This is a genomic window from Halomonas sp. ABH4_019, assembly GCF_056159885.1.
Genome location: NZ_JBSWWC010000004.1, coordinates 1 through 115,343, shown reverse-complemented (window position 1 = coordinate 115,343; position 115,343 = coordinate 1). Strand labels below are relative to the sequence as shown.

At 64.6% G+C, this 115,343-nt stretch carries 96 protein-coding genes and 1 pseudogene (1 of these 97 running past the window's edge); 37 read left to right on the top strand and 60 right to left on the bottom strand.

Annotated features, from left to right (window positions below; all coding sequences use genetic code 11):
• Both mtnN and ACXAFN_RS16205 read left to right on the top strand, forming a co-directional pair.
• Positions 1-608, top strand: the 3' portion of a protein-coding gene (gene mtnN / locus ACXAFN_RS16210; protein ID WP_474990358.1) for a 5'-methylthioadenosine/S-adenosylhomocysteine nucleosidase. It extends 121 nt beyond the left edge of the window; the window shows 608 of its 729 coding nt (coding positions 122-729); the start codon falls outside the window, past its left edge; its stop codon occupies positions 606-608.
• A gap of 3 nt (positions 609-611) precedes the next feature.
• Positions 612-1,541 (top strand): alpha/beta hydrolase fold domain-containing protein, encoded by a 930-nt coding sequence (locus ACXAFN_RS16205; RefSeq protein WP_474990356.1) that lies wholly within the window; start codon positions 612-614, stop codon positions 1,539-1,541.
• Positions 1,542-1,623: 82 nt separating this feature from the next.
• Here the strand turns inward: ACXAFN_RS16205 and pyrC are convergent, their stop codons facing one another.
• Positions 1,624-2,661, bottom strand: a complete 1,038-nt coding sequence (pyrC, locus tag ACXAFN_RS16200) for a dihydroorotase (protein ID WP_474990354.1) — start codon at positions 2,659-2,661, stop codon at positions 1,624-1,626.
• A 140-nt stretch (positions 2,662-2,801) separates the two neighbouring features.
• On the opposite strand from pyrC, the gene ACXAFN_RS16195 reads away from it, so the two are divergent.
• Together ACXAFN_RS16195 and ACXAFN_RS16190 are read left to right on the top strand one after the other, a co-directional pair.
• Positions 2,802-3,695: a DMT family transporter gene (locus ACXAFN_RS16195; RefSeq protein ID WP_474990352.1), complete on the top strand. Its 894-nt coding sequence runs from the start codon at positions 2,802-2,804 to the stop codon at positions 3,693-3,695.
• 40 nt (positions 3,696-3,735) lie between these two features.
• Positions 3,736-4,176, top strand: a complete 441-nt coding sequence (locus ACXAFN_RS16190; protein ID WP_474990350.1) for a hypothetical protein — start codon at positions 3,736-3,738, stop codon at positions 4,174-4,176.
• 105 nt (positions 4,177-4,281) lie between these two features.
• Here the strand turns inward: ACXAFN_RS16190 and ACXAFN_RS16185 are convergent, their stop codons facing one another.
• Positions 4,282-5,523 (bottom strand): NAD(P)/FAD-dependent oxidoreductase, encoded by a 1,242-nt coding sequence (locus ACXAFN_RS16185; RefSeq protein WP_474990348.1) that lies wholly within the window; start codon positions 5,521-5,523, stop codon positions 4,282-4,284.
• 88 nt (positions 5,524-5,611) lie between these two features.
• On the bottom strand, positions 5,612-6,070 hold the full coding sequence (locus tag ACXAFN_RS16180) for a tellurite resistance TerB family protein (RefSeq protein ID WP_474990346.1): 459 nt from the start codon (positions 6,068-6,070) through the stop codon (positions 5,612-5,614).
• Positions 6,071-6,083: 13 nt separating this feature from the next.
• On the opposite strand from ACXAFN_RS16180, the gene ACXAFN_RS16175 reads away from it, so the two are divergent.
• Together ACXAFN_RS16175 and ACXAFN_RS16170 are read left to right on the top strand one after the other, a co-directional pair.
• On the top strand, positions 6,084-6,545 hold the full coding sequence (locus ACXAFN_RS16175) for a DUF3592 domain-containing protein (RefSeq protein WP_474990344.1): 462 nt from the start codon (positions 6,084-6,086) through the stop codon (positions 6,543-6,545).
• A 21-nt stretch (positions 6,546-6,566) separates the two neighbouring features.
• Complete coding sequence (locus ACXAFN_RS16170; protein WP_474990342.1) at positions 6,567-7,682, top strand: pyridoxal phosphate-dependent aminotransferase; 1,116 nt, start codon at positions 6,567-6,569, stop codon at positions 7,680-7,682.
• 200 nt (positions 7,683-7,882) lie between these two features.
• Here ACXAFN_RS16170 and ACXAFN_RS16165 read toward each other — a convergent pair whose 3' ends face one another.
• The 6 genes from ACXAFN_RS16165 to ACXAFN_RS16140 all read right to left on the bottom strand — a co-directional run bounded on the left by ACXAFN_RS16165 (position 7,883) and on the right by ACXAFN_RS16140 (position 16,000).
• Positions 7,883-8,797, bottom strand: a complete 915-nt coding sequence (locus ACXAFN_RS16165) for a glycosyltransferase family 2 protein (RefSeq protein WP_474990340.1) — start codon at positions 8,795-8,797, stop codon at positions 7,883-7,885.
• A 71-nt stretch (positions 8,798-8,868) separates the two neighbouring features.
• Complete coding sequence (locus ACXAFN_RS16160; protein WP_474990338.1) at positions 8,869-9,759, bottom strand: hypothetical protein; 891 nt, start codon at positions 9,757-9,759, stop codon at positions 8,869-8,871.
• Positions 9,760-9,887: 128 nt separating this feature from the next.
• Positions 9,888-11,861, bottom strand: coding sequence for a polysaccharide biosynthesis protein (locus ACXAFN_RS16155; protein ID WP_474990336.1), 1,974 nt, complete (start codon positions 11,859-11,861; stop codon positions 9,888-9,890).
• 164 nt (positions 11,862-12,025) lie between these two features.
• Positions 12,026-13,192 carry a polysaccharide export protein gene (locus tag ACXAFN_RS16150; RefSeq protein WP_474990334.1) on the bottom strand — a complete coding sequence of 389 codons (1,167 nt, stop codon included), beginning with the start codon at positions 13,190-13,192 and terminating at the stop codon, positions 12,026-12,028.
• A 419-nt stretch (positions 13,193-13,611) separates the two neighbouring features.
• Positions 13,612-14,952, bottom strand: coding sequence for a UDP-glucose dehydrogenase family protein (locus ACXAFN_RS16145; RefSeq protein ID WP_474990332.1), 1,341 nt, complete (start codon positions 14,950-14,952; stop codon positions 13,612-13,614).
• A gap of 46 nt (positions 14,953-14,998) precedes the next feature.
• A complete protein-coding gene (locus tag ACXAFN_RS16140; RefSeq protein WP_474990330.1) occupies positions 14,999-16,000 on the bottom strand; it encodes an NAD-dependent epimerase in 1,002 nt (333 codons plus the stop codon).
• Positions 16,001-16,188: 188 nt separating this feature from the next.
• On the opposite strand from ACXAFN_RS16140, the gene ACXAFN_RS16135 reads away from it, so the two are divergent.
• Complete coding sequence (locus tag ACXAFN_RS16135) at positions 16,189-17,256, top strand: glycosyltransferase (RefSeq protein ID WP_474990328.1); 1,068 nt, start codon at positions 16,189-16,191, stop codon at positions 17,254-17,256.
• Positions 17,253-17,957 carry a lipopolysaccharide kinase InaA family protein gene (locus ACXAFN_RS16130; protein ID WP_474990326.1) on the top strand — a complete coding sequence of 235 codons (705 nt, stop codon included), beginning with the start codon at positions 17,253-17,255 and terminating at the stop codon, positions 17,955-17,957. The genes ACXAFN_RS16135 and ACXAFN_RS16130 overlap by 4 nt, the downstream gene beginning before the upstream one ends.
• A 39-nt stretch (positions 17,958-17,996) precedes the next feature.
• Here ACXAFN_RS16130 and ACXAFN_RS16125 read toward each other — a convergent pair whose 3' ends face one another.
• From ACXAFN_RS16125 to ACXAFN_RS16015, 23 genes are all read right to left on the bottom strand, one after another.
• A complete protein-coding gene (locus ACXAFN_RS16125) occupies positions 17,997-19,142 on the bottom strand; it encodes a glycosyltransferase (RefSeq protein ID WP_474990324.1) in 1,146 nt (381 codons plus the stop codon).
• Positions 19,139-19,732: a serine O-acetyltransferase gene (locus tag ACXAFN_RS16120; protein WP_474990322.1), complete on the bottom strand. Its 594-nt coding sequence runs from the start codon at positions 19,730-19,732 to the stop codon at positions 19,139-19,141. The genes ACXAFN_RS16125 and ACXAFN_RS16120 overlap by 4 nt, the downstream gene beginning before the upstream one ends.
• A 2-nt stretch (positions 19,733-19,734) precedes the next feature.
• Positions 19,735-20,700 carry a hypothetical protein gene (locus tag ACXAFN_RS16115; RefSeq protein WP_474990320.1) on the bottom strand — a complete coding sequence of 322 codons (966 nt, stop codon included), beginning with the start codon at positions 20,698-20,700 and terminating at the stop codon, positions 19,735-19,737.
• Positions 20,697-21,860 (bottom strand): glycosyltransferase, encoded by a 1,164-nt coding sequence (locus ACXAFN_RS16110; RefSeq protein WP_474990318.1) that lies wholly within the window; start codon positions 21,858-21,860, stop codon positions 20,697-20,699. The genes ACXAFN_RS16115 and ACXAFN_RS16110 overlap by 4 nt, the downstream gene beginning before the upstream one ends.
• Entirely contained in the window at positions 21,857-23,236 is a 1,380-nt protein-coding gene (locus tag ACXAFN_RS16105; protein ID WP_474990316.1) for an O-antigen ligase family protein, read from the bottom strand. Before ACXAFN_RS16105 ends, ACXAFN_RS16110 begins: the two co-directional genes overlap by 4 nt.
• A gap of 178 nt (positions 23,237-23,414) precedes the next feature.
• Positions 23,415-24,671 (bottom strand): O-antigen ligase family protein, encoded by a 1,257-nt coding sequence (locus tag ACXAFN_RS16100; protein ID WP_474991051.1) that lies wholly within the window; start codon positions 24,669-24,671, stop codon positions 23,415-23,417.
• Between the two features lie 216 nt (positions 24,672-24,887).
• The gene (locus tag ACXAFN_RS16095) at positions 24,888-26,162 is read right to left on the bottom strand and encodes an exopolysaccharide biosynthesis polyprenyl glycosylphosphotransferase (protein ID WP_474990314.1); all 1,275 of its coding nucleotides are present in this window, start codon (positions 26,160-26,162) and stop codon (positions 24,888-24,890) included.
• Positions 26,152-27,363 (bottom strand): glycosyltransferase family 4 protein, encoded by a 1,212-nt coding sequence (locus tag ACXAFN_RS16090; protein ID WP_474990312.1) that lies wholly within the window; start codon positions 27,361-27,363, stop codon positions 26,152-26,154. The genes ACXAFN_RS16095 and ACXAFN_RS16090 overlap by 11 nt, the downstream gene beginning before the upstream one ends.
• Entirely contained in the window at positions 27,360-28,598 is a 1,239-nt protein-coding gene (locus ACXAFN_RS16085; protein ID WP_474990310.1) for a glycosyltransferase family 4 protein, read from the bottom strand. The genes ACXAFN_RS16090 and ACXAFN_RS16085 overlap by 4 nt, the downstream gene beginning before the upstream one ends.
• Positions 28,591-30,330 carry a hypothetical protein gene (locus ACXAFN_RS16080; RefSeq protein WP_474990308.1) on the bottom strand — a complete coding sequence of 580 codons (1,740 nt, stop codon included), beginning with the start codon at positions 30,328-30,330 and terminating at the stop codon, positions 28,591-28,593. Before ACXAFN_RS16080 ends, ACXAFN_RS16085 begins: the two co-directional genes overlap by 8 nt.
• Complete coding sequence (locus ACXAFN_RS16075) at positions 30,323-31,645, bottom strand: glycosyltransferase family protein (protein WP_474990306.1); 1,323 nt, start codon at positions 31,643-31,645, stop codon at positions 30,323-30,325. The genes ACXAFN_RS16080 and ACXAFN_RS16075 overlap by 8 nt, the downstream gene beginning before the upstream one ends.
• Complete coding sequence (locus ACXAFN_RS16070; RefSeq protein ID WP_474990304.1) at positions 31,642-32,697, bottom strand: glycosyltransferase family 4 protein; 1,056 nt, start codon at positions 32,695-32,697, stop codon at positions 31,642-31,644. The genes ACXAFN_RS16075 and ACXAFN_RS16070 overlap by 4 nt, the downstream gene beginning before the upstream one ends.
• Positions 32,694-33,254, bottom strand: a complete 561-nt coding sequence (locus ACXAFN_RS16065; protein WP_474990302.1) for a hypothetical protein — start codon at positions 33,252-33,254, stop codon at positions 32,694-32,696. The genes ACXAFN_RS16070 and ACXAFN_RS16065 overlap by 4 nt, the downstream gene beginning before the upstream one ends.
• A 1,218-nt stretch (positions 33,255-34,472) precedes the next feature.
• Entirely contained in the window at positions 34,473-35,300 is an 828-nt protein-coding gene (locus ACXAFN_RS16060; RefSeq protein ID WP_474990300.1) for a sulfotransferase family protein, read from the bottom strand.
• Between the two features lie 48 nt (positions 35,301-35,348).
• Positions 35,349-40,241 carry an FkbM family methyltransferase gene (locus ACXAFN_RS16055; RefSeq protein WP_474990298.1) on the bottom strand — a complete coding sequence of 1,631 codons (4,893 nt, stop codon included), beginning with the start codon at positions 40,239-40,241 and terminating at the stop codon, positions 35,349-35,351.
• Between the two features lie 54 nt (positions 40,242-40,295).
• Positions 40,296-41,576 (bottom strand): UDP-N-acetyl-D-mannosamine dehydrogenase, encoded by a 1,281-nt coding sequence (gene wecC, locus ACXAFN_RS16050; RefSeq protein ID WP_474990296.1) that lies wholly within the window; start codon positions 41,574-41,576, stop codon positions 40,296-40,298.
• Between the two features lie 50 nt (positions 41,577-41,626).
• The gene (gene wecB / locus ACXAFN_RS16045) at positions 41,627-42,751 is read right to left on the bottom strand and encodes a non-hydrolyzing UDP-N-acetylglucosamine 2-epimerase (protein WP_474991049.1); all 1,125 of its coding nucleotides are present in this window, start codon (positions 42,749-42,751) and stop codon (positions 41,627-41,629) included.
• Positions 42,752-42,801: 50 nt separating this feature from the next.
• Positions 42,802-44,658 carry a glutamine--fructose-6-phosphate transaminase (isomerizing) gene (gene glmS, locus ACXAFN_RS16040; protein ID WP_474990294.1) on the bottom strand — a complete coding sequence of 619 codons (1,857 nt, stop codon included), beginning with the start codon at positions 44,656-44,658 and terminating at the stop codon, positions 42,802-42,804.
• A gap of 67 nt (positions 44,659-44,725) precedes the next feature.
• Complete coding sequence (cysN, locus tag ACXAFN_RS16035) at positions 44,726-46,654, bottom strand: sulfate adenylyltransferase subunit CysN (protein ID WP_474990292.1); 1,929 nt, start codon at positions 46,652-46,654, stop codon at positions 44,726-44,728.
• A gap of 12 nt (positions 46,655-46,666) precedes the next feature.
• The gene (cysD, locus tag ACXAFN_RS16030) at positions 46,667-47,584 is read right to left on the bottom strand and encodes a sulfate adenylyltransferase subunit CysD (protein ID WP_474990290.1); all 918 of its coding nucleotides are present in this window, start codon (positions 47,582-47,584) and stop codon (positions 46,667-46,669) included.
• A gap of 62 nt (positions 47,585-47,646) precedes the next feature.
• Positions 47,647-48,489 (bottom strand): 3'(2'),5'-bisphosphate nucleotidase CysQ, encoded by an 843-nt coding sequence (gene cysQ, locus ACXAFN_RS16025; RefSeq protein ID WP_474990288.1) that lies wholly within the window; start codon positions 48,487-48,489, stop codon positions 47,647-47,649.
• Between the two features lie 72 nt (positions 48,490-48,561).
• Positions 48,562-50,328, bottom strand: a complete 1,767-nt coding sequence (locus ACXAFN_RS16020; protein ID WP_474990286.1) for an SLC13 family permease — start codon at positions 50,326-50,328, stop codon at positions 48,562-48,564.
• Positions 50,329-51,018: 690 nt separating this feature from the next.
• Positions 51,019-52,593, bottom strand: coding sequence for a phosphoglucomutase (locus tag ACXAFN_RS16015; RefSeq protein ID WP_474990284.1), 1,575 nt, complete (start codon positions 52,591-52,593; stop codon positions 51,019-51,021).
• Between the two features lie 728 nt (positions 52,594-53,321).
• Here ACXAFN_RS16015 and ACXAFN_RS16010 point away from each other — a divergent pair.
• The 4 genes from ACXAFN_RS16010 (at position 53,322) to ACXAFN_RS15995 (ending at position 58,531) form a co-directional block, all read left to right on the top strand.
• A complete protein-coding gene (locus ACXAFN_RS16010) occupies positions 53,322-53,666 on the top strand; it encodes a DUF86 domain-containing protein (RefSeq protein WP_474991047.1) in 345 nt (114 codons plus the stop codon).
• A 286-nt stretch (positions 53,667-53,952) separates the two neighbouring features.
• Entirely contained in the window at positions 53,953-55,530 is a 1,578-nt protein-coding gene (locus ACXAFN_RS16005) for a BCCT family transporter (protein ID WP_474990282.1), read from the top strand.
• Positions 55,527-57,545 (top strand): CocE/NonD family hydrolase, encoded by a 2,019-nt coding sequence (locus tag ACXAFN_RS16000; RefSeq protein WP_474990280.1) that lies wholly within the window; start codon positions 55,527-55,529, stop codon positions 57,543-57,545. The genes ACXAFN_RS16005 and ACXAFN_RS16000 overlap by 4 nt, the downstream gene beginning before the upstream one ends.
• A gap of 65 nt (positions 57,546-57,610) precedes the next feature.
• Positions 57,611-58,531, top strand: a complete 921-nt coding sequence (locus ACXAFN_RS15995; RefSeq protein ID WP_474990278.1) for a LysR substrate-binding domain-containing protein — start codon at positions 57,611-57,613, stop codon at positions 58,529-58,531.
• A gap of 26 nt (positions 58,532-58,557) precedes the next feature.
• Here ACXAFN_RS15995 and ACXAFN_RS15990 read toward each other — a convergent pair whose 3' ends face one another.
• Entirely contained in the window at positions 58,558-58,995 is a 438-nt protein-coding gene (locus ACXAFN_RS15990) for a low molecular weight protein-tyrosine-phosphatase (RefSeq protein ID WP_474990276.1), read from the bottom strand.
• Positions 58,996-59,438: 443 nt separating this feature from the next.
• Positions 59,439-59,552, bottom strand: a pseudogene (locus ACXAFN_RS15985) (prepilin-type N-terminal cleavage/methylation domain-containing protein); the annotation flags it as partial.
• Between the two features lie 386 nt (positions 59,553-59,938).
• Between ACXAFN_RS15985 and pilB the strand changes: the two are divergent.
• Positions 59,939-61,699, top strand: a complete 1,761-nt coding sequence (gene pilB / locus ACXAFN_RS15980; protein WP_474991045.1) for a type IV-A pilus assembly ATPase PilB — start codon at positions 59,939-59,941, stop codon at positions 61,697-61,699.
• A gap of 123 nt (positions 61,700-61,822) precedes the next feature.
• Positions 61,823-63,055 carry a type II secretion system F family protein gene (locus tag ACXAFN_RS15975; RefSeq protein WP_474990274.1) on the top strand — a complete coding sequence of 411 codons (1,233 nt, stop codon included), beginning with the start codon at positions 61,823-61,825 and terminating at the stop codon, positions 63,053-63,055.
• 72 nt (positions 63,056-63,127) lie between these two features.
• On the opposite strand, the gene ACXAFN_RS15970 is transcribed toward ACXAFN_RS15975, so the two are convergent.
• Positions 63,128-63,772 (bottom strand): TetR/AcrR family transcriptional regulator, encoded by a 645-nt coding sequence (locus tag ACXAFN_RS15970; RefSeq protein ID WP_474990272.1) that lies wholly within the window; start codon positions 63,770-63,772, stop codon positions 63,128-63,130.
• A gap of 255 nt (positions 63,773-64,027) precedes the next feature.
• Between ACXAFN_RS15970 and lexA the strand changes: the two genes are divergently transcribed.
• A complete protein-coding gene (gene lexA, locus ACXAFN_RS15965; protein ID WP_474990270.1) occupies positions 64,028-64,690 on the top strand; it encodes a transcriptional repressor LexA in 663 nt (220 codons plus the stop codon).
• 55 nt (positions 64,691-64,745) lie between these two features.
• Entirely contained in the window at positions 64,746-65,795 is a 1,050-nt protein-coding gene (dinB, locus tag ACXAFN_RS15960; RefSeq protein ID WP_474990268.1) for a DNA polymerase IV, read from the top strand.
• Between the two features lie 96 nt (positions 65,796-65,891).
• Here the strand turns inward: dinB and ACXAFN_RS15955 are convergent, their stop codons facing one another.
• Positions 65,892-66,260, bottom strand: coding sequence for a hypothetical protein (locus ACXAFN_RS15955; RefSeq protein ID WP_474990266.1), 369 nt, complete (start codon positions 66,258-66,260; stop codon positions 65,892-65,894).
• A 260-nt stretch (positions 66,261-66,520) separates the two neighbouring features.
• Positions 66,521-67,375 carry a formyltetrahydrofolate deformylase gene (purU, locus tag ACXAFN_RS15950; RefSeq protein WP_474990264.1) on the bottom strand — a complete coding sequence of 285 codons (855 nt, stop codon included), beginning with the start codon at positions 67,373-67,375 and terminating at the stop codon, positions 66,521-66,523.
• A gap of 238 nt (positions 67,376-67,613) precedes the next feature.
• Here purU and ACXAFN_RS15945 point away from each other — a divergent pair, with 238 nt between their 5' ends.
• Positions 67,614-69,209, top strand: coding sequence for a ribonuclease J (locus ACXAFN_RS15945; RefSeq protein ID WP_474990262.1), 1,596 nt, complete (start codon positions 67,614-67,616; stop codon positions 69,207-69,209).
• Positions 69,210-69,412: 203 nt separating this feature from the next.
• On the opposite strand, the gene ACXAFN_RS15940 is transcribed toward ACXAFN_RS15945, so the two are convergent.
• The 7 genes from ACXAFN_RS15940 to mobA all read right to left on the bottom strand — a co-directional run bounded on the left by ACXAFN_RS15940 (position 69,413) and on the right by mobA (position 74,633).
• Positions 69,413-69,706 carry an H-NS family histone-like protein gene (locus ACXAFN_RS15940; protein ID WP_474990260.1) on the bottom strand — a complete coding sequence of 98 codons (294 nt, stop codon included), beginning with the start codon at positions 69,704-69,706 and terminating at the stop codon, positions 69,413-69,415.
• Between the two features lie 232 nt (positions 69,707-69,938).
• Positions 69,939-70,931, bottom strand: a complete 993-nt coding sequence (gene moaA, locus ACXAFN_RS15935; protein WP_474990258.1) for a GTP 3',8-cyclase MoaA — start codon at positions 70,929-70,931, stop codon at positions 69,939-69,941.
• Positions 70,928-71,389, bottom strand: coding sequence for a molybdopterin synthase catalytic subunit MoaE (gene moaE / locus ACXAFN_RS15930; protein ID WP_474990256.1), 462 nt, complete (start codon positions 71,387-71,389; stop codon positions 70,928-70,930). Before moaE ends, moaA begins: the two co-directional genes overlap by 4 nt.
• A gap of 2 nt (positions 71,390-71,391) precedes the next feature.
• Entirely contained in the window at positions 71,392-72,201 is an 810-nt protein-coding gene (moaC, locus tag ACXAFN_RS15925) for a cyclic pyranopterin monophosphate synthase MoaC (RefSeq protein WP_474990254.1), read from the bottom strand.
• Between the two features lie 10 nt (positions 72,202-72,211).
• Entirely contained in the window at positions 72,212-73,465 is a 1,254-nt protein-coding gene (moeA, locus tag ACXAFN_RS15920) for a molybdopterin molybdotransferase MoeA (RefSeq protein WP_474990252.1), read from the bottom strand.
• Positions 73,462-74,049 carry a molybdopterin-guanine dinucleotide biosynthesis protein B gene (gene mobB, locus ACXAFN_RS15915; RefSeq protein WP_474990250.1) on the bottom strand — a complete coding sequence of 196 codons (588 nt, stop codon included), beginning with the start codon at positions 74,047-74,049 and terminating at the stop codon, positions 73,462-73,464. The genes moeA and mobB overlap by 4 nt, the downstream gene beginning before the upstream one ends.
• Positions 74,046-74,633: a molybdenum cofactor guanylyltransferase MobA gene (gene mobA, locus ACXAFN_RS15910; RefSeq protein ID WP_474990248.1), complete on the bottom strand. Its 588-nt coding sequence runs from the start codon at positions 74,631-74,633 to the stop codon at positions 74,046-74,048. The genes mobB and mobA overlap by 4 nt, the downstream gene beginning before the upstream one ends.
• A gap of 217 nt (positions 74,634-74,850) precedes the next feature.
• Between mobA and ACXAFN_RS15905 the strand changes: the two genes are divergently transcribed.
• On the top strand, positions 74,851-75,435 hold the full coding sequence (locus ACXAFN_RS15905; protein ID WP_474990246.1) for a cupin domain-containing protein: 585 nt from the start codon (positions 74,851-74,853) through the stop codon (positions 75,433-75,435).
• A gap of 129 nt (positions 75,436-75,564) precedes the next feature.
• On the opposite strand, the gene mmsB is transcribed toward ACXAFN_RS15905, so the two are convergent.
• The 3 genes from mmsB to ACXAFN_RS15890 all read right to left on the bottom strand — a co-directional run bounded on the left by mmsB (position 75,565) and on the right by ACXAFN_RS15890 (position 79,026).
• On the bottom strand, positions 75,565-76,467 hold the full coding sequence (gene mmsB / locus ACXAFN_RS15900; RefSeq protein ID WP_474990244.1) for a 3-hydroxyisobutyrate dehydrogenase: 903 nt from the start codon (positions 76,465-76,467) through the stop codon (positions 75,565-75,567).
• A 215-nt stretch (positions 76,468-76,682) separates the two neighbouring features.
• A complete protein-coding gene (locus ACXAFN_RS15895; RefSeq protein WP_474990242.1) occupies positions 76,683-77,837 on the bottom strand; it encodes an enoyl-CoA hydratase/isomerase family protein in 1,155 nt (384 codons plus the stop codon).
• 22 nt (positions 77,838-77,859) lie between these two features.
• Entirely contained in the window at positions 77,860-79,026 is a 1,167-nt protein-coding gene (locus ACXAFN_RS15890) for an acyl-CoA dehydrogenase family protein (RefSeq protein ID WP_474990240.1), read from the bottom strand.
• A gap of 227 nt (positions 79,027-79,253) precedes the next feature.
• On the opposite strand from ACXAFN_RS15890, the gene ACXAFN_RS15885 reads away from it, so the two are divergent.
• From ACXAFN_RS15885 to ACXAFN_RS15845, 9 genes are all read left to right on the top strand, one after another.
• Positions 79,254-79,697: a MerR family transcriptional regulator gene (locus tag ACXAFN_RS15885; RefSeq protein WP_474990238.1), complete on the top strand. Its 444-nt coding sequence runs from the start codon at positions 79,254-79,256 to the stop codon at positions 79,695-79,697.
• Positions 79,698-79,805: 108 nt separating this feature from the next.
• Complete coding sequence (locus ACXAFN_RS15880) at positions 79,806-81,497, top strand: AMP-binding protein (RefSeq protein WP_474990236.1); 1,692 nt, start codon at positions 79,806-79,808, stop codon at positions 81,495-81,497.
• Between the two features lie 203 nt (positions 81,498-81,700).
• Positions 81,701-82,354, top strand: coding sequence for a c-type cytochrome (locus tag ACXAFN_RS15875; RefSeq protein ID WP_474990234.1), 654 nt, complete (start codon positions 81,701-81,703; stop codon positions 82,352-82,354).
• A gap of 339 nt (positions 82,355-82,693) precedes the next feature.
• On the top strand, positions 82,694-83,185 hold the full coding sequence (locus ACXAFN_RS15870; RefSeq protein WP_474990232.1) for a cupredoxin domain-containing protein: 492 nt from the start codon (positions 82,694-82,696) through the stop codon (positions 83,183-83,185).
• A gap of 2 nt (positions 83,186-83,187) precedes the next feature.
• A complete protein-coding gene (locus ACXAFN_RS15865) occupies positions 83,188-83,853 on the top strand; it encodes a response regulator (RefSeq protein ID WP_474990231.1) in 666 nt (221 codons plus the stop codon).
• Entirely contained in the window at positions 83,840-85,156 is a 1,317-nt protein-coding gene (locus ACXAFN_RS15860) for an ATP-binding protein (RefSeq protein ID WP_474990229.1), read from the top strand. The genes ACXAFN_RS15865 and ACXAFN_RS15860 overlap by 14 nt, the downstream gene beginning before the upstream one ends.
• A 73-nt stretch (positions 85,157-85,229) precedes the next feature.
• Positions 85,230-87,119: a copper resistance system multicopper oxidase gene (locus tag ACXAFN_RS15855; protein ID WP_474990227.1), complete on the top strand. Its 1,890-nt coding sequence runs from the start codon at positions 85,230-85,232 to the stop codon at positions 87,117-87,119.
• 30 nt (positions 87,120-87,149) lie between these two features.
• Positions 87,150-87,899 carry a copper resistance protein B gene (locus ACXAFN_RS15850; protein ID WP_474990225.1) on the top strand — a complete coding sequence of 250 codons (750 nt, stop codon included), beginning with the start codon at positions 87,150-87,152 and terminating at the stop codon, positions 87,897-87,899.
• 110 nt (positions 87,900-88,009) lie between these two features.
• Complete coding sequence (locus ACXAFN_RS15845) at positions 88,010-88,423, top strand: hypothetical protein (protein ID WP_474990223.1); 414 nt, start codon at positions 88,010-88,012, stop codon at positions 88,421-88,423.
• Positions 88,424-88,888: 465 nt separating this feature from the next.
• On the opposite strand, the gene ACXAFN_RS15840 is transcribed toward ACXAFN_RS15845, so the two are convergent.
• A complete protein-coding gene (locus ACXAFN_RS15840) occupies positions 88,889-89,467 on the bottom strand; it encodes a hypoxanthine-guanine phosphoribosyltransferase (protein ID WP_474990221.1) in 579 nt (192 codons plus the stop codon).
• Between the two features lie 39 nt (positions 89,468-89,506).
• On the bottom strand, positions 89,507-90,520 hold the full coding sequence (gene nagZ / locus ACXAFN_RS15835) for a beta-N-acetylhexosaminidase (protein ID WP_474990219.1): 1,014 nt from the start codon (positions 90,518-90,520) through the stop codon (positions 89,507-89,509).
• 283 nt (positions 90,521-90,803) lie between these two features.
• Here nagZ and ACXAFN_RS15830 point away from each other — a divergent pair, with 283 nt between their 5' ends.
• The 4 genes from ACXAFN_RS15830 to ACXAFN_RS15815 all read left to right on the top strand — a co-directional run bounded on the left by ACXAFN_RS15830 (position 90,804) and on the right by ACXAFN_RS15815 (position 93,498).
• Positions 90,804-91,655 carry a prepilin peptidase gene (locus ACXAFN_RS15830; protein ID WP_474990217.1) on the top strand — a complete coding sequence of 284 codons (852 nt, stop codon included), beginning with the start codon at positions 90,804-90,806 and terminating at the stop codon, positions 91,653-91,655.
• A gap of 1 nt (position 91,656) precedes the next feature.
• A complete protein-coding gene (gene coaE, locus ACXAFN_RS15825) occupies positions 91,657-92,280 on the top strand; it encodes a dephospho-CoA kinase (RefSeq protein ID WP_474990215.1) in 624 nt (207 codons plus the stop codon).
• A gap of 113 nt (positions 92,281-92,393) precedes the next feature.
• On the top strand, positions 92,394-92,624 hold the full coding sequence (gene yacG / locus ACXAFN_RS15820; RefSeq protein WP_474990213.1) for a DNA gyrase inhibitor YacG: 231 nt from the start codon (positions 92,394-92,396) through the stop codon (positions 92,622-92,624).
• On the top strand, positions 92,614-93,498 hold the full coding sequence (locus tag ACXAFN_RS15815) for a DNA replication terminus site-binding protein (RefSeq protein WP_474990211.1): 885 nt from the start codon (positions 92,614-92,616) through the stop codon (positions 93,496-93,498). The genes yacG and ACXAFN_RS15815 overlap by 11 nt, the downstream gene beginning before the upstream one ends.
• Positions 93,499-93,516: 18 nt before the next feature.
• Here the strand turns inward: ACXAFN_RS15815 and ACXAFN_RS15810 are convergent, their stop codons facing one another.
• Complete coding sequence (locus ACXAFN_RS15810) at positions 93,517-93,783, bottom strand: hypothetical protein (RefSeq protein WP_474990209.1); 267 nt, start codon at positions 93,781-93,783, stop codon at positions 93,517-93,519.
• 349 nt (positions 93,784-94,132) lie between these two features.
• Here ACXAFN_RS15810 and ACXAFN_RS15805 point away from each other — a divergent pair, with 349 nt between their 5' ends.
• Positions 94,133-94,924 carry a helix-turn-helix transcriptional regulator gene (locus ACXAFN_RS15805; protein ID WP_474990207.1) on the top strand — a complete coding sequence of 264 codons (792 nt, stop codon included), beginning with the start codon at positions 94,133-94,135 and terminating at the stop codon, positions 94,922-94,924.
• 74 nt (positions 94,925-94,998) lie between these two features.
• Here ACXAFN_RS15805 and ACXAFN_RS15800 read toward each other — a convergent pair whose 3' ends face one another.
• From ACXAFN_RS15800 to ACXAFN_RS15765, 8 genes are all read right to left on the bottom strand, one after another.
• On the bottom strand, positions 94,999-95,376 hold the full coding sequence (locus ACXAFN_RS15800; RefSeq protein WP_474990205.1) for a histone-like nucleoid-structuring protein, MvaT/MvaU family: 378 nt from the start codon (positions 95,374-95,376) through the stop codon (positions 94,999-95,001).
• Positions 95,377-95,640: 264 nt separating this feature from the next.
• Positions 95,641-97,320 carry a 30S ribosomal protein S1 gene (gene rpsA, locus ACXAFN_RS15795; RefSeq protein WP_474990203.1) on the bottom strand — a complete coding sequence of 560 codons (1,680 nt, stop codon included), beginning with the start codon at positions 97,318-97,320 and terminating at the stop codon, positions 95,641-95,643.
• 175 nt (positions 97,321-97,495) lie between these two features.
• The gene (cmk, locus tag ACXAFN_RS15790) at positions 97,496-98,185 is read right to left on the bottom strand and encodes a (d)CMP kinase (protein ID WP_474990201.1); all 690 of its coding nucleotides are present in this window, start codon (positions 98,183-98,185) and stop codon (positions 97,496-97,498) included.
• Positions 98,182-100,527, bottom strand: coding sequence for a bifunctional prephenate dehydrogenase/3-phosphoshikimate 1-carboxyvinyltransferase (locus tag ACXAFN_RS15785; RefSeq protein ID WP_474990199.1), 2,346 nt, complete (start codon positions 100,525-100,527; stop codon positions 98,182-98,184). Before ACXAFN_RS15785 ends, cmk begins: the two co-directional genes overlap by 4 nt.
• Positions 100,528-101,619, bottom strand: a complete 1,092-nt coding sequence (pheA, locus tag ACXAFN_RS15780) for a prephenate dehydratase (protein ID WP_474990197.1) — start codon at positions 101,617-101,619, stop codon at positions 100,528-100,530.
• 156 nt (positions 101,620-101,775) lie between these two features.
• Complete coding sequence (gene serC, locus ACXAFN_RS15775) at positions 101,776-102,879, bottom strand: 3-phosphoserine/phosphohydroxythreonine transaminase (RefSeq protein ID WP_474990195.1); 1,104 nt, start codon at positions 102,877-102,879, stop codon at positions 101,776-101,778.
• Between the two features lie 24 nt (positions 102,880-102,903).
• Positions 102,904-105,603 carry a DNA gyrase subunit A gene (gene gyrA / locus ACXAFN_RS15770; RefSeq protein ID WP_474990193.1) on the bottom strand — a complete coding sequence of 900 codons (2,700 nt, stop codon included), beginning with the start codon at positions 105,601-105,603 and terminating at the stop codon, positions 102,904-102,906.
• Positions 105,604-105,731: 128 nt separating this feature from the next.
• Positions 105,732-106,166: an acyl-CoA thioesterase gene (locus ACXAFN_RS15765; RefSeq protein WP_474990191.1), complete on the bottom strand. Its 435-nt coding sequence runs from the start codon at positions 106,164-106,166 to the stop codon at positions 105,732-105,734.
• Between the two features lie 163 nt (positions 106,167-106,329).
• Between ACXAFN_RS15765 and ACXAFN_RS15760 the strand changes: the two genes are divergently transcribed.
• The 5 genes from ACXAFN_RS15760 to ACXAFN_RS15740 all read left to right on the top strand — a co-directional run bounded on the left by ACXAFN_RS15760 (position 106,330) and on the right by ACXAFN_RS15740 (position 112,421).
• Entirely contained in the window at positions 106,330-107,262 is a 933-nt protein-coding gene (locus ACXAFN_RS15760) for a recombination-associated protein RdgC (RefSeq protein ID WP_474990189.1), read from the top strand.
• Between the two features lie 19 nt (positions 107,263-107,281).
• A complete protein-coding gene (locus tag ACXAFN_RS15755; RefSeq protein ID WP_474990188.1) occupies positions 107,282-108,454 on the top strand; it encodes a 1-acyl-sn-glycerol-3-phosphate acyltransferase in 1,173 nt (390 codons plus the stop codon).
• Positions 108,455-108,551: 97 nt separating this feature from the next.
• Positions 108,552-109,706 (top strand): cation diffusion facilitator family transporter, encoded by a 1,155-nt coding sequence (locus tag ACXAFN_RS15750; RefSeq protein WP_474990186.1) that lies wholly within the window; start codon positions 108,552-108,554, stop codon positions 109,704-109,706.
• A 78-nt stretch (positions 109,707-109,784) separates the two neighbouring features.
• The gene (locus ACXAFN_RS15745; RefSeq protein ID WP_474990184.1) at positions 109,785-110,501 is read left to right on the top strand and encodes a transglutaminase-like cysteine peptidase; all 717 of its coding nucleotides are present in this window, start codon (positions 109,785-109,787) and stop codon (positions 110,499-110,501) included.
• Between the two features lie 3 nt (positions 110,502-110,504).
• The gene (locus tag ACXAFN_RS15740) at positions 110,505-112,421 is read left to right on the top strand and encodes an EAL domain-containing protein (RefSeq protein ID WP_474990182.1); all 1,917 of its coding nucleotides are present in this window, start codon (positions 110,505-110,507) and stop codon (positions 112,419-112,421) included.
• Positions 112,422-112,488: 67 nt separating this feature from the next.
• On the opposite strand, the gene ACXAFN_RS15735 is transcribed toward ACXAFN_RS15740, so the two are convergent.
• Both ACXAFN_RS15735 and ACXAFN_RS15730 read right to left on the bottom strand, forming a co-directional pair.
• Positions 112,489-112,827, bottom strand: coding sequence for a tryptophan synthase subunit beta like protein (locus ACXAFN_RS15735; protein ID WP_474990180.1), 339 nt, complete (start codon positions 112,825-112,827; stop codon positions 112,489-112,491).
• A gap of 67 nt (positions 112,828-112,894) precedes the next feature.
• Positions 112,895-115,343: Ig-like domain-containing protein (locus ACXAFN_RS15730; RefSeq protein WP_474990178.1), on the bottom strand; the 2,449-nt coding region annotated here is incomplete at its 5' end.

The following is a 115,343-nucleotide window of genomic DNA, read 5'->3' as shown; positions in this document are numbered from 1 at the left end:
GCGTCGAGGTGGTGATCCTGCAGTCCGGCATCGGCAAGGTGAACGCCGCCATCGGCACCACCCTGCTGCTGGACATGTACCAGCCCGAGGCGATCATCAACACCGGCTCCGCCGGCGGCTTCGGCGAGGGCCTGGCGATCGGCGACGTGGTGGTCTCCAGCGAGGTGCGCCACCACGATGTCGATGCCGTGGTGTTCGGCTACGAACACGGCCAGGTGCCCCAAATGCCGGCCGCCTACCTGCCCGACGAGCGCCTGGTCAGGGTCGCACGCGAGTGCGTCGAGGCGATGAACGAGGTGAACGTAGTCGAGGGCCTGATCGCCACCGGCGACGTCTTCATGGCCTGCCCCGAGCTGGTCGCCACGACCCGCTCGCGCTTTCCCACCATGCTCGCCGCCGAGATGGAAGCCGCGGCCATCGCCCAGACCTGCCACCTGTACGGCTGCCCCTTCGTGGTGATCCGCGCCCTGTCGGACATCGCCGGCGGCGGCGACAACCACCTTTCCTTCGAGGAATTCCTCGACCAGGCCGCCGATCATTCGACCCGCATGGTCACCGCCATGGTGGCTCGGCTCGCCGAGCCCGCGACCGTTCCCGCCGAGGGCTGAACCATGCTCGGCCGGCGCGTTCGCCTGCTGGGGCTGGCCCTGTGCCTGCCCCTGTTGGCCGGCGGGTGTGCCAGCCAGCGCAGCACAGACGGCGTGCCCGCCAGCGCCTCGACCCAGGCGGAAAGCCCCATCGACACCCCCTTCCGGCGGCTGCCCGAACGCCCCTATACCCCATCGGAATGGCCGGAATCCCTCGCCGCCCGAGTCTACCTGCCCGACACCCCGGGGGATGCCCGACGACCGGCGGCGCTGCTGGTTCACGGCGGCGGCTGGCAACGCCGCAGCCCCGAGGACATGACGCCGATCGCCGAACGCCTGGCCGCCAAGGGCTTCGTGGTGGCCAACATCGCCTACCGCTTCGCCCCGGAATACCGCTTCCCCGCCCAGCTGCACGACCTGCAGGTGGCCATGGCCTGGCTCCACGATCACGCCGATGACTGGCGCATCGACACCGAGCGCATCGTCGGAGTGGGCTACTCCAGCGGGGCCCACCTGGTCAGCCTGCTCGGCGTGCAGCGCGATGGCGCCCCGCTGGATAGCCCCTACGGCGGCGACGCGACGCGCCTGGCCGCGGTGGTGGCCGGCGGCCTGCCCAGCGACCTGCTGAAGTTCGACGACGGCCGGCTGGTGGTGGAATTCATCGGCGGCACTCGCGCCGAAAAGCCCGAGGCCTACCGCCTGGCCTCTCCCGCCCGTCAGGTGGGTCCGGACACCCCGCCGCACTTCCTTTTCCACGGCGGCGTGGACGGCCTGGTCCCGGTGGACCATGCCACCGACATGTATGCCCGCCTGGCCGAGGCCGGCGTGCCCGCCGAGCTTTACCTGCAGAGGCTGCGCGGCCATTTCACCGCCTTCTTGACCCGCAACGGTGCGATGGACGCCGCCCTGGCGTTTCTCGACGAGCAGCTCGCCAGCTTGGAGAAGGAAGAGTGAAGCGAGGCGCCATGCGCCTCGAAGAGGGAAGCAAAAGCCCACTTCCTGCTTCTGCCGGCTCTTCCTCCTTCCCTCTTTCCACTTACCCCTTCAGCTTCCAGCCCAGCGCCTCGCCGGCCTGCAGCGGCACGATCACCTGGCCGTCCGTATAGGGCAGGGTCTCGGGCAGCGTCCAGGGCTCGCGCACCAGGCTCACGGTCTCGGTATTGCGCGCCAGGCCATAGAAGTCCGGGCCGTGGTGGCTGGCGAAGCCTTCCAGGCGATCCAGCGCGCCGGCCGCCTCGAAGGCCGTGGCGTAGAGTTCCAGGGCCGCCGGGGCGGTGTAGGCGCCGGCGCAGCCGCAGGCGCTCTCCTTGTCGCCCTTGGCATGGGGAGCGCTGTCGGTGCCGAGGAAGAACTTGTCGCTGCCGGAAGTCGCCGCCTCGATCAGCGCCTGGCGATGGCGTTCGCGCTTGAGGATCGGCAGGCAGTAGTAGTGGGGCTTGATGCCGCCCACCAGCATCTGATTGCGGTTGAACAGCAGGTGATGGGCGGTGATGGTGGCCGCCACGTTGCCGGGCGCCTGGGCCACGAAGGTGACGGCATCGGCGGTGGTGATGTGCTCGAAGACCACCTTGAGGTCGGGATGGCGCTCCAGCAGCGGCTTCATGACCCGCTCGATGAACACCGCCTCGCGGTCGAAGATATCGATCTCGGCGTCGGTGACCTCGCCATGCACCAGCAGCGGCATGCCGAGTCGCGCCATGGCGGCGATCGCCGCGTCGCATTTCGCCAGGTCGGTAACGCCGGAGTCGGAGTTGGTCGTGGCTCCAGCGGGATAGAGCTTGACCGCCTGGACCAGGCCGGAGGCATGGGCCCGTTCGATCTCGTCGGCCGTGGTGCGATCGGTCAGGTACAGCGTCATCAGCGGCTCGAAGTCGTGCCCTTCCGGCACCGCGGCCAGGATACGCTCGCGGTAGGCCAGCGCCTGCTCGGTGGTGGTCACCGGCGGCTTGAGGTTGGGCATGATGATGGCGCGTCCCATCTGGCGGGCGCTGGCGGGCACCACCAGGGACAGCACCTCTCCATCGCGCAGGTGGAGATGCCAATCGTCGGGGCGGGTCAGGGTCAGAGTGGTCACGATCTATCCTGTCTCGGCGATTCCGGGGATGGGCCTCGCGGCCCGGCGATGGCGGCAGTATACCGGAATGCGGCCAGCCAACGGGACGCGATTTTGTTGGTCTGCTAAGATAGTTCGCCGTTCGCCATCCCCGGAGCGCCATGACTGCTCGTCCCGACTCCCGGCCCCCCATGCGGGCCGATCTGCTGCTGTTGCTGGTCACCCTGCTGGCCGCCGCCGGCTGGATCTTCTCCAAGGAGGCCCTGGCCGGCCTGCCGCCGCTGCTGTTCATCGGCACGCGTTTCCTGCTGGCCGGCGGCCTGCTGGCCCTGTTCGCCCTGCCGCAGCTGCGTCGCCTCACCGCCCGGGAGCTCGCCAGCGCCGCGGCCATCGGCCTGCTGTTCAGCATCGCCCTGGGCTTCTGGATCCTGGGCCTGGAGCACTCCCACCACCTCGGCGAGAGCGCCTTCATCAACAGCCTCGGCATCCTGCTGGTGCCGGTCATGGCACGGCTGTTGTTCGGCGACCGGCCGCCCCGCACCACCTGGATCGCCCTGCCGGTCGCCCTGCTCGGCTTCGCGCTGCTGTCGCTCAACGCCGGCTTCCGCTTGGAACCCGGCCAGTGGCTGATGGCCGGCGCGGCGCTGTGCTTCTCGCTGCTGATCAATGCCAACTCGCGGGCCGTCAAGCGCCTGCCCGCCTTGCCGCTGACCGCGGTGCAGCTCGGCGTGGTGGGGATGGTGCTGGGCCTGGTGTCGCTGGCGGTGGAGCCCTGGCCCCAGCGGGTAGAGAGCCACATCCTGGCCTGGCTGGCGGCCAGCGTGCTGCTGGCCAGCACCCTGCGCTTCTTCCTGCAGATTCACGCCCAGGGGCTGACCACGCCGAGCCATGCGGCCGTGATCCTGATGCTCGAGGCCGTCTGGACGGCCCTGCTGGCCGCCGCCTGGTACGGCGAAACGATGAGCCCGTTGCAGCTGGCCGGCTGCAGCCTGATCTTCCTGGCCCTGCTGATCAATCGCTGGTACTGGGTGCGCAAGTTCGTCAGGCGACGCTGATCTGCCGTATCATGCGCGCTGAGTCATCCTAGGAGACACCATGCCGAAGGTACGTCACTACGCCGACCTCGTCGCCATCCTGGCCGGCCTGATGTGGTTGCTGGTCTACTGGTCGGTGAGCTATTCGGTCTACATCGACAACATCGAGCCGACCCTGGCCGCGCTGCTGGTGGCCGGCACGCTGATCCTGATCAGCTTCGTGCATCGCCCCATCCGCGTGCTGCTAAGCCGCTACCACGTGCGCAAGCGGCGCACCGAGATGTGGATGCATATCCTCGCACTGCCCCTCGGCCTGGCCTTCCTGCTGGCCATCCTCATCGATCACCTCATCACGCCGCTCAGCGGCATCCAGAAGATGCTGCTGTTCAACGTGCTGGCCACCGCCGGCTGGCTGGTGTTCATCGTCACCCTGGCGGTGAAGCTGCTGATCCACCTGATTCTGGAGAAGCGCCGGGCGAAGGGGCGCGAGACCCAGCGCTGACCGACGCCCGCCCCTCCCGCTCGGGCAGCGCCTGGACGCCTTCTGTCGTCTGCCCGGGCCCGGTCTCGCCGCGCCGGGCCCTGCATTCCCGGCCGAAGGCCTCGCCTAGAAACGATCGACCCGGAACGGCTCCATGGCGATCGACGGGGCTTCGCCGTCCATCATCTGCGCCAGCAACTGCCCGGTGGCCGGCCCCAGGGTGAATCCCTGGTGGCCATGACCGAAGGCGCACCACAGCCCCTCCTGACCGGGCACCGGGCCGATCACCGGCTTCATGTCCGGGGTACAGGGCCGCGCGCCCTTCCACGGCTCGGCATCGAGCCGCTCGCCCAGCGGAAACAGCCGGCGCGCTTTCGCCTCGGCAGCGGCCAGCTGGGCGAGGTGCGGCGGCGCCTCCAGGCGCTCGAGTTCGGCCCCGGTGGTCAGGCGAATGCCCGCCTGCATCGGCGCCAGCAGGTAGCCCACCTCGGCGTCCATCACCCAATGGTTCAAGCGCGCCTCGCCGGCGGTCCCGTAGTGCATGTGATAGCCGCGCTTGACGAACAGCGGCACCGACAGGCCCAGCCGCTCGAGCCATTCCCGGGACCAGGGACCGAGCGCCATCACCAGCGATTCGGCCGAGAACTCCCCCGCCGAGCAGGCGAGCCGCCAGCCGCCCGACTGCGACGACAGCTCCTCGATCTCGGCCTGGACGATGCGCCCACCCTCGGACTCGAAGGACCGGGCGTAGGCCTGTACCAGGCCGCCGGGGTCGGCCACCGTCCAGGGATCCAGCCAGTGGATGGCACCCACCAGGCCGGGGGCCAGGCCGGGTTCCAGCGTGGCCAGGGCCGCGGCGTCCAGGGCGCGATAGCGCACGCCGAAACGCGCGGCATTCTCCTCGGCCTCCGCCAGGCTCTCCGCCATGGCCGCCTCGTGGCGGTACACCTCCAGCCAGCCGTCGCGACGCACCAGCGCCTCGGCCCCCGCGGCCTCGATCATCGGCGCATGGGCGTCCAGGCAGCGTTCGATCAAGGACGCGTACTCCGGCACGATCTGCCGGTAGCGACGCGGAGAGGAGTTTCGCCAGTAGTGCATCAAGGGGCCCGCCGCACGCAGCATGCCGCCGGGCCGATAACGGATATCCACCTGGCGATTGGGCAACACCCGCAGCAGGGTGCCCAGATCGCGGGGAAACGGATAGGGCCGGACCGCCTCGCGCTGGATGATGCCGGCATTGCCGTAGGAGGTCTCCCGTCCCGGCGACCGGCGATCCACCAGGGTCACCGCATGGCCCCGGCGAGCCAGGTGCCAGGCCACCGAAACCCCGACCATGCCCGCGCCCAGAACGATGATGTCACGCGCCATTTGCATCTCCCTTGCTGCACCAACCTGGCCCGCCGGAGGGCGAGCCGTGAGCCTCCATTCTAGCCCGAGACCGGCGGCCAGGCCGAGCTCAGCCCGGGCGTCGGCCTTCCTCGTCGAGCTTGGTGCGAATGAAATCGCCATGCTTGACGTGCAGCAGCTCGGCCAGGCGGCGGATGCGGTGCTCCTCGAGGGGATCCTTGACGCCGTCCACCAGCGCCAGCGACCACATCAGCCCCACCAGCGCGACCCGCTCGTCGTAGTCGCAGCCGTCGCGCACCGCGCGCAGGAAGCGATGATGATCCACCGCGTTCTCGGTCTCCTCGCGGGCCTGCCGGACAAGCATCGCCGCCTCGTCCGCGGTCAGCGCGAAGCGCTCGACGAGAATCTGCTCCAGCCGCGCCAGTTCCGCCTCTTCCAGGCGATAGTCGGCACGAATCACCTCGCACAGCAGCACGGCGGTGGCCAGGGCCCGGGTGGGCTCGGCCTTTTCAGGGGAACGCCCAGGCGCCATCATGTCCTGGAAGATACGTTGCAGGGACTGGATCATAGGGACTCCCGACATGCCCGACATTACCCCCCTCATCGCCCTGGCCAGCGGCGTGGGCGCCGCCCTGGCGGCGCGCGGCGCATGGCGGCGACGCGCCGTCAATGCCTGGCCGACCGCCGAGGCCCGGGTGGACCATACCGAGGTGGAAGTGGTCGACGACCATCACCGCCCGGCGGATCGTGACGACCACCCACGGCGCTTCCTGGCCCGGGTGCACTATCGCTTCGCGGTGGAGGGGAGCGCGTATCGCTCCGACAACGGGCGCTTCGACGACGTTCCCTCCTTCGCCAGTCGCGAGGCCGCCGAGGCGTTCCTGGCCCGCACCCCGCCCGGCAGCCCGCTGAGCATCCGTTACTCGCCCCGCCGGCCGACCCTCACCCAGTACGGCGAACGCCGCCTGCCCACCGCACGCCTGGGCCTGACGGCCTTCCTCGCCCTGCTGTGCGTCGCGGCCCTGTGGCTGTCGCTACGCTGATTCGACCCTCACGGAGACCCCATGCCCCGTTTCGCCGATCATCTCTACGCCCCCGGCCCCGACAATCCCTTCCCCGGCATCAAGGTGCTGGAACGCCGACTGGGGCGCGAGATTCCCCATCGCCTGGGCTCCAACGAGGGCCTCGACATGCCCCACGCGGCGCTGCGCCGACACTTCGGCGATGCCATGGTCGAGCACGTCTACTGCTATGGCGACGCCGAGGCGCTCGGCATTCGAAGGCGGCTCGCCGACCAGCAGGGCATCCCCCTGGACGCCCTGCTGGTGGATGCCGGTGCCGACAGCCTGCTGGCCCTCGCCCTACGCGCCACCGCGACCCCGGGCGTCACCGCTATCGCCTCGGCCGGCACCTATCCCACCTTCGGCTACTTCGCCCGCGCCCAGGGATGCCGCCTGGTCGAGATCGACTATGACGAGGGGCCCGACCGGCTGGCCCCGGACCTGGAGGCCCTGGCAACGGCGGCCCACGCCGAACAGGCGCGGCTGGTCTACCTGGCCAACCCGGACAACCCCAGCGGCCACCTGCACGACGACGCGGCCATCCGCCGGCTGCGCGAGGCGCTGCCGGAAGACTGCTGGTTGCTGCTCGACGAGGCCTACCACGACTTCCGCCCGGACGCCGACTCCGCCTTCGCCGCGGAGGTGCTGCCCGGGGTGATCCGCTGTCGTACCCTCTCCAAGGCCCACGGCCTGGCCGGGCTGCGGGTCGGCTACGCCATCGCCGACCCAGAGACCCTGGCGATGCTGATGAAGGTGCGCATCCACTACGCGGTCTCCACCCTCTCCCAGGCCGCCGCCGAGGTAGTACTCGACCATCCCGATGAAACCCGAGATCACATTGCCGCAGTAATCGAGCGGCGCGATCGGCTGAGCGCCCATTTTCACGCGCTCGGCGCCGACGTGCTGCCCAGCGCCACCAACTTCATCGGCGTGCGCCTGGCCGACGCCGAGGTGGCCCGGCGAGTGCACGCCGAGCTGCTCGACGACGGCCGCTTGATCGCCCGGCCCGCCCATCCGGGGCTCGGCCATGTACTGCGCATCACTGCCGTGGAGGACGCCCTGGTACCGGGCCGGCTGGCGGCGCTGGAGCGGGCCCTAGTGTCCTGCATCAGCAGTTGACGGTAGAATTCTGGCGGCCCCTTGCGCCGCCATGCCGCGTTGCCATTTCTCGCCATTGCGCCGCTATGCCTCGTCGCGGCGCCTTGCCTGGCGACCCAATGCGCTCGCCATCTCTTCAACGAACCTTCGAAACAGGACACTAGACGAAGGCTGAGCCGGACCGAGGGGACGACAGGCGCGGCGGTGCGCCGCCCCCCGGCTCAGCGCCGCCGCTCGCGCCACCTCTTGCCGCTCGGCAGCGGCAGCGCCAGGGCCTGATAGAGATGGCTGGGGCGCAGGGCCGCCAACCGCAGGGTACGCAGCTCGTCCCACACCGGCTGCCCCTGGCGCTTCTTGTCACTCGCCAGGGACAGCAGCTTGCGATTCACCGCCGCCCTCAGGTAATGGCGCTCGCACCGCCCCAGCAGGGCCTCGCCCTCCTCGCGGATAGCCACCCAGGAAGTCGGCCCCGGTAGCGAAACAAGCGCGTTCTCCGCCGTGTCTCGCCGGAGAACGCAGAGGCTGGTGACGGTAGCATCGTAATGAATGGCCTCCAGAACGCACAGCGCCCGCAACCAGAACACATCGTCACGCCGGCCGTGGTCGCGGCCGTCCGGGAAGCCGCCCAACGACAGGAAGCGCTCGCGCAGGATGCAGGCGCCATTGGTGTGGATGAAATCGTTGCGCGCCAGGGCGGCCAGGGCCTGGTGCCGGCTCAATACCCCGGGCGCGGGCGCGGCCACCCTGGGCAGGCGCTGATGATCCTCCATCATCTGGTAGGCATTGAGAAACAGCTCCAGATGCGGATGGGCGAGAATGCCATCGGCGAACTGGGAAAGGTGGTCGAAGAGCAGCAGGTCGCCGGGATCGAAGAACACCAGCCAGCGGCCACCGGCCTGCCAGGCGCCGTGATTGCGGGCCTCCTGCCCGGCCTGCTCCACATCCGCACGAGGCAACAGGCGCAGACGCCCCTGCTCGGCCTCGCGTTCCAGCAAGGCCAGCGCGTCCCCCGAGGCCCCGCCGTCGACGACGATCAACTCGTAGTCGTGGAGCGTCTGTTCGTACACGCAGGCCAGCGCCGAGGCCAGCGCGGCCTCCTGGTCATACACCGGCATTACCAGCGAAAACTGGGGCATGGTTCCATCCTCATTGCCGCCCTCGCCGGAGGACGGCCGCCACTAACATATACCCTGCCCCAACCGGCGCCTCAGGCGCCTCGCCCGTCCCGCAGGCCGCCTCGCCCCGCCAGGCGCGTCAACTGCCGCTGCAGCAGCAACACCGCGCCCAGGCCGAGATCGAGCCCCCGTCCCAGCTGCAGGCGCCACGCGCGGCTCTCCTCCAGGGCGTGCATCATGGCCAGGTCATTGAGGTCGACGAGGCGTCGACGCCGCTGCTTCAGGCACTTCAATTGCGGGAAGGCGGTGAACTTGAGGCCGTCCACCACCAGGTGATAGCGCTCGTCCTGGAGCAGGATCTGCCGGTCGCGCCCGTGATGGACCAGCAGCTCGTCGCCGGCCCGAAAGGGGGCTGCATCGTCGGCCACCTCTTCCCGGGACAGCAGGACGAGCTCCCGGGCGCGGCGTATCCCGTAGAGCTCCAGCACCACGCCGGCATCCACCAGCACGTCGGAGGGCGACAGCCCCTGGCGCGCCACGATTGCCTGAATCGACGCCACCCGCCGCTGCCACTGCCAGCTCGCGCGGCGCTCATGGCGAGCGTGATTGAGGAAATGCACGCCATGGGGATTGAGCAACAGCGATGCCAGCGCCGCCACGTCGTCCGGCTCGCTCAACAGCAGCCAGTCGCCCTCACCGAAGCGTTGCGGCGCCCCCATGCCGGCTGCCAGCACCAGGCACTTGACGCTCAGGCGCAGCTCGCCGTGCACCTCCCGAGGCCAGTCCGGCGGCAGCGGGGCCAGCCGGCCGGCGAGGTACCGCCAGGCCTCCGGCAACAGGCCGATCTCGTGGCCCTCCAGCACCACCCCCGGTGGTGGCGGTGCCTCGCGCCATTCCCACAGCATCGGCCGCAGGGCCAACAGCGGCACGCCCTCCTCCGGCTCGCCGGCGGCGGGGGGACGGTAAGGCCCCTCGCGGATCATGGCCCTTCCCCGGGCAGAACCGGTATCGCGCAGCGCTTCGCCATGCGGGACGGCCCGGGGCCTACCCGACCTCCCCGTGGTCCCACGTTACGACATTGCATGGCGATACCTCCCTGTCGAGTCATCGGTCACGCCGAACCGGATGACCGGAAACGCTCCTGAAGCAGCGCGGCAAGCGACGTCGGCGAAGACCCCGCCGTGGGCTCGATGGGCGGACGCGCGCGTTTCGCCTGCCAGACCAGATCCACCAGGCTGCCCTCGGGCGCATAGCCGAGCGGGCCCTGGAGCAGCAGCTGCTGGATGCGCCCGTGCTGGGAGCCGAGCATGGCGCCATGCAGCTCGACCAGGTACGGCTCGAGTGCCTCCCAGGCCCAGTAGGCCTCGCGGGAGGTCATGATGCGCGGGTGCCGGGTCGGGCTCACCTCCTCGCCGATCAGCAGTTCCTCGTAGAGCTTCTCGCCGGGGCGCAGGCCGGTATAGACGATCTCGATGTCGCCCTCGGGGTGCAGGTCGTCCTTCACCTCCAGGCCGGAGAGCCGCACCATGCTGGCGGCCAGATCGGCGATGCGCACCGGCTCGCCCATGTCGAGGACGTACACCTCGCCGCCCTGGCTCATGGCGCCGGCCTGGATCACCAGCTGGGCCGCCTCGGGAATGGTCATGAAGTAGCGGGTGATGTCCGGATGGGTGACCTCCAGCGGCCCGCCTCGCTCGATCTGGCGACGGAACAGCGGCACCACCGAGCCGCTGGAGCCGAGCACATTGCCGAAGCGCACCATGCTGAAACGCGGCAGTCCAAGTCCCGGGCGATCGGAAAAGGCCTGGCAGATCAGCTCGGTCAGGCGCTTGGTGGCGCCCATCACGTTGGTGGGGCGCACCGCCTTGTCGGTGGACACCATCACGAAGGTATCGACGCGGGCCTCGATCGCCGCCAGCGCCAGCGTCAGGGTGCCGAAGACGTTGTTGCGCAGCCCCTCCACCAGGTTGCACTCCACCATCGGCACATGCTTGTAGGCCGCGGCGTGGTAGAGCGTCTGGACGTGGAAGCTGCTGAGGATCTCGCGCATGCGCTCGCCCTGCTGCACCGAAGCCAGCAGGGCATGGAGCTCAACGCCGCTTTCCAGCCGCTGGAGCTCCTGCTCGATGGAATAGAGGGCGTATTCGGAGCTGTCCACCATCACCAGGGCCCGCGGCCGCTGGGTGATCGCCTGGCGGCAGAGCTCCGAGCCGATGGAGCCGCCGGCGCCGGTCACCATGACCACCTTGTCGGACAGGTTGGCCGCCATCAGCTCGGGAAAGGGCGGCACCGGCTCGCGGCCCAGCAGGTCCTCGACCTGGACGTCGCAGGTATCCGTGACCCGGGCACGCCCCGAGACCAGATCCTCGGCCCCCGGGATGGTCTGCACGGGAATCGACAGCCGGGCGAGTCGCTCGAGGATCTGCCGCCGGCGACAGCGCGGCACGCTGGGCATTGCCAGCAGCACCACCTCGACATCGAGTCGCTCGATCCAGGTCTCCAGCTCCTCCGGCGCCAGCACCGGCAGGCCCTCGACCAGCGAGCCCTGCAGCCCCCGCCAGTCATCCACGAAGGCCCGGGGACGATAGCGGCCCCCATGCTTGAGCGAACGCGCCAGCTCCCCGCCCGCCACCCCGGCGCCATAGATGATCACCGAGCGCCGCTGCGGCCGTCGGCTCAACTCATAGAGTTCGCGCAGCAGCAGCCTCACGCCGCCGATGCCGGTGATGGCCAGCAGTGCGAACACCGGCGCCACCTGCCAGCTTACGGTCCCGAGCAACACGAAATCGAAAGTGAGCAGGAACAATACCATCAGCGACACCCCGATCATCAGCGAGACCAGAGTGCCCAAGGGCATGAAACGCAGCACGATGCGATAGACCCCGAGCGGTCCCAGGATCAGCGGCGTGGTAGCGGTCACGCTACACAGGACCAACCAGGTCTGCGGAGAGGAAAGCGTATCCATTCGCCCGACCAACGCCACGGCCAACACGAGAGAGGCGAAGACCACCAGGGTATCGATCAGCCGCAACAGACCACGTTTATAGCGACGTGGGAGTCTTACCAGTACTTCGAACTGGTCCATAACGAATTCCCTGCATTGCCCTGTCGTTGTTATCGTGATCGGATGCCGCCCCCCGACCGGGCCAGTGGCTCGTCGGCGCCTAGGCCACTGGCTTTTTCTTTATTCCGTGTCTCCAGCAATCCATCGCCTCCGGGCCCCCGTTCAACCTCACACCGCCTCCGCGCTTACAAAAGTCCAGCCTCATCTACCGATCCCCCCACATCACCCGGCAGCGATAGGGTCGGCAGCAGCAGCGAAATCACGTTGTTCCAGCGCGCCAGCGGGGCCGCCGTGACGTAGACGACGTCCTGAGGACGCAGCGGGAAGCGCGTGCCCAGCATCAGACGCGTGGCATCTGTGATATCCAGTTGATAGACCGTGGCCAGCTTCTCGCCGCCGGCCGGCTCGCCACGTACCACGAAGATGCCGGAGGGTTCGGCGCGGAACTCGTCGACGCCACCGGCACGGGCCAAGGCATCGGTCAGGGTGATGCGTTCGTTGCCCAGGGCAATGGCACCGGGCCGGGTCACCTGCCCGAGCACCACCACGTTCTGGTTCTCGGCGGTGGGCACGTGCAGGATGTCGCCGTTTCTCAGCAGACGATTCTGGGTCAGGTCGCCGCGGCGCAGCAGGTCATACAGTGAGAGTCGCTGCTCCTGACCATCGCGGGTCAGCAGCACGTTGTGCCAGTCGGCATCCGGGCGCGCCCCGCCCGCTTGACTGATGGCATCCAGCACCGTCAACGGCTCGATACCGATCGGCACCATGCCCGGGGCCTGAACCGCCCCGCTGACATAGGCCTTCTGCGAACGGAAGGCCGCCACGCTGACCTCCACCTGCGGGTCGGTGATCACCCGCGACAGCCGACTCGTCAACAACCGACGCGTTTCTTCCACGGTTCTTCCGGCGACCCGCACCCGGCCGGCGTAGGGATAGAACATGGTGCCGTCAGGCTGCACACGGTTACCGGTTTCCGAGGCCGACCGCTCGGCCCCCGCCGGGATGGTCAGCTCGGGATGGTCGTAGACGATGATGCTCAGCACATCCCCGGGGCCGATCAGGTACTCGTAGTCGGCCACGGCGCTCTTCAGCGCCAGGGACGCCGGCCTGGCCGACTGTTCCATGGCTGCACCGCTCGACAGGGTATCGACCAGATCGACCGTGATCGGCACCAGGTCCACTCGCGCGTCGAGACTGTCTCCGGCAGTATCCGGATCGATATGTCCCCCGGGCGACAGGGCACAGCCGCCGATCGACAACATGGATCCCAGCAAGACAACATGTAACAAAAGGTGTCTCACCACGGAGCCACCACCCTGGCACTGAGGCGCTTCGGCATGTGTCGCCCTCATGGCCTGCCTCCTTCGGATTCCCGTCACGCTACCGCCAATAGGGTGCCGTCTGGCGTCAGCCCCTGGCCCGACTGGTACCGCCCCGCACGCTCCGTGGCACTGAGGTTCCCTTCGGTCACAGAGCGTCACGGGGCGGTTAACGAAAAGTTTACGAAGTTACAGTTTGTTCACAGAGGGATTCTCCTCATGCATGGCAGGTGAGATATCACCATGCAAGGAGTGACCAACCGCATGGCCAGACTGGAAACCATGAGGTGGAATACTGGGGTGACAGGCAGGAGGGAATTCATGCGAGATCGAGGGGGCACGAGGGGCGAGAAGCAAGTCGTGAGGTGTTAGGAGTGAGGTGTTAGGAGAAAGGCAATCGTCCACCGTCCGCTTGCTGAGCCCCAAGCGGACGGTGGGCCGGCCGGGAGGCGTCAGGACAGCTCGACCGAGTCGCCGCGGCCCACGGCGTAGTACAGCAGGCCCGCCGCCTTCACCGCGTCCGGCTCGAAGAGGTTGCGGCCGTCCACGATCAGCGGCAGCGTCAGCGTCGTCTTCAGCCAGGCGAAGTCCACGCTGCGAAACGCCTTCCATTCGGTGCAGATCACCAGCGCATCGGCGCCCCGCACCGCCTCGGCACGGTCGCCCGCCAGCGTGAGGTCGTGGCGGTCGCCGTAGAGCCGGCGGCATTCCTCCATCGCCTCCGGGTCGTAGGCCTGCACCCTGGCGCCGGCCGCCCACAGCGCCTCCATCAGGGTTCGGCTCGGGGCATCACGCATGTCGTCGGTGTTTGGCTTGAAGGCCAGGCCCCACAGGGCGATGGTGCGCCCGGCCAGGTCGCCGTCGAAGGCCTTGGCCAGTTTAGCGAACAGCGTTTGCTTCTGGCGCCGGTTGACGGCCTCCACCGCCCCCAGCAGCTCGGCCGCGTAGTCGACCTCGCTGGCCGTGCGGGCCAGGGCCTGGACGTCCTTGGGGAAGCAGGAGCCGCCGTAGCCGCAGCCGGGGTAGATGAAGTGATAGCCGATGCGCGGGTCCGAGCCGATGCCGCGGCGCACCTGCTCCACGTCGGCGCCCAGGCGCTCGGCCAGATTGGCGATCTCGTTCATGAAGCTGATCTTGGTGGCCAGCATGGCGTTGGCGGCGTACTTGGTCAGCTCCGCGGCCCGCACGTCCATGAACATCAGCTTGTCGTGCCGGCGAATATAGGGGGCATAGCACTCGCGCATCAGGGCCTTCACTCGCTCGGACTCGGTTCCCACGATGATCCGCGCGCCGTGACTGAAGTCCTCGATGGCCGCCCCTTCCTTCAGGAACTCGGGGTTCGAGCACACCTCGAAGTCGATCGACTCGCCCCGCTCGGCCAGGGTCGTCGCCACGGCGGCCTGCACTCGGTCGGCGGTGCCCACCGGCACGGTCGACTTGTCGACGATGACCTTCTCGTCGGTCATGTGGCGGCCGATGGTCTCGGCCACCGCCAGCACGTACTGCAGGTCGGCGCTGCCATCCTCGTCGGGCGGCGTGCCCACGGCGATGAACTGCAGGGGCGCGAAGGCCACCGCCTCGGCCGGGTCGGTGGTGAAGCGCAGCCGCCCCTCGGCCACGTTGGCCTTGACCATCTCCTCGAGGCCCGGCTCGAAGATCGGGATCTCGCCGGCCGCCAGCCGCGCGATCTTGTCCGCGTCGACGTCCATGCACAACACATCGTGCCCCACGTCAGCCAGGCAGGTACCGGTCACCAGCCCCACGTAGCCCGTTCCGAAGATCGTGATTTTCATGGGTATCCTTTCCAGTTAACGATGAGATGGCAGAAACGAGGCGTCGTCAGACGCCATGATAATCCCGATACCAGGAAACGAAACGGGCGACGCCCTCCTCGACTCCCACCTGAGGCCGATAGCCGGTGGCCGCGAACAGCGCCTCGGTGTCCGCCCAGGTGCGGGGCACGTCGCCGGGCTGCATCGGCTGGAAGTCGCAGATGGCCTCGCGGCCGGTGGCGGCTTCCACCGCCCGCACGAAGTCCATCAGCGCCACCGGGCTGCCATGGCCGATGTTGTAGAGCGCGTAGGGCGCGGTGCTGGTGTCCGGCGTAGCGGCGTCGACCGACGCCCGGCGCCCGGGCACCACCTCCAGGACGCGCACGACGCCCTCGACGATATCGTCGATATAGGTGAAATCCCGCGACATCTCGCCATGGTTGAAGACCTGGATGGGTTCGCCGGCCAGCACCGCCCGGGTGAACTTGAACATGGCCATGTCGGGCCTGCCCCAGGGGCCATAGACGGTGAAGAACCTCAGCCCGGTGGTCGGCAGGTCGTACAGGTGGGCATAGGTGTGGGCCATCAGCTCGTTGGCCTTCTTGGTGGCCGCATAGAGGCTGATGGGGTGGTCGACGTTATCGGAGGTGTCGAAGGGGACCTTGTCGTTGGTGCCGTAGACCGAGCTCGAGGAGGCATAGACCAGGTGCTCGACCCGGCCGTGGCGGCAGCCTTCCAGCACGTTGAGGTGCCCCACCAGGTTGGCGTCGGCATAGGCGTGGGGGTTTTCCAGCGAATAGCGCACGCCGGGCTGCGCCGCCAGGTGAATCACGCGCTCGAAGCCCTCGGCGGCAAACAGGTCGGCGACGGCCTCCCGGTCGGCCAGGTCGACCCGCTCGAAGCGCACGTCCTCGCGGTCCGCCAGGTCGTCCAGCCGCGCCCGCTTGAGCGCGACATCGTAGTAGTCATTGAGATTGTCGATGCCGACGATCTCGTGGCCCTGCCCCGAGAGGCGCTTGGCGACGGCATGGCCGATGAATCCGGCCATGCCCGTGATCAATAGCTTCATGGTGTGACGCGCTCTCCTGCCTCTGCCTCGTACGTCGCCTGCGGTGACGTGCTGGCGCGCATTGTACCCCAGGCCCGGTCCGGCGCGCGCCCTCCTTCCCCGGCCGGGCGTCCGTGGTAGAATCCTCCCCCTTCGTGACCGATCCCACACGGCGGGCGCCCCCGCCGACTCCCTGGCAGGACGCTACCATGACCCGCAAACGCTTCGCCTTCGTCATCGAGGATCTCTACGGCGGCGGCGCCCAGAAATCGCTGCTCTATACCGCCGACCAGCTTCGCCAGCGCGGCCACGCGGTCAAGGTCTTCACGCTGCGCGAGCGCATCGAGCATCGCCTGCCGGAAGGCCTGGAGATCGAGAACCTGGCCGTGGTCACCCCGTTCACCAAGGCGACCACCACGGTGCTCACCGAGAAGTGGCAGGCCTCGCGGATCAAGCGCGCCCTGATGCCCTGGGCCCCGGACGCGGTGATCTCCTGCTCCTGCGACAAGATCACCCGCCACCTCGACTTTCCCAACCTCTACTTCTGGGTCAAGTCGGACGTCTCGGCCAAGTTCAGCGACCTGAAACAGCGCCAGCGCGCCTTCGACAAGGTCCGGCGCTTCTACCGCGACCGCCAGGTCATCGCCGTCTCCCAGGGCGTGAAGGAAAACCTGGAGGGCGTGGTCGGGCTCGCCGCCGAGCGCATCGTGCCCATCTACAATCCCTACGAGCGCGAGCCCTTCGTGGCCATGGCCGAGGAATCCGCCCCGGTGCCGAAGGGCGACTACCTGCTGTGCGTGGCGGCCATCGAGCCGCGCAAGCGCCACGACCGGCTGCTGCGTGCCTACGCCGAGAGCGGCGTGACCACGCCGCTGGCCATCATGGGCAAGGGCAAGCCCGAGCACGAGGCCGAAGTCCGCCGCCAGATCGCCGCGCTCGGGCTCGAGGATCGCGTGCTGTGGCTGGGCTACCACCACAACCCCTACCCCTTCATCCGCCACGCCAAGGCCATGGTGCTGACATCCGACGCCGAGGGCCTGCCACGGGTGCTGATCGAGGCCCTGCTGCTGCACACCCCGGTGGTCAGCGTCGATTGCCCCAGCGGCCCGCGGGAGATCCTCACCCAGGAGCTGGCGGACTTCCTGGTCGCCCCGGACGACGAGGCCGGCCTGGCCAGCGCCCTGGCCAGGATGGACCGTGACCCGGTGGCCATCGAGCCCCGGCATTACCAGCAGTTTCTCAAGGAAACGGTGCTGCCCCAGTTCGAGGCCCTGTGACGGTGGAGTTGCTCGACATCCCCTTCGATGACCGGCGCCGTCGTTACCTGGTGTTCCACGCCGACGGCCTGCCCTCGCGGCTGCGCCTGGCCAGCACCACCACCACCGCCGCCTTCGAGGCCGTGGCCAGCAGCCGCTTCTATCTCTCCCAGGACGGACGCATCCTCGCCAAGGTGGTGCCCGACAAGTTCACCAAGCGCCGGGAACCCTGGAACTGGCTGGCCCGGGACTACCTGGAGAAGCGCTGGCTACTGCAATCGGACGCGCGCAAGGAGTTCCTCAGCCTGCGCGTGCTGCGCCGGGCCGGGCTCGCCACGCCGCACTGCCACGGCTGGGGAATCTCGCTCAACCCGGCCAACCGCAACGCCTCCCTGCTGCTGATGGAGCACAAGCAGGCCGCCCGCCCCGGCGGCGAAGTGTTCGACGCCCTCGACGAGGCCGGCCGGCGCCGCTTCCTGGAACGCTTCTGCGATGACGTCGCGATCCTGGCCCGCGCCGGCTACGTGCACCGCGACCTGCACTACAACAACCTGCTGGTCGACGCCGACGAGCGGCTGGTCTGGATCGATGCTCACGTTCGGCGGCTACCAAGAAAAAGAGCCGACCAATGGCCGGCTCTCGAGCGCTCGCTGTCGATCAGGAAGTTGCGCGGCGCGGACTACCATGCGCTGGCCAGCGAGCGACTCCGCCGGCTGTTATAGGGCGTCGATCTCTCGCCGCCGCTCAATGGCCCTTGGCCTTCAGCCTTCCTGGCAGAGGGCGATATAGCGCGCCGCAATCGTCTCGGGCAGGAAGGCACGGTAGTGGGCCTCTTCGATGCGCGGCGGCGAGGCGAGCACGTCGCGGATCTTCTCGCCCAACCGCGGGCCATCGTCTTGCTCGGCCAGGCAGCCGGCCAGTTCCCCTTGCAGGATCTCCCGCGGGCCGCTGGGGCAGTCGGTGCTGACGACCGGCGTGCCGCACACCAGGGCCTCGGCGATCACACGCCCGAAGCCCTCGTAGTCCGACGCCAGCACGAGCAGGCGGGCGCCGTGGATGTACGGGTAGGGATTGGCCCGCTGGCCGACAAACACCACGCGCTCTGCCACCCCGAGCGCGCGGGCCAGGGCCCTCGCCTCCTCGACCTCGCCATCGCCGACGATCACCAGCGGCTGGCTCGCCCCGCTGGCCTGGTAGGCGCGCAGCAAGCGGTCGTAGCGCTTCTGGCGAAGGGCCAGACGCCCGACGTAGACGATGAAGTCATCGTGGGCAATGGGCTCGACCATGCGCCGGCGTATCGCCTCGGCGTCGATCGGGTTGTAGATCAGTTGCGCGTCGCGCGGCGTCACTCCGTGATGCGCCAGGGAATCCAGGATGCCCCGGGAGATGGCGATCACCCGGCGCCGGTGATACAGCCAGCGCATCTTGCGCAGGCGGCGCCGACGGGGTTTCCCCGCGCCCAGCAGGGCCACGCTGGGGTCGGTGCGTATGCACAGCCAGGCCCGCTCGGCCAGCGTAGAGCGATTCACGACCTGGTGGCTGTAGTGAAGGTTAGCCACGACCAGGTCGAACGCGCCGGGCTGGTCGCGCACCCAGCGATCGAGCAAGCGCGCATGCAGGCGATAGCGACGCAGCTTCTGCCAGGCATTGCGGAACCTGAAGGGCAGCCGGACCACCGACACTCCCGCCGGTATCTCATGCCATACCTTGTCACTCAGCACCAGCAGGGTGACGCGACAGCCTCGGCGAGCGAGGGCATCGGCCACCCCCAGGATCGACAGGGGGGCGCCGCCGCCGCCCAGGTGGTCCGAGATGAACAGCACGCGATACCCCTCGCCCCTCGCCTGGCCCAGCGGCGGCGTCGGTTCTCGAAGCGGCACGGTCGTGCCGGCGGTACCTCCCATCATGACTCGACCCACCTGACCGCACCGATACGATCGCCGGCGCGGATAGCGCGCACCACCCGGGCGGGCGCACCCGCCAGCACGACATCGTCGCCGAAGGCCCGGGTCACTACGGCATTGGCGCCGACGATCACCCGATCGCCGACCCGCCCTTCCCCGACGAACTTGACGCCGGGATAAAGCGTCACATCATCCCCGACCCGGCACATCAAGCCCTGATGGCCGAGCGGCGCGGTGCCGATGGACACCTGCTGATAGATCCGGCAGCGCGCCCCGATGCTCACCCCCTTGCCGATGACGATGGAAGTGGGATGGGGCAGGCGCAGCCCCAGGCCGATGACCGTCTGCGGCCCGAGATACATTCCGAAGCGCATGGCCAGTCGTGACTGCTGCCATCTCGCCAGGAAATGACAGCCCTGGTGATCCAGCCACTGGGCCAGACGCAGGCGCAACACCGCCTGGCGGCTAGGGTTGGTCGACCATAGCGCCTTGCCGAGCCGAAACAGCCACCAGCCGGGCTTGTCACCCAGGGCTTCCTCGCGGGCATGGCGCTTGAAACGTTGCCAGTTCATGTCGCCGGCCGATGCCGTCATCGTCACCCTTCCCTTGATGCCGCCGATGAATTGGGGGCGAGGGCCTGCTCCTTCGCCGCGGGCCACTCGAAGGTTTCCGGCCAGGCGGCCGGATCCCGTTCGCCGGGGGCGGTCTCGGGAACGCACTCGCCCAGGGCCTCGCGCACCCGGGCCAGCGCCGCCGGCCCCTGCGCGCCGCCGACGACGCGCTGCCACCACTGGCGATGCACGGCCATCACCCGCACCGGTACCGAGGGCAACCCCAGCCGCTGCGCCATGGCCAGCCGGTGCAAGCCGCGATTGATCTTGATCAGCCGGCCCTCGCGGCTGACCGCCACGCCCAGCGCGTCCTTGCCGCGGCTCGTATCGAAGCCATGGACGGCCATGTGATCGAGAAAGCCCAGGTAAGCGCGCAGATAGATCAGGATGCGCTCCTCGGAATCCAGCAGCACACCCTGCTGGTGAGAGGCCCAGGGCTGGCCCTTGGCGAGCCGGGCCTGCAGGCTGGCGAACCGCTCGGTTCGGGTCAGGTCGTCACGAAGGGTATCGAGGTCGCTGATCAGCCGGTACCGCGAGCCGAAGCGCAGATCGCCCCGGCGCTGGTCCCACTCGCCGTCCCACAGGAAGGCCGAGGACGAGGGGCGCAACTTGTAGGGATAGCCGCGCCAGTCGGTGCTGCGGATCAGCTGGCGAGGGTCTACCCGAAGCGTCAGGGCATCGCCCAGGCAGTGCTCCACTGCCCGGCGCGGCAGGCCCCGGCTTTCCAGCCACCGGCTGCCCGCCCGCTGGGTCGCCCAGTAGGCCAGCAGGCGGCGCTCGATCCGGGACACTACCTGCTCGATCCAGGCATCGCGGATCTTGACCTGCCAGCGTGCCTGGCGGACCCGCCAGCGAAGCTTGGGGTCATACAACGGCGCGAAGGCGGGATCTCCCGCCGGCGCCAGGGGCACCGAAGCCGGGGAGCCCGGCGTAGCATCTGTTTTCCTCATGGCGAACCATTAGTCTTCCCTGAATCGACGAACGCCTCGGCCACGCGGTCGGGCCGAAAGTCATCCAGCCAGGCCTCGTCGATCCCTGGCTTCTCGCCCCGCACGGCCGCACGCATTCCCTGTGCGAGCCCCTCCTCGGAGTGGGGGGTAATAGCGGCCTCGAGTTCCCCCTTGAGGATCTCCCGAATCCCGCCCGGACAATCGACGCTCAATACCGGCGTGCCGCAGGCCAGCGCCTCGAACAGCACGATACCCATGCCCTCGAAGCGGGAACTCAGCACGAACAGGCGCGCGTGATGCATCCAAGGGTAGGGGTTTGCCTGCTGGCCCGCAAAAACCACCCGCTCGGCGATGCCGAGCTCGGCGGCCAGCGCCTCGAGGGCCCCGCGCTCCTGTCCGTCTCCCACCAGCACCAGCGGCATGGTGACCCCGGAAGCCGCATAGGAGCGCAGCAGCAGGGCCTGGTCCTTGGCGGGCACCAGCCGCGCGACGTTCACCAGGTAAGGCTCGGCGGGTATCTCGGGCGCCGGCTCGCGCATGGCGCGGCGTATGCCCTCCAGCGGGCAGGGATTGGGGATCACCGTCAGCGAGGCCGGTACGAAACCCCAGCACCGCCCGGCCTCGCGCACGCTGTCGCGCACGCCATGCGACACGGCCACCAGATGGCGGCGATGCAGCAGGCAGCGCCCCATCAGGCGGCGGCGCCAACTCGGCCGGTCGTTCAGGTGCAGGATGTTCTCCATCACGTAGCGGGCTCGCCCGTCGCGGAAGGACCACACCAGCTCGAAGGTGCCGATGCCTCGAAACACGATGCGATCGACGCGGCCGTGGCGACGCTCGAAACGCGCCAGCCAGCGGCGGAACACCCAGCCCCCCATGATCCCGGTTCCCAGGTACAGGGAACGCTTGAGCAGCGGATTCAGCACCAGCCGGGCGACCAGCTCCAGCAACAGGCCAAGCAGGGTGAGCCGCGCCCAGCGCTGCAGCTCCAGACGGTGGAGCCGGACCCCGGCACGCTCCGGCGAGAGCTCCCCCTCGACGCGCCGCAGGCTCAGCAGATGGCTCTCGTGGCCCGCCTCGTCGAAGGCATCGGCCAGGTTGACCGCGACCCGCTCCATACCCCCCATCTTCAGGGAGCGCACCACGACCAGGGTCCTCATGCCCGCCCCCGCTTGCCGAGGCACGGCAGGATGGCCGAACCACCGGCGCTGGCCTGCCATGCCCAGATGTGGGTCACCAACCCGCCCACCACCAGGTTGTGCACGTACACCCCGGTGCCGAAGGAGTTGTAGGACTCGAACTGGTTGATCACCGCCCAATAGACGAAGAAGGCCGCCCCGAACAGCGCGATATCGCCCGGCATGTGGCCGTGGCGCCAGGCCAGCCAGGTACCGCGGCCGATCCACCAGGCCAAGAGCCCGATCACCGTCACGCCGAGCAGGCCATAGGCGGCCCAGATCTCGATCGGGAAATTGTGCAGGTGCCCAAACTGTTCCTTGACGAAGGCCGGCAGCCAGGGGGTGTGATCGATGATGACGCTGCGGGCCTCGCCGCCCCAGCCGACGATCGGCCGCTCGGCGATCCACTGGAAGGCGGCGATCCAGGAATTGATGCGGATGCCGATGCTGGTGTAGGGAATGTTGGCCAGGTCGCCGGCGAACAGGCGCGCGATCACCCCGGACTCGTTCAGCACGCGCTCGACCAGCAGGTCATGGAAGGCGTAGAGGCCCACCGCCGCCACCGCCAGCAACGCACCGCCGCCCATCAGCAGGGGCTTCGCCAGGCGGGCCAGCTCGCCGCTTCGCGCCGACACCGCCAGCCACAGGGCGGCCGCCACCGGCAGGCTGATCATCAACGACAACCACACGGCTCGGGTCTGGCCGATGACGATGCCCGTGGCACACAACCCCACCGCCAGCCCCCAGGCCACCCGGGCGGGCCACGCGAGCCGCGGGCAGCCCGGCTGCCAGCAGCGTCCGGCGAACACCACCAGCCCGAGGAAGGCCACGCCGAACAGCATGGACCCATGCTGAAGGTTGCGAATACCGAACCCGACCCGCTGGCCCTGCAGGCCGGCGAGCCATTCCTGCAGGCCGCCCCCGTGGGTGAAGGCCGCCACCAGATAGCCCAGCAGCGCGAGCGCCCAGAGCATCAGCGTGCGCCGGGAGCTGCCGCCCAGCCACCAGGCCACCGCGATGAAGATGAACAGCTTGGCCAGGCGGTCCAGCTTCGGCGCCTCGTTCATGAACTGCGGGTGATGCCAGGCCCCCAACTGCCAGGACAGCCACTGCACCACCAGGGCCGCCAGCAGCAACCACAGCGGCGCCGAGCCCCTCTGGCCCTTGCCGTACACCAGCACGGCCACCAGGCCCAGCAAGGCGGTCAGCGTCTCGCTGGGGCTACCGATGTCCGGATAGAGGATACCCAGCGCGGCGTAGAGGACCAGCGCGATCGTCCCCGGCCAGGACAGATAGCGCGGACATTCCCAATGGGCCCGCTCCCCGTCGGGCCCCCATGCCATGGTGCGGCAGGTCATTCGTTCTTCCCCTGAACCCATCATTCATACACTCGCTGCAGCACCCTGGATCAAGGCACGCACGACCTTTCCCCGGACGCCTTGCCCGAGGATCGGAAACCGGAAATCAAGAAGATGCGGATCATACCATCTTCGTCACCCCGCTCGCAGTGCGGCGCGGCCGGATGACCCAGGCCCGCTAAACGCGAGCCGGCCACGGAAAGACCCGCCGCCCGCTCTGCTTCTGCCAGCGCCAGACATGCGTGACCAGCCCGCCGGCCACCAGGTTCTGGACGTAGGCGCCGGTCCAGAAGGTGCTGTAGGACTCGAACTGGCTGACGATGGCGAAGAACACGAAGAAGGCCGCCCCGAACAGCGCCATGTCCCCGGGCATCACCCGTGCGCGCCAGGCCTGCCAGGTGCCCAGGCCGATCCAGGCGATCAGCGCCATCACGACCACGAGGCCCAGCAGACCATACCCGACCAGGATCTCGAGGAAGGTGTTGTGCAAGTGGCCGTAGAGTTCCTTGGTCTTGGCCGGCAGCCAGTCGGTGTGTTCGATGACCAGGCTACGGGCGTTTTCCCCCCAGCCGACCAGGGGCCGCTCGGCGATCCAGTCCAGCGAGGCGCGCCAGGTCAGCAACCGGTTGCCCACGCTGCTGTAGGGGATCGATTTCCAGTCGCCCTCCAGCGCCTGGGAGATGACGCGATTCTCATCGGTCAAGCGATCCGTCACCAGATGATGGAAGGACACCACCCCGGCCAGGATCACCAGGCCGGCGGCCGCCACGCCCAGCCAGCTCTTGCGCGACAGCCGCCCGCCGGCGCTCCACCAGGCCGCGACCGGCAACAGGGGCAGTACCAGCAACAGCGCCAGCCAGGCGGCTCGCGTCTGGGTGATCACCACTCCCACCAGGCAGGTCCCCAGGGCCGCCGCCCAGAGCAGGCGCCGGCACCACACCCAGGCGCCCTGCCCTCGCCAACAGCGGCCGGCAAAGCACAGCAGTCCCAGCAAGGCGCTGCCCAACAGCATGGAGTCGTGCTGGGAGTTGCGAATGGCGAATTCGGCACGCACTCCCTGCAGCCCCAGGCGCCACTGCTCCAGGCCGTCCTCGAGCAGGAACACCGCGGCCACCAGGCCGGCGACACCCAGGCCCCAGGCCAACAGGGTCGCGCGGGTGCTGCCCCCCAGCCACCAGGCCACGCCGATGAACAGGAACCACTTAGCCAGGCGGTCGAGCTGGGGATTGTCGGTCATCCACTGCGGATGGTGCAGATACCCCAGGCCCCAGGAAATCAGCTGCACCACGATCACCGCCAGCAGCAGCCACAGCGCACCACCGCCCCGAATGCCCCGTCCCCAGCGCAGCACGGCGAACAGGCCGATCAGCGCCATCAGCGAGCCGGCCGACTCCCCGACCTCGGGAGCGATCAGGCGAAGCCCGGCGTAGAGCATCACGCAGCTAAGCCCGATCCAACACAGCCAAGCGGGGGAAACCCAAGGGGGGAGCCCTTCTTCCGGCTCGAGAAAAGACAGGGGATGCTTCACGGTTTCGATACTCATCGTCGAATCAAGGAACGGAAAAGACAGCAGCCTGGGCGGGGCCCAGATGCGACGAAGCCGCGCAAGGCACGGCTCCGTCGGGAGGAATTGTTGCCGGGTATCATGTCGTCATCGAGCACCGAACCCCGACCACAGGATTCTCACTGTCTTGAACGCAATCAGCACATCCATCCACAGAGAATAGTGCTTGATATAGTAGAAATCATACTGGAGCTTCTTGATCATGCCATCTACTTCGGCGGCATAGCCCTGCTCCACCTGCGCCCAGCCCGTAATGCCCGGCCGGACCACATGGCGATAGCTGAAGAACGGCACATCCTTCTCATACCATTTGGACAACGACACTGATTCCGGACGAGGACCGATGAAGCTCATCTCGCCTTTCATGATATTGAAGAGCTGGGGCAGCTCATCGAGACGATACTTACGGATGACGCGCCCCACGCGGGTGATCCGCGGATCACCCTCATGGACGGTAAAGTCCTCGCCACTCATGTCATGGTACATGCTGCGAAACTTGTACATCAGAAAGGGGCGAGCCCGGTAGCCCATGCGCGGCTGGAGAAACAACACCGGCCCACGACTGTCGAGCTTGATGGCCACCGCGACACACAACATGATCGGCACCAGCACCGGCAGGAGTAACAGGCTGGCCACTGTATCGAAGGCTCGCTTGAACCCAATATAAAAAAGCGGCGGCAACAGGCTGCCGAATTCGTTCTCGGACAAGCGGTCGATCTGCACTCTTCCGGAGATCGACTCAGACACCTGCCGAATGTGGTACACCGGGATATGGCACAAGGTGCAACGCGCCAGGAAGGTTTCCCACTCGGACGGTAAGTCATCGGCCCGTAGGTCCGCCACCACGCTATCTACCCGCGTGCCTTCTAGATCGGGCCGTTCGAGCAAGCGCACATCCAATTGTCGGGTGTCCATCAAGCGATGAAAGGCGCCGAAGGGAACGACGGCCACCTTGAGCTTTCGGAAGCGACGTCCCAGGAAAAAGCCCAGGTAAAACCATAACAGGCTAACGATGTAGCCCCCGAACAGTACCTGCCGGGTATAGGCCTCGCGCGTGAAAAACAGCACGGCCACCGCGATAAGAAAAGCGATGGTGATCGTAGGCAAAATGTTGGCAGCCAGCTGTGCACCGGGGAAGCGCGCCAAACGCCTCAGCGTGACCGCCGAGGCGAGAAAGGCCAACCCAATGGCAATCATGGTGTTGTAGCGTACGTCCGGCAGATACAGCCAGAACTCCCACCTCCATCGCTCGAGGGCAGGCAGCCCTATCGCCAGAGGAATTCCGACCACCACATGGATGGACAACCCCAGGAGCAGCACCTCGTACCACCGTGAATGGCGGCGTTGATACTCACGCTTCATTCTTCACCAGTGCCAGGATGTCATCGGCCATTTCATTCATTATCCTATCTCTGCGCCACTTGGCCACGAACTCCGGCCGAGGGCGGGAGGATACCTCAAGTCGGCCCAGGGCGGCGACAGCTTCGTCGACATCGCAAGGGGAAAAACACGCCGCATTATCCACCTCTTGCTCGACGAATCGAGCAGCGAACCCCGATACCCCCGCCCAGATGGGACGACCGGTTGCGGCATACTCGAACAGCTTGGAAGGCAATACCTGCTCGAGCGACGACAAGCGATTCAGGTGGAGGAACAACACGTCGGCATGTCGGTAGGTGTCTAACAAATCGTCACGGGAAATGGGCTCCAAGATCTGTACATTGTCGAGGCCTTTCTCTGCCAGGGCTCGGCGAAGTGGTTCACGGCCGGCACCAGCGCCGATGACACGGAAAGTGGCCCGACCAGCAAGGCGCTGAGCCAATGCAGGGAGAATACGCTCCATCCCCTGGCCGGTTCCCAGATTACCGGCATACAGCACCTTCAACGGCTGACCGGCTTGTACCGACAGCTCTTTCTCGAACACTCCGGATGCCGCGGCCTCGACAAAAAGGGGATCAATTCCGTTGGTGTGCCAGGCCAGACATTGCCCCGGATAGCGGGAGTGGAAGTATGGCTCGAACCCCCGCGACACGAGATTGACTCTGTCGGCATCGACCAAAGCCCAACGCTCGAGAAAGCCAAACATGGGAGCCAGCAGATGACCTGTACCGAATGGCAACATCGAAGGGAGGTTTTCGACAAAATTGTCACGAATATCCTGATACAGCCTGCCCCCACAGCGACGTGACACCCAACGCCCGAGCACGCCGGTCATCAGCTTCGATGAAGAGGCGAGCACCACATCGAAGTGTTGATCACGCGTCAGCCGAAGAACCTGTCGAGCATAGGCGGCAAACGCACGTGCCTGGGTCACCATGCCACCTCCACCACCGGGTACCTCTACCCGAGTGATGGTAGTAACACCGTCAGGTTGCGCATCGTGCCGCGCCCCCCAGTCCAATGTTCCCCCGAAGCGGTTGGGTACCGTGGTGATCACCTGTACCGTGCTGCCCGGCGAGAGCCTGGGTGCCAACGCCTGAACCAGCGCCTGGCAGCGAAAGGCGCCGGCACTGATATCCGGGGGATAGTAGAAACAGAGTAGAAGTATCCTTGCTGTTGTCATCGATGCGCCGCACCGGCTCGCCGGTTGGATAGCACCCGGTCATACAGGTCGATCAGCCCCTGTTCCTGGGACTCCCAATTAAGCGACTGCGCGGCCGTTGCCGCTTGGTTTCGATAATAGGCACGCTGCTCGGGATCATCGACCAGTTGTTGGATGGCACTGGCCAAGGCGACCGTATCGCCTGGCGGCACCAGCATTCCAAGATCATGCTCACGCACCACCCGACTGATCTCCGGTAACTGGCTTGCGACGACTGGCAGACCCGCTATCACATACTCGAAAAGCTTGTTGGAATCGGTGGTGAAATGGTTCAGGCAAGTGTTCTCGATGGGCTGCACGCCGATATCGGCCGAGGCCGTGTAGGTAGGCAGCTCGCTCAATGCCACGGTGGGGATGAAACGCACCCGCTCGGTCAGGCCAAGGGACTCCGCCAGCTCGTGGAGTTCCCGCTCCTGGCGCCCACCACCGATGAACACGAAATAGGCATTCGGCACGTTGGCCGCTGCCTCCACCAGCCGCGGTAGTCCTCTCCCCGGCTGCAAGCCTCCCTGGTAGAGCACGATAGGCCATGGCTCGCTGAGTCCGAGCTCTTCTCGAATCCGGCTCGAACCATCCACCTCCACCAGGCGCGGGCGATTCTGCAGGACCAATGGACGAGGAATGCCATAGGCACGCGCGAAGAACTTGGCGCGTGCCTCGGTCGTGGTGATGGTGCCCGCTGCCTTAGGCATGATGTGTTTCTCCAGCCACCCCACCAAACCGCGAAAGGCCTGGTAGCCTTCCCGGTCGGTGCTGATCTCATGGGCGTCGTAGACAAGCGGAACCCGTGTAACCTTGGCAGCCAACCACGCGGTCGGCAGCACATTGACGTCATGGGCATGGATCGCATCGGGATGAGAGCGAACCAACGCCCACAACATCGCCAAGTGAGTCCTCACACGAGAAGCCGCCGCTAGCAGGAACGTCATTCGGGTGCGGCCTTGCACTACCTTGCCGGGACTGATCTGGCGCTTCGCTTGCCGCTTGCCGAACCGCCTTACCCTGACACCATTTTCCAGCGTCTCGCATGACGTTGTCACACCAGGCATATGTAACGCATGCACAGTCACGCTATAACTCGCTCTCGCGAGCGTCCCGGCCTCGTTCTTGACTCGGGCGTCATTCAAAAAGGTGTTCCATACCAGCATCACAATATGGGAACCAATGACACCATCAGTCGGAATACGCTCACTCATGAAGAGTGCCTTGAGCTAGCGGCCGCGGGGCCTCGCTTGGCGCCAATCGCTCATGGATTGCCGGCAACAATTCTAGGGCATGCACGAAGCGCTGCCGACTGCACTCACGTTCCAGAGCGAACGCCAAAGCCGCCAGCTCTACATGCTGAGGGATGAGCGTAGAAAGGGAAGGACGCGTCTCGGCCGCTTCAAGCAAGGATGGCATCAATTGATCCAACGATTTAGGCTGCTCGGGCCACCCCGCTCCCACTGGTTCAAGTGTCCAACGCCCCCAATGGAGCAGCAAAGGATCACCATCTTCGCATACCCAAATGGAATCCTGGAAAATATCTGGGTTGAACACGGCAACTGGCAACGACTTCAATAACTCCTGAAGTCGAGGCAACTCGGCAAGCAGTTGCTCTAATGACTCCTGTTGCACTTCACCAGTGACGGCAAGCTGAAGTTTTTCCAGCATGGTCCTATCCAAGCGCTGCCAGAGCATTGGCTTGGAGCGCTGATAACGTTGAGCTAGAGCCAGAGAAGGTACCGCGGCCAACAGCTTGGCGCGAAGCATCCTCGTGAGCGGATTGACTTCTTGTAATTCAGGTGAGCGCCCTTCAGGAAGCTCATAGAGAATACAATGAAACTTCTGAAGCTGATTAGCTCCCATCAATATACAGGAAGGCAACCCTTTCGGCTGCTCTCCCATCAGCGTGGCTTCATGCTGCGCCAACGAACTACGATTTGTCTCATAAAGCTTGAGAAGATAACTACTTTCTCCACGCCACACGCGAAGACCCGCTACATTAGGCACCCCCATCTGCTTCCATTCACTCTTGAGTGATTCTTCCTCCTCTCCCGCCAGCTCATCCAGCAGCAGCTTCATCCAGGATACTCTTGATTCCACCCTCAGCAATGGCCAGAAGGTTTTATCTGGCTGGATTTGTTGGGAAAGCAATACTTTTCCATGAAAGAACAGGGCATCAAGCTTGACGCGCTGCTTCTGCAATGCTCCTAAATCACCAAGCATGCCAGTGGCACGCTGCATAACCTGACGACTCAGCAGTAGCGATACGATGGCAATAATGACACCTGGAGAATCCCACAAAATAAAGTCAGCCACAAGATAGCCAAAAGCCACGAAAAACCCGAGCCCACCTATCAGGTTAAGCATCGAGGTCAATTTATTTTCCAACCGCTCCCGTATGGTCGTAGATGTGATGTGCAGGAGCCAGAGTGTAGCCATTGAAACCACACCATAGCTCACCAACACTACAACCATAGATGGATAAAATACGGCTAAACCCAGAAATGACAGAAGGATAAAAGTTACGCTAGCCAGTGCGCGTGAATAGCGCTGATACGCATTAGCCGCAATCTCATCCTGATTTTCGAACAGCACCATCTTATGACTTTTCGAAAGCAGTTTTCCTGTTGCCAACCTAGTAGTTCGGGCAACCAGGCGCTCGGCCAATAGATAGAGCAAGTAAAAGCCCAGAGTCCCGCAACTCAATGCAGCAATCACGACATCACGATTGATCTCGGAAAAGGAAGCAGGAAAGTAACGAGGGATGCCTTCGGAGCCAAGAAGAATGACGACTTTAAGGGGAAGGAAAGATGCTAGCAATGTTGCAATTTGTGATATCAGCGTTAGAAGGACGATCAATCCGGTCTTGATAGGCACCACACGAACAAACTTGGCTCCTAAAGATAGACTCCAGCGGCAGGAGTTAAGCATGACATCAATCATGTGGAGCACTCCCCATCAGTGTTAGTAGCTGGCCGGCTCGCACCTCCCAAGTATTGCGGGCAATGAAATCTGAGATTCGTTCTTGATCCGGCTCTAATACACAGGCCCTTTTCAGGGCATAGCAGAACGCATCGACAGAATCCACCGTTGTGGTATAAGGATAATGCTCAATTTGAGGCATACGAAATGACACTACAGGCAGACCAAATGACAAGTATTCATAGATCTTGATCGGATCGACACCATCGGCCAGCGCCCCCATTCGGAAGGGAATGATGGCTGCACTCCACTTAGATGCATAGTGATGAAGCTGTTGCCATGGCTTGGGGCCCAATAAGGCCACATTCTCAGGCAAATCAAGTCCTTGGGGCTCCGAGTGTCCAATCACTTCGAAGCAATATTGGGGACTGCGACTAGCAATCTCGATGAAGGCCCCCCAATCAAACCAAGCAGAGGACAGGTGGCCAAAATATCCAACGACAGGGGGGGTACTACGAGGTTCGCGACGATACCCGGGCGGCAGGAAATCCATTTCCACGGCATTGGGTACTAACATCACCCTATGGCCCGGAGCCAGTTGTCGCATCTTTTCCACCAGTGGCCCAGAGACACACAGTGTCGCATCACAGCTTGCCACCAATCGCCGCTCGATCTCCGCATCAAACCAGCGAGCCATACCAACCTTAGAAAACTCTTCCCAGTCATCGCGACAATCATAAACGACTTTCCAACCATGTCGACGAAAGAGCTCGACACTCTTCTCGATTCCCGGGAGGGGATAGGAAACAATAAAGAGTTTCTTGCAATTTCCCGAGTCAAAAGCAGCTATTTCAGAAAGCAACTGCATCGTGATATCTACGGGACTCTGCATCAGCCCTTCCTGCTCATAGGTGGGCAGAGGCTCATCAAAGCGTGAGCGGTGATAGCTGAACATAACATTCACGCCTCGCCGCAGCAGCGCCTGTGTTTGCCGAATAGGGCGATTGCCGCGCGTCCCTTGGATATGAGTCGTCCCCGAAAGAAGAAACACAACAGGTGCGCCAGTTTTCCGTGCATTGCCAGTCAGTCTCCACCATCCCGACTGCACCCGTTGATACATAAGAGAGCTAGGACCGGGTGGCCGTCTTTGTGTTCTCCGCTCGCTAATCAGCCCATACAAGTCTACGGGCAAACGAAGCAATTTCTTGGGGGATCCTAGCGCCCCCGTCAACAGTCGGCCCAGTTTGTAGCTGCTGCTATCTAGTACCCGACGATGTTCCACACGCAGCTCTTCGAGTTCTAGACGCAGGCGTTCGATGTCGTGTTCGGGCTTCATGATGTTTCCGTCAGTAAGGTCTTGAAGGTATCTACAAATGACCTCGGTCCATACCGCCGACACAACTGCTCATACAGGCGCTGCACTTCTCCATCTGGAACGCCACGCGCCAACAGATGGCCTGCATCGGCAATCTGCTCAGGTTGCCAGATATCCACCAACTGCACCATTGGCGAATCGGGGAATACCTCATGAAAAACCGGTAAATCGTTGGCTATCAGCGGGCAACCACATAATAAGGCCTCCGCAGCCGCCATACCGAACGATTCGTCCTTGGAGGTGACCAACATCGCTCCACCAGTAGCGGCACACTGGCGATATAGGTCTGCCAGACTAGTATTTTCAATACAATCTATCCAGTTCACACGATCAGAGACACCCAGGCGATAGGCGAGTTGGAACAGACTCTCCGCACGCTCTTCAGGTGCAGTAAAACCGCCTACCATATGCAGCTTCACCGGCCCAAAAATATCGTTCAGCATGCGTAAATAAACTAGTGCTAATCGCCAGTTCTTGTGACTATCCAGCTTACCTACCCAGATGAACTCACGCTCCCCGCCTGACGCATTATGCGAGTCTTGCGCTGCAGGAAAGAATACTTCTGTATTCAGAATATTGGGGACGACTTGAACAGATTGGTCGTTGATCCTTTGGCTAACGAGACTGGCAGAGTAATGGGTAGGCACCATAAAACCTGCCAGCCTCGATATATCTACATCTATAAGGTAGGCAAGCCCATTGCTGGTCGTGGTATGGACATCGAGATAGACCGAGTTTCGGCGCCATATAGGCCCTCCCGCTTGGCCTAGTAATTCGGGCGAGTCAATGACGACCACGGCGTCGAAGCACTCACGATGCACAAGAGTCTTAAAGGCAATATCAGAGCCAAAGTGGATTCCTTGGCTGCGCACCACCTGCTGACGCAGTCCATTGTCCTGACTGAAGAAAAGCTGGCAGTCTACCCCTTCCTTCTTCAGTGCGTTCCGCCGAAGCAGTAGCTGAGTAGAGACACCACCGATGATGCCATAACGGTAGGCATATAGTACCCTCATGTAGACGTCCTTTCCCGGCACTCGTCTGCTTGTGCTACCACATACGCCACCAAACTGGGATCGAATTCACTTGCGTCCCGTTCGGGCCACCAGATGACCTTCCAGCCACTCTGCTTCGCCCTTGCCAGTCGACGGGCCACTACAGATGTTGGTTTTCGCAAAATCATGGTGCCAACATGCCCGACGTCCAGCCGCTGAGCAACCAAGTCGGCATCTTCACAGACCCAGGTATTAGAGCTAGAGTAATCAGAAGGTCTTACCGACCCCAGAATCACAGTATCGACATGTAGTGCTTCAGTGGTAAGCTCAGGCTTCAACTTATACCTTATTTCAGCCCGAGGACTTCGGCGACGACTGCGATAAACACGGGCCAGCCTGACAAGTGCCTTGAGTGAACGAAGGCTGGGCGGGAAAGCCTCTAAAACAATTCCGCCAACAAGATAGCGAAGGCTATTCCGAAAGTCCTTCGACTCCGCTTCACGAGCAGCTATATCCTCTCGAAGCGCTTCATTCAAATATTTAACATAGAACAATCGAGATCTATTGATATCTGACATTTATATCCCGTAACCTCCTGTACAACTTATCTACAAGCGCGCAATCAGCACAACACACAAACATACCACAACCATCGCACTACTAACTCTATAGCGATGCACCCAAAAATATCGGGAGCTATTCATTGTTAACCCTTAAAAGACAATACCCTAAGCCGCTTAAAGCCAGCCAAATCCAAACAAAACTTTAATCAACTTTCGCTAACATTCATTTTATTTTTCACTGCGGATGCAAGCCCTACCCATTCCTTTCAAGACCTGCTGACCTGACCAAAACTCACTCATTCAAAAACATCCTCCGGAGAAACTTCATCTTTCACATAAAGTTTTACCTATCGATATCACCCACCTTTTATTCAACATTGATGTGGCCGTCCACTACTTCCCGGGACCATACAGCTAGCAAGTGTGTGGACTTAATCACGCATCAGGCAACTCTCTATAACATAAAATCTTCTCTGCCTCACCAGCTCCTGAAACACTATTCAAAGTTATTTTTTTCGCACCATCAAAGTTACTTTTTCATTTTATAGAAACAAAAAAGAGATAATACCTGAAGCTCCATTTCTCAACAATAAGACTTCACTACTTTCTCATCTAGAATCTTTCATCTCTTGCCCGAAACTAGAGATTATATTTAGCCGCATTACACACTCAACCCGAGGGTAATCCACCGGCAAAGTCAGGATATCACCCTACATGCCAAGAAAATAACCTATCGGATGCTGTTATTGGGTGCAACATCATCAATTGATTATTTTTCGATTAAGTCGTCTTCCCAATGCTCTAAAAATACACATTTTCCACTTCCAGAGGAGGGAAGTAAATGCTGGCCATATAAAGAAGCTGGCACGCTCCGTCACACAGCATGTGCTTGATCAGGGCGAGGCGGGGGCTTCCTGGAAGCACTTGCTCTCCCACTACCCGAAGTTCATCGGACGCTATTCAGGCAAGCGGGCTGAGTATTGGGCATCGGAGCACTTGATTGCGTTGTATCTCTCGACTGATGGTCAATGTGAAGAGTTCCTCCAGCCAGCCCCATCACCTTCCTAGTTCTCAAGACTTACTCAAGGCTGTGCTAGGGTAGTGACGCACTCTTCGATGCATAGTTCATAATATGACATGGACATAACACTTCGAAAAATCGGTTCAGTGCTGCTTTATACAATTTACGGCGGGCCATTAATACCTGAAAATCATATCGCAACAAGAGAAATATCAAAGAATACACCTTGATACTATTTCAATATACTCCTCCTTCTCAGGATCAACTTCTTTCTTATATGTGCTTGCCCGCTTAGCATTAATCTTCCCTGACAAATCATCCAGAAACTCTTCAGCTACTTCAGCGTTTAAAAACTCAAACAACCTTCCAAGTTCAATTTTAGGTTGGTAAACTATATCTTCAAAGCGAACTTCTATGTAATTATCACCGGCATAAGACCTCCCCAGCAACTGTGTGCTAATAACTTGATTAGCCCAAAACTGTGCTGCTTGGTTAAACGATCCACCAGCCCATCCGAGCCTGACAAATGAATTTGCCACATCCATGCCATTCCTTATGACATGGACAAATCTGGCTTCAGGGTAAATAGACAAAATCTCCTTAATAAGCCTTCCATTCATTGGCCCCCCATCCACCCAGTCTTTAGCAAAATTTTTACTGGTCCATGGAGAGTAAACATTCCTCAAAAACTCTCTGGCAGATTGAACTCTCTCAACTTTACCGAGATCTCCAAGCGACCTCAGGGGGTTAAGGGCTCTCATATAATCTTTCCAAGACATCCATTGATAAAACCCTAGCTCTTTACCTCCTCGAGCAGAAAATTTATAACGGCGTCCTAGGTATCCAATTATTTTCTCCACCTCATTTGATGACAATTGTTCTTTGGTCAGGAGCTGAAAAATCCCATACTGAATGTTAGGACACGAAAGCAACTGGGGTTCAAACGGAAATGAGCAAAATTCAGAATGACTTCCAATACACTTATCTACTATAGTAGTTCCACTGCGCCCAGAACCCACAACAAAAACAGGAGCACTCATAACACCACCCATAAAAAACGAGATAAATAACCAAAGCTCAAAAGCGCATCAGAAGAACAACTCAATCTCTTTTAACGACATTTCTTTAGATTCAGACTTCGACCTGACTCGTAGAGAGGCATTCTTAGAAAGAGAAGAAAACGACTCCTCATTAAAGTACAGCTGTTTAATTGCATGCGCCATCGCAAGATGATCTTCGGGCTCAACAAGCGCTGCACAGCTTTCATCGCAAAACTCTGGTATAGCCCCAACTTTGTTTGTTACTGGAACTAAACCTGAAGACATGGCTTCATCTCTAGAGACACCTTGTGTATCCATCCTTGAAGGACATAAAAATACCCCATAATTTTTGTGCAGCACTGCTATATCTTGCTGGCTTAGAAACGTCCTTTCAATCTTTACATTTTCAAACTTCTCTAGCGGCTTCACTGTATCAGAAAACAAAATACCATCGCCGATCAAGTGGAACTCTAGGTCATTAAAGAAGGGCTCCTCAGACAAGGCCAAAATGCACTTTACAGTCAAATCATTAGCATAAACCTGAGAAGTATATGGACGAATCGATAGTATCCTCTTCCTCTGCTCAGGATCTTTTTTTCTATAACAAAACAAATCTGTGTTAATCGGGTTATGAATCACCCGATATTGATCCTCAGGTATTTTCACTCCCAAATCTTCCATTGCTTCATCTGCAGAATACTTAGAAACAAAAACAAGCTGAAGATTCTTAGGCATGGGTTCTAAAACTGAACGCCATAACTTCATTCTTTCCCGGCTAGCAGTTAGCGCAACTTCCTTCTGCTCAATAGTTTCAATATTGAACTTCCTTCGATACCATGGCTGGATATCAGCACCGTGCACCCACACTGTAACACGAACATCATCAATAAAATCTTTTAGCACTTCCCACATATCCGAATCGAGGAAATGCACTAACACATGACGATAGCGCCCACTAGTCAACATGCATCGTAAGGCTTCCTGAGACCCCGTCGTCACATCGATATTCTGGAACTCGTGCCAAGAGATAGGTTGATCCTTGCGAAGACGGAAGATATCGACATTCACACCTCTCTCCAGATATCCTAACACTCTGCTATGCACGAAGCCATTGCGATAGAGGTCTTCGTAGCTCGGATAATGATTGGTCAAGAGCAGTACGTCTGACTGGCCCAGGATGTTCTCTGGCTCGAGGTCGAGGTGGCCCAGCAGCAGCCGCTCAATTCGTGCGTTACCTCCTGCATAGATGCGCAAGCCCAAACGTACAAAGGCTGTTCCCTCGGGGAGTGAGACAAGCCGGTTACGATTCGGCTGTTCAATCACATGGCCGATGCGCTTCTTCTTTTCATCCAAGAACAGCACCACCAGACTCAGATTGAGACCAGGTTCGACCTGCATATGCAAGGGAATCGTCGCCGGCTCAGTATCATTCAACTGCTCAGCTAGTACCTTGCAGTCAATATCCTTCACCGCATAGACGTACTCGTGTTGTCCATCCGGTAGCTCCGAGCCAACCTCAAGCACCGAGCCTTCCAGACTAAACTTGAGAGCCTTGTTGCGAGATAGCTTGACAGCACCATCTCCTTGTCCATCTTCATCTCGTACTTCGTGGCCAGTCAGGAAAGTAAACGGCTTTCCACTCAACACGTGCACCAACTCACGGCCATCAAGATAAGGCACTTCCCCTGAACTATTTTCCATCGGGGCCACAGACTCTGCCAGCTTGAGCAGTTTCTTCAAACAGATACCCGTATCGACTTGGAGATCATCGACGGCCTTGGCCACCACTTCAATATCTCCCTCCATCCCATTTTCACAATAACTATAGGCATCAATGGCCAGCTGTCCCGGATTCTCATATCTCCAGGTTTCCATTCCAGCTAGCCACTTATCGGCTCGAATGCGTTCGGCGGCCGAAACCGTAATCGCCGCTCGACGAGCCATCAAGTGGTTAACCGTCCTATAGACCTCATCATTATTGTACGGGTCACACGCACCATGCTGCCATGAATGATAAGCCGCCTTGCCAATTATTTGGGCATCGCTATAGCGAGTCGCCAAGGCGAGGTCCAGAAGATAGTGGCCTCCATAGTAATCTTGAGGCAACATCCCCGCAATCCAGCTGACCTCGCCTGCCAGATCACTCAGTTGCCTGCGACGCAGGTCTTTAGCAGTCAGCAGCTCTACTTGGCAAGTTGCCGATGCCGCGGCTGCTTCTGCCTGAGCTATAGAAACTCCTCGACGCAATACCACGCAGAGCGATACTTCGACCCCCGTTTGACGCTCCACATGGGCAGCAAGCCGCTCCACATCCTTTACTGTACTGGCTGTTGCCAGCACCTTGAAGGTCGGTAACGGCACCAATACTTCCTGACCACTAACCTTCGAAAGCACGTAGGCAAAACGCTCAGCATAAGTATGCTCCCACATGGCCTTGCGAACACCAGCCAGGCGCAGTCGGTCGATACTGCCCTCTTCCTTCAATTGTTCAAGGCGGCGCCTCACTTCCGCTCCGCTGTCGCTCGTCACAACCAAGTCGCCAAACATCAACCGCACTCCACGCGAGAAATTGCTGACCGTCAGCGTATTGGAACCTAATAGCTCATAGACCCGGCGGGCGAACATGGTCTGAGACTGTTTGATAGAATTCAGATTGATGGCATAGCGATAGCCTTTATAGGCCTTGTCGATCTGTTCGAAAGGCAATGTCCCCACGATATGGTGTTGGTAGGCTTCGGGGAACTGGTAGTTAGGATCGCTTTTACCGTAGTTTCGGTCGTAGATTTCCAATGGCCGGAAGCTAGGTAGTTCCTGAACGAAGCTTCCCAGATCTCGGGTACGTTCCGGATAACGCACATAATAGGCACCGGCGAAGCAGAAAGCATCTTGGCGCTGATACTTCTCGATGGGGTTGTGTACAGCGGGCTGACAGGCAAACGGAAGAAAGTAGACTCGCTCATGCCCCAAGGCTGCCTTGTAGCGATGAATACAGTCAATATCGGTGGTGAAAACGAAATCGAATAGACGCGCCGTATTCAGAAATGTTTCGAAGTGAATCGGATCTTCCTTGTTCCAAAAGATGGAAGGAATGTGCCTCTCACGGCACCAAGCCACAATCCCCTGCAGTTCCTGACTGGTGTGGCCGACTTTGCTTCCCCATAGTTCATCCTGACCACGCCATGCCGATTCAATAAATAGTAGTTCGGGCTGACAAGCTTCCAACTCAGCAAGCCAATGCTCGGGGGTCAGCTGATGAAGATCACATTCCGGCTGATAGGAAGCAAAGGTGAAATCATCCATGATGCAGCCCACCCGCACCCGCTTGGCCGGTTTATCGACTAATGCCTGCATACTGAGTTGCCGCGGCTTGAGTGCTTCGGATGCAGGCAGCGGTTTGACCATGGTGGCATCGGTTGCCACCCGCTTCGCAGGTAACTGACCACTAGCATCTGCCTTGACTTGGCGTCGAAGGCGCCATAACCTCACCGGTAACTTGAGTGCATCTGTGAAGGAGTGAGAAGCGGCACGAAAGTACAACCCTGCTTTGAAAGTCAAACTCAATTTCAGAGTCGTCAGACTACGCAATGCCTCAGCACGTTGCTGTTTGGCTCGCATGAGGTCCTGGTTCAATTTTTCAGCCCTCTGCAGAAGCTCGCGTGCTCGCTCTTCCTGCTGAGCTAATTTAGCTTTTAGAGCCGGGATTTGATGGGCCGTTGCATTACGATATTTTTGATTAACCTCAGACAACTGGGCTCTCAGGAGCTGGTCTTTTTCACTCTCTTCCGAGTCCTTCTCTTCCATTATTGCTTTGACCCTACCCTCATTCTCCCCCAATAGTTTTACTATGGTTTCTAACTCCTTTCCCAGCTCTTCCAACTGATTCCGGCCTAATTTTTTAATCTCAGACATCCATGCACGATCCTCCTGTCTCGCTCGGCACTCATCCTCTATCATTTCCTTCAGCACATCGACTTGCTCCATAACAAAGTCCATTTCTTTTAATCTTTCCTTATCCATTTCCCACCTTCTCCCTATCTCTTCTATCTGCTCATTCTTTCCTTTTATTACTTCTTTGCTAACATCCAACTCCTGACCAATCTCAACAAGTTGATCCTTGAGCCTTTTTATTTTCCCGCTAGCATCTCGGTACTTTATATTAACACCATGAAGATCACGCTGGAAAGCAAGCAACCTAGGCTTCACTGAGTATTCCAACGCTTGAATCTTATCAATCAACTTATCTTGTCTAGCAACTTTGTCAATTGAGTCGAGATGCATAAAGAGGTGCGTCGGCGTCGCGTTGAAAGTGTCCATGTAGCCATAGCCCAGCCTCTCAAGCCAAGCCTGTGCTTCTCGATAACTCTCATATGATTGGCACTCCACATAGAGATAAGGGTGATCCCGGCTAATCAGCTTTTCAGCACCACGAAGCACTTCCAACTCCATCCCTTCCACATCGACTTTAATCGCTCTAACAACTTCATCTAACGGCATGTCGTCGAGCCTAATAACGTCAATATCACCTTCCTCACCATGCAAAACCTCGATAGACTGGGCGCCAAGATTAGCCTGATCCAGATGAGAAAAGCGAGCTTTTCCAGGTGAACTCCCCACTCCCACGCAGTGAATATCAACGCGATTGGCTAGCGAATTGACCTCTATGCTTTCTTCAAGGGCAAGGCATAAATTCACATTAGGTTCGAATGCTATTACACGGCAACCAACGACTGCTGCAAGGTACAATGTGTGATTACCGATATTCGCACCAATATCCAGTATCAAGTCTTCCCTATTAAGCCATGCCGCCATATCTTTCAGCATTTCGACTTCGTAGGGAGCGCCCTCCCTGGCAATCTTGCCTTGGATATAGTCGGTATCTTTATGCGGCAAAGCCATCTGGTATTCTGCACCATTAATAGCAATACGCGTCAGCTCCGTCATTTATTTTTCCCCAAGGCCATTAAACTTTAGACACACTCATCGTAACCAATAGCCTTAGCTAGCCCATACTCCACGCGAGTCGACCAAATAACCCATCGTCAACTGTTTATCCGATATCGCCTTAAAAGGCTTGTGATCTACCAGCAGCACCACAACATCGGCGATTTCGAGTGCAGCCTGTTGATCGACCAGGCTGGTTCCTGCCAGCTTGCCTTTTGGCGGCTCCTCAATATTCGGCTCCACTAACAACACTGTTCCAGGATGGTGTACTACAATATTCTCGGCAATTTGCAACGCTGGACTTTCGCGCACATCATCGATATCCGGCTTAAAGGCCAGGCCGAAGCAGGCGATCGTCACGTCCCTAGCAGTCTTATCCGGATTGTCACTCAGAAACTTTCCCACGGCCTCGTTAACCTTATCTATCACCCACTGTGGCTTGCTATCATTCACTTCCCGCGCGGTACTGATTAGCCTAGCCTCGTCTGGCGTTTCACTGACGATAAACCAGGGATCCACAGCAATACAGTGCCCCCCCACTCCGGGGCCAGGCTGCAGAATGTTCACACGTGGGTGGCGATTGGCAAGCCGGATCAGCTCCCAGACGCTTATGTCTATCTTGTCGCAGATGATGGAAAGCTCATTGGCAAAGGCAATGTTTACATCCCGAAAGCTGTTTTCGGTCAGCTTGGCCATTTCCGCGGTACGTGCCGTGGTGGTGATGCATTCACCCTCGACAAAGATTCGGTAAAGGGACGCCGCAGCTTCGGAACATTTTGGGGTCATGCCGCCGATTACCCGATCGTTCTCCACCAACTCGCGCACTACATGGCCGGGTAGGACACGCTCTGGGCAGTGGGCGACACGGATATCGGACTGCTCACCATGGGTCTGGGGGAAGGTGAGGTCCGGTCTCGCCTCGGCCAGCCAGGCCGCCATCTGCTCGGTAGCCCCCACCGGGGAAGTCGACTCCAGGATCACCAGGTCGCCCTGCTTCAATACCGGTGCCATCGCCTCGCTCGCGGCCTTGATATAGGCAAGATCCGGAACGTGATCGTTGCCATTCTCCGCCTTGAAGGGAGTAGGCACAGCAATCAGGAAGGCATCCGCCGGTTCTGGCGTGGTGGTGGCACGCAGGTAGCCCTCCTTTACCGCCGCATGTACCACGATGTCCAGCTCTGGCTCGACGATATGGATATCGCCGCGGTTGATGGTATCGACCGCATGCTGGTTGACATCTATCCCGATTACCTTCTTGCGGCGGGAAGCAATTACGGCGGCAGTCGGCAGACCAATGTAGCCCAAGCCAATAACGGAGATGGTATCGAAGTTCATGGTGACATCCTTATACGAAACTTTGAGGTTTTAACCTGGTGGCTAAGTGCTTATTTCTTAAGCACCGCCAACGCATCGAGAATGCGTTGGCACGCCTTCCCATCGCCGTACGGGTTATGGGCATAGCTCATTGCCTCATAGGCATTCTTGTCCGTGAGTAGTGTACGCAGTTCGCCGACGATACGTTCCACATCGGTACCCACCAGCTTGACAGTGCCTGCATCCACGGCCTCGGGCCGCTCCGTGGTATCGCGCATCACCAGTACGGGCTTCCCGAGAGATGGAGCCTCTTCCTGGATACCGCCGGAGTCCGTCAGGATCAAATGGGCACGATTCATCAGGTAAACGAAGGGCAGGTAATCCAGCGGCTCGATCAGGTGGACATTATCAATATCCGAGAGCAGCCGTTTGACCGGGCCCAGCACGTTGGGGTTGAGGTGTACCGGATAGACGATCTGGCAATCGGGGTGGGCGGCAGCCGTATCGTGCAGCGCCTGGCAGATACGCTCGAACCCGCCACCGAAACTCTCGCGACGGTGCCCCGTCACCAGGATCAACTTTCGCTCGGCATCTAGGAAATCGAACTGTTCGCCGAAACGCTGCTGTAGAGTCTGTTTGTTCTCCAGCTTCTCCACCACTTCGAGCAGCGCGTCGATGACGGTGTTACCTGTGGTGTGGACCTTGGCCGGTGCAATGCCCTCTTCCAGGAGGTTCTGCCGCGAGCGATCGGTTGGCGCGAAGTGCAGCTCGGCCAGGGCTCCGGTCAGCTTACGGTTGGCCTCTTCGGGCCAAGGGCTATAGATATTGCCAGTACGCAGGCCGGCTTCCACGTGCCCGACGGGAATCTGCTGGTAGTAGGCGGCCAGGGTCGTGGCAAAGGTGGTCGCGGTATCGCCATGCACCAGCACGATATCCGGCTTGACTTCATCCAGTACGCCTTTCATGCCCTGCAGGATAGCCGTGGTCACATCGGTCAGATCCTGGCCGGGCTTCATGATGTTCAGGTCGTGGTCGGGGACCAGCTCGAAGAGGTCCAGCACCTGGTCAAGCATTTCACGGTGCTGGCCGGTCACACACACCTTGGCGTCGAAGCGCGCATCGCTGGCCAGGGAAAGGGCCAGTGGCGCCATCTTGATGGCTTCGGGGCGCGTACCAAACACACAGAGAGTCTTGATGGGCATATAGGGTCAGTCGCTAGGCGTTAATGGAAAAAACAGGAATGGAATCACTCGACCGTCACTGATTTGGCCAGATTCCGAGGCTTGTCGACGTCTGTGCCCTTCACCAGCGCGACATGGTAAGCGAGCAGTTGCAGCGGAACGCTGAACACGATGGGCGCGACAACATCGCTTACCTTGGGCAGTAGTAGATTGTCCATGCCCTCGCCGCTCTCAAGGCCGGCGTGTTCACAGACGAAATTGATCAATTGGCCGCCGCGGGCACGCACCTCTTGTAGATTGCTCTTGAGCTTCTCCAGCAGGTCGTCGCTGGGGGCCACCGTCACCACCGGCATGTCGTCGTCCACCAGGGCGAGGGGGCCATGCTTCAGTTCGCCGGCGGCGTAGGCTTCCGCATGAATGTAGGAGATTTCCTTGAGTTTCAAGGCACCTTCCATAGCTACCGGATAGTGCGGGCCGCGCCCCAGGAACAGGGTGTGGTGCTTGGTGGCAAATCGAGAGGCTAAGGCGGCAATTGCCGGTTCCAGTTCGAGCACCTGTTCCACCTGCGCCGGCACGCCTCGAAGTCTGGCCATGAGTGCCGCTACGCGTTCGCCCCCCATGCGCGGCTGGCCCAGGGCGGCAGCCAGCCACAGCAGGGCCACCAGCTGCGTGGTGAACGCCTTGGTAGACGCCACGCCGATCTCCGGCCCGGCAGCGGTCATCAGCCGCAGGTCGGATTCACGTACCAGCGAGCTTCCGGGTACGTTGCAGATCGCCAGGCAGGCAAGATAGCCGGCCTGCTTGGCCGAACGTAGTGCCGCCAGGGTATCGGCCGTTTCACCAGACTGGGAAAGCGTCACGAACAGAGTGTCCCTGGGCACCACCACGTGGCGATAGCGAAACTCACTGGCTACCTCCACTGCACAGGGCAGACCGGCCAGTTCCTCGAGCCAGTAGCGCGCGACGAGCCCGGCATGGTAACTGGTGCCACAGGCCACGATCTGGACTTGGCGCGTCCTGGCGAGGATCGCCTCGGCATCCGGCCCGAGGATAGACGTCAAGACATCGCCCTTGTTCGACACCTTGCCCTTCAGGGTTTCGGCCAGGGCCTTGGGCTGCTCGTGGATCTCCTTGAGCATGAAATGGCGATAGTCACCCTTCTCGGCGATCTGATCGCCATGCTCGTAGCGCACAACGGGACGCTCCACGGAGCGGGAGCCCTCTCCCTCCAGGGCATAGAGCGCCATGCTCTCTCGGGTCAGCAGGCCGTAATCCCCTTCCTCCAGGTAAATAAAGCGGTCTGTGACGTGCAGCAGAGCCATGGGGTCGGACGCAATGAAATGCTCGTCACTCCCACACCCCACCACCAGGGGGCTTCCCATCCGGGCGCATAGCAACATGTCTGGATGTTCGATGTGAATGACCCCCAGCGCATAGGCACCGTGCAACCGCTTGAGGGTCTGCCGGAATGCCTCCAGCAATCGTTCACTCGGCTCAGCCGCCTCGGCACACTGGTATTGCTGGTGGAACAGATGGGCGATCACTTCCGTATCGGTCTGAGAGTGGAAGCAGTAGCCGGCTGACGTGAGCTCTTCCCGCAACGCCTCGTGATTCTCAATGATCCCGTTGTGTACGACGGCGACCAAGGCACTGGAAAGATGCGGATGAGCATTCAACCTGCTCGGTTTGCCATGGGTCGCCCAGCGCGTATGGGCGATACCCAGGTTGCCCCTCACCACGCGCCGCTCGAGGCTCTTCTCGAGCTCAGCCACCTTGCCGATCTCACGCTCACGCTGAAGCTGGCCAGTGTTAAGGACGGCCAGCCCGGCGGAGTCATAGCCACGATATTCCAGACGTTTGAGCCCTTCGACGAGGATAGGCGTGACGTTACGCAGGCTAGCTGCGCCAACGATTCCACACATAGAGGTACCTGATGTGATATCCCCCAGACCGTTCTTGGACCTGGAGCGGCCTGGGCTTGGTTGACGGTCAGAGTCTTTTGAGCAGCAGCGCGATCGCTTCCTGCTGGCTCAGTTCCTCGGTATTGACCATCACCTCGGCCGCCCTGGGTGCCTCGTAGGGGCTGTTGATGCCGGTGAAGTCCTTGATCTTGCCTTCCCGGGCCTTCTGGTAGAGCCCCTTGGGGTCACGCTCTTCGCAGATGTCCAGCGGCGTGTTGACGTGCACCTCGACGAAGCTGCCGTCGTCGAACAGCTCGCGGGCGGCATCGCGGTCGGCGCGGAACGGCGAGATGAAGGCGGTGATGACGATGATGCCGGCCTCGGCGAACAGCCGCGCCACCTCGCCCACCCGGCGGATGTTCTCGGCGCGGTCGGCCTCGCCCATGCCGAGGTCCTTGCACAGGCCGTGGCGGATGTTGTCGCCGTCCAGCAGCATGGTGTGGTAGCCGCGGCGGTTGAGTTCCACTTCCAGGGCGTTGGCCAGGGTCGACTTGCCGGAGCCCGAGTAGCCGGTGAACCACACGCACTTGCCGGCATGACCGTTGAGCTGCTCGCGCATGCCCTGGGTCACGCTGGTGCGGTTCCACACCACGTTGGCCTTGCTGTCGTTGTCGCGGAACTCGTAGGGCAGCTCGCTATCCAGCGGCCGGTGGATCATGCCGGCGCCCACGGTGATGTTGGTCAGCCGGTCGATGATGATGAAGCTGCCGGTGCCCGGGCTGGTGCGGTAGTCGTCCACCGGCACCGGGGCGGTCAGCTCCAGCCGGCAGCGGGCGATGGCGTTGAGGTCCAGGTGGTCGGCGTGGCGCTGCTCGAGGGTGTTGACGTCGACCTGGTAGTCGATCGCCGCCACCTTGCCCGCCGCGTCGCGGGTGGCCAGCTTGATGTCGTAGAGCTTGCCAGGCTCCAGCGCGGTGTCGTGCATCCACACGATATCGGCCTCGAAGCCGGTCGCCAGCGGCACCTGGTCGTCTTCCGCCACCAGCCAGTCACCCCGCGAGATGTCTATCTCGTCTTCCAGGGTCACGGTGATCGCCTGGCCGGGATAGGCCACCTCAAGGTCGCCGTCCCAGGTGACCAGCCGTTCCACGGTGGAGACCTTGCCGGAGGGCAGCGCCCTCACCTTCTGGCCCGGGCTCATCACGCCGGCGGCCAGGGTGCCGCAGTAGCCGCGGAAGTCCAGGTTGGGCCGGTTGACGTACTGCACCGGCAGGCGCAGGTCGCGCAGATTCTGGTCGTGGGTGATCTCGACGGTCTCGAGCAGTTCGAGCAGTGCCGGGCCTGGTTTTCCATCGACGCGGTACCAGCTCATGGCCTCGCTCTGGTTGACGACGTTGTCGCCCTTGAGCGCCGAGAGCGGCACGAAGCGAATGTCGGGCGCGCCCAGCTTGTCGGCAATCTCCTGATACTCAGCGACGATCGCATCAAAGCGCTCTTGCGAGTAGTCGACCAGGTCCATCTTGTTGATGGCCACCACCAGGTGCTGGATACCCAGCAGGTCGGCGATGAAGCTGTGGCGGCGCGTCTGGGTCTGCACGCCGTAACGGGCGTCGATCAGGATCACCGCCAGGCTGGCCGTGGAGGCCCCGGTGGCCATGTTGCGGGTGTACTGCTCGTGGCCCGGGGTGTCGGCGATGATGAACTTGCGCCGGTCGGTGGAGAAGAAGCGATAGGCCACGTCGATGGTGATGCCCTGCTCACGCTCGGACTGCAGGCCATCCACCAGCAGCGCCAGATCGACTTCATCGCCGGTGGTGCCGCTGGTCTTGGAAGCCTGGGTGATGGCGGCGAGCTGATCCTCGTAGATCATCTTGGAGTCGTGCAGCAACCGACCGATCAGCGTCGACTTGCCGTCGTCGACGCTGCCGCAGGTGATGAAGCGCAGCAGGTCCTTGTTCTCGTGTTCCTTGAGATACTGCTCGATATCGTCGGAAATAAGTGCTGATTGATGAGACATCGGTCCGCTCCCTTAGAAATATCCTTCGCGTTTCTTCTTTTCCATCGATCCGGCCTGATCATGATCGATGGCGCGTCCGCTGCGCTCGGAGGTCCTCGTCAGCAGCATTTCCTGGATGATCTCGGGCAGCGTGGTGGCCTTGGATTCCACCGCGCCGGTCAGCGGGTAGCAGCCGAGGGTGCGGAAGCGGACCCACTTCTCTTCGGGCACCTCGCCGTCTTCCAGCGGCAGGCGGTCGTCGTCGACCATGATGTCCATGCCGTCGCGATGCACCACCGGGCGCGGCGCGGAGTAGTACAGCGGTACGATGTCGATCGATTCGAGGTAGATGTACTGCCAGATATCCAGCTCGGTCCAGTTAGAGAGCGGGAACACGCGGATCGATTCGCCCTGGTTCACCTTGGCGTTGTAGGTGTTCCACAGTTCCGGGCGCTGGCTCTTGGGGTCCCAGCGGTGATGCTTGTCACGGAACGAGAACACCCGCTCCTTGGCACGGCTGGCTTCTTCGTCGCGACGCGCACCGCCGAAGGCGGCATCGAAGCGGTGCTTGTCCAGCGCCTGCTTCAGCGCCTCGGTCTTCATGATATCGGTGTACTTCGAGCTGCCGTGATCGAAGGGGTTGATGCCCGCGGCCCGGCCTTCCTCGTTGATGTGCTCGATCAGCTCCATGCCAGCCTCTTTGGCCATGCGGTCGCGGAACTCGATCATCTCCCGGAACTTCCAGGTGGTATTGACGTGCATCAGCGGGAACGGCGGCGGGCCGGGGTAGAAGGCCTTGCGCGCCAGATGCAGCATCACCGAGGAGTCCTTGCCGATGGAATACAGCATCACCGGGTTGCGGAACTCGGCCGCCACCTCGCGGATGATATGGATCGACTCGGCCTCCAGCTGCTTGAGGTGGGTCTGGCGTTCAGGGGTTATTTCGATCATGGGGTATCCGGGAATTCAGGTTCGATGGCGACAGGGAGCGCTAGAAGCCGGGACTTCCAGCTTTACGCGCGAAGCGCGGCCCGAAGGGCCGCTTCCCAGCGCTCGTCACGCTGGCCACAGACGATGAAGAAAGGGTTGAGCACGCTGTCCTGCTGGTTGCAGCGCAGCGGTTCCAGGGTGTTCGCATCGAGCACTTCCCCGCCGGCGGCTGTCACCACGGCCTGGGCGGCGGCGGTGTCCCACTCACAGGTCGGCGCCAAGCGCGGGTAGAGGTCGGCGGCACCCTCGGCAACCAGGCACAGCTTGAGCGAGCTACCCATGGAAACGCGCTCGTGGGCGGGCAGCCCGGCGCAGAAGGCCTCGAACTCGGCGGCGCCATGGGAGCGGCTGCCGACGACTTTCCAGGTCTCCTGCTCGGGGTTCGGCAGCTGGCGCGTGGCGATGGCGCGGCCAGAACCTTCGGCCTGCTGCTTCCAGGCGCCCTGCCCGTGCTGGCCGAACCAGGTCGTGCCGCCCTCGTCGCCTACCGCGGGGGCGTGAACGATGCCGAACACCGGCACACCGTCTTCGATCAGCGCCACGTTGAGGGTGAATTCGCCGTTCTTCTTGATAAATTCCTTGGTGCCATCCAGCGGATCGATCAGCCAATAGCGACGCCAGGTTTGACGGGTCGCGAAGGGGATCTCGCCGGATTCTTCGGAGAGCACTGGCACCTCCGGCGTGGCGGCCTCGAGCAGGTCGACCAGCGCATGGTGAGACGCCATATCCGCCTCGGTCAGCGGGCTCTGGTCTTCCTTGGTCTCGACCTCGAAATCGCGCGCGTAGATCGCCATCACCCGGCGGCCGGCGGCGTGCACGCCCTCGACCAGGCGCGAGCGCAGCTCAGGGGATATGAAATCGGTCACGGAAACTCCTTTCAGAATAAGCTCGAAGAGCGCCGTTGCCAGCTTCCAGCCGCGAAGCGGCGCTGTTCCAGCTTAAAAGGGCCAAACCACCGGTATCAGCCCGACGGCAGTGGCGCCGACGATAAGGCTGAGCGGCGCTCCTAGCCTCAGATAGTCGGAAAAACGGTAGCCGCCGGGGCCCAGGACCATCAGATTGGTCTGGTAACCCAGCGGCGTCATGAAGCTCGCCGAGGCCGCGAACATGATGGCCACGACGAAGGGCATGAAATCGACGCCCAGTTGCTCGGCCACGGCCACGGCGATCGGAAACATCAGCACCGCGGCAGCGTTGTTGGTGATCAGCTCGGTGAAGATCACCGTCAGCAGGTAGACCAGCGCCAGGGCCGCCCAGGGGGCCAGGCCATCGACCAGCAGCAGCCATTGGGCGATCTGGGCGGCGGCTCCGGTTTCGCGCATGGCGGCACCAAGGGCGAAGGAGGCCGAGATCACCACCAGCACCGAGAGGTCCACGTAGCGCCGGGCCTTGCTGGCCGGCACGCAGCGCGTTATCAGCATGCCGCCCCCCGCCAGCAGCGCGGCCTCCAGGATCGACAGCAGGCCGGTGGCGCTGGTGACGACCATCGCGGCGAGTATGCCGAGCGCCAGCGGTGCCTTGCGGAAGTCCGGCGGTGTGGAGTCATTCAGCCCGCTCACCAGTAGAAAGTCCTTCCGGTAGCGGTACTGCTCGACGAAATCCTGTGCCGTTTCGAGCAGCAAGGTATCCCCGACCTGAAGCCGGATGTCGCCGAGCTTGCCGGGCAGGCGCTTGCCATGCCGGGAGATCGACAGGATCACCGCCTGGTAGCGAGAGCGAAAGCGTGACTCTCGGACCGTCTGGTTGAGCCCGGCGAAATCCGGGCCGATCACCGCTTCCACCAGGCAACGGCGGTGATGGGCGATATCCAGCTTGTGAACGTCGCCGCCCGCTGGCCGCAGGCCATGCACACGCCGCAGCTCGCGGGCACATTCGGGGGCGCCGATGAAAATCAGGATATCGCCGGCCTGCAGTTCGGTCTCGGGCGGCACCGCGGTCAGCAAGCGCCCCTGGCGTTCGATGTCCGCCAGGTAGCCATGGCTCAGATGACGAAGGCCGGCATCGGCGATGCTGCGACCCACCAGCGGCCCCTTCGCATCGACGATGACCTCCACGGCATACTCCCGGGCCGCCTCCAGTTGCTCCAGTGCGCCCTGGCGGTTGGGCAGCAGCCGGTCGGCGAACAGATAGAGGAAACCGCCGCCGACCAGAACCAGGGGCACGCCGACCCAGGCCAGCGAGAACATCGCCAGCCCGGTCTGCATTTCGGACTGCAACAGGCCATCGACGACCAGGTTGGTGCTGGTGCCGATCAGGGTACAGGTGCCACCGATGATGGCGGCGTAACTCAGTGGCAGCAGCAACTTTGAGGGCGGCAGACGCAGCCGCCCTGCCCACTCCTGGATGGCCGGAATGAACATCGCCACCACGGTGGTGTTGTTCATGAAGGCACTCAGTCCGGAGGCCGGCAGCAGCACGCGCAGCTGGGCCTGGCGTAGCCGTTGAGGCTGGCCCAGCAGCCGGTGGGCCAGCCACTGGACGGCACCGGTCTCCTTGAGGCCGGCCGCCACCACGTAGAGCGTCGCGATGGTCATCACCCCGGGGTTGGAAAAGCCACCCAGGGCCGCGGCAGGATCAAGAATCCCGCTGATAACCAGGAAGGCCAGGGCCCCCATCAACACCACATCGGGAGAGATTCGTGTCGCCGCCAGCGTACCCAGCGTTAGCAGGATGGTGATCAACGTCAAAATGGCGGCGGGTTCCATGTCTCTCCCTGAATGGAAACGTCCGGACACGCTACCGCCCGGGGATTGTCCGGGCGCATTCCCATGCCCTGTGTCGTATCGTGGCATTGGCACCGAGTCGCCCGTCCCTCGAGCGGCGCCGCCCAATGCGTTGTCAATTCTGCATACTTTACGCCAGTGTCGTGATGAGCTCTATCGGGCGACACGGAGCGTCGTAACGCGGCTAAGTTTACTTGGCGTTAGCGGGCGACCCCAACACGACGAACCCTCTGACGGCACGCCGCCAGAGGGTTCGTATGACAGCCATTGCATCGTCGACCGCCTTCAGGCGCATCCTACCCAGCGCCGGCGCCGGGCCATACCGGCAATAGGGAGCGAACTCGCACCCTTTTCGACCAGCGCCGGGCCGCCCCGCCCGCCAGGCGCTGCAATCGATTGATCACAGCCACGCAACCCGTTGATCTTCTAGCGAAAAACCTTAGACCGTCGGGCGGGATTATACGCCAAGCCGCCACCCGACCCAATGCCGGGACGCGATGTGCCGAGACACCCTGCGATGCCATCGGCCCTAGGCAATGTCTGAAAACTGTCTGCGCTCGGCTATACCGCGTTAAAAATCAGCTCAAAGTCCTCATTTACACCCCGTAAACTCCGGCTTCTCGCTGATTTTTGCCTTGTCTAGCCTTCGCTCGCCGACTTTTCAGACAACGCCTACAGCGCGGCGTCCAGGGCGGCCCGGGCCTCGTCGATCAGGGCCTCGAGATGAGATTCCCCACGGAAGCTCTCGGCATACACCTTGTAGAGCGGCTCGGTGCCGCTGGGGCGCGCCGCGAACCAGCCGTTGGCGGTCTCGACCTTGAGCCCGCCGATGGGGGCATCGTTGCCGGGCGCGGCGGCCATCACCCGCTCGACCGGGTCGCCGGCCAGGGTGGCCAGCGCCAGCCCGTCGGGATCCAGGCGCTTGAAGGCCTGCTGCTGTTCGGGGGTGCAGGGCGTATCGACCCGCCGATAGTGCGGCGCGCCGAAGCGCTCGGTCAGTGCGGCGTAGCGCTCGCTGGGGCGCTGGCCGGTGACCGCCATGATCTCGGCAGCCAGCAGACACAGCAGGATGCCGTCCTTGTCGGTGGACCAGGGGCGGCCGTCGAGGGTCAGGAAGCTGGCCCCGGCGCTCTCCTCGCCGCCGAAGGCCAGCCAGCCCTGGTGCAGGCCGTCGACGAACCACTTGAAGCCCACGGGCACCTCATACAGGTCGCGCCCGCGATGCGCCACCACGCGGTCGATGATCGAGGAGGACACCAGGGTCTTGCCCACCTTGAGCGAGGCGCCCCAGCCCGGGCGGTGGGTCAGCAGGTAATCGATGGCCACCGCCAGGTAGTGATTGGGGTTCATCAGCCCGGCGGCGTCGACGATGCCGTGGCGATCGGCGTCCGGGTCATTGCCGAAGGCCAGGTCGAAGTCGTCCTTCATCGCCAGCAGGTTGGCCATGGCCGCCGGGCTGGAGCAGTCCATGCGAATCTTGCCGTCATGATCGGGCGGCATGAAGACGAAGCTTTCGTCGACTTGGGTATTGACCACTTCGAGCTCCAACCCGTGGCGCTCGGCGATGGCCCGCCACACCGGAAGCGCCGTGCCGCCCATGGGGTCGGCGGCCAGCCGCAGCCCGGAGGCGGCGATGGCCGGAAAATCCACCACCGAGGCGAGTGCCGCCACATAGTCGCCCACCATGTCGTGCCGGGTGGCGCCTTCCAGCGCCTCGGCCAGGGGCCGCTCCGCGACGCCCTCGAGCCCACCGGCCAGCAGGGCGTTGGCGCGGCGCTCGATCCAGCCGGTCACCTCGCCCTCGGCGGGTCCGCCGTGCGGGGGGTTGTACTTGATGCCGCCATCCTCGGGCGGGTTGTGCGAGGGCGTCACGATCAGGCCGTCGGCCTGGGCCTGCGGCGAATCTGCATTGTGGCCCAGGATGGCGCGGCTCACGACCGGGGTGGCAGTCAGCTCGCCGTCTCGCTCGATGCGCGCCTCGACGCCATTGGCGACCAGCACCTGGAGGGCCGCCTCCCAGGCCGGCCGAGACAGCGCATGACTATCGCGGCCGAGGAACAGGGGGCCTTCGATACCGGCCTGGCGCCGGTAGTCCACCACCGCCTGGGTGATGGCCAGGATATGCGCCCGGTTGAAGGAACCGGCTCGGGAACGGCCACGATGGCCGGAGGTGCCGAAACTCACGGCCTGCCCGGACGCCGCCGGGTCGGGCTGGATGTCGTGGAATGCCTGAATTACGTCCTGCATGTCACCTTCTCTGAGTCAACCGCGCCCTGTGCCGTCGACACCTACGTGCCGACTGACCCGCCTGCGGGCAAAAGGTTCGCTATGGTGCCATGCCAGGCGGGGAGCATCACGAACTCGGTGGCACTTCTCGAGGCTATCGCGACCGGGCTCGGGGCAGTCCGTACCCGGCGCCCCGGGCGAGATCCCGCTGCGACGGCCCTGCCGGCCAGTCGCGCCCGACCCGGCACCTTGCCTTACGCCCATGTTTACCCCATGGGCCATCGATCTACCACCAAGGTCGCACCACTAAGGTCGCGTTGTCGCGGCCTCCCGGTGCCGCCATGATGGCCTCCATCGAGACGGACACGGCGGCTACTCCGAACAACAACAACCGAAGCCACACGTAGAAGATCCGCCCAAAACAACTGCACATAACATCGGCACATAAAAAAAGTCCCCCGAAGGGGACCAGTTGGAGCACGCCAGCTCACGTTTGAATCGCCGCCGCCTTGGCGGCCACTCCCCTAACAACAAGCGAAAGCCACGCCAACAAAAATAATAAGCTTTTGAATCAAGGCCTTGGTAATAACAACAATCACAGGCCTTGTCGCTTTGCCCTCACCCGACCATCGGCCGTGCACCATGAAAACGCCCTTCTCGCGCCTCCTGCGCCAGCCTGGTGCTAATGTAGCCTCTGCGCCCCATCGCCTCTACCTCGTAGGACCCTCACGCCTGGCGAACTCAACTCGCTGCGTTATAGAGCCGCCAAGCGGAACTTTCTGCTGCTGGCGGAGGCGTGCATCGGCATCGACGCCAAGCAGCGGCTGAAATCCCAGGGCCTGCTCGTGCCAAGCGATGCTCGCCAGGCCTGCGCCAAACTCCAGACGCAGGGTCGCGATCATAGCGCTACGCCTTGGAACAAGGTGATCGGCCTGCGAAATGCGCTTGTCCACGACTATCTGAACCTGGACGCGACATCATCAAGAACATCGTTCTCCAGCGCGACTACCGGTCGCTACTCGCCATCGCCGAAGAGCCGCTTCAGTCGCGCTGATCTTCCTGATGGGGATGAATCGTCACTGAGTGGCGACTGACTGCTTACCGGCGACATCCGGGGCACTCCTTGCCCCTTTCTCCTTGCCCATATCCCATATTGTCTTGAGACAAGAACTCCGGCCACGACGCGCCGGGTCCCTGCGGTAGAGCCAACATCGGGCCGCTCGCCGCCGTCGTGCCGCGGGAATGTGCCCGGCGGGCATGCGCGAGCGTCATGGCCCCATGCGGATCGGTCGCTGTCACCCGCGCGTCGCCTGCCGGTAAGGTATTCGGCCATGCGCCGGGAACATCCCGGAAGACGACACAACAAGCGGAGAGACACCCATGACATCTCGCATGCGGCCGCTGGTATTCTGGCCGACCTTTCTCATCCTGCTGACCGCGGTGCTGGGCAGCCTGCATGACCTGGAGGCCTTCCTGGGCTTCACCAGCCGCCTCAACGACGCCGTGCTCGAACGCTTCTCCTGGCTGTTCAGCCTGAGCAGCCTCTACCTGCTGGTGCTGGCCGTGGTGGTCTACGCCTCGCCGCTGGGGCGGATTCGCATCGGCGGCGACGACGCCGAGCCGCTGCTGTCGCGGCTACGCTGGTTCTCGATCACCCTGTGCACCACCCTGGCAGTCGGCGTGCTGTTCTGGACCACCGCCGAGCCCCTCTACCACCTGATGGGGCCGCCGGAGTCGCTGGACCTCGCGGCCGGCTCGGCAGACGCGGCGCTGTTCGCCATGTCCACCATGTTCCTGCACTGGACCTTCACGCCCTACGCCATCTACGCGGTACCGGCGCTGATCTTCGCCCTGGCCTTCTACAACCGCCGCCAGAAGTTCTCGATTTCGAGCATGCTCGAGCCGCTGTTCGGCCCGCGCATCACCCGTTTCTCGGGGCTGGTCGACGCCCTGGCGCTGTATTCGCTGGTGGCCGGCATGGCCGCCACCCTGGGCACCGGCGCCATCACCCTGGCCGGCGGCCTGGGGCAGTACATCGAGGGCGATACCAGCCCGCTGCGCCTGGGGCTGATCATCTCGGTGATCGTGGTCACCTTCGTGCTCTCGGCGGCCAGCGGCCTGAAGAAAGGCATCGCGCGGCTGTCGGCGCTCAACGCCTGGTTGCTGCTGGCCCTCGGCCTGTTCGCCTTCGTGTTCGGCCCCACCGCCTTCATGCTGCAGATCGGCGTGGAGTCGTTCGGCGTCTACCTCGACGACTTCTTCACCCGCAGCCTGTTCACCGGCGCCGCCGGCGGCGACCCCTGGCCGCGCTGGTGGTCGATCTTCTACTGGGCGATCTGGTTCGCCTGGGCCCCGGTGGCCGCGCTGTTCCTCGGCCGCATCTCGCGGGGCTACACGGTGCGCGACTTCCTGCGCGTCAACCTGCTCTACCCGGCGCTGTTCGCCGCGGTGTGGATCGTGATCTTCTCCGGGGGCACCCTCTACTTCCAGATGCATACCGGCGTCGACCTGCATGCCGTGCTCGAGAACCAGGGCGTGGAGCACGTGCTCTACCGGCTGTTCGGCGAGCTGCCGCTGGCCGAGGTCTGGGTGCCGCTGCTGCTGTTCATCGCCTTCGTCTCCTATGTCACCGCGGCGGACTCCAACACCGATGCCATCGGCAACCTCTGCACCCGCGGCCTGACCGCCGACTCCGACTTCAGCGCCGGCCTGCCCATGAAGATCGTCTGGGGCACCGTAGTCGGCGTCATCGCCTGGGTGATGACCAGCTTCGTCGGCATCGACGGGGTCAAGATGCTCTCCAACCTCGGCGGCCTGCCGGCCCTGCTGATCATCCTGCTCGCCAGCGCCTCGCTGTGGCGCTGGCTGCGCGACCCCAGCGAGCTGAACGTCCCGAGCCCCGCCCACCAACCCGATACACGCCACGCCAAGCGCCCGACACAAGGCCAGCCGACATGAACGTGAAGACCGACTTTCCGCACCGCATCCGCGAGATCGAGCACCTGGAGATTCCGCTGGCCGACGGCACCCGGCTCGCCGCCCGCATCTGGCTGCCGGAGGATGCCGAACGCCATCCGGTGCCCGCCATCCTCGAGTACCTGCCCTATCGCAAGCGCGACGGCACCGCGGTGCGCGATGAGCTGACCCACCCCTACTTCGCCGGCCATGGCTACGCCGCGGTGCGGGTCGACATGCGCGGCAACGGCGAGTCAGAGGGGCTGATGGCCGACGAGTACCTGCCCCAGGAGCAGGCCGACGCCCTGGAGGTGATCGACTGGCTGACCCGCCAGCCGTGGTGCAACGGCAAGCTCGGCATGATGGGCATCTCCTGGGGCGGCTTCAATTCGCTGCAGCTGGCCGCGCTCAAGCCCGAGCCGCTCAAGGCGATCATCACCCTGTGCTCCACCGACGATCGCTACACCGACGACATCCACTACAAGGGCGGCAACCTGCTCCACGAGAACCTCGGCTGGTCGGCGACCATGCTGAGCTTCTCGGCGGCGCCGCCCGATCCGGCGCTGGTCGGCGACGTCTGGCGCGAGCGCTGGAAGCAGCGCCTAGACAACATGCCGCTGCTGGCCGAGACCTGGCTGAGCCACCAGACCCGCGACGACTACTGGAAGCACGGCTCGGTCAACCGCAATTACGCCGACATCGAGGCCGCCGTCTATGCCGTCGGCGGCTGGGGTGACGGCTACAAGAACAGTGTACCGCGGCTGCTCGAGCACCTGCCGGGGCCGAAGAAGGCGCTGATCGGCCCCTGGATCCACAAGTACCCGCACTTCGCGGTGCCGGACCCGGCGATCGGCTTCCTCCAGGAAGCCCTGCGCTGGTGGGACCACTGGCTCAAGGACATCGACACCGGCGTGATGGACGAGCCGGCCGGCACCTTCTACCTGCAGGACGCCCTGCCGCCGAAGCCCATGTACGCCGAGCGCCCGGGCGCCTGGGTGCGCACCGAGGGCTGGCCCTCGGCGAGCGTAGAGCCCCGCGCCTTTGCGCTCACTGACACCGGCCTGGTGCCCGGCGACGCGCCGCTCTCGCGGGCGCAGACGGTCGACTCGCCGCTCACCGCCGGCAGCCACCAGGGCGAGTACTGCGCCATCTGGTTCGGCCCCGACCTGCCCGGCGACCAGCGCCGCGACGACGCCCTGGCGCTGTGCTTCGACAGCGAGCCGCTGGAGGCCCCGCTCGACATCCTCGGCAAGCCGCGCCTGCGGCTGCGGCTGTCCAGCGACCAGGCCTGCGGCCAGCTCAGCGTGCGGCTCAGCGACGTGCGCCCCGACGGCCAGGTGGCCCGCATCACCTACGGCGTGCTCAACCTGTCGCTGCGCGATCACGACCGGCTCGAGCCGCCGGTGCCCGGCGAGCCCATGAACGTCGACCTCGAGCTCGACATGATCGGCTACCGGCTGCCCGCCGGGCACCGGCTGCGAGTGGCCATCGCCTCGGCCAACTTCCCGCTGCTGTGGCCGACGCCCCGGCGCGCCGCGCTGACCCTGCAGCCGGGGCTGCAGCGCCTGGAGCTGCCCACCTTCCAGGGCGAGACCGTGGAGAGCCCCTTCGCGGCCCCGGAAAGCGCCCGCCCCGCCAACGTCGAGAGCCACCGCAAGGGGCAACCACGACGCACCATTCAGGAGGACGTGGCCAGCGGCGAGGTCACGGTGATCGTCGAGGACGACCTCGGCGCCATGACGCTGGCCGACCACGGCTACCGGGTGGAGCAGTCCTGCCAGGAGCGCTATACCGCTCATCCGGAGGACGCGACCCGCGCTCGGGCCGAGATCGCCTGGCACTACCGGGCCGGCCGCGACGAAGGGCCGGGACGGTTCGACGTCAGCGTGGAGAGCCGCTACCGGCTGACCTGCGACGACACGACCTTCTACATCGAGGCCGAGCAGGTCGCCCACGACGACGGCGAAGAGGTGCATCGCCGCACCTGGCACACCGAGGTGCCGCGGGAGGCCATCTGACGATGCCCGCCAGCGGGCGTGATATCCTCGGCGACGGACCGATCAGCCCATCGCCGAGGAGCCACATGAGCGGACGCGACGCCCTGCCGCCGCTGCAGTGCCTGCGCGCCTTCGAGGCCGCCGCCCGGCACGGCAGCTTCACCCAGGCCGGGCGCGAGCTGAACCTGACCCAGAGCGCCATCAGCCGCCAGATCAAGCGGCTGGAGGAAGACCTGGGGCGCCCGCTGTTCGAGCGCGATCCCGAGGGCCTGCGGCCGACGCCGGCCGCCGACCACTACTACCGGGTGGTGCGCCGGCTGCTGCGCGAGCTGGCCGACGAGACCGCCCGGCTGCGTCGCCACGGCAACGACCGCCAGCTGACCCTGGCGACCAGCCCCACTATCGCCTCGATCTGGCTGTCCCGCCACCTGCCCCGCTTCCAGCACCAGCATCCGGAGATCGAGATCCGTCTGCTGACCATGGAGGATCCCTACCGGCTGGACCTCACCGAGTTCGACCTGGGGCTTTACTACCACCTGGAGGGTCAGGTGGACCCGCCCGGCCTGGTCGCCGAGCCGGTGTTCGCCGACGAGAACGTGATCGCCGTGTGCAGCCCCCACTACGTGGAGCATCGCGGCCCCATCGCCTCCACGGAGGCGCTGCTGCACGACCACACCCTGCTGGTGCTCGAGGATCACTTCAACGACTGGCTGACCTGGCGGGACTGGTTCGACGCCCTGGGCCTGGCCTGGCGGGAACCCAGCCACTGCCTGCGCGCCAACAGCTACCAGGTGCTGATGAACGCCACCCTGGCGGGACAGGGCATCACCCTGGGCTGGGAACAGCTGCTCGCCGACGAGCTGCGCCACGGCCACCTGCTGCAGGCGCTGCCCCAGGCCCTGCCCAGCCGCGGCAAGCTCTCGCTGCTGGTGCCCCAGCACCGTCACCTCACCCAGGCCAGCCGGGCCTTCCAGCACTGGCTGCTGGGGCTGGGCAAGGTGGAATAGCGGGCTTCCCCGGCCAATCGGCGCCGCTATAATCTTTCGACCCAGGCCGCGGTGGCTTCCTTCAACAGCCGATGCACATGCTGGAAGACCTCGGGGCTCTTGCGATAGGGATCGGGAATCTCGGCCCCCTCGCCGCTGTTCAGCCAGCGGCCGATCAGCATGACCTTGCCCCACGCCGCCGGGGCGAGTTCTCCGATGGCACGACGTTGCCCCTCGCTCATCACCAGGATCAGATCGGCGTTTTGCAGCATCTCCCGGGTGACCTGACGAGCGCGATGATCCGCGACCCGGAGACCATCGGCCTCGGCAATCTCCCCCGCCGTCGACTCTACCCCCTGCCCCACCATCGCCCCCAGGCCCGCCGACTCGACATGCCGGTCGGGCAACGCGGCCTTGAGCATCGCCGCGGCCACGGGGCTGCGGCAGATGTTGCCGGTGCAGATGACGAGCAGGTGCTGGAACATCAGGGAGGGCTCCGACAGGGCTGTGGGGTTACTGGCAGGATATGACATTTGGGAGGGGCGAGGGGCGAGGGGCGAGGGGCGAGGGGCGAGGGGCGAGCACTATAAGTCTGGAAATGGTATGCAAGGCAAACAAGAAAACGGCCAGCGCTTAGCTGGCCGTTGTCATTGAGAAAGCATGGCACCCTACTAACTACTTCGTATTAACTATCATCTTCCTCATCAGAAACTTGAGTATTGTCGACTACAATCGTGGTGGTTTCCACACCAGGATCATTGGGGGTACCAACTAATGACCCATCTGTTAGCTGAAGGCTAGCGCATGCTGCATCTTCACCTGTCGAAATTCCGACTTCTTCCGGAGTAGGGTCGTCGTTACCCTCCACCCGCTCTGCTGAAATTGCAGTAGCATATGAGCGCGTATCTCCGGCGCAAGCATTCTCAGCAGCCCGAGTGGTGTAATTCTGGTACTGCGGAATCGCAATAGCCGCGAGGATCCCGATGATCGCGACCACGATCAGCAATTCGATCAGGGTAAAGCCACCCTGACCATGCCGCATCGCCTGCTTCTGCATACCCTGTGTGTTCATCTCATTCCCCTTGGCTGATGGCATCATGTCGCCCGACGGCCGATTCCGCGTTCGGCGGCCTGGGCGCCTTGTCCCCGACTCCGCCCCACCAGCGGCCCCTCCGCCCGATCGCCGAAGGCCCCTGCCGCCTTGTCAATTACACTAAGTTACACCCTGCATGGCTGCAAGTTTCTCATCTCGAGCGTTCGTTTTCTCATGCCATCGACTGACCCTCGCGATAGTGAAAAAGATGGGAGGGGCACGCTGGGCGGCATGCAGGCATAAGGGCTAGAATCGTAATCACGGCCCCTCGGCGCCTTGCGTGCAGGAGATTCATGAACGACGACCGCTCCCCCGCCAATGAACGCTACGAGATGATGACCGACCCTGACGCCTCCCCCCACAGCGGCGCGAGCCGCACCGGGGCGCGACGCGCCATGCGCGGCCTCTCCCGACGGCTGGTGGAGGAAGGCTTGTTGAGTGAGGCGGCGGCCAGCCGCGCCGAACAGGAGGCTCGCGAGTCGGAGGCCTCGCTGCTGGAGCATGTGATCAAGGCCGGCCAGGTGCCGACGCGCCAGGCCACCCTCACCGCCGCCCGGGAGTACGGCCTGCCGATCGTCGACCTGGACGCCCTGCGCCTGCAGAGCCTTCCCCGCGCCAACGACTATCCCGAGAAGATCCTGCGCAAGCTCGGCGTGCTGCCGCTGCATCGCCACGGGCATCGGCTCACGGTCGCGGTCCCCTACCCCAGCACCCTGGCCCTGCTCGACGAGCTGCAGTTCGCCACCGGCCTGACGCCGGAAGGGGTACTGGCATCGGTGGATCAGCTCGGCCCGGTGCTGGAGGCCTACCTGTCCCATGGCGAGTCGTCGCTGCTCGACGAACTGTCGGGCGTCGACGATGCCATCGGCGAGCTTCGGTTCGACGACGGCGCCACCGATATCAGCGACGAGCAGCAGGCGGTTGCCGCCGCCAGCGACGCGCCGATCGTCAAGTTCGTCAACAAGATCCTGCTCGATGCCATCCGCCGCGGGGCCTCCGACGTCCACTTCGAGCCCTACGAGTCCAGCTATCGGGTGCGCTTTCGCATCGATGGCATCCTGCACGACGTGGCGCATCCTCCCTTCGCCATGCGCGCCCGTATCGCCGCCCGGCTGAAGGTGATGTCGCGGCTGGATATCTCCGAGCGGCGCCTGCCCCAGGACGGCGCCATCAAGCTGAAGATCTCGGCCACGCGCTCCATCGACTTTCGCGTCAATTCGCTGCCCACCGTCTACGGCGAGAAGCTGGCCTTGCGGATCCTCGATCCGGCCTCCGCGCAGATGGGCATCGAGGAGCTCGGCTTCACCGCCGACCAACGCGCCATGTACGAAACGGTGCTCGACCATCCGCAAGGCATGATCCTGGCGACCGGCCCCACCGGCAGCGGCAAGACGGTGACGCTCTATACCGGCATCAACATGCTCAATGAGACCGAGCGCAACATCTGCACCGCCGAGGATCCGGTAGAGATCAAGGTCCCGGGCATCAACCAGGTCAACGTGCTGCCCAAGATCGGCCTGGATTTCGCCAGCGCCCTGCGCGCCTTCCTGCGCCAGGACCCGGACGTGGTGATGGTCGGCGAGATTCGCGACCTGGAAACCGCCGAGATCGCCGTCAAGGCCTCCCAGACCGGCCACCTGGTGCTGTCCACCGTACATACCAACTCGGCGGCGGAGACCCTGACGCGACTCGCCAACATGGGCGTGGCACCCTTCAACATCGCCAGCTCGGTGAGCCTGATCATCGCCCAGCGCCTGGCACGGCGGCTGTGCCACCACTGCAAGCAGCCGGCCGATATACCCCGGGAGACATTGCTGGCCCAGGGCTTCAGCGACACCGAGGTCGATGGCGCCGCCCTGTTCGAGCCGGTGGGCTGCCAGCACTGCACCCAGGGCTTCAAGGGGCGCATCGGTATCTACGAGGTAGTGCCGATCAGCGAGGCCATGAGCCGGCTGATCATGACTCACGGCAACGCCATGGATTTCGATGCCCAGGCACGCGAGGAAGGCCACCCGGACCTGCGCCGCAGCGGTCTGATGAAGGTCATGCAGGGGCTGACCAGCCTGGCCGAGGTCAACAGGGTGACAAAGGATTGATTCGAGAAAGGCACGAAGGGCGAGGAGCAAGGCCAGGGCGCTACTCCGACCTCGAACCTCGAACCTCGAACCTCGAACCTCGAACCTCGAACCTCAACACTATAACCCGCAGGACACTCCATCATGCCCACCGCTACCATGCACAAGGCGCAGAAGCTCAAGCTCTATCGCTGGCGTTGGTCCGGCAAGGGGCCACAGGGCCGCAAGGTCGGCGGCGAGATCATCGCGTCGCGCCGCATCGAGGTCGAGAAGGAGCTCTCCCACCAGAACATCATCGTCAAGAGCATCCGCCGCAAGAGCGGCATCGGCAGTGGCATGGGCAAGATCAAGCCGCGCGACACCATGCTCTTCGCTCGCCAGATGGCGACCATGATCCGCGCCGGCGTGCCGGCCATGCAGGCGTTTCAGGTGGTGGCCGAAAGCATGAAGAAACCGGCGATGCGCGCGCTGGTTCAGGAACTGATGAACGAGGTGGCCGCCGGGGCCAGCTTCTCGGAGGCACTCCGCCGCCACCCGCACTACTTCGATCGGCTGTTCTGCAACCTGGTGGAGGCCGGCGAGCAATCTGGTTCGCTGGACCGTATGCTCGAGCGCATCGCCACCTACAAGGAAAAGCTGGAATCCATCAAGGGGCGGGTGAAGAAGGCCCTGTGGTATCCCGCCGCCGTGATCGCGGTGGGCATCGGAGTCACTGCCCTGCTGCTGATCAAGGTGGTGCCGCAGTTCGAGAGTCTGTTCCAGGGCTTCGGCGCCGAATTGCCGGCGATGACCCGCATGACGATCCAGCTCTCGGAATTCGCCCAGCAGTACTGGTCCTGGGGCCTGGGCGGCATGGTGGTCGGGCTGTTCCTGATCCGGGCGGGCATCAAGCGCTCAGAAGGCTTCGCCTATCGCGTGCATGCCCTGTCGCTGCGCATCCCGGTGGTCGGCGACATCCTCGACAAGTCCTGCGTGGCGCGCTATTCCCGCACGCTTTCCACGACCTTCGCGGCCGGCGTGCCGCTGGTCGAGGCGCTGGACACCGCCGCCGGGGCCACCGGCAACAAGGTCTATGAGCGGGCCGTGCGACAGGTTCGCGACGACGTGGCCACCGGCCAGCATCTGCACTTCGCCATGCGCCTCAGCGAGCAGTTTCCGGCCCTGGCCGTACAGATGGTCGGTATCGGCGAGGAGGCCGGCGCCCTCGACGCCATGCTCAATCGCGTGGCGGACTACTACGAGGAAGAGGTCGACAACAAGGTCGATGCCCTCACCTCGCTGCTCGAGCCCTTCATCATCGTGGTGCTCGGGGTGCTGGTCGGCGGCCTGGTGATCTCCATGTACCTGCCGATCTTCGAACTAGGGACGGTGATATAGGAGACAAGGAGCGAGGCGCGAGGGGTCACCTCACGCCTCACGCCTTGCACCTTGCCCCTCGTCTCACACTTCTTACCCCGGCATCGGGGCCTGCATGGCCGAGACCACCACCGGCCTCAGGCGCAGCACCAGGTCGTGAACCGAGACCCGCTCGCCGTAGTCGTGCTCGGCGATGTCGCGCAGGGCGTCCAGCCCGGACAGCGTGAAGATCACCGAGCCGAGGATGAAGTGCAGCCGCCAGAAGCGCTCGGCATCCGGCAGCTCCGGCGTGGCCCGCCGCACCAGCTCGGTGAAGCGGGTGAAAACGTCGCCATACTCGGTCTGGATGTAGCCGCGCAGATGCCCCTGGGCCTGGCTGTAGGCCAGCCCCAGCAGGCGCATGAACACCTTCAGGCTGTTTCGCTCGGCCGGCACCTCGAGCACCGTGCGGGCCATGGTCTCCAGCAGTTCTTCCAGGGGAATCTCGCTGTCGTCGGCGGCGTGCCGTGCCTCCAGCTCGTCCAGGGCGCGGTGGAAGCGCTCGGTGAAGGGATCGAGATAGCGCGCGAACACCGCCTGGATCAGCGACTTCTTGGAACCGAAGTGGTAGTTGACCGCCGCCAGGTTGACCTTGGCCTTGCTGGTGATGTTGCGCAGCGACGTTTCGGCGAAGCCGCGCTCGGCGAACAGCACCTCGGCGGTGTCGAGAATTCGGGTGACGGTATCGGGCTGGGCCATCGTGTCGGTCCGGGCTAGTCAGGAGGAAATTGAACAGTCAGTTAGAAACGATTGTTTGAATCTGCCTGGAGTGTCAGACAGTGCCGGATTTACCTCCACGAGGTCAACCGTCACACGTTTGAAACGCGGGCAACAGTGAGACTGTTCGGCAATGGGCTGTCGGCAGGGGCGGCAGGAGGACACGGCTTTTACTGGATGGATTACCATGCTGTATACTTAATCAATAATCGCCTAGCCATCCGCTCCGGAGGTCGCATGACACGCCCCCTCACGCCACGCCAGCAGAACGTCTATGACTTCATCGTCAAGACCATGAACGAGCTGGGCTACCCGCCTACCCGGGCGGAGATCTCCCGTGCCCTGGGGTTCAAGTCGGCCAACGCCGCCGAGGAGCATCTGCGCGCCCTGGAGCGCAAGGGCGCCATTCGGGTGATCCGCGGCACCTCCCGCGGTATCCGCCTGCCGGCCCAGGAGGCCGAGGCCGGCACGCCCGGCGAGGCCGCCAACGACGAGCCCAGCCAGGGCCTGCCGATCATCGGCGAGGTGGCGGCCGGCAGCCCGATCCTGGCCGCCGAGCACATCGACCGCTACTGCCCGCTGCCCCCGGAATATTTCACGCCCCGGGCCGACTACCTGCTGCGGGTGCGGGGCCTGTCGATGAAGGACGTGGGCATCCTGGAGGGCGATCTGCTGGCCGTGCATCGCACCGACCGCATCCGAGACGGCCAGATCGTGGTGGCACGCCTGGAGGACGAGGTGACCGTCAAGCGCTTCCATCGCCAGGGCCACCATGTCCGGCTCGACGCCGAGAACCCGGAGTTCGCCCCCATCGAGGTCGACCTGCGCCACGAGGTGCTCGAGATCGAGGGCATCGGGGTGGGTGTCATCCGCGGCGGCAACGGCCAGGCCCTGGCCTAGGCTCGGCCCGAGTCAGTCCAGACGGGGCTGGCGCTCAGGTGATGGAATAAAGGCCGTGACGCGAAAGATCCTGCACGCCGATTGCGACTGCTTCTATGCGGCGGTCGAGATGCGCGACGATCCCAGCCTGCGCGACATCCCCATCGCCATTGGCCGCTCACGGGAACATCGCGGGGTCATCGCCACCTGCAACTATCCCGCCCGGGCCTTCGGCATCCATTCGGCGATGCCGACGGCCCAGGCCCTGCGCCTCTGCCCCCACCTGACCCTGCTACCGGGGGACTTCGACAAGTACCGCGAGGTGTCGCGCCAGATCCAGGCGATCTTCCACGAGCTGACCCCCCTGGTGGAGCCGCTCTCGCTGGATGAGGCCTATCTGGACGTGTCCGAGGTGGAGGGCTTCCAGGGCAGCGCCACCTGGATGGCCCAGTGGCTCAAGCGGGAGTGCCTGACCCGCACCGGCATCACCGTCTCGGTCGGGGTCGCCCCCGCCAAGTTCCTGGCCAAGGTGGCCAGCGACTGGGACAAGCCCGACGGCCTGACGGTGATTCCCCCGGAGCGGGTGGATGAGTTCGTGGCCACACTACCGGTCGGCAAGCTGCACGGCGTGGGGCCGGCGACCGGCATGCGGCTGGAGGCACTGGGGGTCGAGGACTGCGCCGACCTGCGACGCCTGCCCCGCGAGCGACTGATCGAGGAATTCGGCAAGTTCGGCCACCGGCTGTTCGAGCTGGCCCGCGGCATCGACGAGCGCCCGGTAAAGCGCGAGCGGGAACGCAAGTCGGTGAGCGTCGAGACCACCTTCGACCGAGACCTGCCCGGCATCGAGCAGGCCCAGGAGGCCCTGCCGCCACTCTGCGATCGGCTCGAGGAACGCCTGGCACGCCATGGCGACCCCGCGATCGCCGGCCAGTTCGTCAAGGTCCGCTTCGACGATTTCAGCCTGACCACCCTCGAGAGCCGCGGGCAGGCTCTCGACCGGCACGGTTTCCGGCGCCTGCTGGCCCAGGCCTGGGCCCGGGCCGAGCGCCCGGTGCGCTTGCTGGGGGTTGGTGTACGTCTTCAGCCCGAAGCCGCGCGACAGCAACTGGCGTTGCCGCTGTAGGGGGGGGGGCGACAAAGGGGTAAGGGGGAGCAAGGAGCAAGGAGCAAGGAGCAAGGAGCAAGGAGCAAGGTATCCTAGTACCTCGCGCCTCGAAACTCACGCCTGCCCCTCGCGCTCGGGACGAGCCGGCACGACGCGATCCATGAGCCGCACGTCCTCCAGTGAAACGCCGTGGCGCTTCGCTTCCCGCAGCCGCTCGTCGTGGCTTTGCTGGCTCGCCACGCGATGAATGGCGATCCGGCGCGGCAGGAAGACCAGCTCCGCCAGCGTCCAGGCGAGCAACAGGCCACAACCGATCAGCCACCAGCCGGTCGGGTCGAAACCGAGCGCCAGGCCATAGGTCACTACCGGGGTCAGCAGCAAGGCGAACCAGCCCTGGTGCAGGCCGAGAAAGCGGTTGTCACGCAGTAGCTGGCGACGGATCAGGCGGGCCGAACGCGCCACGGGGGAAACCGTCGTGGTCATGTCGAATCTGGGTGGTGACGAAGATGTCCCCTACTGTGTCAAAAGTCCGACATGACAAAGGCCACGTTACACGCCAAAAGCCCTCGCTAATCCGGCTCAAGCTACCCCACGATAACCTTGGGATACCTCTTGACACCCATTGACACCCAAGAAACGCCACCGCCGGCGGGTGATGCCGGCAGCGGTCCCCGGGCCACCCTCGCCGCCTACTCGCCCGGGCCCGATTGCCTCGGCGCCGATGGTCCGGATCACGGGCGAGGTCAGGCGAATACCACGGTCTTGTTGCCGTGCACCAGCACCCGATCCTCCAGGTGCCAGCGCAGCCCCCGGGCAAGCACGGCCTTCTCCACGTCGCGACCGAAACGCACCAGGTCGTTGGGCGTGTGACAATGGCTGACCCGATGGATGTCCTGCTCGATGATCGGGCCGGCATCCAGCTCTTCGGTCACGTAGTGGCTAGTGGCGCCGATCAGCTTGACCCCACGCTGGTAGGCCTGGTGATAGGGCTTGGCCCCGGCGAAGGACGGCAGGAAGCTGTGATGGATGTTGATCACCCGCCCGGCATAGCGCTCGCAAAGGCTGGGCGGCAGGATCTGCATGTAGCGCGCCAGCACCACGCAGTCGGCCCGCGCCTCGTCGACCAGGCGCTGCACCTCGGCGAAGGCGGCCGTCTTGTCGCCGGGGTCGACCGGCACATGATGGTAGGGAATGCCGTGCCATTCGGTCAGCGAGCGCATGTCGTCATGATTGGAGATCACCGCGGCGATATCGCAGTCCAGCTCGCCGGCGGTCCAGCGATACAACAGGTCCACCAGGCAGTGGCTCTCGCGGGACACCATCAGCACCACCCGCCGGCGCTGCTGGGTATCGGTCAGCGCCCAGTCCATGTCGAATTCCTCGGCGATGGGCGTGAAGGCATCGCGCAAGGCCTCAGCGGACATGCCGATGGAATCGGCCAGGATCACGTAGCGCATGAAGAAGCGCCCGGACTCCAGGTCGGAGTGCTGGCTGGCCTCGGTGATGGAGCCGCCCTGGCCGGTAATGAAGCTGGAAACCCGCGAGACGATCCCCAGGCGATCGGGGCAGGAAACCACGAGCCGATAGTAGTGTGACATCGAAAGACCGTCATCCTGAAAGTGTCGAACGAAATGGTATTGTAGCGAAATCGCCGGCGCGGGTCAGACCCGTCGGCGGGCCATTTCGACGCGTTGTGGCTCGGCGCCACGATCCCGTATAGTGAAAACCACATTTTCCGTTTCCGGCCCCGCGATGCCCCAACCCCGTGTTCAGATCCGCCCACGTCGCCGCCCTCCCCTGCGCTTCCTGCCGCTGGGGGGCTGTGGGGAGATCGGCATGAATCTCAGCCTCTACGGGTACGGGGAAAGGAACCAGGAAAGCCGCTGGATCGCCGTGGATTGCGGCATGATGATTCGCCAGGACCTGCCCGACAGCCCGCTCCAGGTCCCCGACCTGTCGACCCTCGATACGCTGGGCATCGCGCCCGAGGCGCTGATCATCACCCACGGCCACGAGGATCACATCGGCGCCGCTGCCTGGCTGTGGCCACAATGGTGCTGCCCGATCCACGCCACCCCGCTCGCCGCCGGGCTGCTGCGCGCCAAATTCGCCGAGCGTGGGCTGGGCCAGCAGGCTATTCGGGTCATCGAGCCCGGCGAGGCGCTCGAGGTCGGCGATTTCACGCTGCGCTACCTGCCGCTGACGCACTCGATCCCCGAGAGCTGCGCGCTGCTGATCACCGCCGGCACCCACCGCGTGCTGCACACCGGAGACTGGAAACTCGACCCGGCGCCGCTGATCGGCCCCAGCGTGGATCGCGAGACCTACCAGGCGCTGGCGCCGGTCGACCTGGTGGTGGGCGACTCCACCAACGCGCCGCTGGCGGGCCACTCGCGCAGCGAGGGCGAGGTCGCCGACGCCCTGGCCACGGCCATCGACGGCTGTGAGGGGCGCGTGGTGGTGAGCTGCTTCGCCAGCAACCTGGCCCGGGTGCTCGCCATCGGCCGTGCCGCCGAGCGCTGCGGCCGCCGAGTCAGCCTGATGGGGCGTTCGATGGAACGCATGGTCGGGGTGGCCCGGGGGCTCGGCTACCTGGACGACATGCCGCCCCTGGTGCCGGTCACCGACCTGGGCTACCTGCCCCCCGAGGAAGTGCTGGTGATCGCCACCGGCAGCCAGGGCGAACCCCGGGCGGCGCTATCGCGACTGGCCAAGGGGCGTCACCCGCATTTCGAACTGGAACCCGGCGACAGCGTGATCTTCTCGTCCAAGGCCATTCCCGGCAACGAGCGGCTGATCGACGGGCTCAAGCGCGCCCTGAACCGACTCGGAGTCTCGCTGCTGGACGAGGCGAACCATCCCGAGCTGCACGCCTCCGGCCACCCGGCCCAGGAGGAGCTCAGGACCCTGTACGGATGGGTCCGACCCCGGCACCTGCTGCCGGTACACGGCGAGTCCCGTCACCAGCAGGCGCACCGGGACGTGGCCCAGGCGCTGGGCATCCAGGCCCCGGTGGTTCCCCGCAACGGCGACATGATTCGCCTGGACGGCGACGGGCTGCATCGCGAAACCCGCCACACCCAGACCCCACGCATCATTCACCAGGACGAGGTCGCCAGGCTACCCGGCCTGGGCGGTGGCAGCGAGCATCGCCATGGCCAGCTGCACCTGGCCCTGACGGTGGCCACCACCGAGCATGGCTGGACCCGCATCGGCCGACTGCTGCTGGACACCAGCGAGGCGAGCCCCCTCGACGAGGACGCCTTCACCGACTGGCTCGACGACTGCCTGGACGAGATCCGCGGCGAGTCGCTGGCGGACCTGCGCCTGGCCCTTCGGCCGCGCATGCTCGCCTGGTTCGGCGACCACCTGCGCCGCATGCCCGAGATTCATCTGCAGATCCTCGCCGCGGAACCCGAGGTGTCGGGATAGAGGTGCGCGGTGCGAGGTGCGAGGTGCGAGGTGCGAGGTGCGAGGTGCGAGGTGCGAGGTGCGAGGTGCGAGGTGCGAGGTGCGAGGTGCGAGGTGCGAGGTGCGCTAGGCTGAGATAATCCTGGGTAAAGACAAACCCCGAAGGTCGCGACCTTCGGGGTTTCGTTTTCACTCGACACGCGGCACCGGTGAGGCGCCGGGCGTTACGCCTTGTCGGCGGTCTTCTTCGGCGGACGGCCGCGCTTACGCTGGGGCTGCTCGGGCACCAGGTCGTCGATCGACAGGCCCGCCTCGTTGATCTGTTCACGAATCTCGGCGAGCTTGCGTGCCTTGAGGGCTTCCTCTTCCTGGCGCTGACGCTCTTCATCGTTCTTCTGTTCGATGACCTCGCCGATCACCTCGGCCAGCTTATGGAGTTGCTCCATGCTGAGTTGACGTGCTGCCGCGCGGGCGACGTTCTTGTTGCGAGCGATACGCTCCAGGGTATGTTCTGACATTGCCCCCTCCATGACGAGAATTGACGCACGGTCGACATCTGACCGATGTACGGAAAAGTATATGCGTCACGGCGGCTTTGGCAAGAAAAGCGACACGAAAATCCCTCGGGAACACTGCCGAACACCTGGTGAGCCCGGCGATGTTCGCCTCGAAAAAATCCGGCTATTGAGACCAGGGGAGACTCCACCAGGCGCGGCATTTGGGTCGCCGCACCCGGTGGAGTCGGGCCGACTAGCCGCCGGTCATGTTCATGAAGCGCACGACCTGAACGTCGCCGTCGGTGGTGAAATGATGCCGCTCCGGCTTGAGGGGCATGGCCGCGACGATGGCCGCCTTGAGGGCATCGATGTCGCCGGGGTGACGACGCAGGACGGCGCGCAGGTCCACCGAGTGCTCATTGCCGAGACACAGCAGCAGGCGGCCCTCGACGGTGACGCGCACGCGGTTGCAGCTGGAACAGAAGTTATGGCTGTGCGGCGAGATGAAGCCCACCCGGGTCTCGCTGTCGAGCATCTGGAAATAGCGCGATGGCCCCAGGGTCGATTCGGTGGTGGGCACCAGGGTGTGACGGGTCTCGATCATCGCCTGGACATCGTCGCTGGAGCAGAAGGTCTCGTCGCGGCTATGGTCCGAGACGTCGCCCAGCGGCATCTCCTCGATGAAGCTGATATCGAGCCCCTCGCGCCGGGCGAAGTCCACCAGGTCGACGACCTCGTCGTCGTTGCGCCCCTTGAGGATCACCGCATTGAGCTTGATGCGCTCGAAGCCGGCCTGCTTGGCGGCACGAATGCCGTCGATGACCTTGGCCAGGTCCCCGGTGCGGGTCAGGCGACGGAAGCGCTCCGGATCCAGGGAATCGATGCTGATATTGAGGCGCTGCAGCCCGCCTTCCTGCAGCCGCTCGGCATACTTGGGCAGGCTGGCGCCGTTGGTGGTCATGGCGAAGTCCCTGAGCCCCGGTAAGGCACCGATGTCGGCTACCAGGCGATCGATGTCGCGCCGCACCAGGGGCTCGCCGCCGGTGAGACGAATCTTCTCCACGCCGAGTTCGGTGAAGGCTCGCGCCACCAACGCCAGCTCCTCGAGGGTGAGCACCTGGGCACGAGGCAGAAAGGTCATCTCCTCGCTCATGCAATAGACGCAGCGAAAATCGCAGCGATCCGTGACCGAGATGCGCACATAACGCACTCGCCGGCCGAAGTCGTCAATGAGCTCGTCGGTCATGATGAGGTCTCCCAGCGTCTGGCGTCCTGGTGATCGGTCTCGCGTTCGGCCACCCAATAGTCACCGCTGGCGGTGTGCTCCTTCTTCCAGAAGGGCGCACGGGTCTTGAGGTAATCCATGATGAAATCGCAGGCCTCGAAGGCGGCACGTCGATGGGCGCTGGCGACCACCACTAACACGATGGGATCCCCAGGGGCCAGGTGTCCGACCCGATGAATCAAGCGCACTCCCTGCAGGGGCCAGCGCGATTCTGCCTCGTCGACGATCGACCCGAGGGCCGACTCGGTCATGCCCGGATAATGCTCCAGGCTCAGCGCCTGCACTTCGGGTCGCTCGTTGAAATCGCGCACCAGGCCGGTGAAGCTGACGACCGCTCCGATATCGGTGCGGCCCTCAAGCAGATCGCGTTGTTCGGCGCCGGCGTCGAAGCCTTGTTGTTGTACGCGCACGCGTGACATGTTCAGCCTCCGGTGACCGGGGGAAAGAAGGCGACCTCGTCCTGGGCGGTCAAGGGTGTGGCGTTGCCCGCCATCACCTGATTGACGGCGCACAGCACCCGCCCCTCGTCGAGACCGGCGAAGCGCGGATCCATGGCCTTCAGGGCGGCCTTGAGCCCGCCCACATCGGCACTCTCGAGGGACTCGAACGGCACCGAGACCTCACCGACGCCGAGGCGCTCGCGCAATTCAGCCAGGCATTTGACCAGGACGCAGGGCTCGTCCAGGCCGCAGCGCGCGCCCAGGCTGACCTCGCCGGCCTCGCCCTCGCCGGTGACGATGGGCGCCTCGCCGGGGCCGATGTCGCGGCGATAGTCGCCCGACTTGCCGCCGACCTTGGTGTCCAGGTGGATCTCGCCGATCTCCATGTCCTTGTCCACCGCCTTGCACATGTCGTAGAGCGTCAGGCAGGCCACCGAGACGGCGGTCAGCGCTTCCATCTCGACGCCGGTGCGCCCGGTCAGCCGGCAGGCGGCGGTGACGCGCACGCAGGCGTTGGCCTCGTCCAGCTCGAAGGCCACGCTGACCTTGGACAGCGGCAGCGCGTGGCACAGCGGGATCAGCTCGTGGGTCCGCTTGGCGGCCTGGATGCCGGCGATCCGCGCCGTGGCCAGGACATCGCCCTTGGGCAGGCCGCCGTCGGCGAGCAGCGCCAGGGTCGCCGGCTGCATGCGAATCACGCCGGAGGCGCTCGCCTCGCGGCGGCTCTCGGGCTTGTCGCCGACATCGACCATGTGGGCTTCGCCGCGGGCATTGAGGTGCGTCAGGCTCATGAAAGGGGCCTCATGACAATCGGGAAAGGGGTTGGATGACCACCGCCTCGCCGGGCTCGACCGACCCACGGGTCGCGTCGAGCTCGATCAGGCAGTCGGCGGCCACCATCGAAGACAGGATGCCGGAGCCCTGCGCCCCGGTCGGCCGCACCCAGCGCCGTCCCTGGGCGTCGCTGCGAGTGATCCCGCGCAGGTAGTCGGTGCGGCCGGTGCGGCTTCTCAGCGGGGCCTCGGCCAGGGCGCTCTGCCGGACCGGCTCGAGGTCGGCGCGCCCCTGCAGACGCCCCAGCAGCGGGGCCACGAACTGCAGGAAGGTGACCATGACCGCCACCGGGTTGCCGGGCAGGCCGAGAAACGGCACCCGGCGCTCGCCGAGCATGCCGCAGGCCAGCGGCCGCCCGGGGCGAATGGCGATGCGCCAGAAGGCCAGCCGGCCGACCGCCTCCAGGGCCTGACGGGTATAGTCCGCCTGGCCCACCGAGACGCCGCCACTGGTCAGCACCAGATCGGCCCGCTCGGCGGCGTCCTCGAGGGCGGCGGTCATCGCCGTGCGGTCGTCGGCCAGGATGCCGAGGTCGAGCACCTCGGCGCCGTGCTCCACCAGCAGGCCGGCCAGCGAGAAGCGGTTGGCATCATAGATGCCGGCCGCCGGCAGCGGCTCGCCCGGGGCGGTGACCTCGTCGCCGGTGGAGAAGATCGCCACCCGGGGGCGTCGCGCCACCGCCACTCTGGCGAGGCCGAGCGAGGCCAGCAGGCCCAGCTCGGCGGCGCCGAGCCGGATGCCGGCGGCCAGGGCCCGCTGCCCCCGGGCGATGTCTTCCCCGGCCTGGCGCACATGCTGGCCACGGCGCACCCGATCGGGCCGGTCGACACGCACCCGACCGGCCTCGTCGCTGACCTGCTCGCGCATGATCACGGTGTCCGTCCCTGGCGGCAGCGGCGCCCCGGTGGTGATCGCCACGCACTCGCCGGGGGCGAGCGAGGCCTCGCGGCGGCTTCCCGCCAGCACCTCGCCGACGCGGCGCCAGCGGGCCGGGGGCTCGCCGTGCTCGGGCCAGGCCAGGGCGATGCCGTCCATGGCGGCGTTGGTGTTCTGGGGCACGTCGATGGGCGAGACCGCCTCCTCGGCCAGCACCCGGCCATGCAGTGACGCGAGGGGCAGCCGCTCCACGGGGAGCGGACCGGCGACCAGGCCGGCCAACGCCTCGCGGGCCTCCGCCGGCGACAGCATGCGCTCGCCGAGGTCGAAGCAGGAGAGCGTCATGGGCGAAGCTCCCCGGCACGGGGACGGCGCTGGTCGCGCCAGCGGGCGGGCCAGGCGGCCACCCAGTCGGCCAGCCGTTCGAGGTCGTTGAGGTCCAGTGCCTCGACACCGGCCGGCAGGGGCGGCGTGCCGTCGCTGGCCACCGCCTTGACCCAGGCGTCCTCGGCGGCGCGCAGCGGCTTGCCGAGCGCCTCGCGATAGAGCTCGAGCTTGGGCAGCGGCCAGGCCTTGAAGCCCTCCACCAGCACCAGGTCCGGCGCCCTGGGGCGCACCATGGCGACCAGCTCGGCGAGGTCGGCCTCCTCGCGGTCGGGGGTCTCCATCATCAGCGCGATCCGCGCCCGCGAGGCCACCAGCATCGGCTCGGCCCCGGCCTGGCGCAGGCGGTGGCTGTCCTTGCCGGGCTGGTCCACGTCGAAGGCGTGATGGGCATGCTTGATCACCGCGACCCGCAGCCCGCGCCGGCGCAGCGCCGGCAGCAGCCGCTCCAGCAGGGTGGTCTTGCCGGTGCCGCTCCAGGCGGCGATGCCCAGCAGCGGCAGGTCGTCGATCAACGGCAGGGGGCCGTCGTTGGCAGCGTTCATGGACGCGCCTCCTCCAGCCGCCGCCGATCGGCCTCGGTATTGAGGTTGGCGAAGGCCTCGGCGCAGTCCGACATGTCCACGGGCTGCCAGGCATGGCGGGCATACCAGCGATCGATCTTGCGCTCACCCTGCGCCAGCGACCGGCCCAGGTCGTCGACCAGCGAGCGGCGGATCAGCGCCACCACCGGGTGCAGCCGCTCGCCGTCATGGGCCACGGCGATATCGGCCTCGCCGCGGCCGTCCACCAGACGCGCGACCAGATCGTCCGGCAGCGCCGGGCTGTCGCAGGGCACCACCACCAGCCAGTCGGTGGCCGCCGCCCGCAGTCCGCTGTAGATGCCCATCAACGGCCCCTGGTAGCCCGCCTCGACATCGCCGATGACCCGATTCCCCCACTCGGCGTAGGCCTCGCCGTGGCGGTTGGCGTTGATCAGCAGCTCCGCCACCCGGCCGACGAGGGGCGCGCGGGCATGGCAGACCAGGGGCTGGCCGGCGAAGGGCGCGAGGCCCTTGTCGCGGCCGCCCATGCGTCGGCCCTGGCCACCGGCCAGGACCAGGCCGGTGAGGGCGTCACGGTGGATCACAACGAGGCTCCAGCAGGATGATCGGGCATGGCCTCATGATGCCTCAGCCTCGCCGCAGGTTCCATGACCAGGGGGTCAGGTTCCGTGCCGATCGCGACATCGGGGCCGCCGCGACTTATCGCCGAGGCCCGCAACCGGTATCATCCGTCAAGAATTTTCCACGATCTGACATTTCCCGACATGAGCAGGATCGCGGCCCGCGCCGTGAACGATAAAAATGGATGAAGGATTCAACGTAGGCGCCCGCCTCCGCCAGCTGCGCCTGGAGCGGGGGCTCTCCCAACGCGAGCTCGCCAAGCGCGCCCAGGTCACCAACAGCAGCATCTCGCTGATCGAGCAGAACAGCGTCAGCCCCTCGGTGAGCTCGCTGAAGAAGATCCTCGATGCCCTGCCGGTATCGATCAGCACCTTCTTCGCCGGCGAGGAAACCAGCCACCCTCGGCCCTTCTACAAGGCCGGCGAGCTCACCGAGATCGGCGACGGCAAGCTCTCCTGGCGACTGGTCGCCGCGCGTCGCCCGGACCGGCGCATGTCGGTGCTCCACGAGCGCTACCCGCCGGGCGCCGACAGCGGCGAGGAGATGCTCGAGCACGACGGCGAGGAAGGCGGGGTGGTGATCTCGGGCCAGATCGAGATCACCGTCAACGGCGAGGTGGAGGTGCTGTCGGAAGGCGACGCCTACTACTTCGATTCGCGGCTGCCCCACCGCTTCCGCAATATCGGGGAGCGGGAATGCGTGATCGTCAGCGCCAATACCCCGCCGTCGTTCTCCGACGGCGGGGAGGAGTTGCATCATGGGTAGTGGTGAGTGGTGAGTGGTGAGTGGTGAGTGGTGAGTGCTGAGTGGTGAGTGGTGAGCCACGGGCAACATACTGCTCGTGGCTCGTGGCTCGTGGCTCGTAACCTGTAGCCCGCTGCCCGCTGCCCTAGGCTAGGACTCCTCCCCCGCCCGATACAGCGTCTGAATGCTGGAGAAGTCCAGCCGGCCGCTGCCCTGGGCGCTGTGCAGGGCGAACAGGTTGCGTGCCTGGGAGCCCATGGGCACGCTCGAGCGGGTCCTGAGGGCGAGCTCCCAGGCCAGCCCCAGGTCCTTGGCCATCAGGTCGGTGAGGAAGCCGCCCTGGTAGTCGCGCGACGCCGCCGAGCCCTCCATCACCCCGGGCCAGGGGTTGTAGACGTTGAGCGCCCAGTTGCCGCCGCTGCTCTGCTTCATGATCTCGGAGAGCACGGCAGGGTCCAGGCCATTCTTGACCCCCAGGGCGAGCGCCTCGGCGGTACCGCTCATCAGGATGCCGAGCAGCATGTTGTTGCAGATCTTGGCCACCTGGCCGGCCCCCACCTCGCCGGCATGGAAGATGTTCTTGCCCATGACCTCGAGCACCGGCGTCGCCTTCTCGAAGCCGGCCGCGTCGCCGCCGACGATGAAGGTCAGGGTACCGGCCTTGGCCCCGCCGATGCCGCCGGAGACCGGGGCATCCAGGTAGGTCAGGCCGCGTGCGGCCGCGGCCTCGCCCACCAGGCGAGCATCGTCCGGGGAAATGGTCGAGGCGTCGATGATCAGCGGCTGGTGCGCCAGGGCATCGAGCAGCCCAGCCGACTCGTCGTTGCCGAGATAGAGCCCGCGCACGTGGGTGCCGGCGGGCAACATGGAAATGACCACCTCGGCGTCGCGACAGGCAGCCTCGGCGCTCTCGCCGCGCCGGGCGCCCTGCCCCTCCAGTGCCGCCACGGCGTCCTCGACCAGGTCGAAGACGCAGACGTCGTGGCCGGCGCCCAGCAGGTTGGCGGCCATCGGCGCGCCCATGTTGCCGAGTCCGATGAAGGCAATTGTCATGGCGTTGCTCCTTGAGTCCGATACAGGAAACACTGCCTAAATGCCTGCGCATGTAAATCGCTTCGTTGCGCGGTGCTCGAAAGCTCGCCTAACCCTTCGTTATGTCTCGCTTTCTGTGCTCCGTGCGCCTTGCGATTCACTCTGCTCGGCGATTTACTCAGCACTTCCTGAAGGCTGTTGATGTTGTTGTGCAATACGGCAAGCGCGCGAATCGACTAGCCGACCCGATGGCCCACGCCGAGGTCTCGCAACGGATGCGCCTCGCTGGACCAGGGCGAGGTCAGCATCCCCTGGATGTCCGCCTCCGGCACGCTGGCCACGTCGGCATGCGACCAGCGCGGCCGCTTGTCCTTGTCGATCAGCAGGGCACGCACGCCCTCGACCAGGTCGCCGCGATGGCAGCACTGCACCGAGAGGCCGAGCTCGTCGCGGAAGGCATCGGCCAGGCTGGAGTGACGATGGCGCTCCAGCATCCGCCACACCAGATGGGCGGTCATCGGGCAACCGCTGGCCAGCCGGGCGCGGTTGGCCGAGAGCCAGGGGTCATCGCGATCGTCGGCCAGGATGCGCGCCACGGCATCGCCGGGTCCGGCCTCGCCGACCAGCGCCTGGAGGTGGTCGCGGCGCGGCCAGACCTGGCCCTCGGGCGCGGCGTCGCGGGCCTCGAAGCGGTCGAGCACGCCCTCCACGGCGAGCCGGCAGTCGGCCGGCTCGCGGTCGCCGTAGTCGGCCTCGGCGAGGGCGCCGAGCAGATCGTCGCGTCGCTCGCGCGGCACAAAGCGATCCGCCAGGCCGAGGTCCAGGGCGTCACGCGCGTTGAGCTGGGCGCCGGTGAGCCCCAGGTAGGCCCCGATGCCGGGCGGCATGCGGTTGAGGAACCAGCTGGCGCCGATGTCCGGATAGAGGCCGATGGTGATCTCGGGCATGGCGATCAGCGTGGTCTCGGTGACCAGGCGTTGGAAACCGCCCGCCATCAACCCCAGGCCGCCGCCCATGACGATGCCGTCACCCCACACCAGCAGCGGCTTGGGATAGGTATGGATGCGATGGTCGAGGCGGTACTCGGCGGTGAAATAGGTCTCGGGGAACAGGCCGCCACGCTCGGCGCCGCGCACGTCGCCCTCCTCGGTGAGCGAACGATACAGCGCCACCACGTCGCCGCCGGCGCAGAAGGCCTTGTCGCCGGCCCCTTCCAGCCACACCGCCACCACGCTGCGGTCCACCGCCCAGGCCTCGAGCTTGGCCGAGAGGGCCTGGATCATCTCCAGCGACAGCGCATTGAGCGACTTGGCCGCATTGAGGGTGGCCACGCCGACCCGACCGCCGCCGCGGGTGGGCAATTCGTCGAAACTGACCGCAAGGTCCGACATCACTGTCTCTCCTGGTGTCCGGTTACTGAAGCGATTCGATGACGCCGTCGGCCAAGAGCCGCCGGGCGACGATCAGCCGCATGATCTCGTTGGTGCCCTCGAGGATCTGATGGACCCGGGTGTCGCGCACCAGGCGCTCGAGGGGATATTCGCGGATATAACCATAGCCGCCGTGAAGCTGCAGGGCCTCGTTGCACACGTTGAAGCCCATGTCGGTGGCGAAGCGCTTGGCCATGGCACAGTGGGCGGTGGCCTCGGGATCGCCCTGGTCGAGCCGCCAGGCGGCATGGCGCACCATCAGCCGAGCCGCGGTGAGCTCGCTTCCCATGTCGGCGAGCTTGAACTGCAGGGCCTGGAAGCTCGCCAGCTCCCGGCCGAACTGCTTGCGCTCGGCCATGTAGTCGCGGGACAGGGTCAGCGCCTGCTGGGCCGCGCCCAGCGAGCAGCTGGCGATGTTCAGCCGCCCGCCGTCGAGCCCCTTCATGGCGAACTTGAACCCCTCGCCTTCCTCGCCGAGGCGATTGCCCGCCGGCACCCGCACCCCGTCGAAGCTGATCAGGCAGGTCGGCTGGCTCTTCCAGCCCATCTTGTCTTCCTTCTTGCCGACCGCAACGCCGGCCGCACCGGAGGGCACCAGGAACGCCGAGACGCCGGCGGCGCCGCTGTCCGGTTCGCCGGTGCGCGCCATCACCACCAGCACCTCGGTGGCCCCGGCCCCGGAGATGAACATCTTCGAGCCGCTGATGACGTATTCGTCGCCTTCCCGGACCGCCTTCGTCTTGAGGCTGGCGGCATCGGAACCGGCGCCGGGCTCGGTGAGGCAGTAGGAGCCCAGGGCATCACCGGCTATCATGGCCGGGACATAGCGCTCGCGCAGGGCATCGCTGCCCCAGCTGGCGACCATCCAGGTGACCATGTTGTGAATGGTGAGGTAGGCGGTGGTGGCGATGCAGCCCTGGGCGAGCTGCTCGAAGATCAGCGAGGCATCGAGACGCGACAGGCCCAGGCCGCCCTGCTCCTCCGGCGTGTAGATGCCGAGGAAGCCGGCCTCCCCGGCGCGACGGATGACGTCCACCGGGAAGTGGCTGCGCGCGTCCCAGTCGGCGGCGTGGTCGGCCAGCTCGACCCGGGCGAAATCGGCGGCGGCGTCGGCCAGCGCCTTCTGGTCATCGGTGAGCGAAAAATCCATGGGCACCTCTCGTCGAACGGCGTGGAGAACGGGGTCCGGTCGCTCGCCGGCCGCTCGCCGCAAGGCGAGGACGGCCGGCTCGGTGGCAACCAACCTAGCACTTGCTCGGTTTATCCCATATCACCCCATGGTCGAACAAGCACTTTACGTTAACGTAAACCTCGTCTAGGGTTTGCTGACGAGGTGGGAAACCGCCGGTGGACCACCCGGCTACAGGAACGATCGCCATGAGTCGACCCTCATCACAGGCCCCGGAAGCCAGCCAGGACACCCTGCCCCGACAGCAGCGTACCTACAGCATCGGCGAGCTGGCGAAAATGTTCGAGGTCACGCCACGGACCATCCGCTTCTACGAGCAGGAAGGGCTGCTGGCCCCGACCCGGCAGGGTCAGAAGCGCATCTACCGCGAAAAGGACCGGGTGCGCCTCAAGCTGACGCTGCGCGGCAAGCGCCTGGGCTTCTCGCTGGCCGAAATCCGCGAGGTGGTGATGATGTACGACGCCATGCCCGACGGAAACGCGCGCCAGCTCAAACGCCTGCGCGAGATCCTCAGGGAGAAGCGCGCCGACCTGGAGCAGCAGCTCGAGGATATCCGCCTGATGCGCATGGAGATCGACGACGTGGACCAGCGGGCGCGGGAGGTGCTGCGCCAGCTGGACCAGGACGACTGACGGCGTCGCACGGTGACCGCCACGGCATCGCGCGACGCAGGCCGGGCCATGATCCCCGGGTGGCGCTTCCCCGCCCAACGCGTTCATGCCACAACAACGAGAGCCACCATGTCACGCCTAATCCGCCACAACAGCTACGTCAGCGGCACCAGCGACAATCCCCTGAAGGGCCAGACCATCGGCGACTGCTTCGACGACACCGTCGCCCGCTTCCCCGACCGGGACGCCCTGATCAGTCGTCACCAGGGACTGCGCTACAGCTGGAAGACCCTCCAGACGGCCGTGGATCAGGCGGCCCGCGCCTTGCTGGCCCAAGGCGTCGCCAAGGGGGATCGGATCGGCATCTGGTCGCCGAACTGCGCCGAGTGGACCATCACCCAGTTCGCCACCGCCAAGCTCGGCGCCATCCTGGTCAACATCAACCCCAGCTATCGCACCCACGAGCTGGAATATGCGCTGAAGCAATCCGGCACCTCGACGCTGATCCTGCAAGGCGCCTTCAAGACCTCAGACTACGTGGCCACCCTGGCCGAGCTGGTGCCCGAGTTGCATGAGGGCAGCCCGGGCCGGGTCGACAGCCCCGCCCTGCCCGACCTCGAGCGGGTGATCTGCCTGGACGCCGAGCGCGCCCTGCCGGGCATGCAGACCTGGGAAGGCATGCTCGCCCGCGCCGAGGAGGTCTCCGCCGATCGGCTGGCCGAGGTCCAGGCCGGGCTGCAGTTCGACGAGCCGATCAACATCCAGTACACCTCGGGCACCACCGGCGCCCCCAAGGGCGCCACCCTCTCCCATCACAACATCCTCAACAACGGCTTCTTCGTGGCGCGCACCATGGGCCTCAGCGAGGCCGACCGCATGGTGATCCCGGTGCCGCTCTATCACTGCTTCGGCATGGTGATGGGCAACCTGGGCTGCATGACCCACGGCGCGGCGATGATCTACCCCGGCGACGGTTTCGAACCCCAGGCCGCGCTGGAGGCCGTCGCCGAGGAGCGCGCCACCGCCCTCTATGGCGTGCCGACCATGTTCATCGCCGAACTGGAACACCCGGACTTCAACGCCTTCGATCTTTCCAGCCTGCGCACCGGCGTCATGGCCGGCTCCATCTGCCCCATCGAGGTGATGCGCCGGGTCATCGAGCAGATGCACATGGAAGGCGTGACCATTTGCTATGGCATGACCGAGACCAGCCCGGTGAGCCTGCAGACCCAGACCGATGCCCCGCTGGACAAGCGCGTCACCACGGTGGGCACCATCCACCCTCACCTGGAGGTCAAACTGGTCAGCCCGGACAGCGGCGCGGTGGTGCCGCGGGGCGAGACCGGCGAGCTGTGCACCCGCGGCTACAGCGTGATGCTCGGCTACTGGAACAACCAGGAGGCCACCGCCAAGGCCATCGACGCCGCGGGCTGGATGCACACCGGCGACCTGGCGACCATGGACGACGAGGGCTACGTGACCATCGTCGGGCGCATCAAGGACATGATCATCCGCGGTGGCGAGAACATCTATCCCCGCGAGATCGAGGACTTCCTCTATACCCACCCGGCGATCTCCGACGTCCAGGTGATCGGCGTGCCCGACAAGAAGTACGGCGAGGAGGTGATGGCCTGGGTCAAGCTGGGCGACGGCGAGGCCCTCGACGAGGAAGCGCTCAAGGCCTTCTGCCAGGGCAAGATCGCCCACTACAAGATCCCGCGCTACGTGAAGTTCGTCGACGAGTTCCCGATGACGGTCACCGGCAAGATCCAGAAGTTCAAGATGCGCGAGGAAGCGACCCACGAGCTGGGCCTCGCATAACCAGGCCCGGGATCGAGGCCCCACGACAGGCTCGACAAGACGGCAGGCGCGAGCCCTGATGGTTTCCGCGCCTTGCCCCTCTCTCCATCCAAGGTATACACGCGTCACGGGGACGAGTAGTGTCTTGGATCTTGGATCATGGCGAGCGTGGGCCTGACATGTCGAGCCCGCGCTTGCCGCCTCGATACCGGAGAGCGTCCGCTATGTGGAAAATGGTTCTCGGCGCCGCCTTGGCGCTGCTGGTCCTCGCTGCCGGCACCATCGCCTTCATGTTCAGCGGCATGTACAACGTCGCCGCGACGGAGAAGCATTCGACACTGGTCGGCACCGCCCTGCAAGCCACCATGCATGCCTCGGTCGAGGCGAATGCCGCGAACATCGAGGTCCCGGACCTCGACGATCCAGGCATGGTGCGAGCCGGCGCCACCGCCTATGACGAACTCTGCGCCGCCTGCCATCTCAAGCCGGGCCTGGAAGACACGGTGCTGCGGGCCGGCCTTAACCCCCGACCGCCACGCTTGTCGCGAGCCGGCCACCAGGATCCCGCCAAGCAGTTCTGGATCATCGACAACGGGATCCGGATGACCGGCATGCCAGCCTGGGGCGTGACGCACGATGACCGGGAAATGTGGCAAATCGTGGCCTTCCTGCAGCGCCTTCCCGAGCTATCGACGGCGGATTACCAGGCCTTGACGATCCCGACGGACGCACCGGACGATGGCCATGACCACCAGCATGGCGACACCGCCGCCATGTCACGTTCGCCGGCCGACGACCACGGACACAACGCGCACCACGGCTCGGGGGAAAACGCCTCTTCCGGGGGCGATCATCATGCCGACGGCCATGCCCATTGACCCCGCTGGCCCCCTGCCGCCGAAAGGGGCACCGCGCGTGGCGAACGCGCCAACGGTAAGCGATGCCACCTGGGGGCCTACGCGATGAACGGCGGGAGCACGACGCGTCGTTCTTGAAAGCACCCCGTGCCGCCCCCTCACCTGCACTCCTCGGCGCGACACGCCTGCAGAACATCACTGAGTCATGTTGAGCACATGGTGGCCCCGGCGCGATTGGTCGCAGAACGACCAAGGGCCACGGACTCATGAACGGGGGTTGCCCGACCAGACGTTCAGCAACGATTCAGCTTGATGACCTAGAACGGTGGCATCCACGATGACACGAGAAGAGGTATCAAGATGCGCACGACCTTCCTCACCATGATTGCCGGCCTGGCGTCATCCGCCGCCCTGGCCGGCGCCGGGCACGGCAACCACGACTCCCAGACCACCGCTCATCCGCCGGTCGATCGCACCCTCGCTTTCGAGGCGGGTGACATGTGGTTCACCCCCGGCAAGCTGGCACTCGCCCCCGGTGAAACGGTCCGTTTCGACATCACCAACTCCGGACAGCTCGAGCATGAATTCGTGATCGGCGACAGTGAGGCACAGTCAGCGCATCGTGAGATGATGCGTGAGATGGCCGCAGGCGGCGGGCATGACATGAGCGCCGGGCACCATGGCGGGGGACACGATGATGCGGGTAACATGCCGGCGGTGACCATCCCGCCCGGCGAGACCGCGACGCTGGTCTGGACCGCGCCGCACGATGTCGAGGAAATGGAGTTCGCCTGCAATATTCCCGGCCACTACGAGGCAGGCATGCACGGTGCCATCCAGATCGAAGGCTAACCATGAAGCTATTGCTCCTCGAGGACGATGACCTGCTCAGCGAGAGCCTCGCGGAGACACTGGGCGACCAAGGCTACCGCGTCGATACGGCCGCACACCTACGTGTGGCCGATTCGCTGATGCAGACGGAGGATTACGCGCTGGTCATCCTGGATCTCGGGCTTCCCGACGGGTCGGGCCTCGACCTGCTCGAGCGCTGGCGGAGAAACGGACACACGCAACCCATCCTGGCACTCACGGCCCGTGATACATGGGAAGACAAGGTCGTTGGCCTACGCCGCGGGGCGGATGACTACCTGACCAAGCCGTTCCACGAGGAAGAATTGCTGGCCAGGCTGCATGCCCTGTTGCGCCGCCAGCACGGCAATACCGGCAATGTGCTGAGGGTCAACGGCATTCATCTCGACGAACACCTCCAGCGCGTAAGCACCGACGGCACCGCCTGGCAGTCGCTGACGGCCACCGAATTTCGCTTGCTGCGCTATCTGATGCACCACCCCGATCGCGTTCACTCCAAGCTTCGCCTGCTCGACCAGCTCTACGCCCTGGAACAGGATGCCCCGGCGCCCAACCTGGTGGAGGTCTATATCGGGCGGCTGCGCCGACGGCTCGGCAAGGATGTCATCCAGACGCGCCGCGGCCAGGGATACATCCTTGCCTCTTCTTGATCGGCGCAGCCTGAGGGGCAGGCTGCTCGTCTGGCTGGGCGGGGCGGCCTTCCTGGTGATGGCGATGACCTGGTTGCTGCATGGCATCCTGCTGCGAGACCTGGCCCGTGATTTCCTCGGCGATCGCCTGCGCCAGGAGGCCGCCTACACGATCGAGCGGCTTCGCAGGGAGCCGACCGCCCGCCCCCCGCTCACCGCCCCGACGAGCCTGGCGGCGCGGGTCTTTCACCATCTCTACGTGCTGCGCTTCGACGGCGAGGTCACCACCTCCCATCCGGCCTGGCTGGAGGCCCTCCATCCGTTTCTGGAGAGTGCCGATGCCTCGCTGATCGACGTTCATCGCCAGGGGAGTCACCTGCTCGTCTATCGTCGAGCCTTCTCCTTCGACGGTCACGAAGGCATACTGCTCGTCGGCGAGAGCTTCGACCGGGTCGAAGCGGGGTTGAGTCGATTGCATTGGTGGATCGGCGTCATTGCCGGGCTCGTCCTGCTGCTGCTCATCGGCTTGAACCTGCTCGCCGTGAGGGCCGGCCTGGGCCCGATCGCGCAGCTGCAGCGACAGCTCGAAGAACTTCGCCAGGGCACACGGGCACGCCTGCAGTTGACGGTTCCCGCCGAACTCGAGGCCCTGGTCTCACAACTGAACCGTTTCATGGATGCCCAGGAAAACCGCCTGAAGCGCTCCCGACATGCCGTGTCCGATCTGTCCCACGCCCTGAAGACGCCTCTGGCCGCGATCATGCAGGTCATGCGCGGCCAGCGCCCCATCGATCCACCGCGGCGGGCCAAGATCCTGGCCCGTCTGGAGGACATGCAGGCGCAGCTGAATGCCGAACTGCGTCGCTCACGTATCGCCGGGGCCGACTCCGGCCAGCACACCTTTCCCGAGCGCGAGCTGTCTACCCTGCTGGACATGTTTCGCACCCTCTACCCCGACAAGACCTTCCTGTCCCTCGGCATGCCCGAGGCCGAGGCGAGAATGGCCATGGAGCGACAGGACTTCATGGAAATGGCGGGAATCGTACTGGACAACGCCGGCAAGTGGGCGCGACATATCATCCGCATTCACGCAACCGTCAGCGACGGCCTCTGCCTGATGGTGGAAGACGATGGCCCCGGCGTGCCGACAGAGCAGCTCACGCGACTGGGCCAGCGAGGACGACGCCTCGACGAGGGGCGGCCCGGCCATGGCCTGGGGCTCTCGATCCTGATCCAGCTGCTGGAGCACTATCGGGGCACCATCGAGTTTCAGGCACCGCCCGACTCGGGCCTGCGGGTCCGCCTCCATATTCCCGCGGCCTGATTCGACATTCAGCCAGGATTCAGCTGGCCACGGCATCATCGACTCCCTCCATCGCCTCGGAAAGGAGTCGTGCATGACGAAGGCCAACCAAACGGCATCCCCGCTGACCCGACGCCAGGTGCTCAAGGGCGGCAGCGCCCTGGGGCTCGGCGCCATGGCGCTCGGGCTGTCCCCGGCCTGGGCGTCGCCCTGGGGCCAAGCCGCGGCATACCCACACGGCACCGAGCAAGGTCCCAATGTCTCGCTAGCCATCCGCCGTGAGCCGTTTCCGGTAGCGGGCAAGTCGGCTCGCCCCATCAGCATCAACGGCACCAGCCCGGGCCCGCTCGTTCGCCTCCGGGAAGGCCAGGACGCCGTGCTACGCGTCACCAACCTGCTGGAGGAACCTACCTCGATCCACTGGCACGGCTTGATACTGCCGCCGGAGATGGACGGCGTGCCCGGCGTCAGCTTCGCAGGCATCGCCCCCGGCGAGACCTTCACCTACCGCTTCCCGGTACGCCAGAACGGCACCTACTGGTATCACAGCCACTCCGGCCTGCAGGAACAGCTCGGCCATGCCGGCCCCCTGATCATCGACGCCGCCGAGCCAGAGCCGTTTCGCTATGATCGCGAACACGTACTGCTGCTGACCGACTGGAGCTTCGAGGACCCTGCGACCATTTTCCATAACCTGAAAATCGGTGAAGGCTACTACAACTTTCAGGAAAGAACGGTCGCGGATTTCTTCGCCGACGTGGAGCGACACGGCTTTGCCGATACCGCCGCACAGCGCGCCATGTGGGCGGATATGCGCATGAGTTCCCGTGACATCGCCGACGTCACCGGTAGCACCTACACCTATCTGATGAACGGGCAATCTCCGTCACAGAACTGGACGGCACTGTTCAAGCCCGGTGAAACCCAGCGGCTTCGCGTCATCAACGGCTCGGCGATGACCTACTTCGACGTGCGGATTCCGGGGTTAACGATGACGGTCGTGGCCGCCGATGGCCAACCGATTCAACCCGTGCCCGTCGAGGAGTTTCGCATCGGCGTCGCGGAGACCTATGACGTCCTGGTCACTCCCGAGGCGAATACGGCTTATACGCTTTTCGCCGAGTCCATGGACCGCAGCGGCTACGCCCGCGGCACCCTCGCGCCCAGGCTCGGCATGACAGCCCCCATCCCGGTACGCCGCCAGATTGCAGACCGAGGCATGGAAGCCATGGGCGCACACGCGGGAATGGACATGTCGGGAATGTCCGATATGCAAGGCATGGACCACTCGGCCATGCAGGGCACGGATAACGCCAGGATGCCCGGCATGGACCACTCGACCATGCAGGGTATGGATCATGCCAGGATGCCCGGCATGGACCACTCGACCATGCAGGGTATGGATCATGCCAGGATGCCCGGCATGGACCACTCGACCATGCAGGGTATGGATCGAGGTCACATGGCCGACGCGGCATCCGGCAGGACCGACGGCATGTTGCCCGTGGGCGTTGCCCAGCCAGGCTCCCGCCTCGATCAGCCAGGCATCGGTATCGATCCGGGTGAGCGCCGAGTCCTGGTCTATCGCGATCTCAAGGCACTGCGTCCCTGGCCGGATCGTCGCCCACCAGGCCGCGAACTCGAGCTGCACCTGACCGGCAACATGGAACGTTACATGTGGTCCTTCGATGGCAAGAAGTTCAGTGAGGTCACGGGCCCCATCCACTTCGAGAAGGACGAGCGCCTGCGGTTGATCCTGGTCAACGACACCATGATGGAGCATCCCATTCATCTGCATGGCATGTGGATGGAACTCGAGAATGGCGCCGGCGAGCTGATTCCTCGCAAGCACACCCTGAACGTCAAGCCCGGAGAACGTCTCTCCGCCTTGATCACCGCCGATGCCGAGGGTAGCTGGGCCTTCCACTGCCACCTGCTCTACCACATGGATGCCGGCATGTTCCGGGTCGTCAAGGTCGCCTAAGGAGGGTTCATGAAAGCCAAAAGGATCGCCGTGAGTCTCGGCACCACTATCGCCATGCTGGCCGCCACCGGCATACAGGCCGAGGACGGTTACGATGCGCCAGCGCACTGGCCATCGCCCATCGTCGAGCATCCACGCGGCTCACTGCTCATCGACCGCCTCGAATACGCCAGGCCCGACGAAGGAGACGATACCCTGGCATGGGACTTTCGCGCCTGGTATGGCGGCGACGTCAACCGGGTCTACCTGAAGGGAGAAGGCGAGAACGTCCAGGGCGATGGCGAGGCCCCCGAATTCGAGAGTCTCGATCTGTTGTATAGCCGTCTGATCGCTCCCTTCTGGGAGCTGCAGGGGGGAATCGGCTACCAGGGGGGCATCGCCACGGATGACCATCTCGAGCGCTACTTTGGCGTCATCAACCTTCAGGGGCTGGCGCCGTATCGCCTCGAGACCGACGCCGATCTGCGCATCAGCGAAGACGGTGATATCTCGGCAAGTCTGGAGAGTGAATACGATGTTCGCCTTACCCAGCGGCTATTCCTTCAGCCCCGCCTGGAGATGGCGGTCTCTGCCGACGAGGTGCCGGAGTTCGGCATCGGAAAAGGCCTGAACTCCGTGCGCACTGGGCTTCGCCTGCGCTATGAGTTTCACCGCAAGTTCGCACCCTACATCGGCGGCTACTGGCAGAAAACGTATGGTGATACCGCCGATATGGCACGAGCCGAGGGCGAGGCCACCGAGGATAGCGGGATCGTCGCCGGCATCCGCATGTGGTATTGAACCAACGGCTTCTCCCCCGCCACAAAATCGTTAGACATGGCACTTCTTTCAGCGTCGTTTCAGCCAGGGCTTCCATACTCGATCATGTCAACCAGACAAGGAGATGCATCATGAAACGCTATACCACCCTGATCGGAGCCACCATGCTGGGGCTGTTCTCGGCAGCGACCTTCGCCGTCACCGGCAGCCAATCATCGGAACCGGTGATGTTGGAAGCCGGCGTTTCCGACAGCCAACTGATCTCTCAAGTGCCACAACGCTATAGCCTCCAGATTCAACAGGCAACGACGCTGCAATTGAGTAGCGAGCACCTGGCCAGCGACTCCAGCGAGAACGTCCGCATCCAAGGTCGCCTGTATGATGATGCGGGAAATCTGATCGCTCAAGCTGCCGATCCGCGCGGGCACTTCCTGATGACCGAGCGGGTATCTCCCGGCACCTATATCCTGGAGGTCTCAGGCGACGCCATGGGAAGCCCCAACGACGTGTCCTCACGCTATAATCTGCATGTGGACGTCGAGTAACCCAACTCCCGACTAGTGTCCTGCATCAGAGGTTGACTGTAGAATTCTGGCGGCCCCTTGCGCCGCCATGCCGCGTTGCCACTCCTCGCCATAGCGCTGCTATGCCTCGTCGCGGCGCCTTGCCTGGCGACCCAATGCGCTCGCCATCTCTTCAACGAACCTCCGAAACAGGACACTAGACAATGTCTGAAAACTGTCTGCACTCTGCTATATCGCGTAAAAATAATCAGCTCGTGTGCAAGCCTGGCCCGGCTTCTCGCTGATGTTTTGCCTTGCGCCCCACAGAAGTGGGAAGAGCATTGGCCCGTCGGGAACAGGCCTAACCCTAACCTTCGCTCGCCGACTTTCAGACAACGCCTAGACACTTTTACAACATGTAATTCGCCGCCCCAGGCAAACAATTGGGGCGGCTGATCACCTGTCAACGTCAGGCTCTGGATGCCACAAGAGGGCGATGGCCAGGGCCTACAGCCCCTTGGGGGCGAAGATGCCCGGAGCGTTGCGCCAGTAGCCCTGGTAGTCCATGCCGAAACCGAAGACGTAGCGGTCGACGACTTCGAGGCTGCAGTAGTCGGCCTTGAGGTCGGGCATGGCCTTGCGGTCATGGCGCTTGTCGACCAGCACGGCGGTGGAGATGCTGGCGGCGCCGGCTTCGCGGCAGTAGTCGAGAATCGCGGCCAGCGTCGCGCCTTCATCGAGGATGTCGTCGACGATCACCACATGGCGGCCGGCCATGGGAATTTCCGGAGAGACGCGCCAGAACAGCTCGCCCCCGCGAATGCCGCCGCGGTAGCGGGTGGCGTGGAGATAGTCGACTTCCAGGGGAAAGCCGAGCCGGGTCAGCAGGTGGCCGGTGGTGATCAGGCCGCCGTTCATCACGCAGTAGAAGACCGGCAGCTTGTCGCCCAGGTCACGGGCGATCTCGTCGGCCATGCGGTCCAGGGCACGCTCCACTTCTTCCTGGCTGATCAGGCAGTCGGCGGAGTCCATGACCTCACGCATGTCCGCCAGGGACGGGAGGGCATCGGCATCGAGTTTGGGCATCGGAAGCTCGTCGTGGTTCGTCATTCGGGAAAGGGTCGGTCAGTCGGCGGCCATCGCCTCGAGGCGAGCGTGTACGCGACGCCAGCGCGACAGGACCCCAAGGGCCTCCAGGTCGGGGCGGGCACGGCCGTAGCGCAGCTTGGCGGCACGCTTGCTGGCGTGCCCCTCGCAGGCCGAGACGACCTCCAGGGCCGCCGCGCGGTCATTGCACACCAGCAACATGTCGCAGCCGGCCGCCAGAGCCTGGGCGGCCCGCTCGGCGGGAGCGCCGGCGGTGCAGGCACCGGCCATGCTCAGGTCGTCGGAGAAGATGGCACCCTTGAAGCCCAGCGTCTCTCGCAGCATGCCGAGCCAGGCCGGCGAGAATCCGGCGGGCCGATGGTCGAAGGCCGAATACACCACGTGGGCCGGCATCACGCCGCCCAGGCGAGACGCCAGGGCGGTGAAGGGCACCAGATCCCGGCGGCGCAGTGCCTCGAGGGAGCGGTCGTCCACCGGCAGCTCGTGATGGGAGTCCGCGGCCACGCCGCCGTGCCCGGGGAAGTGCTTGCCGACCGCCGCCATACCGGCCTCGCCGAGCCCCTCGACGAAAGCGCCGGCCAATGCGGTCACGGTCTCGGGGTCGCCGGAGAAGCTGCGCTCACCGATCACCGAGGAGTGCGCCTCATCGACGTCGAGCACCGGGGCAAAGCTGAGATCCAGCCCACAGGCCGCCATCTCCATGCCGAGCAGCCAACCGGTATCCTGGCAGAGGCGTCGGGCGACTTCGGGGGCGGCCTGATACTCGCGGCCCAGTCGTGACATGGCGGGCAGACGGGTCACGCCCTTGCGCAGGCGCTGCACGCGACCGCCTTCCTGGTCGATGGCCAGCAGCAGGTCCTGGCGCACCTCGCGGATCGAGCGGCAGAGCGCACGAACCTGGTCGGCATCCTCGACGTTGCGGCCGAACAGAATCACGCCGCCGACCGCCGGCCGCGCCAGCAGCTCACGCTCCTCGTCGCGCAGCCGCGTCCCTTCCAGGTCCAGCATCACTGGTCCAAGCGTCTGGGTCATGGTCGCCTTCCTGACGGATGAAGGGGGGCGATTCTAGACCAAACACGGTCGATGCGACAGCCCGCCCCCGTGCTCGCCCAGGGCAATTGCAGGCAACCGCATCGCCAGGGGCTGATCCGGCGACAGGCCTATCCCGTTAACGACGCGCCGTCCCCGGCGCCGTCGCAATGCCCCATGGCGCTTGCCCTGCATGCTCGCCCGACTTCAGCATAGAAGACCCCGGACAAGCCGGCGCTCGCCCCGTAGAATGAGGCCGACACCTTCGCGAACCAGGAGCGTCTTCTTGCCCGTCGACCTGCCCCCTCAGCTGCTGTGGCCGCTGGCGGCCCTCATCGGCCTGTGTCTCGGTAGTTTCCTCAACGTGGTGATCACGCGCCTGCCGGTGATGCTGATGCGCGAGTGGCGTGCCGAGGCCAGAGAGGCCCTGGAGCTCGAAACCGAGCCCGCGACGACCTTCAACCTGGTGACGCCGCGTTCGCTGTGCCCACGCTGCGAGACGCCGATCGCCTGGCACGACAACCTGCCGCTGGTCGGCTGGCTGAAGCGCCGCGGACGCTGCGCCCATTGCGCTACGCGCATCAGCCCCCAGTATCCACTGGTGGAGCTGGCCGGCGCCCTGCTGACGTTGGCGGTGACGGCCCTGTTCGGCGCCACGCTCGAGGGTGCCTTTGTCCTGGGCGCCTGCCTGAGTCTGCTGGCCATGGCGGTGATCGACCTGCGCACTCAGCTGCTGCCGGATGCGCTGACCCTGCCCCTGCTGTGGGCCGGGTTGCTCTATCACCTGCTTTTCCAGCCGCTGCAACTGCCGACGGCGGTAATCGGCGCTATGGTCGGTTACCTGTCGCTGTGGGGCTTCTACTGGCTATTCAAGCTGGTGACCGGCAAGGAAGGCATGGGCTACGGCGACTTCAAGCTGTTCGCCGCGCTCGGCGCCTGGCTGGGCTGGATCTACCTGCCGCTGGTGCTGATCCTGGCCGCCGGCGCCGGCGCCATCGTCGGCGTGCTCGTCCAGCTGGCCGTGCCGCGCCTGCGCGGTGCGCCGATGCCCTTCGGCCCCTGGCTGGCCGTGGCCGGCTGGTTCGCGCTGCTGCTCGGCGAGCCGCTGATGGCCACCTACCTGACCCTGGTGATGTGAGATGCCCGAGACGACCCTGATCATCGGCGTGACCGGCGGCATCGCCTCCGGCAAGTCCACCGTGGCCCGCGCCTTCGCCGCGCTCGGCATCCCCTGGGTGGATGCCGATGACGTGGCCCGCGAGGTGGTGGAGCCCGGCCAGCCGGCCCTGGCCGCCATCGCCGAACGCTTCGGAACGCGCATGCTGCAGCCCGACGGTCGCCTGGACCGCCGGGCCCTGCGCGACATCGTGTTCGCCGACGAGGCCGAACGACGCTGGCTCGAGTCGGTGACCCATCCGCGGATCCGCGAGCGGCTACTGGAGCGACTGGCCGCCTTCCGCGCCGGCGAGGCACCCTATGCGCTGCTGGTCTCGCCGCTGCTGTTCGAGTCGGGCCAGCACCGACTGGTCGACCGCGTGCTGGTCATCGACGTGCCCGAGTCACTGCAGATCCGGCGCACCGCGAGCCGGGACGGCGTGGACGAGGCCCAGGCCCGCGCCATCGTCGCCGCCCAGATGCCGCGTGAGGAGCGACTGTCTCGTGCCGACGATGTGCTCGACAACGCCACCGACCCGGCGGGCCTGAGCGCCCGGGTCGCCGAGCTCGATCGCCGCTTCCGCGACCTGGCCGAAGGGCGAGCCTGACCGTCAACCGCCAAGCTCGCACACGGCCGAGGACGCACGTGGATTTGCTCACGGCACGCCGATTCGCCATCCTTGTCATCATTCGAGAACGCTCCTGCCCCGAGAGACGCCGCATGACCCAAGCCAATGCCGACCGGCCCCTCGAGGTCGCCTGCCCCCAGTGCCGCAAGAAAGTCCGCTGGAGTGAGGACAACCCCTACCGCCCCTTCTGCAGCAAGCGCTGCCGACTGCTCGACCTGGGCGCCTGGGCCGACGAATCGCACCGCATCGCCGGCGAGCCGGCCATGGACGAGGCCGACCTCGATGCCTGGCTGGCCCGGGCCGACCGGGACGATGGCGCCTGACGCCATGGAGGCCGCCCCGGAGTACCGACTGCTGGCCCAGCTGGAGGCCGCCTATGACTCACTGGTCGAGGCCAGCGAGGCCCTGGCGAGCCTGTGGCGCCAGGAAGGCGGCCAGGCCTGGGCCTTCGGTGCGGCCCGCGCCGATGCCGACTGGCTGCACCGGGCGCTGCTGGACTTCTGGTATCAGGATGGCCAGGACGGTCGCAGCACCCGCAGCCATGTCGGCCTGATCGCCGCCACGCCGCCGCTGATGGAGGGCGCCCGGGAGGTCAATGTCGCCAAGCGCCAGTTCGCCGACCTGCTCGGCCAGATACGCGAGCAAGCGCCCGGCCTGCTGCCCGAGATCAAGGCCATCCTGCCCTTCCGTCATCCCCGGCTGCATGACCACCTGCGTGGCAACGGCCTGGCGCGGCTGCATCTCAAGCAGTGCTGGCGGGCGATCCCGCTGGCCCCTGCCCCCGTCGCGCGGGTCCGGCTGGCCTGGTACGCCAGCGGTCGCTCGATCAAGCGGCTATCGGTGCCCGAGGCCGAACGTAAGCTGCTGGCCCTCGACAGCGAGGCGCCGCATGTGCGCATCCAGCTGCGAAGGCTCGCCAGCATCCCCAGCGGCGAGCCGCTGGCCCAGGTGCAACAGCAGGCCCCGCTGATGCGGGCCAACCTGTTCTTTCGCGAGCCGCTGGAGGACGGGCATGACCGCCGCGCCATGAACGTGGCGTTGCCCCTGTTCGTGCCGGCCGACGACGGCCGCCTGCCGGATCACAATCTGCCCCCGGCACAGCCCCCCGAGAAACGCACGCGCGCACGACGCAGCGACGAGCGCCTGGAGCAGGAGCCATTGTTGCCCAGCCTGCGGGTCTATCGATATCGGCACTGACAGGGCTCTCGCCTTGCGTCAGGCGAGCCTGCCGAGGGCCTGGAGCGTCTGGAGGAGTTCGCTGACGCTCTCGGCGGGCAGGGCATAGTCCTTCATCAGGTCCTTCAGCCGGCGTTCGAAGGCCTGCTGACGCGCCTGCTCATCCGACTCCTGCGCTTCGAGGGAGCGCACGGGCGGGCCGGTGGGGATATCCAGATCATGATCGGGACTCTCGAGTTCGCGCAACGCCTCGGCGAAGGCATCATCGAGTTCACGGAACTTGCGTAACTTCTCACGCTCATCCATGGGCTTTCGGAATTTTTGCTGTTTCATTCGTGACCAATCGGTTCAAGGCCCAGGCCATGGCCTGATAGGGAAACCCTTGAGATTATACCTGCAATCCTGCCGCCTGGCATCAGTCCACGGGCAGTTTGACTCCAATTTGTGCCGATTCGATCAATTACAGAAGGCAAACTTGCCTTCGCCCCCATTAAACGGCATAAAGCAGTACGCGATAAGTATTCAAAAGACAAGAAACAAAGCCGTCATGGAAGACCCCGCCAACCCGGCCGCGATTCTTCATCGCAGGGACCGGATATGCCTGTAAAGGCATCGACCAAGGCGCGGGCATATTACGCAGTCCAAGGGGAAGGCCATGTGCCAGGATATGATGCGAGCGGAAATCTGGCTCCAGGAGACGCTGGATAGCCAGCAAGGCATCGAGGAACTCGCTTCGAGGATGGGATACTCCTCTTCACAAATCAGACGTCGTTTCAGGCGACACTTCGGTCTTTCCCCCGGCGTCTACCGGGATAGACTGCGCCTGGAAAAGGCGGCGCGCCTGCTGATCCACACGCCGAAGAACATCTACCATATCGCCAGCGTCTGCGGTTATCGCAACCATTCAGCGTTCTCCCGTGCCTTCCAGCGCTTCTATGGCGAAACACCGCGGCGCTATCGACAGCGCCTACGCCTGAGCCTGCAACAGCGCGGTGGGAATGGCACCAACTTCACCTACCACATTCGCGAACTGCCCCGGCGACAAGCCATCCTGACACGCCTCTACCACTCTCAGCCCCTGGAGAACCTGCAGGACTGGCAACACCATGCGCCCGGCGCCAAGGACCTGCCCTCGGTGCTCGATACCGCTACCCCCATGGCGATCTATCACGACCAACCACTGTCCGGCGGACTGCCGAGGATCGACCTCGGCGTACAGCTCGAGGAAAGCGCCTCCCACCTGGCCCTGCCACCCACCTTTCGCCTCCACGACCTGCCGTCGCGGCGCCTCGCATGCGTTGCACTGGACAGCACGCGCCAGGTCGACTCGGCGGTACTGGACCTGTCATGCCGCAGCCTCTCAGGCGCCAGCGCCCCCCTCAGTGGAGAACCCCCGCAGCTGCTGCAGGAAGAAGGCGAACTGGAGCTCCGCATCCCCCTGCTCTGACACCCACAGGCCCCTGAAGCCACAATGCCGCCCCTGGGGCGGCATTGTAGCGTCGGAGAGGCGGCAAGCGTGACTCAGTCCTCGGTACGCACCAGCCAGGATTCGACCGTGTCGGCACCAAACTCATCCTTCCAGGCCTTCAGGGTCTTCTGGTTGCCACCGCGCGTCTCGACGACTTCACCGGTATTCGGGTTCTTGTAGATCTTGAGCTTGCGCTTGCGGCGACCGCCGCTGCTGGGTGCCGCCGCCTTGGGCGCCGCTCCCGGCTTGGGATTGAGCAGCTCGATGACGTCATTGGCGCTCTTGCCGAACTCCTTCATGAGTTTCTCGAGCTGCGTCTTGAACTCGAGCTCGGCCTTGAGGCGCTCGTCATTCTCCAGACGCTCGAGCTCATCCTGAAGCTGCTTGAGCTGCTGCTCTTTCTGCATGTAATTGCTGAGTAGTGATGACATCTAACAAGTCCTTATCGGGAGAGTTCGGGGATGCCTGGTTATTATTACGCCTATTAGCATATCTCGCAACTCTAAACGAATAAGTCGAACAATCAAAGACGACGACACTATTACTTGTGTGCGATACCGACTAACTATTGTAAGGAAAAAACAGTCATACGGGCACGCCGCGTATTCACAGGCAAACTCGCCATAAAAAAAGGCGCCGCCCTCTCGGGCGGCGCCTTCGGTCTTACCGGGATCGGCCGTCTGGCGGCCGATGCCTCAGTCCTGACCCATCTGCTGCTTGATCAGGTCGCCGATGGTGGTCGGGCCACCGCCGGTATCGACATCCTGTTCGCGCAGCTTGCTCATGTTGCGGCGAGTATCTTCCTGATCCTTGGCCTTGACGGACAGGTTGATCTGACGATTCTTGCGATCGACACCGATGATACGGGCCTCGACGCTGTCGCCCTCGTTCAGCACGTTGCGAGCATCCTCGACGCGGTCGGCGCTGATCTCGGAGGCCTTCAGCACGGCCACGACATCGGTGGCCAGCTCGACGTGGGCTTCCTTGGCATCGATCTCGACCACGCGGCCGGTGACGATGGTGCCCTTGTCGTTGACGGCCAGGAACTCGGCGACCGGATCGGTATCGAGCTGCTTGATGCCCAGCGAGATGCGCTCACGCTCCGGATCGATGGACAGGATGACGGCTTCGGCTTCGTCGCCCTTCTTGAAGGAGCGCACGGCCTCTTCGCCGGTCTCGGTCCAGGAGATGTCGGACAGGTGTACCAGACCGTCGATACCGCCTTCCAGACCGATGAAGATACCGAAGTCGGTGATCGACTTGATGGTACCGGCCACGCGGTCGCCCTTGTTGTACTGGGCGTTGAAGGTTTCCCACGGGTTGGCGGTGCACTGCTTGATACCCAGGGAGATACGACGACGCTCTTCGTCGATATCCAGCACCATGACATCCACGTCGTCGCCGACCTGAACGACCTTGGACGGATGGATGTTCTTGTTGGTCCAGTCCATTTCGGACACGTGGACCAGGCCCTCGACACCCTCTTCCAGCTCGGCGAAGCAGCCGTAGTCGGTGAGGTTGGTGACGCGGGCGTGCACCTTGGTGCCTTCCGGGTAGCGATCCTTGATGTTGACCCAGGGATCTTCGCCCAGCTGCTTCAGACCCAGGGAGACGCGGTTGCGCTCGCGGTCGAACTTGAGCACCTTGACGGTGATCTCGTCGCCCACGGAAACGATCTCGCTCGGATGCTTGATGCGCTTCCAGGCCATGTCGGTGATATGCAGCAGGCCATCGACGCCGCCCAGGTCGACGAAGGCGCCGTAGTCGGTGAGGTTCTTGACGATACCGACGATCTGCTGGCCTTCCTGCAGGGTAGCGAGCAGGGCCTCGCGCTCGGCGCTGTTCTCGGCCTCGAGCACGGCACGACGCGAGACGACCACGTTATTGCGCTTCGGGTCGAGCTTGATGACCTTGAAGTCCAGTTCCTTGTTCTCGAGGTGCGTGGTGTCGCGCACCGGACGCACGTCGACCAGGGAACCCGGCAGGAAGGCGCGGATGGAATCCACGTCGACGGTGAAGCCGCCCTTGACCTTGCCGTTGATCACGCCCTTGACGATCTCTTCCTTTTCGAAGGCGGCTTCCAGGACCTTCCAGGCCTCGGCGCGCTTGGCCTTCTCGCGAGACAGGCGGGTCTCGCCGAAACCGTCTTCCACGGCTTCCAGGGCGACGTGGACTTCGTCGCCGACGGCGATGGTCAGCTCGCCGTTCTCGTCGCGGAACTGGGCCGCGGGAATCTGACCTTCGGACTTCAGGCCGGCATTGACGGTGACCCAGTCACCCTCGATGTCGACGACGGCAGCCGCGACGATGGCGCCCGGCTCCATGTTGATGTCCTGGAGAGACTGCTCAAACAGTTCAGCAAAGCTTTCGCTCATGATGTTCCTACGTGATCAACGTTGTGCGGCAGGGCCGCTCCTCCGCACCACCAGCGAGTGCGGGCCATTTCAGACTGCCTTCGGGGATGTTGGCGCTGGTTCGACCTGGCCGGGCTCACGGAAACGGGGTGCCCGACCACGTCATCACATCTTGCCGAAGGCGCCGCAAGGGAGTTCAGGTGCCGGAGACCAGGCCGCGCTTGGCCAGCCACTCCGTCAGCCGATCCACCACTTCCGGTATCGTCAGGCTCGTGGTGTCCAGCTCGATGGCATCCTCGGCCGGTACGAGCGGGGCCACGCTGCGTTGCATATCGCGTGCATCGCGTGCCTGAATCTCCTTTAGAAGACTCGATAGACTAGCATCCACCCCGGCCTCTCGCAACTGGAGGCGCCGCCGCCTGGCGCGCTCCTCCGCGCTGGCGGTGAGGAAGATCTTGAGCGGCGCATCGACGAATACCACGGTCCCCATGTCGCGACCGTCGGCCACCAGCCCCGGGGCCTGTCGGAAATCTCGCTGGCGCTTGAGCAGCGCCTCGCGGACCGCCGGCAGCGAGGCGACACGCGAGGCGGCATCGCCGACCTGCTCGGTGCGGATCGTGCGAGTAGCCTCCTCGCCCTCGAGCAGGATGCGCACCTCGCCCTCCTCCGCCAGGAACACCACGTCCAGGGTTTCGGCGATCGCCGCCACGGCCGGCTCGTCATCGAGTGCCACGTCGTGCTTGGTGGCGGCCAGCGCGGTCAGGCGATAGAGGGCCCCGCTGTCGAGCAGGTGCCAGCCCAGCCGCTCGGCTACCAGCCGGCTGATGGTGCCCTTGCCGGCTCCGCCCGGGCCGTCGATGGTCAGCACCGGCGCCTGGTCGCTCATGATGCCTCCCGTTCTTCCTCGAGGGAGAGTCCGACGCGACGCGCCAGGTCCACGAAACCGGGGAAGGAGGTGGCCACATTGGCGCAATCGTCGATGACGATCTCGTCTTCGGCACGCAGGGCCGCCACCGTGAAGGCCATGGCGATACGGTGATCGCCCAGGCTGTCGATGCGTCCACCGCCGTAGCTGGGCCCCTCGGCGCCCTCCCCCGCATGCCGGCCGACGATATCGATGCCGTCCTCATACAGACGATTCTCCACGCCCAGCACGGCGAGGCCGTCGGCCATGGCCTTGAGGCGGTCGGATTCCTTGACGCGCAGCTCGGCGGCCTCGCGCAGCCGCGTGGTACCCTCGGCGTTGGCGGCGGCGACGAACAGCGCCGGAAACTCGTCGATGGCCAGCGGCACCTGGTCGACCGGGATATCGATGCCGTGGAGAGGCGCGTAGCGGATATGCAGGTCGGCCACCGGCTCGCCGCCCACTTCGCGCTCGTTGTCGAGGCGCAGGTCGGCGCCCATCCGCTGGAGGATATTGATCACCCCGATGCGCGTGGGATTGATGCCGACATGCTCGAGCACCAGGTCGGCCCCCGGCGTGATGGCCGCGGCCACCAGAAAGAAGGTCGCCGAGGAGATGTCCGACGGCACGTCGATCGGCGCCGCCGTCAGCTCGCCGCCGCCGGCCAGCCAGCAGGTATCGCCCTCGCGCTCGACCGCATAGCCGAAGCCGTTGAGCATGCGCTCGGTATGGTCGCGGGTCGGCGCCGGCTCGCGTACCCGAGTCTCGCCCTCGGCGTAGAGCCCGGCCAGCAGCAGGCAGGATTTCACCTGGGCGCTGGCCATCGGCATGTCGTAGGCGATGCCCTTGAGCGGCTGACCGCCCTTGATCTTGAGCGGCGGGCGCCCGCCTTCAGCGGTCTCGATCACCGCACCCATCTCGCGCAGCGGATCGGCGACCCGCCCCATGGGGCGCTTGGTCAGCGAGACGTCACCGGTCAGCTCGGTGTCGAAGGCCTGGCCGGCCAGCAGCCCGGCGAACAAGCGCATGGCGGTGCCGGCGTTGCCCACGTAGAGCGGCCCGGCCGGCGCCTTGAGACCGTGCATGCCGACGCCGTGCACGGTCACACGCCCCTGGTGGGGGCCTTCGATGGCCACCCCCATTTCGCGGAAGGCCTGCAGGGTGGCCAGGCTGTCCTCGCCCTCGAGGAAGCCGGATACCTCGGTGACGCCCTCGGCCAGGGCGCCGAGCATGATCGAACGATGGGAGATCGACTTGTCGCCGGGCACGCGGATGCGTCCGGTCACGCCGCCACCGGGGCCAACCCGGTAACGCAGCTTGTCTTGTGCTTGCATCTGGTATTCCGCCTGGTAACTGGTCTGGTTAAGCAGGGTATCGAAGTAGTGCCGGGCATGGCTGGCACGATCGAAGGTCGCCAGCATGGCATCGGTGTCGCCATGCTCGACCGCCTGGCGCAGCCGCGCCACGCCGGCCTCGAAATCGTCGAGGGCATGCAGCACGGCGTCGCGGTTGGCGACGAAGATGTCTCGCCACATCACCGGATCGCTGCCGGCGATGCGGGTGAAATCGCGAAACCCCCCGGCCGCGTAGCGAAAGATCTCGAGGCGCTCGTCCTGGCGCGCCAGGGTATCCACCAGCGAGAAGGCCAGCAGGTGCGGCAGATGGCTGGTGCGGGCCAGCACCGCGTCATGGCGCTCCACGCCCATTTCCAGCACCTCGGCGCCGGCCGCTTCCCACAGCGCACGAACCCGACCCACGGCGACGGGGTCGGTGACCGCCTCGGGGGTCAGGATGACCTTGTGACCGACATAGAGCTCGGCGTTGGCCGCCGCCACGCCGCTCTTCTCGGAGCCGGCGATGGGATGGCCGAGCACCAGGTTCGGCGGCATGGTGCCGAACACCGCCTCGGCCGCCTCGCGAATGGCCCCCTTGGTGCTGCCCACGTCGGTCATCACCACCTTCGGGGCGGCCCGCTCGAGGCCTCCGGCGAGCTCGGCCATCACCTCGCGCATGGCCAGCACCGGCACCGCCAGCACCACCAGGTCGACGCCGTCGAGCAGCGGCGACAGCCGCGTGCCGCCACGGTCGATCAACCCCATCTCCACGCCCCGGGCGATCTCCTCGGCATCGGGATCGCAGGCGAGGATCTCGGCGCGCGCTTCTACGGCCCCGAAGCCGGCCGTGCCCTTGTCAGCGGCCCCGAAGCCGGCCGCGCTCCCGTCAGCGCCCCCGAAGCCAGCCGCGCGCAGGGCCGCGGCCAGCGAGCCGCCGATCAGGCCGAGGCCGACGATCAGCACCCGGGCGGGCAGGTCCTGCCGCCCCATCTAAAGCACGCCCTGGGGGAAGGAGCCCAGGACCTTGACCTCGGCGGCACGCAGCCGCACTTCCTCGAGTACCGCCGACACCCGCGGCTCGGCGTGGTGCCCCTTGAAGTCGATGAAGAACACGTAGTTCCACACGCCGCTGCGCGAGGGCCGGGTCTCGAGGCGGGTCAGGTCGATCTGGTGGCGATGGAAGGGCTCCAGCAGGTCGTGCAGGGCCCCGGGCTGGTTGCGCATGGCCACCACGATGGAGGTCTTGTCCTCACCAGACATCGGCACGTCCTGGTTGCCGATGATCAGGAAACGCGTGGAATTGTCCGGGCGATCCTCGATCTTCTCGGCGATGCGCGTCAGGTCGTAGAGCTTGGCGGCCATGTCGCCGGCGATGGCCGCGCTGTGCCACTCGGTCTTGACCAGGCGCGCGGCCTCGGCGTTGGACGACACCGGCACCCGCTCGGCCTGGGGATAGTGGGCATCGAGCCACTTGCGGCACTGGGCGAAGGACTGCGGATGCGAGTAGATCCGCGAGACCTTGTCGCGCCGGGTGGTGTCGGCGACCAGCAGGTGATGGTGGATGCGCAGCACCACCTCGCCGCAGATGCTCAGCCCGGAGTCAATGAACGAATCCAGGGTGTGGTTGATCACACCCTCGGTGGAATTCTCCACGGGCACCACGCCGTAGTTGACGGCGCCGGCCTCCACCTCGCGGAACACCTCGTCGATGGCCGCCATGGGCAGGCTCACCGCGCTCTCGCCGAAGTGCTTGAGCGCTGCCTGCTGGGTGAAGGTGCCCTCGGGCCCCAGGTAGGCCACCTTGACCGGCTGCTCGAGGGCCAGGCAGGCGGACATGATCTCGCGAAACAGCCGCGCCATCTCCTCACCGTCGAGGGGGCCGGGGTTGAGCTCCATGATCCGGCGCAGCACCTGGGCCTCGCGCTCGGGCCGATAGAACACGGCCTGGGGATCTTCCTGGGTCTTGATCTCGGCCACGCGGCGGGCACATTCGGCCCGCTCGCTGATCAGCCGCAGAATGTCGCTGTCCAGCTCATCGATACGCTGCCTGAGCGAATCGAGATTGATGGGGGCATCACTCATCGGTGGTTCCCTTCTTATCGGGGCCGCAGCCCGGTGTCTAGCTGTAGCGTGAGGGGTGAAGAGTGAGGGGTGAGGCTCGAGCCATCTACCTGGCACACGCTATCTGAGCCATGTTTCGCTCACCTTGCTCCTTACGCGTCACTCCTCACTCATACGTCAACCCTTGCGCCGCTCGAAATCGCCCATGAAGTCGACCAGCGCATCCACCGCCACTTCGGGCACGGCGTTGTAGAGGCTAGCGCGCATGCCGCCGACGCTGCGGTGGCCCTTGAGGTTGAGCAGCCCGGCCTCCTCCGCTTCCGCCAGGAAGGGCTTGTCGAGGCGCTCGTCGGCGAGCACGAAGGGCACGTTCATCCGCGAGCGATTGCGCGGTGCGATCGGGTTCGAATAGAGGCCGCTGTCGTCGATGGCGGCATAGAGCTTGCCGGCCTTGCGTGTGTTGATGGCATCCATGGCGGCCAGCCCGCCGATGTCGTTCTTGAGCCAGTCGAACACCAGCCCGGCCAGATACCAGCTGTAGGTCGCCGGCGTATTGACCATGGAGCCAGCCTCGGCCAGCGCCTGGTAGCCCATGAGACTCGGCATCTCGGCACAGGCGCGATCCAGCAGGTCGTCGCGCACGATCACCACGGTGAGCCCGGCCGGCCCGATGTTCTTCTGGGCCCCGGCGTAAATGATCCCGAACCGCGAGACGTCCAGCGGCTCGGAGAGGATGCTCGACGACATGTCGCACACCAGCGGCACCTCGACGCCATCGGGACGGACGGCCTCGGGAACATAGTCGAACGCCAGGCCGCCGATGGTCTCGTTGGCGGTGTAGTGCAGGTAGGCGGCGTCATCGGTCAGGGCGATGTCGCCCGGACGGGGCACCGCCACATGGCCGTTCGCCTCGCTGGAGGCGACGATCGGGGCGGTGCCGAACAGGTGGCGGGCCTCGGCGATGGCCTTCTTGCCCCAGATCCCAGTGTGGAGGAAGTTGGCACTGCCCCCACGGCCCAGCAGGTTGTAGGGCACGGCGGCGAACTGCAGGGAGGCCCCACCCTGGGTGAAGAGCACCCGGTAGTGGTCGGGGACGGCCAGCAGCTCGCGCAGGTCGCGCTCGGCCTGCTCGGCGATGGCCACGTATTCCGGGGCGCGGTGGCTCATCTCCATCACCGAGAGGCCGCGCCCCCGGTAGTCCAGCAACTCGTCACGGGCCCGGGCCAACACCGCCTCGGGCAGCGCGGCCGGACCGGCGCAGAAATTGAAGTGGCGTGTCATCAGCGTCGTCGTTCCGTTCTGGCGTTATTCGTCGTCCACCGCGGGCGGCTGGCTGCCGGCCTCGGCATCGGGCGCCTCGTCGGGGCTGCTCTCGTCGTCCTCGGCAGGGGCCGCCTCGTCATCGGGCTCGTCGATGCGCACCGTCTTGACCAGCGACTCCGCTTCGCCCAGGCGGATCAGCATCACGCCCTGAGTGTTGCGCGACGAGATGGACACCTCGTCGACCCGGGTGCGCACCAGGGTGCCGCGATCGGTGATCAGCATCATCTCGTCGGCGCCATAGACCTGCATGGCCGCCACCAGGGCGCCGTTGCGCTCGCTGGTCTGCATGGCGATCACGCCCTGGCCACCGCGACCGCGCAGCGGGAATTCCTCGAGGCGGGAACGCTTGCCGTAGCCGTTCTCGCTGGCGGTGAGGATGGTGATCTGGCCGCCGTTGCCATTGGCCGGTTCGGCGTCCTCGTCGGTGCCATCGCCGTCCTCGGCATCGATCCGCTGGCTCTGGGGAATGATCAGGCTGATCACCTCGGCGCCGTCGAGCAGCTTCATGCCGCGCACGCCGCGGGCGGTGCGCCCCATGGCCCGCACGTCGCGCTCCTCGAAGCGGATCGCCTTGCCGTTGGACGACAGCAGCATGGCGTGATCGTCGCCGCTGGTGATGGCCGCCCCGACCAGGCGGTCGCCCTCCTCCAGTTCGATGGCGATCAGGCCCACGCTGCGCGGCCGGGAGAACTGGTCGAGGCTGGTGCGCTTGACCGTGCCCTTGGCGGTGGCGAAGAAGATGAAGCTGTCCGGGTCGTAGTCGTGCACCGGCAGGATGGCGTTGATCGACTCGCCCTCGTCCAGCGGCAGCAGGTTGACCAGCGGTTTGCCCCGCGAGCCGCGGCTGGCGGCCGGCATCTCGTAGACCTTGAGCCAGTAGACCTTGCCGCGGTTGGAGAACAGCAGCACGGTGTCATGGGTCGAGGCCACCAGCAGGTGCTCGATGACGTCCTCGTCCTTCATCGAGGTGGCCGACTTGCCCCGCCCGCCACGGCGCTGGGCCTGATAGTCGGACAGCGGCTGGGTCTTGGCGTAGCCGGATCGGGACACGGTGACCACCATGTCCTCCTCGGCGATCAGGTCCTCGATGGACAGGTCGAGATGGCTGGCCTGGATCTCGGTGCGCCGCACGTCGCCGAACTGGTCGCGCACCGCGGTGAGCTCCTCGCGGATCACCTCCAGCAGGCGATCGGCGCTGGCCAGGATCTCGGTGAGCTCGGCGATCTTCTCGAGGATGCTCAGATATTCGTCGAGCAACTTCTCGGTCTCGAGCCCGGTGAGGCGATGCAGTCGCAGCTCGAGGATGGCCTGGGCCTGGGCCGGCGACAGGCGGTACTGGCTCGCGTCCTGGCTGAGACCGAAGCCTTCCTCCAGGTCCTCCGGCTTGCAGGAGTGAGCCCCGGCGCGCTCGAGCATGTCGGTGACCTGGCCGGGCGACCAGCTGCGGCCGAGCAACTTCTCCTTGGCCTCGGACGCGTTCGGCGAGGCCTTGATCAGCTCGATAACCTCGTCGATGTTGGAGATGGCCACGGTCAGACCCTCGAGGATATGACCGCGCTCGCGAGCCTTCTTGAGCTCGTAGAGGGTACGCCGGGTCACCACCTCGCGGCGGTGACGGATGAAGGCCTCGAGCACCTCCTTGAGGTTGAGGGTGCGCGGCTCGCCGCTCTCCAGGGCCACCATGTTGATGCCGAAGACGTTCTGCAGCTGGGTCTGGGCGAAGAGGTTGTTGACCACCACCTCGCCGGACTCGCCGCGCTTGACCTCGATCACCACCCGCAGGCCGTCCTTGTCGGATTCATCGCGCAGCTCGGCGATGCCGTCGATGCGCTTGTCCTTGACCAGCTCGGCGATCTTCTCGATCAACCGGGCCTTGTTCACCTGGTACGGCAGCTCGGTGACGATGATGTGATCGCGACCGGTCTTGTCGTCGTGCTCGATGGTGTGCTTGGCACGCACGTAGATGCGTCCGCGACCGGTGCGATAGGCCTCGAGGATGCCCGCCCGGCCGTTGATGATGCCGCCGGTGGGGAAATCCGGTCCGGGGATGTACTCCATCAGGTCGTCGACGGACAGGGTGTAGTCGTCGATCAGCGCCAGGCAGCCGTCGATCACCTCCACCATGTTGTGGGGCGGGATATTGGTGGCCATGCCCACGGCGATGCCCGAGGAACCGTTGACCAGCAGGTTGGGCACCTTGGTGGGCAGCACGTCGGGAATGCGCTCGGTGCCGTCGTAGTTGTCGACCCAGTCGACGGTGTCCTTCTCCAGGTCGGCCATCAGCTCGTGGGCGAGCCGGGCCATGCGCACCTCGGTGTAACGCATGGCGGCAGCGTTGTCGCCGTCGATGGAACCGAAGTTGCCCTGGCCGTCGACCAGCACGTGGCGCATGGAGAAATCCTGGGCCATGCGCACGATGGTGTCGTAGACGGCGCTGTCGCCGTGGGGATGGTACTTACCGATGACATCGCCGACGACACGCGCCGACTTCTTGTACGGCTTGTTCCAGTCGTTGTTCAGCTCGTGCATGGCGTAGAGCACGCGCCGGTGGACCGGCTTCAAGCCATCGCGCACGTCGGGCAGCGCACGGCCGATGATCACGCTCATCGCGTAATCGAGGTACGACTGCTTGAGCTCGTCCTCGATGTTGACTGGCAGAATCTCTCTGGCGATGTCACCCATGGGTCGTCGAATCCTTTGCACTGCAAGAGGTTGGCGCGTCGCCTGGCCGTGAGGGGACGCGCCATATCAGCCCCACATCATACCACCGTGGACGCCGCAAAGCAGCGATAAGGGACGACCGATGGCGCCTAGGCGCCGACGGCCTCCTGAACGACCAGCGGCGCCATGGCCTCGCGAAGGGCGCCGTCGATGGACACCGCCTTGTTGGCGGCCACATCGAGCAACACGAAGGTGATGTCGGCGCTGGCGACCGCCTTGCCGTCGCGGGCCCGACGGATGTCCTGGTGCATGCGCGCGCTACGGCTGCCGAGCTCGGCGAGGCCGGTGACCACCTCGAGGTCGTCGCCGGCCACCGCCGCCCGCCGGTAGTCGATATTGAGATTGACGGCGACGAAGGCGACCTCGCCGGCCTGGATCACCTCGGCCAGCGCCGGGCGCTCGTCGAAGTAGCTCCAGCGCCCCTCCTCGAGAAACTCCAGGTAGCGAGCGTTGTTGACATGGCCGTAGCCGTCCAGGTGATAGCCGCGCACGCGCAGCGAGACGGTGGAGAGTCGGGCATCCATGGTAAGACTCCTGAGCGAAGGAAATGGCAGAGGCCTCGATTCTAGTCGGGCCCCGAGCCGGTATTCAAACAACAGTTTGAATACCCAGCTCCCGCGGACGCTGGCACCCCCGGCGCCCATTCGCCATAATGTGCCTCCTTTTCGCCCAGAGAACGCTTCATTCATGTGGTTCAAGCACTTGCATCTCTATCGCCTGCACGACGCGCCCGCGCTGGATACCGCCCGCCTCGAGGAGGCCCTGGGCCAGCAGGCGTTCCGTCCGCTGGGCGGCAGTGAGGCGCGCCGGTTAGGCTGGTGCGCGCCTGCTGGCCGCGCCGGTACCCAGCTGCTGCACGAACTGCAGGGCCAACGCCTGATCACCGCCCTGCGTCAAGAGCGACTGCTGCCGGCCGCCGTGGTCAAGGAGGAGCTGGAGGAGCGCGTCGACGCCATCGAGACCCAGGAGGGCCGCAAGCTGCGCCGCCAGGAGAAGCTGACCCTCAAGGAACAGGTCTACGAGGAGCTGCTGCCGCGCGCCTTCGTGCGCAGCCAGAAGGTCGACCTGTGGTGGGACACTCGCCGCTCGCTGATCGCCGTCAATGCCAGCAGCCGCAAGCGTGCCGAGGAACTCCTCGACCTGCTCCGTGAGACCCTGGGCAGCCTCAAGGTCACCCCGCTGGCCAGCCAGACCCTGCCGATGCGGGCCATGACCGCCTGGCTCGGCGATCCCGGCACCCGGCCGGCGGACCTGGTGCTCGGCGATCAGGTCGAGCTCAAGGCCAAGGGCGACGACGGCGTGCTGCGCGCCCGCCAGGTCGATCTCGACAGCGACGAGATCCAGCAGTTGCTCGAGGGCGACCGCCAGGCCAGCAAGCTGGCCCTCGGCCTGGAAGGCAGCCTGACCTTCATGCTTCACGACGACCTGGCGGTGAAGTCGCTGCGCTTCGACGATGCCTTGATCGACGAGGCCTCCCAGGCCGACGACGGCGACGACGCCGTGGTGCGCCTGGAGACCGATTTCCTGCTGATGACCCAGGCGCTGGCCGCGGCCGTCGAGCGCCTGCTGGCCTGGCTGGGCGGCGAAGCCCAGGCCGGCCAGGCTACCCCCACCGCCTGACCGACACGGCCCCGCGCTCATGACCACCAAGCACGATCAACACGCTCCCGATCCCTGGGCCGAGATCCGCCCCTATCACGACCACGAGGTGGCCGAGGTACTGGCCCGGCTGGCCAAGGATCCGGAACTGCTGGACGCCCTGACCCGATTCCGCCTGCCCCGCCTGGCCAAATGGATGCCGCGGCTGTCTCGCGCCATCGCCAGCGCCGCGGTACGCCGCGAGGTGCGCGATGTCACCACCGTCCGCGACTTCCAGGCGCGAATCGCCAGCTACATGCAGCGGATGCTGCGCAACTCGACCAGCGATTTCCGCGTCGATGGCCTGGAGCGGCTCGCTCCCGACACCGCCTATCTGTTCATCGGCAACCACCGCGACATCTCGCTGGATCCGGCCTTCGTCAACTATGCGCTCTACCTGGCCCAGCGCGACACCGTGCGCATCGCCATCGGCGACAACCTGCTGAAGAAGCCCTACGTCACCGACCTGATGCGGCTCAACAAGAGCTTCATCGTGCCCCGCAGCGCTCGCGGCAAGCGGGCCATGCTGGCCGCCTATCAGAAGCTCTCCGCCTATATCCGCCACTCGATCACCGTCGACAACCACTCGATCTGGATGGCCCAGCGCGAGGGCCGGGCCAAGGACGGCCTCGACGGCACCGACCCGGCGATCCTCAAGATGCTGACCATGGCGCGTCGCACCGAGGACCGTGGCGCCGGCATCGGCGAGGCGATCGCCGAACTGCGCCTGGTGCCGGTATCGATCAGCTACGAGTACGATCCCTGCGATGTCCAGAAGGCCCGTGAGCTTTACGAGACCCATACCCGCGGTGGCTACCACAAGAGCGAGTTCGAGGATATACGCTCCATCGTCGCCGGCATCACCGGCCAGAAGGGCCGCGTGCATCTGCGCTTCGGCACGCCCTTGACGGCGGACTTCGACACCCCCGAAGCGGTGGCGGCGGAAATCGACCGCCAGGTCCTCGGCGGCTATCACCTGTTTCCCAGCCATTACCTGGCCCTCGAGGCCCTCGGCGACGCGCCCGAGCTGCTCGACATGAGCGAAGTCACCGACGCCGATCGGGCTCGCTTCCAGGCGCGCCTCGCCGAGGTGCCGGCCGAGCTGAAGGACTGGTGGCTGGCCCAGTACGCCAATCCGGTGCGGAATGTCAAAAGGGCCAGGGGTGAGGTGTGAACAGCATCAAGCGCCGAGCAGGGTAAGGCTGTCGCCGAGGTGACGTTGCGGTCCGTCGAGGTAGTGTGATCCGACGGAGAGGCCGGGAGGAACGAGGATGACGGAGCGAGCCACCCAGACGCGGGAAGCGCACAAGGCCACGCTGATCGGGGCCGCGGTGGATTTCCTGGTCGGCCTGGCCAAGCTCGTGGCCGGCAGCCTGGTGGGCTCGGCGGCCCTGGTCGCCGATGGCATCCATTCCTTCTCGGATATCGTGACCGATGTCTTCGTGGTGGCGGCCACCCATTTCGGCCGCCAGGCCCCGGACCGGGATCACCCCTACGGCCATGGCCGCATCGAGACCCTGGCCACCCTGTGGCTCGGCGGCGTGTTGATCTTCGTCGCCGGTGCCATCGCCTGGGCGAGCCTCGGTCGCCTGTTCGCCGGCGAATCCGCCCCCGCTCCCGGCGGCTGGGCCATTGCCATCGCCGTGATCGCCCTGCTCGCCAAGGAAGGTATCTACCACTACACCCTGAAAGTGGCACGTCGCATCGGCTCGCGCCTGCTGGAGGCCAACGCCTGGCACTCTCGATCCGATGCCCTCTCCACCCTGGTGGTGCTGGTCGGCCTGCTGGCCGCCCAGTTCGGCGTCGGCTGGATGGACGCCGCGGCCGCCGTCGTGGTGGGCGTCATGGTCGGCCAGGTGGGTGGACGGCTGCTCTGGGAATCCGGCCAGGAGCTCATCGACACCGCCCTGCCGGAAGACGACCAGGCCCTGCTGAAGGCCACCGCGGAAAGGGTGCCAGGGGTCCGCGGCGTTCACGAGCTTCGCACCCGCCGGGTCGCCGGCGACGTGCTGCTCGATCTGCATGTCGTGGTCCCGCCCCGGGTCACCGTCTCCGAGGCGCACGAGATCGGCAATGCCGTCAGCCGCCGGCTGCGCGAGGTCATGCCCAACCTGTCCGATGTCACCTTCCATATCGACCCCGAGGACGACGAGGGCCAGACCGCCCACAGCCGGCGTCCCGGCCTGCCGCTGCGCGATGACGTGGAGACGCTGCTCGATGCCGCCTGGGGGGGCCTGCCGAGCTGGCATGCCCGGGTCGATCTGGATCTCCACTATCTGGAGGACAGGATCGACGTGGCGCTCTTCCTCCACGACATGCCCAACGGCATGGACCTCGACACGGCGGCCGCGGAGCTGCGCAAGGCCGCTCATGACCTCGACTGGCTCGGCAGGTTGCGGCTCTGGCAAGGCCCGGGACGCGGGTGAGCGTCCTGCCCTCTCGCATTAGCCTTCTCTGCCACCTAAGCTTTAGCGAATGCTCATTCATAGAATAGACAGGACGGCATGCCCGGCCATTCCCGCTCACATCCGGCCTCACCCGATCGGCGCCGCTGCCTGATCGCACTCGGCGGCCTGCTGACCGCCGGTGCGCTGGGCCTGCATTCGCTCGAGCTCGAGGCCCGCCTGGATCGCGCGCGCCTGCGTGACAGCATGCGCCGCGAATTCGGCGCCGACGGTCTGCCGGTCCTCGAGGAGTGGCTGGCCCTGCTCGACCGCCTGCGCGGCGCCTCCCGCGACATCCAGCTGCGGGACGTCAACGATTTCTTCAATCGCCGGGTGCGCTGGCTTGACGACATCGAGATCTGGCAGCGGGACGACTACTGGGCCACGCCGCTGGAGACCCTGGGCAGAGGCGCGGGAGACTGCGAGGATTTCACCATCGCCAAGTACGTCTCCCTGCGCGAGCTCGAGGTCCCCGAGGCCATGCTGCGCCTGATCTACGTCAAGGCACGCATCGGGCGCAGCAGCATCACCCAGGCCCATATGGTGCTGGGTTATTACCCCTCTCCGGGTGCCGAGCCCCTGGTACTGGACAACCTGCTGCCGACGATCACCCCCGCCGGGCAGCGTACCGACCTCGACCCCTTGTTCAGTTTCAACGGCAGCGGCCTCTGGGCCGGCGGCTCCAGCCGCTCGCGCGCCGACCCCGTCGCGCGTCTCTCGCGCTGGCGAAGCGCCATCGACCGCATGCGACGACAGGGTTTCATCCAAGGAGGATAATGCATGTCACTCATCAAGCAGCTCTGGCTGATCATCGTGGGCCTCGTGCTGCTGTCCTTCGGGGCCAGCCTGTTCATCGGCGTATCGACGAGTCGTGCCTATATCGAGCAGGAAGTGCGCATCAAGAATGCCGACAATGCCAATGCGCTGGCATTGACCATGACGCAGATGCCCAAGGACGCCGTCACCCTGGAGTTGCTGATCGCCGCCCAGTTCGACACCGGCTACTACCGTCGCATCGAGCTGCGCACCCCGGATGGCGAGATCATCGAGTCACGCCGGGCCGATGAGGCGATCGGCGACGTGCCGAACTGGTTCGTCGAACTGGTCGATTTCCAGGTGGCCCCCGGCGTCGCGGTGGTACAGGACGGCTGGCAGCAGTTCGGCACCCTGACCATCGAGAGCCAGCACAGCTACGCCTATCGCTCGCTGTGGCAGAGCACCGGAAAACTGACGGGATGGTTCATGCTGGCCGGCCTGGTCAGCCTGCTGCTGGGCTGGTGGCTGATACGCGGCATCCGCCGGCCGCTCCATCGCGTGGTCGAACAGGCCAAGGATATCGGCATGCGTCGTTTCTCCACCTCCGAGGTGCCGCGCACTCGGGAACTGGGCGAGGTGGTCGAGGCCATGAACCGCTTGGCCGGTGACGTGGGCGGGATGCTCAGCCGCGAGAGCCGGCAGCTCGACTCGCTGCGTCGTCGCCTGCAGCACGATCCGGTCACCGGGGCACTGAACCGCGAGGCCTTCCTGGCTCAGCTCCAGATCCACCTGGAGAGCCAGGACTTCCGGGCCAGCGGCTGCCTGGCATTGATACGGGTCGAGCGCCTGGAACAGCTCAATGAGCAACTCGGCCATGACGAGGCGAACGTGCTGCTGCGAGAACTCGCCGGGTCGCTCGAGCAGCTGGTCCAGGTGCATGGCAGCGGCCTGACCGGGCGGCTCAACGGCCGCGACTTTGCGCTGCTGCTGCCCGGCCTGCACGACATGGACTTTGCGCACCGGGAGATACACCAACGCCTCGAGGCACTGGCCGAGAAGCGAGGGAATTCCCTCTCGCTACCAGGCGCGATCAGCCACTACGCGCAAGGCGACCGGCGCAGCACCCTGCTGGCGGAACTCGATGGCACGCTTTCCATGGCCGAAACCCACGCGCATCACCGTCTCGCCATCGTCGACGACAATCGGCCCAGGAGCCTGTTCACCAGCCATGCCGAATGGCGAGCGGCGCTGCGCGATGCCATCCAGGAAGGCGTCTACCTGGCGCACTACCCGGTACTGGACCAGCAGGGCAAGCTCCTGCACTTCGAGTGCCCTTCCCGCCTGCGCCTTCAGCAACAGTGGCAGCCGGCCGGGGTCTTCATTCCCTGGATCTCGCGCCTGGGCCTCGAGGCGACGCTGGACCTCGCCGTGGTGGACGCCGCCCTGCAGGATATCGCCCAGCACCGACGGGCCGTGGGTATCAACCTTTCGGCGGCCTCGATTCGGGATGTTCGCTTCGTGCTGGAGCTGAGGTCCCGACTCAATGCGCGGCCGGAGGTCGCCCATCTGTTATGGCTCGAATTGCCGGGCAACCAGGCCATTCGCGAACTGGACGGCTTCCGCAGCCTGTGTCGGGAGCTGCGCCCGCTTGGCTGCAAGCTAGGGCTGGAACACGTGGGAGCCGAGTTTACCCGCATCGCCGATCTGCATGACCTGGGCCTGGCCTACCTGAAGATCGACAGCAGCCTGGTCCAGGGGATACAGGACGCCCACAACCAGCAGACCATCCTGCGCGGCATGGCCACGCTGTGCCACTCGCTGGGCATGCTCGCCATCGCCGAGGGCGTCGAGTCCGAGGACGAGACGCGCGCCCTCTTCGAGCTTGGCCTGGACGGCGTAACCGGCCCGGGCGTGCGCTACGGCGAGATGCCGGAACAATAGCCGTCAACGTCAACCGCCGACCCTGGGGTCGGCGGTTGGCGCAGGCATGGCGGGCAGGCAACGGCCGTCATATCACGCCGTCGTCCTCGTCCTTGTCCGCCACGAGGTGCAGGCCATTGAGACGATGTCGCATCGACTGACGCTCCATGACCTTCTGCTGTGCCGCCTCCGGCAGCTCGGTGAACCGGATCACGCCCTTTTCCATCAGCAGCTCAATAACGTCCTCCAGCACCCGCACGAATGCCAGGTCGGACGCCTGAAAATGCGCCAGGTCGTTGCGCGACTCTTGTTCGAACATGAAATCCAGCAGCTCACGGGAATCGGCGGCGAGATACTCGTCGCACTGCGAGGTCAGTTCACGGCTGACCAGCAGGATCTCTCCTTCCCCATCACGTTTCACATACATCGCCTTGCCCCCACCTCCCTCGATATTGCAGCACAGCCTCGCGATTCCTCATCCGGGCAACACTCCCTCAGTCGATCGGATTGTGCGGAATGTCGAACACCTTGTCGTCATGGCTTGGCCCCACGGCGGGTCCCTGCTGGTCATTGTCCTTCACGTCGGACGGCTGCGACACCGGTGTCGGCTCATCATTCACGAAGAGGTCGTCCTGGTCATCGGTCAGCAGATCCTCGGCCAACAGGGCTTGTCCATCATCGTCATCGACAGACTCTTTGCCGCCGCGCCCTTTGGCGTTCTCCTTACCCTTACCCTTTCCCTCGCCCTTGTCACGAGCATTCCCGGACCCGGGCACATCCACCGTCGACGCTTCGCCTTCCGGCGCCAGGCTGATCTCATCGAAGTTGAGCAACCCAAGACTCCGGGCGGATGCCGCTTGAACATCCATCTGCACATTGTTCTCTTGACCATTCAGGGTGATTTCCAGATTGCCCTGAACTTTATCTCCATCCCCATCGGTCAGAGTGTAGGCGAACGACTCGGTCAGCGTTTCACCGACCTCCATGTCATCACGCGCTTCCCGTCCGAGCTCATAGGTATAGCTGCCATCGGCGGCCACCGTAAGCGTCCCGTAATCGCCCTGGATGACACCGTTCTGGATATCGCCCTGCCAGACCAGGCTGTCGCCGGAGGCCAGGTCATCCGCTCCCCAACCTTCGATATCGTCGGCGATGGTGCCGGACGAGGTCGGCAGGTCATCGGTGGACGAGATCTTGGCGTAGAGATCGAAGGAGGTGGAGCCGTTCTCGAACGTCCTGACGGTATCTACTAGCTCACCTCCCGCATCCTGGAAGCCCTCGATACTGAGCACGAACTCGCGATCACCCACGGTAATCGTCTGCTGCTGGGTGGCATTCGTGATCTCTATCTTGTCAGGAGCATTACTGTAGTATTGCCCTTCATAATAGCCGCTACCCGTCTCCGTATGTTTCAAGCCAATGGTCGTTTCGACGGTCTGTGACACACCATCAATATCGACGGTGAATGCCACCACCATATCGATACTTTCAAGGATATCGGAGCTGCCGGAAATCGGAAAATTATTGTGGGTCAACGTCCCCAGGGAGAAAAGGGAATCAGTTGTCACACCTGTATTGCTTGTCACGCCATCGGCATACTCAAAGTCATATCCGGAACGCGCTCCCCAGTAACTGCCCCAGCGAAGGTACACACCGTCATTATTCTGGTATTGGTCGACACTGTACCGGCCTCCCGTGGTGTCCATATTTTCCCATTGCGCATTGAGATCCCCAATGCTCTGCTCACTGACGGCGACCGAAACCTGCCCGGTGGGTGATCCGACCCGCGGCACATCGTCGATGATATCGATATTCAGCGCGCCGGTGGTCGCATCTCCCTCACTATCGACCAGCCGAATGTCGAAGACGTCCTGAACGCCGTCGATGCCGGCACCTTGGCTGGTATGCTCGGTGGAGTTGTCAGTGAGGGTATAGATCCAGCCATATTCCCCATCACCATTGGGGACCACGACGAGAGTACCGTAGTCACCCTGGAAGACGCCGCCCGCATCGGCGTTCACGCCGCCAATGGTCAGGCTACCCGGGCCATCGCCACCAACCACTGCCGTGAAGGTGCCACTGGTAATGGTGGAGCCGTCACCCTGGCGACTTCCTCCCACCAGACCGGCCTCATCGACCACACCATCGCTTCCCTCGAGCGACGACAGCACGGGCTGGGAATCTTCGTTCACGGTCACACGCAGCTTGGCATCGCTAGTGTCGCCATCGGCATCGGTGATGGTGTAATCGATAACGACATTGCCCTCAAACCCGGAGGTCGGCGTAAAGGTCACTTCACCGGTGTCCGGATCGATGCTTACCGTCCCTGCCCCGGCATACCCCGACGCCAGGCTAGCCGACGTCAAGGTGGCCCCGTCTGCCCCTTGATCATCATTGCTCAGGACGTTGTACGTGACCGAGGTGTCTTCCTCGGTTGTCGCAGCATCATTACGGGCACGTGGGGCGGTGTCGTCGATGCGGATGTCCAGGCTGTCCTGGGCGGTCTCGCCGGCCAGGTCGGTGACCTGGAGCGCGAAGCGATCGAGAATCTCGCCGCCACGATGGTCCTCGGCGTCGCCGTCTTCGGTGTAGGCGTAGCTGAGGGTGCCGGTGCTAGCGTCGTAGCCGGTGATGGTCAGCGTGCCTTCATTGCCGACGATCTCGATCGGATTGGCGGCGGTCGCGCCGGTGATGTCCTGGTCGTTGACGGTCACGCCGGCGATGCCGGCCTCGGCGCCCACCGTGGCGGTGCCAGTGACGGTGGCGCCGCTGGCCTCGCTGACGCGCTGCTCGGCGCCGTCGACGCCCGGGGCGTTGTCCGCGATGTCCACGGTCGGCGGCGCGTCGGTGGCGCCGTTGATGGTCACCGTCAGGGTGGCGGTGCTCTGGCTGCCGTCGGCGTCGATGACGGTGTAGCCGAAGCTCTCGGTCAGCGTCTGGTTA

Bases quoted from the DNA above. Each gene is read 5' to 3' on its own strand.
- ACXAFN_RS16205 (WP_474990356.1), top strand. From the start codon at position 612: ATGCTCGGCCGGCGCGTTCGCCTGCTGGGGCTGGCCCTGTGCCTGCCC.
- ACXAFN_RS16195 (WP_474990352.1), top strand. From the start codon at position 2,802: ATGACTGCTCGTCCCGACTCCCGGCCCCCCATGCGGGCCGATCTGCTG.
- ACXAFN_RS16190 (WP_474990350.1), top strand. From the start codon at position 3,736: ATGCCGAAGGTACGTCACTACGCCGACCTCGTCGCCATCCTGGCCGGC.
- ACXAFN_RS16185 (WP_474990348.1), bottom strand. From the start codon at position 5,523: ATGGCGCGTGACATCATCGTTCTGGGCGCGGGCATGGTCGGGGTTTCG.
- ACXAFN_RS16180 (WP_474990346.1), bottom strand. From the start codon at position 6,070: ATGATCCAGTCCCTGCAACGTATCTTCCAGGACATGATGGCGCCTGGG.
- ACXAFN_RS16175 (WP_474990344.1), top strand. From the start codon at position 6,084: ATGCCCGACATTACCCCCCTCATCGCCCTGGCCAGCGGCGTGGGCGCC.
- ACXAFN_RS16170 (WP_474990342.1), top strand. From the start codon at position 6,567: ATGCCCCGTTTCGCCGATCATCTCTACGCCCCCGGCCCCGACAATCCC.
- ACXAFN_RS16165 (WP_474990340.1), bottom strand. From the start codon at position 8,797: ATGCCCCAGTTTTCGCTGGTAATGCCGGTGTATGACCAGGAGGCCGCG.
- ACXAFN_RS16160 (WP_474990338.1), bottom strand. From the start codon at position 9,759: ATGATCCGCGAGGGGCCTTACCGTCCCCCCGCCGCCGGCGAGCCGGAG.
- ACXAFN_RS16155 (WP_474990336.1), bottom strand. From the start codon at position 11,861: ATGGACCAGTTCGAAGTACTGGTAAGACTCCCACGTCGCTATAAACGT.
- ACXAFN_RS16150 (WP_474990334.1), bottom strand. From the start codon at position 13,192: ATGAGGGCGACACATGCCGAAGCGCCTCAGTGCCAGGGTGGTGGCTCC.
- ACXAFN_RS16145 (WP_474990332.1), bottom strand. From the start codon at position 14,952: ATGAAAATCACGATCTTCGGAACGGGCTACGTGGGGCTGGTGACCGGT.
- ACXAFN_RS16140 (WP_474990330.1), bottom strand. From the start codon at position 16,000: ATGAAGCTATTGATCACGGGCATGGCCGGATTCATCGGCCATGCCGTC.
- ACXAFN_RS16135 (WP_474990328.1), top strand. From the start codon at position 16,189: ATGACCCGCAAACGCTTCGCCTTCGTCATCGAGGATCTCTACGGCGGC.
- ACXAFN_RS16125 (WP_474990324.1), bottom strand. From the start codon at position 19,142: ATGATGGGAGGTACCGCCGGCACGACCGTGCCGCTTCGAGAACCGACG.
- ACXAFN_RS16120 (WP_474990322.1), bottom strand. From the start codon at position 19,732: ATGACGGCATCGGCCGGCGACATGAACTGGCAACGTTTCAAGCGCCAT.
- ACXAFN_RS16115 (WP_474990320.1), bottom strand. From the start codon at position 20,700: ATGAGGAAAACAGATGCTACGCCGGGCTCCCCGGCTTCGGTGCCCCTG.
- ACXAFN_RS16110 (WP_474990318.1), bottom strand. From the start codon at position 21,860: ATGAGGACCCTGGTCGTGGTGCGCTCCCTGAAGATGGGGGGTATGGAG.
- ACXAFN_RS16105 (WP_474990316.1), bottom strand. From the start codon at position 23,236: ATGACCTGCCGCACCATGGCATGGGGGCCCGACGGGGAGCGGGCCCAT.
- ACXAFN_RS16100 (WP_474991051.1), bottom strand. From the start codon at position 24,671: ATGCTCTACGCCGGGCTTCGCCTGATCGCTCCCGAGGTCGGGGAGTCG.
- ACXAFN_RS16095 (WP_474990314.1), bottom strand. From the start codon at position 26,162: ATGAAGCGTGAGTATCAACGCCGCCATTCACGGTGGTACGAGGTGCTG.
- ACXAFN_RS16090 (WP_474990312.1), bottom strand. From the start codon at position 27,363: ATGACAACAGCAAGGATACTTCTACTCTGTTTCTACTATCCCCCGGAT.
- ACXAFN_RS16085 (WP_474990310.1), bottom strand. From the start codon at position 28,598: ATGAGTGAGCGTATTCCGACTGATGGTGTCATTGGTTCCCATATTGTG.
- ACXAFN_RS16080 (WP_474990308.1), bottom strand. From the start codon at position 30,330: ATGATTGATGTCATGCTTAACTCCTGCCGCTGGAGTCTATCTTTAGGA.
- ACXAFN_RS16075 (WP_474990306.1), bottom strand. From the start codon at position 31,645: ATGAAGCCCGAACACGACATCGAACGCCTGCGTCTAGAACTCGAAGAG.
- ACXAFN_RS16070 (WP_474990304.1), bottom strand. From the start codon at position 32,697: ATGAGGGTACTATATGCCTACCGTTATGGCATCATCGGTGGTGTCTCT.
- ACXAFN_RS16065 (WP_474990302.1), bottom strand. From the start codon at position 33,254: ATGTCAGATATCAATAGATCTCGATTGTTCTATGTTAAATATTTGAAT.
- ACXAFN_RS16060 (WP_474990300.1), bottom strand. From the start codon at position 35,300: ATGAGTGCTCCTGTTTTTGTTGTGGGTTCTGGGCGCAGTGGAACTACT.
- ACXAFN_RS16055 (WP_474990298.1), bottom strand. From the start codon at position 40,241: ATGACGGAGCTGACGCGTATTGCTATTAATGGTGCAGAATACCAGATG.
- wecC (WP_474990296.1), bottom strand. From the start codon at position 41,576: ATGAACTTCGATACCATCTCCGTTATTGGCTTGGGCTACATTGGTCTG.
- glmS (WP_474990294.1), bottom strand. From the start codon at position 44,658: ATGTGTGGAATCGTTGGCGCAGCTAGCCTGCGTAACGTCACGCCTATC.
- cysN (WP_474990292.1), bottom strand. From the start codon at position 46,654: ATGTCTCATCAATCAGCACTTATTTCCGACGATATCGAGCAGTATCTC.
- cysD (WP_474990290.1), bottom strand. From the start codon at position 47,584: ATGATCGAAATAACCCCTGAACGCCAGACCCACCTCAAGCAGCTGGAG.
- ACXAFN_RS16020 (WP_474990286.1), bottom strand. From the start codon at position 50,328: ATGGAACCCGCCGCCATTTTGACGTTGATCACCATCCTGCTAACGCTG.
- ACXAFN_RS16015 (WP_474990284.1), bottom strand. From the start codon at position 52,593: ATGCAGGACGTAATTCAGGCATTCCACGACATCCAGCCCGACCCGGCG.
- ACXAFN_RS16005 (WP_474990282.1), top strand. From the start codon at position 53,953: ATGACATCTCGCATGCGGCCGCTGGTATTCTGGCCGACCTTTCTCATC.
- ACXAFN_RS16000 (WP_474990280.1), top strand. From the start codon at position 55,527: ATGAACGTGAAGACCGACTTTCCGCACCGCATCCGCGAGATCGAGCAC.
- ACXAFN_RS15995 (WP_474990278.1), top strand. From the start codon at position 57,611: ATGAGCGGACGCGACGCCCTGCCGCCGCTGCAGTGCCTGCGCGCCTTC.
- ACXAFN_RS15990 (WP_474990276.1), bottom strand. From the start codon at position 58,995: ATGTTCCAGCACCTGCTCGTCATCTGCACCGGCAACATCTGCCGCAGC.
- pilB (WP_474991045.1), top strand. From the start codon at position 59,939: ATGACCGACCCTGACGCCTCCCCCCACAGCGGCGCGAGCCGCACCGGG.
- ACXAFN_RS15975 (WP_474990274.1), top strand. From the start codon at position 61,823: ATGCCCACCGCTACCATGCACAAGGCGCAGAAGCTCAAGCTCTATCGC.
- ACXAFN_RS15970 (WP_474990272.1), bottom strand. From the start codon at position 63,772: ATGGCCCAGCCCGATACCGTCACCCGAATTCTCGACACCGCCGAGGTG.
- lexA (WP_474990270.1), top strand. From the start codon at position 64,028: ATGACACGCCCCCTCACGCCACGCCAGCAGAACGTCTATGACTTCATC.
- ACXAFN_RS15955 (WP_474990266.1), bottom strand. From the start codon at position 66,260: ATGACCACGACGGTTTCCCCCGTGGCGCGTTCGGCCCGCCTGATCCGT.
- purU (WP_474990264.1), bottom strand. From the start codon at position 67,375: ATGTCACACTACTATCGGCTCGTGGTTTCCTGCCCCGATCGCCTGGGG.
- ACXAFN_RS15945 (WP_474990262.1), top strand. From the start codon at position 67,614: ATGAATCTCAGCCTCTACGGGTACGGGGAAAGGAACCAGGAAAGCCGC.
- ACXAFN_RS15940 (WP_474990260.1), bottom strand. From the start codon at position 69,706: ATGTCAGAACATACCCTGGAGCGTATCGCTCGCAACAAGAACGTCGCC.
- moaA (WP_474990258.1), bottom strand. From the start codon at position 70,931: ATGACCGACGAGCTCATTGACGACTTCGGCCGGCGAGTGCGTTATGTG.
- moaE (WP_474990256.1), bottom strand. From the start codon at position 71,389: ATGTCACGCGTGCGCGTACAACAACAAGGCTTCGACGCCGGCGCCGAA.
- moaC (WP_474990254.1), bottom strand. From the start codon at position 72,201: ATGAGCCTGACGCACCTCAATGCCCGCGGCGAAGCCCACATGGTCGAT.
- moeA (WP_474990252.1), bottom strand. From the start codon at position 73,465: ATGACGCTCTCCTGCTTCGACCTCGGCGAGCGCATGCTGTCGCCGGCG.
- mobB (WP_474990250.1), bottom strand. From the start codon at position 74,049: ATGAACGCTGCCAACGACGGCCCCCTGCCGTTGATCGACGACCTGCCG.
- ACXAFN_RS15905 (WP_474990246.1), top strand. From the start codon at position 74,851: ATGGATGAAGGATTCAACGTAGGCGCCCGCCTCCGCCAGCTGCGCCTG.
- mmsB (WP_474990244.1), bottom strand. From the start codon at position 76,467: ATGACAATTGCCTTCATCGGACTCGGCAACATGGGCGCGCCGATGGCC.
- ACXAFN_RS15895 (WP_474990242.1), bottom strand. From the start codon at position 77,837: ATGTCGGACCTTGCGGTCAGTTTCGACGAATTGCCCACCCGCGGCGGC.
- ACXAFN_RS15890 (WP_474990240.1), bottom strand. From the start codon at position 79,026: ATGGATTTTTCGCTCACCGATGACCAGAAGGCGCTGGCCGACGCCGCC.
- ACXAFN_RS15885 (WP_474990238.1), top strand. From the start codon at position 79,254: ATGAGTCGACCCTCATCACAGGCCCCGGAAGCCAGCCAGGACACCCTG.
- ACXAFN_RS15880 (WP_474990236.1), top strand. From the start codon at position 79,806: ATGTCACGCCTAATCCGCCACAACAGCTACGTCAGCGGCACCAGCGAC.
- ACXAFN_RS15875 (WP_474990234.1), top strand. From the start codon at position 81,701: ATGTGGAAAATGGTTCTCGGCGCCGCCTTGGCGCTGCTGGTCCTCGCT.
- ACXAFN_RS15870 (WP_474990232.1), top strand. From the start codon at position 82,694: ATGCGCACGACCTTCCTCACCATGATTGCCGGCCTGGCGTCATCCGCC.
- ACXAFN_RS15865 (WP_474990231.1), top strand. From the start codon at position 83,188: ATGAAGCTATTGCTCCTCGAGGACGATGACCTGCTCAGCGAGAGCCTC.
- ACXAFN_RS15855 (WP_474990227.1), top strand. From the start codon at position 85,230: ATGACGAAGGCCAACCAAACGGCATCCCCGCTGACCCGACGCCAGGTG.
- ACXAFN_RS15845 (WP_474990223.1), top strand. From the start codon at position 88,010: ATGAAACGCTATACCACCCTGATCGGAGCCACCATGCTGGGGCTGTTC.
- ACXAFN_RS15840 (WP_474990221.1), bottom strand. From the start codon at position 89,467: ATGCCCAAACTCGATGCCGATGCCCTCCCGTCCCTGGCGGACATGCGT.
- nagZ (WP_474990219.1), bottom strand. From the start codon at position 90,520: ATGACCCAGACGCTTGGACCAGTGATGCTGGACCTGGAAGGGACGCGG.
- coaE (WP_474990215.1), top strand. From the start codon at position 91,657: ATGCCCGAGACGACCCTGATCATCGGCGTGACCGGCGGCATCGCCTCC.
- yacG (WP_474990213.1), top strand. From the start codon at position 92,394: ATGACCCAAGCCAATGCCGACCGGCCCCTCGAGGTCGCCTGCCCCCAG.
- ACXAFN_RS15815 (WP_474990211.1), top strand. From the start codon at position 92,614: ATGGCGCCTGACGCCATGGAGGCCGCCCCGGAGTACCGACTGCTGGCC.
- ACXAFN_RS15810 (WP_474990209.1), bottom strand. From the start codon at position 93,783: ATGGATGAGCGTGAGAAGTTACGCAAGTTCCGTGAACTCGATGATGCC.
- ACXAFN_RS15805 (WP_474990207.1), top strand. From the start codon at position 94,133: ATGTGCCAGGATATGATGCGAGCGGAAATCTGGCTCCAGGAGACGCTG.
- ACXAFN_RS15800 (WP_474990205.1), bottom strand. From the start codon at position 95,376: ATGTCATCACTACTCAGCAATTACATGCAGAAAGAGCAGCAGCTCAAG.
- rpsA (WP_474990203.1), bottom strand. From the start codon at position 97,320: ATGAGCGAAAGCTTTGCTGAACTGTTTGAGCAGTCTCTCCAGGACATC.
- cmk (WP_474990201.1), bottom strand. From the start codon at position 98,185: ATGAGCGACCAGGCGCCGGTGCTGACCATCGACGGCCCGGGCGGAGCC.
- ACXAFN_RS15785 (WP_474990199.1), bottom strand. From the start codon at position 100,527: ATGGGGCGGCAGGACCTGCCCGCCCGGGTGCTGATCGTCGGCCTCGGC.
- pheA (WP_474990197.1), bottom strand. From the start codon at position 101,619: ATGAGTGATGCCCCCATCAATCTCGATTCGCTCAGGCAGCGTATCGAT.
- serC (WP_474990195.1), bottom strand. From the start codon at position 102,879: ATGACACGCCACTTCAATTTCTGCGCCGGTCCGGCCGCGCTGCCCGAG.
- gyrA (WP_474990193.1), bottom strand. From the start codon at position 105,603: ATGGGTGACATCGCCAGAGAGATTCTGCCAGTCAACATCGAGGACGAG.
- ACXAFN_RS15765 (WP_474990191.1), bottom strand. From the start codon at position 106,166: ATGGATGCCCGACTCTCCACCGTCTCGCTGCGCGTGCGCGGCTATCAC.
- ACXAFN_RS15760 (WP_474990189.1), top strand. From the start codon at position 106,330: ATGTGGTTCAAGCACTTGCATCTCTATCGCCTGCACGACGCGCCCGCG.
- ACXAFN_RS15755 (WP_474990188.1), top strand. From the start codon at position 107,282: ATGACCACCAAGCACGATCAACACGCTCCCGATCCCTGGGCCGAGATC.
- ACXAFN_RS15750 (WP_474990186.1), top strand. From the start codon at position 108,552: ATGACGGAGCGAGCCACCCAGACGCGGGAAGCGCACAAGGCCACGCTG.
- ACXAFN_RS15745 (WP_474990184.1), top strand. From the start codon at position 109,785: ATGCCCGGCCATTCCCGCTCACATCCGGCCTCACCCGATCGGCGCCGC.
- ACXAFN_RS15740 (WP_474990182.1), top strand. From the start codon at position 110,505: ATGTCACTCATCAAGCAGCTCTGGCTGATCATCGTGGGCCTCGTGCTG.
- ACXAFN_RS15735 (WP_474990180.1), bottom strand. From the start codon at position 112,827: ATGTATGTGAAACGTGATGGGGAAGGAGAGATCCTGCTGGTCAGCCGT.